Source organism: Halomonas sp. SL1, assembly GCF_003030865.2.
Lineage (GTDB): Bacteria > Pseudomonadota > Gammaproteobacteria > Pseudomonadales > Halomonadaceae > Halomonas > Halomonas halophila.
In genome coordinates, this window is the sequence record NZ_PYUQ02000014.1 from 112944 (window position 1) to 225558 (window position 112615).

A 112615-nucleotide genomic window follows, 5' to 3' on the forward strand; every position below is an offset into this window, starting at 1 on the left:
AGATCGCCCGGGACTACTGGCGCAGCTTCTACTACGACCTCGACCCCGAGGCGCTGGCCATCGTCGCCCGCTACTGGACCACGCCGGACGCCCTGAACGACACCGCCGCCCGGCTGCGCACCCACGCCGCCGCCCTGCCCGTGGCCCCGCCGCCGTTTGATGCGCTCGCGAACTACCGCGAGCAGCGCGCCGCGGCGCTGGCCGAGCTCAAGGCGCCCTGGCCGGCCTGGCTCGACGAGCTGGAAGAACTGCTCGAGGCCGCCGCCAAGCGCAAGGCGTTCAACGGCCAGAAGCTCAACGCCAGGAGCCGCGCCAACTGGCTCGCCGCCCTGCGCGACTGGGCCAATGACGCCGAGCTGGCGAGCCCCGACCTCCCCCCCGCCGCCTGGAAGCGCCTGACGCCCGAGGGCATCGCCGAGATCTGGAAGGAAGATCCCGTGCCGAATCTGCCGGCGCTGGAGGCCCTGGCCGAGCTGCCGGAGAAGCTCGCCGAGCTGCCCGATCCGTTCGCCGACCTGCTCGCCCACGCCGTGCACTGGATGGCCGCGCGCCGCGAGACCGTGCAGCGCCGCCGCGCCGAGCTCGGCCCCGACGACCTGCTGCACCGGCTGGACGCCGCCTTCGCGGGCGAGGCCGGCGAGACGCTTTCCGCGCGCATCCGAGCGCAGTTCCCGGTGGCGCTGGTCGACGAGTTCCAGGACACCGACCCGGTGCAGTACCGACTGTTCGACCGCGTCTATGCGCTGGAAGAAAATAGAGATGACAGCGCCGTGCTGCTGATCGGCGACCCCAAGCAGGCGATCTACGCCTTCCGCGGCGCCGATATCCACACCTACCTCCAGGCCCGGCGCGACACCGCCGGCCGCCACGTCACGCTGGGCACCAACTTCCGCTCCGCCACACCGATGGTCGAGGCCGTGAACCGGGTGTTCGCCCACGCCGAGCAGAGCGAATCCGGCGCCTTCCTGTTCCGCCGCGGCGACGACAACCCGGTCCCCTTCGCCCCCGTCGACGCCAACGGCAGAAAGGATGCCCTCGTGCGCCGCGGCGCCGCCCAGCCGGCGCTGACGCTCTGGCATCTGGCCGCCGAGGAGACGCTGCCCAAGGGCGCCTACCTCAAGGAGCTGGCCGCGCGCTGCGCCACCGAGATGGCGAGCCTGCTGCGCGAGGGCCAGGCCGGGCAGACCGGTTTCCAGAAAGAGGGAGACTTCCGGCCGCTGGCGCCGTCGGACCTCGCCGTGTTGGTCAACAACGCCAGCGAGGCCCGCGCCATCCGCACCGCCCTGCTGTCCCGCGGCATCCGCAGCGTCTACCTCTCCGATAAGGAGGGCGTGTTCGAGACCGAGGCTGCCGCCGAGCTGGAGGTGTGGCTGGCCGCCTGCGCCGCGCCGGACGACGAGCGCTGCCTGCGCGCCGCGCTGGCTACGCCGAGCCTGGGCCTGAGCCTCGCCGAGCTCGACGCCCTCAACGGCGGCCCCCAGCAGGACGAGCTGGCCTGGGAGGCGCGGGTGATGCAGTTCCGCGACTACCACCGCCAGTGGCAGCGCCGTGGCGTGCTGCCCATGCTGCACCGGCTGCTGGCCGACTTCGCCGTGCCCGGCCGGCTGCTGGCCGTGCCCGAGGGCGAGCGACGGCTCACCGACCTGCTGCACCTCGGCGAGCTGCTGCAGGAGGCCAGCGCCGAGATCGACGGCGAGCACGCCCTGCTGCGCTTCCTGGCCGAGTCCCGCGCGCATCCCCAGGCGCAGTCCGACACCCACCGCCTGCGCCTGGAGAGCGACGCCGACCTGGTGCAGGTGGTCACCATCCACAAGTCCAAGGGCCTGGAATACCCGCTGGTGTTCCTGCCCTTCATCGCCGCCTTCCGCCCGGTGAAGCAGGGCGACCTGCCGCTGCGCTGGCACGACGACGACGGCCATCTGCGCCTGACGCTCTCCGCCGACGAGGCCATCCTGGCCCGCGCCGACCACGAGCGCCTGGGCGAGGACCTGCGCAAGCTCTACGTCGCCCTGACCCGCGCCCGCCACGCCACCTGGCTCGGCCTGGCGCCGCTGGAGGCCATGGAGCGCAGCGCCGTCGGCCACCTGCTCAAGGGGGGCGAGGCGCTCTCGCCCGACAACCTGCGCCCGGCGCTAGAGGCGCTGGCCGACGAGAACAGCAGCGATCGCAACGCGCAGGTCGCGGTGCAGGACGCCCCCGAGGCCGATGCCACGCCGGTCGAGCTCGCCGGCGACGACGCGCCGCTGGGCGAGGCCCGCGCGCCCACCCGGGCGATCCGCGAGCACTGGTGGATCGCCAGCTACTCGGCGCTGCGCACCGGCGCCACGCCGGACGAAGAAACTGAATCGACTGCCGAGGCCGAGCCGTCCCCCGAGCCCACCACCGCCGACGAGGCCACCGCCATGGAGGTGATCCACGAGCCCTTCGATGCCGCCGCGGCCACGGTGAGCGAGGGCTCGCTTCACCGCTTCCCCCGCGGGCCCTCGGCGGGCACCTTCCTGCACGGCCTGCTGGAATGGGCCGGCGAGGAAGGCTTCGCCCGGGTGGCCGAAGACGCCGAGCTGCGCGCCGACACCCTGGCCCGGCGCGCCAACCGCCGCGGCTGGGAGGGCCAGATCGCCGCCCTCGAACAGTGGCTGCCGGAGCTGCTGACCACGCCGCTGCCGGTGCCGAAGCCGGGCGACGGCGAGGCCGCGCCGCTGCGCCTCGATGCACTGGACGGCGCGCGCGACTACCGGATCGAGCTGGAATTCTGGTTCGCCGCGCACAAGGTCAACACCCGCAAGATGGACGCCCTCGTAAGCGCTCACACACTCGGCGGGCGGCCTCGGCCGGCGCTCGAGCCCGACATCCTCAACGGTATGCTCAAGGGCTTCATCGACCTGGTGGTGGAGCACGAGGGTCGCTTCTACGTGCTCGACTGGAAGTCCAACCACCTGGGCGCGGACGATGCCGCCTACACCGAGGCGGCGATGGCCGAGGCCGTGCTCGAGAAGCGCTACGACGTGCAGTACTGCCTCTACCTGCTGGCCCTGCACCGACTGCTCGAGGCCCGGCTGCCGGACTACGACATCGAGCGCCACCTGGGCGGGGCGCTCTACGTTTTCCTGCGCGGCACCCGCGCGCCCTCCCGCGGCGTGCACGCCGAACGCCCGCCGAGCGAGCTGATCCTCGCGCTCGATGCCCTGTTCCGCGCCGCCGAGGAGGCCGTCGCATGACCCCGGATACCCCGAATCACGCTACCGATCAGGCGCCGGAATCCGCCGCCTCTGAGCGCGCGCTAATTCAAGCGCCCGAACATGCGCTGAGCGATCACGCGGCGCTGTTCGCCCTGCTCGACCGCTGGGTGGCACGCGGCTGGCTGCGCTCGCTGGACCGCGCCTTCGCCGCCTTCCTGCATCGCGAGGCGACGGCGGCCAACGGGGTAAGTGAGGCCTCACCTCTGCTGTTGCTGGCGGCCGCACTCGCCAGCCACCAGCTCGGCCGCGGCCACGTGTGCCTGGACCTGGCCCAGACGCTGGCCACACCTGACCTGGCGCTCTCGCTGCCGCCGGAGGGCGACAGCCTGGAGGACCCGCCGCCGCTGCCCAGCCGGGTGATGGCCGCGCTGGACCTCGACGCCTGGCGCGACGCCCTCGACCAGCCCGAGCTGGTGGCCGATGGCCCCGGCAGCACCCCGCTGGTACTCGCCGGCACTACCGCGCGCCCGCGGCTCTACCTGCGCCGCTACTGGCAGCACGAGCAGGATATCCACAGCCGGATTTTCGCGCGGCTGGACGCGCCCTCCCCCGACGGTGACGGCGCAGAGGCCTTCGAGGCGCCGGACGCGGCTCGCCTGCGCCCGATTCTCGACGCGCTTTTTCCAGACCCGAAGGCGACCGCCGCTCAGGATGGCGCCACCCAGACCGCGACGATCGACTGGCAGAAGGCCGCCTGCGCCCTGGCCGGCCGCTCGCGCTTCGCGGTGATCACCGGCGGCCCCGGCACCGGAAAGACCACCACTGTGGTGCGCCTGCTCGCCCTGCTCCAGGCGCTGGCCATGGGCAATCACGACGACCAGAAAAGCGAAGAGGACGGTGCGCCGCCCCTGCGCATCCGCCTGGCCGCGCCCACCGGCAAGGCCGCGGCGCGACTCAACGAGTCCATCGCCGGCCAGGTGGCCCGGCTAGACCTCGACGGCCTGGCCGACGATCCCGAGCGGCTGCGCGATGTCATTCCGAAAGACGTGAGTACGCTGCATAGACTGCTCGGCTCGCGCCCGGACACCCGCCGCTTCCGCCACGACCGCCACAACCCGCTGCCGCTGGACGTGCTGGTGGTGGACGAGGCCTCGATGGTGGACGTGGGCATGATGGCCGCGATGCTCGAGGCGCTGCCGCCCCGGGCGCGGCTGGTGCTGCTCGGCGACAAGGACCAGCTTGCCTCGGTGGAGGCCGGCTCCGTGCTCGGCGACCTGTGCGCCCGGGCCGAGGGCGGCCACTACACCCCAGCCACGGCCGAGTGGCTGAGGGATGCCACCGGCCAGACGCTGCCCCCGGACACGCTGGACGCCGACGGCCAGCCCCTCGACCAGGCCATCGCCATGCTGCGCGTCAGCCACCGCTTCACCGCCGACAGCGGAATCGGCCAGCTGGCCGCGGCGATCAACCTGGAGGCCGAGCCCGCCGCCAAGCGCAAAGCGATTGGCGACGCACTGAGCGCCGGCTTCGCGGACCTCTCGCACCACAAGCTCTCCGCCGACGACGAGCGCGGCCTTGCCCGCCTGGCCGTGACCGGCTGCCCCGAGCGCTTTGCTCGCCATCAGCCCGGCGCCCGCGCTGCCACCGCGCCGCCGGTGGGCTATCGCCACTTCCTGAGCGTGATGGCAGAGCGGCGCCCGGCCGATGACGCGGATCAGGACGCCTTCGATGATTGGGCAAGAGAGGTGCTAGCCGCCCACGGCGACTTCCAGCTGCTGTGCGCGTTGCGCCGCGGCCCCTGGGGCGTGGAAGGCCTGAACGAGCGGGTGCGCCAGGCACTGGAGCGGGAGAAGCTGATCGACAGCCAGGACGGCCGCCAGCGCTGGTACCCCGGCCGCCCGGTGCTCGTCACCAAGAACGACTACGGCCTGGGGCTGATGAACGGCGATATCGGCATCACCCTGGATATGCCGCGCCCGGATTCAAAATCAGCCGACGGCAGCCGGCGCCTGCTGCGGGTGGCCTTCCCCGCCGGTGACGGCACCAACCGCATCAAGTGGGTGCTGCCCTCGCGCCTGCAATCGGTGGAGACGGTGTTCGCGATGACGGTGCACAAATCCCAGGGTTCGGAGTTCACCCACGCCGCCCTGGTGCTGCCCGACGCGCCGAACCCCATCCTCACCCGGGAGCTGGTCTACACCGGCATCACCCGCGCCCGCCACTGGCTGACGCTGGTGGAAACCGGCCGCGGCCAGCTGATGGACGCGGCGCAGCGACGAGTGATGCGGGTGAGTGGGCTATCAGAGTAAAAAATGCCATACCAAAGCCACATTCACTATAAAGTTCTTCGCTTCTCGAGAAATCAAAAAGTTTCTTAGAAATTTTTTATGCATTCTTGAAATCAGACCTCTGCACTCAACCTTGACTCCAAGACCACCATATGCTTGAAAAATTTATCCGCCCTTATATTGACTTTATCCTCGGAGCTTCTTACAACCTCCATCAAATATTGGAAGGGCTTGGAATAACTTCATCCAGCTTTTTAGTTCAAACCCCAGAGGGAAAAATCACCAACTCTTATTGGTCGCCCCTCGAAGCCACAGCTCCCATATTCGGCGGCTTACTACTTTTTACAGCCTTTCTTTTTTTTATAACCCTGCTAGCTGCCTATGCGCTTGGAAAAAGAAAAGGTGTAGCAATCACCATCATTGTAATTTCCACTCCGGGCATTCTAAGCTTGCTAGGGATATTTCCCAACATAGACTATTTACCTGAACGCTTTTTCATCAACGAACCTGGAGAATTGGGCAGCGAAAAAGGCTTGATACCACTACTGGTCTTAGGCATGTTGCTAGGCTGGTCAACATTGACGATTATCTATGACCACCTAAAACTTAATGAAAATTTTAGACAGTGCTACGAAATACTATTGTTACCTACCGCTTTGGTGGGAGCCGTCTTCTTTGTAGCAGACAATGATGCTTCAAATAGCATATCCCTTCTAGAAAAAGAGGTGACCAACACCCAACAAGCTAGTCACTATCTTCTAAATCAAGTTAGAAGATATAGAAGACACTGCATCCAGGAAGAGACTGAAGAAAAATTATCTTGTCAATGGGGCTCATATATTCAGAAGCGTCTCCTCGATCTTTCATTCTACGAAGAAAATCTAATATCAGCCTTTTTACCCGAGTCCACCTATGAGTTTTATGCACCCCAATCTGAAGAAATCAGCATGAGCGAAATAACAAGAATAAGAGAAGAGATTTCTGCTTACAACCAGGAAGTCTGTCCAGTCGAAAACTTAGAAAATGGTACGCATAGATTATCACCAACTTCAGCCAATTGCGAAACACCTCCTTCAAGATTTTGCACATCTTTTCCAGACCCACCCAATGGGTTAGTGGAAAGATTTATCGCAGCCAACACACTTGCACTAGCCAGCGAGTGCATTCTACCCACGTTATCCAATCAAAAAGAAAAAATATTAAACTTAATCTCTTCAGTTGAAAAAGACAAGAAAAGCAAAAACCAACGATGGCTATACTTTGTGTTGACATCAATTCTCATCGGTGGACATCTAGCCAACGCAAGCGCGAGAGTCTCTCGAATAGATAACAGGAACATTCACAACCAAAAACGCACAGCCAAAATGTTAACAAAAACGTTCAACAAACCTGCCACACTATTAAAAAATTCCGGCGAAGGAGTAAGAAAAGCCACAAGAGAAATAAAAAACAGACTATAGAAAAGCAATGGAAAAATATAACGCCTGCAATCGGTGGAGACGGTGTTCGCGATGACGGTGCACAAGTCCCAGGGCTCGGAGTTCACCCACGCCGCCCTGGTGCTGCCCGACGCGTCGAACCCCATCCTCACACGGGAGCTGGTCTACACCGGCATCACCAGCGCCCGCCACTGGCTGACGCTGGTGGAAACCGGCCGCGGCCAGCTGATGGATGCGGCGCAGAGGCGAGTGATGCGGGTGAGTGGGTTGGGGAGTTGATGGATATCGGTTCCCTTATTCAAACCATAGTCTGAGATTATTTTAGCTCGAAGCACATGGCCTCTTGTGGTTCATTAACGTCCGACAAGAGGGTGCAGTTTCGCTGCGCCCTCCTGACTGGCTTCATTATGCTTTATTCGCAAAATGCAAAGGTTACAATTTCTTTGAGCGTTGCTTCACACCTTTCAGTTAAACCTTGTCTTCCATCAATATAATCGCGCACTCTTTTCCACGAATTGAAAGGTTTATCTGTAGATTTAACAGATTCGTTTTCATCTTGGTCCCAAAGCACATGTTCAAACGTATCATTAACCAAGAAAACCCTTTCCGCAGTTGCTATATTTACTATCTTTTCATTAGCCTTGTAGGGGTGAATTGCAGCTTTTTCTTTCAGCTCATCTTCTGTAAGGCCTTTCCTGTCAGCGTCATGAATAACACGATAATCAATATCGAGAGAATTTAGCACTTTGGCTAGCGCAGGGATTGTCCACTTTCCTCCAGCCGATACAACAGTAGCATCTTTATCAAGACTTCTTTCAACCCCCAATCTCTCGGCTAACTCTCCGATCATACTAAATACCGCCACCTCTGTATCGCCTTCAACTATAATAACTCGTTTGGCAAAAAGGCTTTCGCAAACTGTTGGGTGAAAATCCAGAGCAGCTCTCAAGATAGTACGTTCGTCGTACTCCCCGTCAACTTCAAAAATATCGCTTCTAACTTGATGAACTTGCCGCATATTCACACCATCTCTTTTTATTAATTTTAGAGACTCTGGCTTCTCCGCAAGATTTATAAGGAAAGGGGAGTGAGTAGAACAAATTACTTGCCACTTAGGTGAATCTGACCTTTTTTGCAGGGTTGATTTTAATCTCCGCATTAGATGGGGATGAATATAAAGCTCCGGCTCTTCATATAAAACGATAACTGTTCTTTGCTCACCAGAAACTTCTGACTCTATCGATGCATTACTCTCTAGCATTGCGAAAGCCAAGGCCCTTTGAACACCACTACCTTGGTATTGCAAACTCGTTTCAATTTCCTCATCAACAAGAAAAGTTGCAGCTTTCATAAATAAAGGCTCAATGTCAATATCCCCAACAGCAAGCCTTACTTTTGAGTCAAAATCTAAAATCTGATTCAGTGTGCTTGACACTTGCTCGAGTGCATCACCTAACCCTTCTATTTCACCTCCATCGCCTGACTGCCCTTTTAATTTATTTTGAAGCAGCTCAGCCTTAGAAATATAGTCTTTATAAGACTCATCGCTCTTAACTTGTGGAAATAACTTGTTCGTAAAAAGGAATGAAAAAGGACTGTTATTTGTAGCCTTAAGCTCATCTTCTATTTTGAAGCTTGCGGGAACATACATTACGTGTGGGACTGCTTGCTGCAATGAGTTCGCGAACTTTTTAATGTGCCAACCTTCAGACTGAATAACATGTTCTGAATGGTTTTCTACAGTGTGATCTTCCAGCTCAGCAGTCCTTTCTTTAAAAGCAGCAGCTGATGCAATACCTAGCTCATCAAAGATAGCCTTACAAGTTGCATCTTTCTTGGCATTAGTGAAGCTTTCATCAGTCCAGGGGAACTTATTTTCTGTATTATAAACAGAGTACTCGTAACTATAATCTGTCTGCTCTGCATTCCATTCAGCTGTGACGCGGATCTTCAGCCTGTCTCCAAAAAGTAACTTAGATACTGCCGACTTGTTTTTTTCCCATTCTTCTAGATCACCAAACTCACACACTATCTCCATTTTTTTATCTGAAGCTTGTTGACCTGGCCAATCTTCTAGCTTTGGTTTTTTATTATCAAGAACCAAGTGAATCGCATTCAATATTGTTGACTTGCCAATATTATTTGGACCAACAAGAGTTGTGAAGTTATTAATGTCTATTTCAGCAAATCCTATCCCACGAAAATTACAAACAATGAGCTTTTCTAACTTCAAGATTCTCTCCTTAACTCAAATCTTACATGAAAGCATAGCATTGAGGTAACGGGCCGCTTTGGAGCTGATACAAAGGAGCAGCGGTAAGCAGTCCATTCACCATATTGTTATGTGATTACAGCCCCATTTTACGTTTTACGCACTCAGCTGTGGCCACTTTTAGCATTTTGCCCCAAGACTCAAAATCTGGAACCTGAGCAATGTATTTATCCCAGCCAGCATCTGAAATAGCTTTAAGAGCCTCTTCACCATTAACTTCAAGACCACTTTCGTCAAAAAGCTGCTGAGCATCCCGAAATTTGGTGTACTCGGACACAAAACCTTCAGTTAGCAATTCAAGAATAGAAAATTTCTGCTCATCATCAAGCTCTTTTGCTCCTTCCGCCATCCCTTTGAGCTTTTCCTGGAGTTCGTCAAATCCCTTGATGTTGTCCATCCCTCCACCCTCATAGCGCCAAGATAACGTACTGAAGACCTTGGCATATGCTTTCCAAAAAAAATACCAGCGTCTTTGGTCGCCATCGATCGTCTTTTTATGTTTTGCTACACAACTATAGTTATATTTGAACCGCCAATGCGGACAAACTGTTCTAGCTGACTCCCTAGATAACCAGAAGCATGCACTTTAACATGCGCCCCTTTATCAATCGCAATTCTAATTATCTGCTCCACTTGGCTGCACAAATAGCCCGAGCCTGGTGTGATTTCAATATTTGCACCGATCCGTGCAATTTATTCAACTTGACTAGCCAAAATTGTCATATAATCACTCCGTATTTCAAAAGAAACATGACACCGATAAACGTGCCGGCTTTATTTCATGGGCATCGGGCTTAAGCCAGAAGCCACCATCCCCTCGTGCAGCAAGCCGCGTTCCTACGAAAACCGTCGTGGAGCAGTCTTGGCATGTCATTCCAAAATCTCCGTCACCTTCCTGGCATCGAAAGCCAGTCGCCCAGCAATCGCCTGCATCTCGTCGATCGGCTGCTCATAGCTCCAAGCCACATCGGTGATATCGGGCAGCGAGTAATAAGTGCTATCGCCCTTGAACGGGCAGTGGGTGACGGTGGAGGAAATCGAAAGCTTCGCCATATCCACATCCTCTTTCGGGATGTAGTGGCGGTGTGGATAGCCTTTCTCGCGCAGCTCGATGGCGTTGCGGGTATCGGCGATCGGGGTGTCACCAGCAAGGACGCGCACCCGCCGGGAATGTGGGTGCAACGTGATGCGGGGTTCGGTGTGATCGGCCATCGACAGTTCCCTTGCGAGTCGGCTGATCCATCAGCCTAGAACGAGGGATCCATAATGTCACCGCTTGGTGACAATTTCACTTAGGCCTTTGATCTAGATCGGTCTTGCGGGAGCGACCCGCTCGCCTCCCTCACGCCCTCGCCCGCTTGGCGCCAACGGCCCTGCCCGCCATGATGGTGGCATTCATAAATTGCGGAGACTTGGGGATGAAACAGACACCACGCGCGCCGGCGCCGCTGACCACACTCGGCGGCCGCTCCGTGCTGTTCGTGATGGCGGCGGATGCAGAGTACGGGCCGCATCTGCGGGAGCGTTTCGTGGCCTTCATGACCGGCGTGGGACCGGTGGAGGCGGCGGTGGAGCTCACCGCGGCGCTGGCGGAGCTGGAGGCGTGCGGGCAACGGCCGGACCTGGTGGTGTCGCTGGGCTCGGCGGGCAGCCGGGATCTCGAGCAGACCGAGGTCTATCAGGCGACCTCGGTGGCCTACCGCGACATGGACGCCTCACCGCTCGGCTTCCAGAAGGGCGTCACACCCTTCCTCGACCTGCCGGACATCCTGCCCCTGCCGCTGCGCATTCCCGGGATTCGCGAGGCATCGCTCTCCACCGGCGCCAACATCGTCTCGGGCGCGGCCTATGCCGCCATCGCCGCCGACATGGTGGACATGGAGAGCTACGCCTGCCTGCGCGCCTGCACCCGCTTCGACGTGCCGCTGGTGGTGCTGCGCGGCATCTCGGACGGCAAGGCAGAGCTCAACCACGTCGACGACTGGACGGAGTATCTCCACGTCATCGACGAGAAGCTGGCCGCCGCGGTGGATAGGCTGGGCGAGGCGCTCGGCGAGGGCTTATTGACGGACTGAGGCGCCAGCGTGGAGGCCATGGGTGCGGCACTGACCGGCAGCCTGCTGCGCGGCGGCTTCCGGCCGCTTGCGTCAACAGCTCCATCAGCCCCACCCAACCTTTCATCCTCCCCGAAGGTCGATGGGTCGACGCAGAAGTTCTTCTCTTGCCCGAAAGCCCTCAATCAGACAGGAAATCACCCACATAAACGAGGTGTTCGAATGGCACGTCACGCCCTTGTAGCGCAGCGACAGCGGTGTCGAGCGTCGCTCGCACGACGGTGTGCTGCTCGCTTCGACCAGCGTGGCAGACGACCGCGAGGGGGGTGGAGCCAGGCAGAACACGCTTCAAGCGCTCAGTCAGTTGCTGGAACCGTGATCGCATCGCAAAAAAGACCAGCGTGGAGCCGGTCTCCGCGAGGCGCTGCAGAGTATCGGTGCCGGCATAGTCGTCGCGGGTATCATAAGCGGCTGCGAGGATGACCGACCGGCTCGTGCTGCCGGTCATGACGTCGCGAGCCAAAGCCGCATTTGCGGCATTGAAGCTCGACACTCCGGGAATGATCACCGGATTGAGGTCGCTGAACTCCTGGATGAAGCCCGCCTGCGGCCCGAAAATCATGGAGTCGCCATAGTCGATGACGGCGATTCGCTTGCCTTGCTCCGCGGCGCGCCGGACGATTTGTCTGACTTCGGCCTCCCTCGCGTCGGCTTTCTCGGCCGGTGTGTCCTTGCGGATCAGATCCATGAACAGGCCATGTCCGGCATCATGGAGCTCCTTGCCGCTGAGAAGATCCGCAAAGGTCTCCAGCAAACGTGAAGTTCCGAACACGACGTCGGCGCGTCGCAGAACCTCCTGAGCGTTCACGGTGATGTTTCCTGCATCGCCGATGCCCATGCTGACCAGGTGGAATCGACCGCTGAGATAGACAGGCAGAGGTTCGCCGACGGCTTGAGCAGCAAGAGGATGTGAGCTTGCATCAGTCATGATTCACTCCTCGATGAGTTGATGACATCGAAATGGGTGTCGGGCGCTTCTTCCCCACGAAGAAGGCCACCATGGCAAGCCCGAACGACGCCGCTGCCAGGAGAAACGTGTGGGAGAAGGCTTCGCCGATGGCGAACGTGGAACTCGAGGCCACCCCCTGATCACCCAGGAGCGAGGCGAACAGCAGCGGCATCAGCGAGGCGCCGGTCATGAATCCCAGATTGCGCGACAGACCCATCAGCCCGGAGACCATGCCCCGTTGCGCGTCTGGAGCTGCTGCCATCGTGGCGGTGTTGTTGGCGGCCAAGAACAGCTGGAAGCCCGGCGTTGTCAGTAGCAGCGCCATCACATAGCCGGGAATCCCGACTCGAACAGGCAGCAGTGCGAAGCCGATCAATCCGCCCGTCGCAAGCACCAGACCAGCAAGCAGGGTTCGGTCGGTGCCGAACCGGTCCGTGAGTTGGCCTGCGGGGACACCGGACAGCGCGGCAGCCGCGGGGCCGACCGCCATCACAATGCCCGTCATCAGTTCGCTCAGGCCCAGGCCGAATGCCAGGTAGAAGGGCCCAACCACCAGCGTCGACATCATGATGGCGCTGACAATGAGATTCATGACCAGTGATGAGGCAAGGACTCGACTACCCAACAGGGCCAAGGGCACCAACGGGTGGGCGGCCCGCCTCTCGGAGCCGACAAAGGCCGCCAGCGCGATGGCGGCCGCGGCAAGCAGCGTCCAGAGAGGAATGGCCATTCCGACCTTGCCACCCGTGGCGGACATCGCGAAGAACAGCAGCGCCAGGCTCAGCCAGAGGCTACCCGCCCAATCCATGTGAGCCGTCGTGGCGGCCGCTCCTTTCTCCTTGGGGATGCCCATCGCCGCAATGGCCATCATGCCAAGAGCGCACAGGAGCAACAGGACGAAGATCGAGCGCCAACCCAGAAGGTCGATCAAGCCGCCACCGAGAGAAGGACCCAGCGCCGTACCGATTGCCGACATGGTGCCCAGCAACCCCATCACTGCCCCCATGCGCTCCTTGGCGATCAAGCCCTTGGCGAGCGACATCGGCAATGCCATCAGGACCGCGGCAGCCAGGCCTTGCCCCACCCGGCCCGCGACCAGCCAGCCTAGGTTTGGTGCTACCGCACAGACAATCGAGGCCAAGGTGAAGAGCACCAGGCCGGAAAGCAGCACACGTCGACTCCCGTACAGATCGCCCAGGCGCCCTGCGGACACGATGGCCAACGTCAGCGAAACCAGATAGGCGAGCACGACCCATTGCACCTGCTGTACCGAGGCCGAGAAAGCGGCAGCCAACGTTGGAAGCGCCACCGTCGTGACGCTGATGCCGAGTGAGGCCAGCAGGATGGAGCCCGCCAATGCGGCCAAGGCGAGCTTGTTGCCGGGGGGAAGAGCAGGTTCGTTCATGTGCTTGACCCTTGATCGAGGCTTGGTTGCAAACTACTATGCAACTTCAAGTCAACTTGAAGTCAAGCATGAATCTCATCGATATCGGCACACTCTCGAAAGCCAGTGGTGTCGCCACTTCGACACTGCGCTATTACGAGGAAATCGGCCTGATCCGGTCCGCCGCCAGAAACGGATTGCGCCGGCAGTACACCGAGGACACGCTCGTGCAGCTCGCCTTGATTTCATTGGGCAAGAGTGCGGGGTTCTCGCTGGAAGAGATCGGTAGCATGTTCGACAAGGATCGAAAGCCAGACCTGCCTCGATCCACGTTGAGCGAGCGCGCCGATGAACTCGATCGCCAGGCTCGAAGACTGAAGGCCTTGAGCAACATGCTTCGGCACGTCGCAGAATGCCCCGCGCCGTCCCACCTGGAGTGCCCCAAGTTTCTGAAGCTGCTTCGCGCCGCTTGCCCCACAGAGGCGGCCAGGAACGTGTTGCGGCACGCTGTCAGAGAGAGTGACGCCTAGGTGTTTATGTTTAGTCCCGGCCCCGAGGAAAGGGCTTGGACATTATTGCGGAAGTGGCGAGGGGTTGCCGAAGCCGCACTCGGGGACCGCGCCGCCCGCCGACGGCCGCTCATGGCGCAATCTCGCTTCGGTGCCAGGCCGAGACAGGCCTGTTGCCGTGCGGGGCGCTCGTCGTGTCACCAACGCCTCGACGCTATAGGCTGCGTAGGGAAGGGACCTTCCGGCATCGTTCAAGGAGGCGCCATGCCCGCCACCCGCACACGCCTCAAAGTGCCGCTGGTGGTGCTGCGTGGCATCTCGGACGGCAAGGCGGAGCTCAACCACGTCGACGACTGGACGGAGTACCTCCACGTCATCGACGAGAGGCTGGCCGCCGCGGTGGATAGGCTGGGCGAGGCGCTCGGCGAGGGCTTGTTACCGGGCTGAGGCGTCACCGTCGAGGCCAGGGGCGCGGCGCGTCACGGCGTGGGCACCAGCGCCATGTGCAGCAGCGGATAGGGCTTGCCCAAGCCGTCGAGCGGTGAGCGGTCGGTGACGGCAAACCCCTTGTGGCGGTAGAAGCCCAGCGCCTGCGGGTTCTGTTCGTTGACGTCCACCCGGGAGGCGTCCTGGGCGGTCACCGCGTCATCCAGCAGCAAGGCGCCGATGCCGGCGCCGCGCGCCTGCGGCGCGACGAACAGCATCTCAATCTTGCCGCCTTGCACGCCGCAGAAGCCCAGGATGTCACCGCCCTCGCCTTTGACGCAGGTCAGGTCGAGGGCGCCGAAATACTGCTCGTAGATGAGCGGCTTCAGCTCCAGCAGGTCGTCTTCCCGCAGGAAGTCGTGCGTTGCCCTGACCGAGGCCTCCCAGACCTCCAGCAGCTCGCGGTAGTCTTCCTTTTCCACACTCTCGACGTACATCCCACACTCCCCTGTTTCTTATTCCCTATCCGCCATGGCGTCGTGCGCCGCCTCATGGCGGCCGGGTCGAGACAAGGGCCCGGCGCTCGGGCGACGTCGCAGCGGCTGGCGCGCCGATAAAAGACGCCATGCCGCCCACTGCTGTCAACCAACGCCACCGTATCCCGCACTCGTGGAGGCCGTTCCCATGACATCGTCGAATCCCCTGACCGACCGGCTGGGCATCCAGCCCCTCATCCAGGCGCCCATGGCCGGCGTGGCCACGCCGGCGCTGGCGGCGGCCGTGTCGAATGCCGGCGGCCTGGGCTCGCTGGGCATCGGCGCCAGCGGCGTCGACAAGGCTCGGGCGATGATCGAGCGCACCCGGGCGCTCACGCCCCGCCCGTTCAACGTCAACGTCTTCTGCCATGCCCCCGCGGTGCGCGACCCGGAACGGGAGGCTACCTGGCTGTCGCACCTGGCGCCGCTGTTCCGGGAATATGACCGCGAGCCGCCGGCCGGGCTCGACGAGATCTACCGCAGCTTCGTGGAGGACGAGGCGGCCTTCGAGATGCTGCTCGAGACGCGCCCCGCCGTGGTCAGCTTTCACTTCGGCTTGCCGGCCGAGGCGCGGATACGCGCGCTGCGTGAGGCCGGCATCTACACGCTGGCGACGGCGACCAGCCTGCGGGAGGCGCGCGAGATCCAGGCGCGGGGCGTCGATGCGATCGTGGCCCAGGGCGATGAGGCGGGCGGGCACCGCGGCTGCTTCGATCCGCAGGCGGACGATGAGCGGCTGAGCACCTCCGTGCTCGTTCGCCGGCTGGTCAGGGAGATGGACCTGCCGATCGTTGCGGCCGGCGGCATCATGGATGGCCAGGGCATCCGCTCGGCCCTGGCGCTGGGCGCCTGCGCCGCCCAGCTGGGGACGGCCTTCCTGCTGTGCCCGGAATCGGCGGCCAACGAGGGCTATCGCGCGGCCCTCAGGAGCGAGCGCGCCGAGACGACCCGCATGACCACGGCGCTGTCCGGGCGCCCGGCGCGCGGCATCCTCAATCGCCTGATGCGCCATGCCGAGGCCACGCCCGGGGTCAGGCCGCCCGCCTATCCGCTGGCATACGACGCGGCCAAGCGGCTCCACGCGGCGGCGGCCGAGCGTGGCGATCATGACTTCGCGGCGCACTGGGCCGGACAGGGCGCGCCGCTGGCGCGCGAACTCCCCGCCGGCGAGCTGGTGAGCCGGCTGCTTCAGGAGTGGCGAGACGGCGCCTGACGGCAAGGCGGCGGCGCCCTCGTCGTTGGACACGCCCGGGGTGTCGAGGATGGATCGAGGCTTTAGGATGAGAGGCGACCCTTCGGCATCGAGCTCAAGGAGGCGCCATGCCTGCCACGCGCACGACCTCGCCCGCCCTGGAACGGGCCCACCTGGTGTGGGACCTGTTCATCATCACGCTGGTGATCGCCAACCTGGGGCTGCTGCTGTTCGACAGCCTGTTCCTGCTGCCGCCGCTGAACGCCGCCTTCGAGGCCGTGGCGCCCGGGCTGTACGGCGCCTACGAGCAGCATATCCACGCCAACTTCCTGACCATCGACCTGGCGTTCGTCAGCGTCTTCCTGCTCGACGTGCTGCTCGGCTGGGCGGTGGCCATCGCCGAGCGCCACTACCACCGCTGGTTCTTCTACCCCTTCGTGCACTGGTACGACGTGCTCGGCTGCATCCCGCTGGGCGGCTTCCGGCTGCTGCGCATCCTGCGCGTGATCTCGCTGCTGCACCGCCTGCAGCGCATGGGCCTGATCGACGTGCGCCGCTGGTACGTCTACAGCGTGTTCGCCAAGTACTACGACATCCTGCTGGAGGAGCTCACCGACCGCATCGCCATCCGCATGCTCGACAACGTGCAGCAGGAGATCCGCGCCGGCGACGGGCTCTCGGCCCCGGTGATCGAGCGCGTGGTGCAGCCGCGCAAGCAGGCGCTGATTCGCGAGATCAGCCAGCGGCTGGAGGCCATGGCCGGCGACGCTTACGACCGCAACCGCGACGACACCCTGCGCTACGTGCGCGGGCTGGTCGGCCGCACCCTGGCGGAGAGCCCGGAGCTCAAGCGGCTGTCACGCCTGCCGATGGGCGGCCCGCTGACCCGCGGGCTCGAGGCCTCGCTCTCCGACCTGGCCTGCCATCTGGTCGACGAGGCGCTGGCGGGGCTGAAGTCGTCGGAGTTCTCCAGCCTGGTGGAACACCTGGCCGAGAGCGGCTTCGATGCCTGGCTGCGCACCGACCCCGAGACCGAACAGATCACCGAGCAGGTGCTGGTGGACATGCTGGATCTGCTCAAGGAACAGATCGCGGTAAAGGGCTGGCAGCACAAGTATCGGTGAGAGGCTGCCCGGCTCTAGGGAGAATCGAGGTCCGTCCCCGACGGACCATGCTGGCTCTTGATGCCGTTCAGCTGCTCCAGCAGCTGGGGGATGTTGTCCTGGATGATGCTCCACACGGTATCGTCGTCGATCCCCAGATAGGCATGGATCAGGCGATTGCGAGTGGCAATGATCATCCGCCAGGGGATTTCCGAATACCGATGACGGACAGCATCCGGAATACGGGTCGCCGCTTCGCCGATCAGTTCGAGGTTACGCAGGGTAGCGTCGTAGGTGAGATCATGAGCGAGAAAGCTGTCCTGATCGAGATCTTCCGTGTAGGACAGGACCTTCTCGGCGAAACCGATCATGTCATCGATGTAGAAGCGCCATTCACGCTGGGAGCGAGGCTCAGACACGGAGCGCCTCACGCTCGACATAGGGCCTGAGCTCGGCGCGAAGCGCCTTGTCGGTCACCAGATCCACGGGATGCCCCAGCAGGTCCTCAAGGTAGAACTGCACCCCGAAATAGCGGGCCGAAGTGGCAGGGCCATCGAAACTCACCAGAATATCGACGTCACTGTCGTCTCGCGCTTCATCCCGCGACATGGAGCCGAAGAGCGACAATGACCTGACCCCGTACTCGCTGGTCAGGGTCGACATGTGGTCCCGAAGCAATTGCAGGGCCCTGGTTCTGTTCATCTTCCGCCACCTCTCACCGGCATCAAACCTTCAGAGCATTGATCTGCCTAGTTTTGCATCGATCAGCCTAGCATGGGGTAGAGCCAATCCCCAGCCAGACCTGGCCTGCATGACGCGTCATCTCGCAGCGGCTGCAGTCGGTCAGGAGTGCGTACCGTCTCTAGGAGCATCGGCCGGTTTCTCCTCCTCCGATGCCTCCGCCACGGGCTCTTCCAATTCCTCCGGATCCTCCAGCGGCTCGCCTTCCTCGTTCTGGAGCTGGTGGTCGTAGGCCGCCTGCAGGCCGGTGTCTTCCTCGGCGGCCTGTTCTTCCTCGTCCTCGCCGTGCTCGATATGGCCGGGATAGAACGGCGAGAGGATGGACACCAGGATGCCGAGCGCGGCGAACATGGAGAACGCCGTCGCGTAGCCGAAGGCGTCGACCAGCCCGCCGACCACCGGCGAGCCGGTGGCCTGCCCCACCGAGACCGCCATGAAGGGCAGCACCGGCCCCACCGACAGCCGACCCGGCAGCAGGCGGATGCCGGTCATCAGGTAGAGCCCCGTCAGGCTCATGTAGGCCAGGCCGAAGACCAGCGCGGAGAACGCCGCCAGCGGCGTCTGGGCGGGGCTGGCCGCGAGCAGCGCCAGGCTGGCGGCCAGCATCATCAGCATCAGCGCGTGGGTGATCGGCGGGTTGTTGCGGTCGGCCAGGTCGGCCACCACGGCGCCGCCGAGGCCGGCGATGCCCACCGCCAGCCACAGCCAGCCGGTGGAGGCCGGCGACAGGCCGCCGAGGGTGACGACCAGATCGGGCGCGAAGATCCAGTAGGCGGACGAGACGAAGCCCATCACGAAGGCGAACAGCGAGAGCCGCACGAGGCGCGACCAGGGCAGTTCGGGCAGCGGCGGCGGCGGCGCGGCGTTCGAGGGCACGATCCGCGACACCGAGGGCAGGAACCACCAGGCGGCGATCACGCCGACGGCGGTGCAGATCGCGAACGAGAGATAGGCCAGCCGCCAGGCGCCGACCATGAACAGCACCGTGGGTACGGCGACGATCACGCCGATGCTGGTGCCGGCGTTCATCACCGAGCTGACGCGCCCGTGCAGCGAGCGCCTCACCATCGCCTGCATGGCGGCCGTGAGCGCCGGCATCATCAGGCCGGTGCAGATGCCGCAGGCGAACACGCCCGAGCCCAGCATCAGCGCGTCGGAGGCCTGGCTGATCAGCCCCAGGCCGCCGACGCCGAACAAGCCGGACAGCACCGCGGTGTTGCGGGCGCCGAGATGGTCGGTGATGAAGGGCGCGACCACCGTGGACAGCAGGAAGCTGATCAGCGGCAGCGCGCCGATGATGCCGATGGCGTAGGGCGTGAGCTCCAGCGCGTCGCGGATCTGCGGCACGAACAGGCCGAAGGCGAAACGCGCCAGCCCGTAGCTGATCGCGACCAGCGCCGCCCCGAGAATCGCGAATCCCGTACTCGAAAGAGACTTCATGACACCTCCGCCAGGCTCGCCGGGCTGATAATCCGTGGATGGTCATCGATACCGACTGGTATATGCCGATATGCGCGACCTTGCCAGCTACCCCGGGCGATATGCCACCCTATAACGACCACACCGTGTTGCCCCGCGACGGGCACGACCAAGGTGTCATTCACTCGCCGACGGAAAGGAGTCTTCCCATGAGCGACCGGAATGCCTACGAACAGAAGCTGCGCGCCAAGCTGGACGAGATGCAGGCCGAGGTGGACAAGCTGAAGGCCCGCGCCAAGGGCGCCGAGGCCGACCAGCGCATCGAGCACGAGAAGGAAGTCGACGAGCTCGAGGCCAAGCGTGACGAGATGCGCCAGAAGCTCGACGAACTGCGCGACGCCAGCGACGACGCCTGGGACGACATCAAGGCCGGCGCGGAACGTGCCTGGGGCTCGCTGAGCGATTCCCTCGAGAAGGCCCGCTCACGCTTCAAGTGATCGCCCACGCCTCCCCGCGCTAGCCCCTCGCCCCGGCCCTTCCTGGCCGGGGCGTTTTCGTATCGCCCTCCCGCCGGCCTTCCGCCGCCGCGCCGGCCGTGGTGGAATGCCCTTCTTTCCACCACCTCGATGACGAAGCCGGGAACCGCGGGCCGCCGATGAAACGCTACGAGACATTCGCCGACCAGATCGCCGAGCTGATCCGCGAGGGCGTGCTGGCCCCGGGCGAGCGGGTGCCCTCGGTACGCCAGGCCAGCCGCCAGTACGGTATCAGCCACTCCACCGTCTTCCAGGCCTACTACCTGCTGGAGGATCGCGGACTGATCGTGGCCAGGTCGCGCTCCGGCTATTACGTGCGCGAGCAGGCCCGGCGCGTGCTGCACGAGCCGCGCATGACGCCGAGCCGGCAGGAAAGCGCCGACGTGGCCGTCAGCGAGCTGGTGTTCTCGGTGCTCGACTCGCTCCAGGACCCCGACACCGTGCCGTTCGGCTCGGCCTTCCCCAGCCCCGAGCTGTTCCCGCTCGCCCGGCTGGCCCGCAGCATGGCCAGGGGCCTGCGCGAGATGAACGGCAATGAGGTGCTCAGGGACATGACGGCGGGCGACGCCGACCTGCGCCGCCAGATCGTGCTGCGCTACACGCTGAAGGGGATGCCGCTGCCGCCCGAGGAGCTGGTGATCACCAGCGGCGCCATGGAGGCGCTGAACCTGGGGCTACAGTGCGTGACCGAGCCCGGGGACCTGGTCGCCATCGAGTCGCCGGCCTTCTATGCCAGCCTGCAGATCCTCGAGCGCCTGAAGCTCAGGGCGGTGGAGATTCCCGTGCACCCGCGCGAGGGCGTCGACCTGGACGTGCTGGCGGACAGCCTCGCGCGGCTGCCGATCAAGGCCTGCTGGTTCATGAGCCATCTGCAGAACCCGCTCGGTGCGAGCCTCGACGACGACAGGAAGCGCGCCCTCTACGCGCTGATCAAGCGCCACCGGGTGCCGCTGATCGAGGACGACGCCTACGCGGAGCTGCACTTCGGCACCACGCCGCCGAAGCCGGTGAAGCAGTTCGACGACGAGGGCCTGGTCATCCACTGCGGCTCGTTCTCGAAGAGCCTGGCGCCGGGGTATCGGGTCGGCTGGGTGGCGGCCGGGCGCTTCGCGGAGGCGATCTCACGGCTCAAGCTGATGACCACCATCTCGCCCTCGGTGCCGGCCCAGGCGGCCATCGCCGACTATCTCCAGTACGGCGGCTATGACCGCCACCTGCGCCGGCTACGCCATGCACTGGAGACCCAGCAGGGCCGGATGCTGACCGCAGCGGCGCAACACTTTCCGGCCGAGACCCGGGCCACGCGCCCGGCCGGCGGCTACTTCCTGTGGTTCGAACTGCCCGAGCGAGTGGACTCGCTGCGCCTGTTCCATCTGGCCCGGGAGCATGGCATCAGCCTGGCGCCGGGGCCGATCTTCTCCGCCACCCAGGGCTTTCGCCACTGCCTGCGCCTGAGCTACGGCCATCCCTGGACGCCGCGCAGCGAGGCGGCCATGGCGACGCTGGGCGAGCTGATCGACACTTTCTGAAGCGATGTTCACTCCGCTCCGTTCAGGCGCCGTTCCAGCCGGCCTATCTGCTGGAGGTCGTGCAGGTAGAGGTCGAGCCTGGACGCGGCGAAGGCCAGCAGCGCCGAGGCATAGACCAGCCCGGTCAGCACGGCCAGGTCGTTGATCCAGGCCAGGGCCGGCACGGCCACCGGGTAAGCCGTCGCGAAGATGCTCATACCGCCCCAGAACAGCGCCATCAGGCTGCAGGCCATGACCAATACCAGCATCGGCCCACGCCGATAGTGCCGCGGCGGGCGGCTCTTCCAGCCCGGCAGGTGAGCGACGGTCAGCTCGCCGCGGGTATCGATGCGCCCGCGGCGGCGCAGCAGCGGCTCGGCGAAGGCCTTCTGCCGGCCCGGCGCCACCGCCGCCAGCACCAGGCGCGGGTCGACGTCGCCGCCGAAGATGCGGGCGACCGCCTGCTTGAACCCTTTCGAGGGCTCACCGTCGCGGCAGCCCTCGGCCTCGTCGGCCAGCGTCGTCAGCGCCCGGTTGACCCGCTCCGGGCGCTCCTCCTCGTCCTCGAAGTTGATCGCATAGTGCACGCTGTACACCTGATGCAGCGCGAACGTCACACCGACGAAGATCAGGAAGAACGCGACGTAGATCATCATGACACCCCTCAAACCCTGGAAACCGGCCCGCGTCCCGCGGCCCCTGTCGTGGGCGGTCAAGATGACAGAACGGCCGGGACCATAACAGGGGCAGAAGGTCGCGAAAAAAGGGGATCAGTTCAGGCTGGGTCGCCATCATGGCATCGTGGGCCGAGGCCCAGCTCGAGCAGCGCGACGTGGTCGTGCCGCCCTGCGGCGATCCATCGCCGGCCGAAGCAGCGTCAGACGCTGAGCCTGGTGTAATAGGTGATCACCTCGGAGCGCACCCCGGTCGCGTCGGCCTTGATCAGGCCGGCCCCCTTGATCTGGGTGCCCGGGAAGGACCACCAGCACGACGCCGTGAGAACGCCGCCCTCCTCGTGGCTCAGCACCTCGGACAGCTCCATCAGGGGGTCCGGGAGTTGCCCACCGCATTGCGCGGCGATGCTCTCCTTCAAGCCCTTGAGGTAATCCGGAAACGCCTTCCTCGTCACGACCCCGAAGTCGGGATCGTCGAAGGTGTAGTCCTCCGCCGTGGCCTTGAGGATCCTGTCGGCATCGCCGTGGGTCCAGCCGTCCGCGTAGGCCCTCAGGTGTTCCGCCGCGTTCATCGTCATGCCCTCCGTTCTCGTCAGGGGCTAGCCGTCATGGGACGTTACGATGCACGGGCGATGCGAAATCCCGGCGACTCGCCGGCTGATTCCCCTCTCCCTGACCATCGGGCAAAGGGGCCATGCCGACGCCGCTGCGATCAACCGTCCCTACTGAGCCAGTATAGGCCGGTGGTGTCCCTGCAAGGCGCTTCCCATGCGGCGATCAGCGTCGGCACGACGCCCTGGAAAAAGACGAACTTCGGCACGATGCCGTGCAGCAGGTACACCAGCGGTGTCAGCCGGAAGCGGCGATGGTTGCCGAGCTGCACGATGCCCCCGACGGCTGGAAACGGCAGCGCTTACTTCATCTCGAAGCCGCGCTTGACCAGGAAGTCGCGCATATGAGGACGCAGCTTGGTGTCGAACAGCGGGCCGAGGCTCTTCGACCAGTTGGTGTCCTTGGTACCGCCGGTGCGCTCGCCGTAGTAGCGCTGCATCTCGTCGTCGTAGGCGTCGACCTGCTCGCGATCGTCGGTGTAGCGGTCTTCCTTGAGGATCGCCTCCACCGGCAGGCGCGGCTTCACGTCCGGATCGTGGGCCGGGTGGCCGATGCACATGCCGAACACCGGGTAGACGTGGTCCGGCAGCTCGAGCAGCTCGCTGACGGCCTGCGGGTTGTTGCGGATGCCGCCGATGTAGCAGATGCCGAGGCCCTCGGACTCGGCGGCCACGGCCACGTTCTGCGCCATCAGCGCGGTGTCGACGCTGGCCACCAGCAGCTGCTCGGTCATGCCGCGCACGACGTTGGCACCGGTGCGCTCGGAAGCCTCGGTGGGCCGCTTCATGTCGGCGCAGAACACCAGGAAGTCGGAGGCGCTGGCGATATAGCCCTGGCCACCGGCCAGCTCGGCGATCTGTTCGCGCTTGGCCGGGGTGGTCACGTGGATGACGCTGTAGGCCTGCACATGGTTGGAGGACGCGGCGGCCTGGCCGGCGCTGACCAGCTCCCGCAGCAGCTCGTGCGGGATCTTCTGGTCGGTGAACTTGCGTACCGAGCGGTGGGACTTCAGCAGTTCGATGGTCGGATTCATGGGACCTCGCGGGATTCACGTTCGAACAGGCAGGGTCGGACGAATCGCCGTCCCTGCCAAGACCCCAACAAGATACTTAACATGCTTACGGCATGCCATCATGGGCGCCATATCGTCGAGCTATCGGGGGCGACAGAGGGCGGGCATCGGCACGAGCGGCTTCGGGCACTATATTAGGGGACCATCGCCGCCATCGACATTCGGACACCACCAAGGGAGGAAGCCACGCCATGTCGTTGACCTTCAAGCCCCGACCTCGTGGCGGCCGCTGGCCGGTCGCCCTGGCCTGGCTGGCCACGCTGCTGCTCGTCCTCGCGGCGGCGCTGATGGGCGGCGCAGGGCCGGCCTACCGGATGGAATGGCTGACGCTCGGGCAGTCGTTCTCGCTGCTGCATCGCGGCGCCCTGCTGGCCGTGGGCGCGGCGGGCGTCGCCGCCCTGGCCTTCCTGATCGCCGGCCTGTGTCGGCGCGGCAAGCCGGCCCTGGCGAGCCTGCTGGTGATCGGTGCGGTGGTGGCGATGGTGGCCCAGCCGCTTCAGCTGCGCGAGCTGGCCCGCCGCGTGCCGCCGATTCATGACATCATCACCGATCTCGCCGATCCGCCGGCCTTCGAGGCGCTGGCCGAGGCGCGCCGGGAAGCGCCCAACGCGCTCGACTACCCCCGCGCCTTCGCCGAGGCCCAGCGTTCCGGCTACCCGGCCCTGGGGCCGCTGGAGATCGCCCGCCCCCTGCCGGAGGTGCGCGATGCCGCCGAGGCTCTGGCCCGGGCACGCGGCTGGACGATCGCGGCCGTCTCCGAACGCCGGCTCGAGGCGGTGGCGACCACCCGCTGGTTCGGCTTCGAGGACGATATCGTGATCCGCCTGACGCCGACGCCAGCGGGCACCACGGTGGACATGCGCTCGGCCTCGCGCCTCGGCCGGAGCGATCTGGGCACCAATGCCGCGCGCATCCAGACCTTCCTCGAGGACCTGACGGCACGCCTGTCCGCCTGAGGCCGGCGACGGGGCAGGAACAGGGAAGGAGGCCGATTCGTCACCGAATCGTGAACACGCTACCATCATGCCCCCGCGAGACGCCGGTCTCGCGGGCCGCTGCAGCGGTCCACCATCATTCACAGGGAGCATCCTTCATGGCGGCCACGTACCGCGCCCCGGGTCAGATCATCACCTCGCTGCTGGATACCGACTGGTACAAGCTCACCATGATGCAAGGGGTTCACCACAACTACCCCAATGCCAGCGTGACCTGGGAATTCCGCTGCCGCGACGCCGAGGACCTGCGCCCCTATCTCGACGAGATCCGCGCCCAGATCGACGGCCTGGCCTCGCTGTCGCTGAGCGAGGCGGAATCGGACTACCTGAGCGGCTTCGCCTACATGTCGCCGGACTTCGTTCGCTTCCTGGAGCTGTACCGCTTCCGTCCGCAGTATGTGGACCTGCACATGGAGGGCAGCGAGCTGTGCATCGTCATCGACGGGCCCTGGACGCACAGCATCCTGTTCGAGATCGTGATCCTCGCCATCATCAGCGAGGTGCGCAATCACACCCTGAACCCCGGGGCCAGCGTCGATCAGGCCGTGTCACAGCTGCGCGCGAAGATGGACCGGCTGCGCCGTGACTATACGCCGGCCCAGCTGGCCGACTTCCGGCTGGCCGACTTCGGCACCCGGCGGCGGCTCTCCCAGCCGGTGCAGGAGGCCATCGTCGAGGTGCTGACCGAGGAGTTTCCCGGCCAGTTCGTCGGCACCAGCAACGTCGATATCGCCCGGCGCCACGGCCTGGCGCCGATGGGCACCATGGCCCACGAGTGGGTGATGGCCCATCAGCAGCTCGGCAGCCGGCTGGTGGACAGCCAGCGCGCCGCGCTGGAGGCCTGGGTACAGGAATATCGCGGCCATCTGGGCGTGGCGCTGACCGACACCATCAACCTCGACGCCTTCCTGGCCGACTTCGATCTGTACTTCGCCAAGCTGTTCGACGGCCTGCGGCATGACAGCGGCGATCCCATGGTGTTCGCCGAGAAGTGCATCCGCCACTATGAGACGCTCGGCATCGACCCGCGCGGCAAGACGCTGATCTTCAGCGACGCCCTGACCTTCGACTCGGCGATGGGCATCAAGACCGCGCTGGACGGGCGCATCCGCACCAGTTTCGGCATCGGCACCAGCCTGACCTGCGACCTGCCGGACGTGAGGCCGATGAAAATGGTGATCAAGCTGGTGGCCTGCAACGGCCAGCCGGTGGCCAAGATCTCCGATGCCCCGGGCAAGATGCTGTCCCGGGACGAGGCCTATGTGCGCTACCTGAAGAGCGTCTTCGGCGTTTCGCACTGATCCGAAAGTGTCTGCGCTCGGCTATACGGCGTTAAAAATCAGCTCAAAATGCTCATTTACAGCTCGTAAACTCCGCTTTCTCGCTGATTTTTGCCTTGTCTAGCCTTCGCTCGACGACTTTCAAACTATTGCTGCCCCCCTGGACGCGAAACCTGGACCGAATGCGAATCGCACGCGAAGACAATCTCAAACCATTGATATATCAGGAAAAATTGACCAACCTCGCGCTCCGAACTAGGATGCGCACCTGATACGTCACCTCGACAAGGAAGAACGCTCATGCAAGGCAACCAAGAGATCATCGACGCCCTGAACGGCCTGCTCGCCGCCGAGCTCGCCGCCATGGACCAGTACTTCGTGCACGCCGAGATGTATGCCGACATGGGGCTGACCAAGCTCCATGAGCGCATCGACCACGAGTTCTACGACGAGAAGGGCCACGCCCAGAAGCTGATCGAGCGCATCCTGATGCTCGAGGGCAAGCCGGACATCCACACCCGCACCGAGGTGCGCATCGGCAAGGACGTGGAAGAGATGCTCGGCTACGATCTGCAGCTCGAGTACGAGGTGGGCGACGCCCTGAAGGCCGCCATCGCCCTTTGCGAACGCGAGCGCGACTTCAACACCCGCGCCATCCTGCTGCCGCTGCTTTCCGACACCGAGGAAGATCACGCCCACTGGCTGGAACAGCAGCTGCGCCTGATCAAGCTGGTCGGCCGCGAGAACTATCTGGTCGCCCAGATGTAAACCGCTCGGGCCGGCCCGGCTCGGCGCTCAGCCTCTTCAGCTCAGTCAACTGGGCTCAGGGGCTCAGACCATAGCGCCGCGCGGCGCGGCGCAGGCGCCAGATGGTGATCACATTGGTCAGGAGGATCAGCGTCTCGGCGAGGGTGCCGCCGATGGAACCGGCCAGCAGGTTGCTGATCACCCAGCAGAAGGCCGCCACGGCCAGCACCGCGCGCATGGCGATGCCGCGCAGCATGAACATGCCCCAGGTGCCCAGCAGGCCGGCCAGCAGTGCCGGCACGTCGCGCGGGCCGCTCCAGGTCAGCAGGGCGACCGCCAGGGTGGCGACGAGGACCCCGGCCATCACCGCGGCGTTGCCCGGGTAGCGGCGCACCAGGACGATGCGCAGCACGATCAGCGCCGAGATGCCCGCCGCCACCCAGCTCTGGAACAGCGCGAACTGGGCGGCGAAGGCCACGTTGGCGAACAGCAGCAGCACGAACAGCCGATCGTCGCGCCGGCTGGCGAAGCCGGCCACGCACAGCGCCAATGCCACCAGGCTGACGCCCTGCCCCAGCCACTCCCTCGTCACCAGCCCGCTCAGGCCGATCTCTTCCATGCGTGCCTCCCTTCATCGCGCTGTCTTCAGGCATCGCGTCAGGCTAGCATGCCGCGCCATGGGTCAGCGCTCACTTCCGTTGCTGTGCCGACATGCGGTCACCCCGGCGCCAGACGCTTCCCCCTCTCTAGCCAAGCCGGCTCCGACGCGGTAGAATAATTAGGTAGCGAACTATGATCTGGCCAGCACCGGCGCATGGTTGGCTGTTTCCTTCGATTTCGGGCCGGCCTCCATCAGGAGGCCGGCTCTCTTTTCGCGCGTCATGCCGGGTCACCGCCCGCCATGCACCGTCGACACCGCCCTCTCCCCCGACCGCATGAAGGAGTCTTCCCGTGCCGGATGTCACCTCTCATTGCTCGACCCAGCGCCGTCCGCCCCTGCATCGCCCGATCCCGCTCTCCCCGTCCACCTCCGACGCGAGGCGACTGCCATGACCCAGAGGGACCGACTCCACTTGCGCTACGGCCCCCGCTATCGGCTGTGGGTCACGCTCACCGTGATGCTGGGCCTGGTGGCGCTGGGCATGTCGATCACCATCGTCAACGTGGCGATTCCCTTCATCAGCGACGATCTCGGCCTGAGCGACGCCGAGGCCCAGTGGCTCTCCACGGGCTTCCTGGCCTCCACCACGGTGTCGCTGCTGGTGGCCCCCTGGCTGGTGCACGCCGTCGGCCAGCGCGCCACCTATGCGGGCCTGCTGCTGACCTTCATCGCCGCCTCGATCCTCGGCGGACTGGGCAATGGCATGGCGATGCTGGTCGCCGCCCGGGTGATCCAGGGCGCCATGACCGGCCTGATCCGGCCGCTGGCGATGCAGGTGCTGTTCGACGTCTATCCCGCCGAGGGGCGCGGCATGGCAGTGGCCATGTACGGCATGTGCCTGGGACTGCCGCTGACTCTGGCGACGGTGATCGGCGGCTGGCTGGTGGAGCACCTGTCGTGGCACTACGTGTTCTTCGTGCCGCTGCCGATCTGCGCGGCGGCGGTGGTGATGGGCGGGTTTTTCCTCCCGCCCAGGGAAGGCCGCGGGCCGCTGCCGCCGTTCGACTGGGCCGGCGCCGGGCTGCTGCTGGCCGCCGTGTTCGCCCTGCTGACGGCGCTCTCCAGCGGCCAGCGCTGGGGCTGGAGCGACCCGCGCATCGTCGGGCTGGCACTGTTCTCGCTGCTCGCCGGCGCGGCCTTCGTGGCCTGGCAGCGGCGCTGCGCGCAGCCGCTGATGGATCTGTCGATCTTCCGCTACCGGCTGTTCGTGGTCGGCACCCTGGCGATGCTGCTGTTCGGTGGCACCTTCTACAGCGTGATGTACCTGCTGCCGCAGTTCGTGCAGTCGGTGCTGCACTTCAGTCCGGTCACCACCGGCATGATCTACCTGCCCTCCACGGCGGTGCTCGGCGTGCTGGTGCCGCTGGTCGGCTGGCTCAGCGACCGCCACCCGCCGCTGTGGCTGACCCTGCCGGGCCTGGCCAGCACGGCGTACGCGGTGTGGCGAATGGCGCAGATGGACGCCGGCACCAGCTTCGCCGCCCTGGCCGGCATCATGGGCATCATGGCGATCGGCATGGCGGCCTTCCCGCCGCCGACGCTGGCCAACGCCATCGCCGCGCTGCCGGCGCGGCTGACCGGCTACGGCTCGGGCATGCTCAACTTCGTGATGCAGCTGGGCGGTGCCCTGGGCACCGCCGGGCTGGTGATCCTGCTCGAGCACCAGACCGGCGTGCACGGCCGGCAGATCGCCTCGAGCGGCGCGCCGAGCGATGCGGTGTCGCCCGACGGCTGGGCCTCGATCCTCGCCTATCAGGACGGCTTCTGGTGGCTGGTGATCAGCCTTATGATCATCATCGTGCCGACGCTGCTGGTCAGCCACTGGCGCCACGACTGACGCTCCACGGCACTCTCCACAGCGCCCTCCATACGCGCTTCCGCTCGCCCGAGCCCCGACGCCCGCCTCTCCGGCGGGCGTCGTCGTTGTCAGGCCTGGTCGTTGTGGTTGTGGTCGTCGACGGCTCGCCGGAACTCCTCCCGCCAGGCCTCGGCCTGGAGCGCCGGATCCTCCGGCAAGCGTCCCAGCTCGACGGCCAGCGCGAAGAAGCCCTCGCGCGGCAGGCCCTCGCCCTGTCGGCTGACCACCAGCGCAGCGATGAAGGGACGGCCGGCGGCGGCGTCTTCCCGCATCAGCTGTTCCAGGGCCAGCGCCACGCGGCGAATGGTACGCGGCGGCGTGAGCGCCAGGGCCTCGGCGAGCCGCTGGTAGGTCAACGGCAGCCTGTCATCGGGGGCCGCCTCCAGCAGCCGGCGCACGCGGGCCGACAGTGGGGCTTCAGCATCGCTCATGGGGGTCGTTCCTCATGTATCAGGGGCGCGTGGATGATGCCGCTCGAGGCGTGGCGCGTCGAGGACGGGATTAAACTTGTACAATAGCGATACATGATTAAAAACAAGTAAAATAAAATGCACGCCATCGCCTCTCCCTTGACTGCTCCGCAGTCGCGAGCGCATCGAAAAAGGAACCACCATGGGACACTGCGCCAGGGTCGCCAATCACTGCAACCGCTGCGAGATCGAGCTGCCCTTCGACTTCGCCATGGCCTTCCAGCCGATCATCGACGTCGGCCGCCGCGAGATCCACGCCTACGAGGCGCTGGTGCGAGGCCCTGACGGAGAGTCCGCCCATTCGGTACTGCGCCAGGTCGACGACCGGCTGATGTATCGCTTCGACCAGGCCTGCCGGGTCAAGGCCATCGAGCAGGCCAGCCGGCTCGGCATGAGCGTGCCGCTCTCGATCAACTTCCTGCCCAACGCGGTCTACGAGCCCGCGGCCTGCCTGAGCGCCACGCTGGAAGTCTCGCGTCGCGTGGGCTGGCCGCTGGAGCGGCTGATCTTCGAGATCGTCGAGACCGAGCGCGTGGTGGACCGCGACCACCTGGCGGCGATCATCAAGGCCTACCGCCAGGCGGGCTTCCGGGTGGCGCTGGACGACTTCGGCACCGGCCACGCCAACCTGGACGTGCTGACCGAGCTGTATCCGGACAAGCTCAAGATCGATCGCCAGCTGATTCAGGGCTGCCACCGGGACCCGCGCCGTCAGGCGATGGTCAAGGCGCTGGCTGCCATGGCCGGCCCGCTCGGCGTGACGCTGATCGCCGAGGGCGTGGAGACCGCCGAGGAAGCGCGCTGGCTGTTCGAGGCCGGCATTCCGCTGCAGCAGGGCTACTACTTCGCCCGGCCGGCCCTCGACGCCCTGGCCGAGTCACCGGCCAGGCGCATCGACGCGCTGTTTCCCCGCCCGCTGGACCGAGGATGAGCCCATGCCGCTGACCCTGACCCTGACCCGCTCCGACGGCGTGCCGCGACTGGTGCGTGACGCGCCCATCGGCATCTGCATCACCAGCGAGGACGGCACCTACGAGATGGTCAATCCGGCCTACTGTGCGTTCTACGGCTATGCGGAGGAGGAACTGCTGGGCCGGCCCTTCACCCTGATCATGCCGGAAGCCAGCCAGGCGGCGATGCTCGCGCGGCATCGCGACTTCATGCAGGGCGAGGCCGAACACGACGATCGACAGGAGTGGGAGGTGGTTCGCCGCGACGGCGAGCGACGCAGCATTATCGTCGAATCGTTGCGCCAGGAAGGCGACGACCGCCGCCCCAGGCGCATCATCTTCATCACCGACATCACCGAGCGCAAGGCCATGGAGCAGCGCCTCGAGTTCCTGGCCCGTCACGACGAGCTCACGGGGCTGCTCAACCGTCGCGCTGGCCTGGCCCGACTGGAGGAGGAGATCTCGCGTGCCCGGCGCCATGGCACATCGCTGTGCGTGGCGATCTGCGATCTCGATCACTTCAAGCTGGTCAACGACCGCCACGGCCATGCGGTGGGCGACAGGGTGCTGCAACGCGCCACCGAGCACATGGAGGAGGCGCTGCGCGGCTACGACGTGCTGGCACGCCTGGGCGGCGAGGAATTCCTGGTGATCCTGCCCGGAGCCAGCCAGACCGAAGCCCGCTGCGCCATCGACCGGCTGCGCGAGCGGCTCGCGGCGACGCCGCTGGGCGAGGAGCGGATCCCCTTGACGATCTCGGCCGGCCTGGCCTCGCTCGAGGCGAACGAGGCCAGCCATCTGCTGCTGGAGCGGGCCGATCGCGCCCTCTATCGGGCCAAACGGGACGGCCGCAACCGGACCCTGGTGGGCTGAGGGGCCTCAGGCCAGCACCGCGTCGATCTCACGCTCGCCGTCCAGCAGCGGATACTCGCGGTCGTTCTCCGCCTTGCCCTGCACCAGATGCAGCAGCGCATGGGCCACGTTGGCCCGGGAGACATCGTTGTGGCCGCCGTTTTCCTCCAGCGAGGCGGCGACGCGACGGGTGGCCGGCTCGTCGGTGAGGCGGCCCGGCTTGAGGATCGCCCAGGGCACCTCGGCGGCCTTGAGATAGGCATCGGCGGCACGCTTGGCGGCGAGATAGGGGCGCAGCTTCTCCGGTCCGGCCAGCGGGTCGTCGACGCGCAGGGCGCTGACCATCACGAAGCGCTCGAGACCCAGCTCGGCGGCCAGATCCACCGCGCGCATGGCACCGTTGAGGTCGATCAGCAGCGTCTTGTCGGGGCCGGTGTGCGGCCCGGAGCCGGCGGTGAACACCACCTGGTCGCAGCCCTCGAAGGCGTGACGCAGCTCGCCCTCCAGGTCGCCGATCACGGTCTCGATGCCCCGCGCCTCGAACCAGGCGCGCTGATCGTCATTGCGCACCATCGCCCGAACGGGATCGCCGGCCTGCTGGGCCAGCTCGCAGAACAGGCGGCCGATCTGGCCGTTGGCGCCGATCACCAGGGTGGTCATGGGAAGGTCCCTCATGTGCCATGGATGTCAGACAGGCATGCGGGCCGGCCCGCCGGGATTCAAGGGCGGAGCGGGAAATCCACCGCCCACTGGCCGCCTGGCTCCCGGTGGCGTACCCTGCGGCCTCGTTTTCATTCACCCTAGAGGAGCGGCGCCTTGCAACCCGAGGATCTGCAACGCCTGGTCACCCAGCGCATGCCCTTCGGCAAGTACGAAGGCACCCTGATCGCCGATCTTCCCGGCCCCTATCTCGCCTGGTTCGCCCGCGAGGGCTTCCCGGCGGGCCAGATCGGCCAGCTGCTGCAGCTGATGCACGAGATCGACCACAACGGCCTCAGCGAGCTGCTCGAACCGCTGCGCCAGCGCGGCTAACGGCCGCTCCGCCCACCGATCCCCCTATTCATCCCTCTCTTTATTCACCCTGCTCATTCACCCTCTTCATTTCACCCACCGCGAGGACAGCATGCTGCGTATCTCCAATACCGTGGAAGTGCCCGACCACGAGATCGAGATTCACCAGATCCGCGCCCAAGGCGCGGGCGGGCAGAACGTCAATAAGGTCGCCTCGGCGGTGCATCTACGCTTCGACATCCCCGCCTCAAGCCTGCCGGAGTTCTACAAGGAACGCCTGCTGGCGCTCTCCGACCAGCGCATCAGCAAGGACGGGGTGATCGTGATCAAGGCCCAGGAGCACCGCACCCTGGAGCTCAACAAGGAAGACGCGCTGAACCGGCTGCGCGAGCTGATCCGTCAGGCGATCCAGCAGCGCAAGGCGCGCAAGCCGACCAAGGGCTCCCAGCGCCGCCGGGTCGACAAGAAGGTCAAGAAGGGCCAGACCAAGGCGCTGCGCGGCAAGGTGAAGCTCTAGGCACGGCGAGCTCAGCGGAAGGTGTCGCAGACGGCACTCTGCGTCGAGGGATCGTGACGCTCGGTATGCGTCACCGGCCCGTCGCCGGGCTCGATGGTCACGCTCCACTGGTGATCGTGCTGCATGGGGTCGCAGTTGCCGGCGGTGCCGCCGCCGAAGTTGGCATCGATCCAGTAGTGCACGGCGTACCGGCCGTCCGCTTCCAGCGCGCCGGGAAAGGTGAAGGCGAAACTCGGGGCATCCTCGGCAGAGACCTTGCCGGTCTCCACCGCGATGGTCTCGTCGAGGGCCGTGTCGACCAGCGCCGCCTGAATCGCCTGGCCGCCGTGGGGCCCCTGGAAGCTGGTGTCGCCCTGGAAGACCAGGTCCTGCCCCTCACTGGCGAGCGCCGTGCCGGCGATCAGCGTCAGCAGCAGGCCAAGCCGGGCGGCGAAAGATGTCGTGGACATGGCGTGAACCTCCCTATGCAGTATTCGGAGCAAGCACAATGGCTCCCTCAGCATAGTGCCCCACCCCGACGCCTGCCGGCGGCGAGCTTTTCCATGCGCCATGGCTTATATTCTCTGCGCCGCTTCGCGCCGCGAAACCCAAACGCTCCGCCGTTCCGCCACGCTCGCTGACGTGATGGCGACGGCCCTCGCCACGGCCGATTCAAACGTTCGTTTCCATTTGCGCGGTGATCGGCTAGACTCGTTTTCGAACAGTGTTTCATAACACTGATACGCCTCCATGGAAAGGAGACCCTCATCGTGTCACCCACCGTGTTCCGCCATCGCCGCGAGGTCACGCCATGACCACCGATGCGCTGCTGATCCAGGTTCTGCTCTACGTCTTCCTGCCGCTATGGGGCATCGCCGGCTTCGTCGACTGGTGCTGCCATCGGGCCACCCGCATCGAGGCCACCTCGGGGCTCAAGGAGTCGCTGGTCCATTCGCTGATGGGCCTCCAGGTCGGCATTCCGATCCTTCTTTGCCTGCTCTTTGAGGTCAACGTGCTGGTGCTGCTGATCTGCCTGGCGGCCTGGGTCCTGCACGAGCTGGTCGCCCACTGGGACGTCCACTACGCCGCCCCGCGCCGCCACATCAGCATCTGGGAGATGCACGCCCACAACTACCTGGCCAGCCTGCCGCTCTACATGCTGGCGCTGATCGCGGTGCTCAACGGCCCGACGATGACGGATCTGCTGACCCTGGACTGGGCCGGCCAGCTGTCGCTGGTGCCGCTGGACACGCCCCACGGCGGCGCTGGCTACCTGCCCGGCTATCTGGCCTTCATGGCGGTGCTGGCGATCTTCCCCTACGCGGAGGAAAACCTGCGCTGCCTGGTGTTCGCCCTGAAACGCCGGAGGTCGGCATGAGCGTCTACATCACCAGCACCGGCCATCACCTGCCCGGCGAGCCGGTCGACAACGACCGCATCGAGGAGGTGCTGGGCCAAGTCCACGGCAGGCCCAGCCGGCTCAAGCGGCGCATCCTCGAGGCCAATGGCATCCGCACGCGCCACTACGCCATCGATGCCGAGCATCGCACCACCGTCAGCAACGGCGAGATGGCCGCCCTGGCCGGCCGCGACTGCCTGGATCAGGGCTACCTGCCCGATGCCCGCCTCGACATGCTCAGCGTGGCCACCAGCCAGGGCGACCTGGTGCTGCCGGGCTTCGGCAGCATGGTGCAGGCCGAGCTGGGCCTGCCGAGCCTGGAGCTGCACACCAGCCATGGCATCTGCTCGAGCAGCATGATGGCGCTGAAGGCGGCCTGGACGGCGATCCGCGCCGGCGAGCACGGCAATGCGCTGGTGGTTGCCAGCGAGCTGGCCTCGCGGCTGTTCAAGGCCAGCCGCTTCGAAGCCGCCGGGGCGACGCCGGACTTCAACGCCGAGTTCCTGCGCTGGATGCTCTCCGACGGCGCCGGCGCCCTGCTGCTGGAGGATCGCCCGCGCGGCCTCAGCTTTCGCATCGACTGGATTCGCGGCGTGTCCCACGCCGACGCCTTCCCGGTGTGCATGAGCGTGGGCCGACCGAACGGCCAGGGGCGCCACCCGAGCTGGCAGGACTACCCCACCTACGCCGAGGCGGAGGCCGACGGTGCGCTGCTGATCCGCCAGGACGTGCGCCTGCTCGATCATCTGGTGAAGCTCGGCGTCGACGGCCTGCTGCGGCTGATCGACGAGGGCCGGGTGAAGGTCGACGAGGTCGACCACCTGCTGTGCCACTACTCGTCGCATCACTTCCGCGGCCAGATCCACGACATGCTGACCCAGGCCGGCGCCGCCATCCCCGAGGAGAAGTGGTACACCAACCTTTATACCCGCGGTAACACCGGCTGCGCCTCGCTGTTCATCATGCTCGACGAGTTCCGACGCACCCGCGAGCTCGCCGAGGGCGAGACCCTGCTGTGCTTCGTGCCCGAGAGCGGGCGCTTCAACAACGTCTACATGCACCTCACCGTGGTCAGGGAGGCCACCTCATGAGCGACAAGGTCACCACCTCCGAGGGCCAGGCCTGCCTGCAGGGCCTGATGCGCGTCTGGTTCGACTTCGAGCGCCAGCTGAGCCGGGTGCCGATCCTCCAGCGCCTGGAACGCGACCGCTTCACCGACGAGGACTACCGCCGGCTGCTGTGCCACCTGCGCCAGCAGGTGATCGAGGGCGCACGCTGGATCACCCGCGGTGCCTCGAGCTTCGAGCGCGACTTCGCCGACGTGCGCTCGATGGTCATCGAGCACGCCCGGGAGGAGCACCGCGACTACGAGATGCTGGAGGCCGACTACGTGGCGGCCGGCGGCGAGCGCGAGACGATCTTTCACGCCGAGCGCAACGCCGGCAGCGAGGCGCTGCACGCCTTCATGATGCACCGCGCCAGCCAGCCCAACCCGGTCGACCTGATAGGCGCCATGTGGATCATCGAGGGGCTCGGCCACAAGATGGCCGACGACTGGGCCCGGCGCATCGACGCGGCCCTCGGCGGCGACGGCGGCGCCACGCGCTTCATGCGCTATCACGGTGCCAACGACGACGCCCACCTGGACAAGCTCTACGCGATGCTCGACCGGGTCTGCCGCGGCGAGGCCGAGCGCCGCGCCATCCTGCGCACCGCCCGGGTGGTGGCGCGGCTCTATGCCCTGCAGCTGGAGGAGATCGACCATGAGCCGGCGTAGCCCCTTCCTGCGTGCCCTGGAGGCCGACGACACCCTGCCCATCGAGCGCGAGGCACTCAAGCTGTGGCTCGACGACATGGAGCGGCCCACCCGCTGGTCGCTGCGCCCGCTGCTGCAGCTGGTGCTGGGCGCGCTGCTGCATCTGACCTGGTTTCTCAAGCGGCTGCCGCTGCCCCAGTTCCGCGCCCATGGCCTGCTGCAGCGGCTGATCTGCTGGTTCTGCCGCCACGTGGTCAGCCCCGAGGCCAACCTGCTGATCCTGCGCCACTACGCCACCGAGTCGAACGTCATCAACTTCCTGATCGACAACGGCGCCGCCGGCCGGGTCGAGCCGCTGGCGCTGTATCCGCGGCGCATCGAGGACATGCTCACGGCGAGCTTCGTCGACCACGACCAGGAGCTGTTCCGCGCCTTCGCCGAGCTCGGCGAAGGCGGCCAGGACACCGCCCCGCGGCCGCCCGAGGCGCTGCGCTGGGAGCACTGGCGGCCGCTGGACATGACCGAATTCACGGTCGAGCGCCGCCGCACTCAGGTGCTCGACTTCGAAAGCGCCCACGTGCTGTTCATGTGCCTGTTCTGCCTGCTGCTGACCCGCGAGGAGTACCGCGACGCCATCAACGGCTTCAACCTCGACCAGTCGATCGCGCTGCGCATCGGCCGCATGATCGACGATCCGAACCTGGCCGAGCTGGCCTACAACAAGTACCCCCATTACCTGGTCGGGCCCTGGAATCTCAGCCAGCGCTTCCTGATGCACGGCTTCTTCACCGAACACCTCTACGCGCGGCTGGAGGCGCTCCGCCAGGGGGATGAGGGCCTGGGCCAGAAGGAGGAGACGTCGTGACTTTCACGGGGGGCTAAGTAGTATTGAGAGGTGCGCCACGCACCAAGACTCAAAACATCGCAAGGGAACAGACTCATGTCGTCGATTCATCGCAAGGCTGCGCTCGTGGCTCTTCCGCTGCTGTGCTTCAGCGCCGCTGCCCAGGCCCTGGACTGGCAGGCCACACCCACCTACGGGACCGTCAATCTCAACTCGGGCTTCCAGCCCGACCCCCACGTGACCTCGCTCACCGCCGGCGGCAGCCGCTCCGCGAGCGAGGCGGGGCCCAACTGTAGCGGCTACGTCAGCGGCGATCCCGACCTGGACCTCAACTACCAGGCCGGCCAGTACCAGCTGAGCATCTACGCCGAATCCCAGGCGGACACCACCCTGGTGGTCTTCGATGCCGCGGGCAACTGGCACTGCAACGACGACTTTTCCACCGCGGCCGGCACCAACCCGGGCATCGTGTGGAACAACCCGCCCTCGGGCAACTACAACATCTGGGTCGGCACCTACCAGTCGGGCAACCTGCCCGAGGCCGAGCTCTACATTTCCGAAGCGTCTCCCGCCTGGGGCGGCGGCAACGTCTCCACCGGTTCCGGCGGGTCGTCCCACGGCATCGAGTGGGGCGACAACACCAGCCAGTGGGCCAACGACGGCGAATGCGACGATCCCCGCTTCGGCGGCCCGGGCGTGCACTCGATCAACCTGGACGAGGATCGCTACCACGACGCCAACGACTGCCGCTCGCTCTACGAGCAGGGCCAGATCTATCTGAAGTGATGCCCGCCGGGCGCCAGCAGCCGCCGGCGCCCGACCGTCCCGCTGGCGTCCTCAGTGGTTCTTGACCCGCCATATCCGCCACCCCAGCACCACCAGCAGCAGGATCGCCAGCGGCCCGAACACCGCCACCGCCCGCCATGGGGCGATCGGCATGCCCAGTGCCTCGAGGCTGCCCAGCGCCAGCTTGATCAGGCTGAACAGGTAGTAGCTGATGACGATGATCGACAGGCCCTCGACGGCCTTCTGGATCTTCAGCTGACTGCTGGAGCGCGCGTCGAGGCTCTTGAGGATCTCGACGTTCTGCTCCTCGATCTCCACCTGGGCACGGGTCCGCAGCAGGTCGTTGAGGCGTGCCACGTTCTCGGCCAGCCGCTCCTGGCGACGATCCACCGCGGCACAGTAGCGTACCGTGGGCTGGAAGCGGCGCATCAGGAAGACGCCCAGCCGCTGACAGTCGCCCACACGGCTCTCGCGCAGCCGCTCGACCCGGTCGAAGACGATGCCGGCATAGGCCTCGGTGGCGGCGAAGCGATGACGACTGCGCGCGCCGCTGCGTTCGAGCCGGGCCGACAGCGAGGCGATCGCCGCCAGCAGCGGACGCGGCCCCTCGGGCAACCCCTCGGCGTTGCGGTCGGAGAGCTCACCGAGCTCTGCCTCGAAGCCCGCCAGTTCACCGCCGAGGGACTTGGCCAGAGGCAGCGCCAGCGACGCCATCATGCGATAGGTCTCGATCTCGAGCAGCCGACGGCCGATGCGGCCGAGGCGGAAATCGTTGAGGGCGCGATTGACGAGCAGCATGCGATTGACGCCGACCTCGTCGAGGCGGAAGTCGCTCCACACCGTGGCATCGCCCCCGGCAACCCGCGAGCCGGAGGGATCGACGAAGCCATAGTGAGCGGTGTCACCGGCCCAGTCAGCCTCGTTCTCCACGCGAATCAGGGTGGCGCTGATCAGCGCCTCGTGATGGGCCTCGGCGATCTCGGCCAGCCGCGGCGGCGGGGCCGGCCACAGCGGTGCGTCGTCGCCGATCGGCACCATCAGGGTGAGAGTGAAGAACTCGGTATGGCGCTCCCACTTGAGCACTCGGTCGCCGTCGAGGGTCAGGATGCCCTGGACGGCATCGGCGGCGGGCTGGGTGTCGCTCAGCTCGCACAGGCGCCGGACGATACCGTCGCAGACGCCGTCGGTGTCGAGAAAGGCATAGTGGTGAAGGTGTGCCGGCCCGGCGAAGTAGATCGAGGGCCGGGCATGCAGCTCGTTATGAAGTTGTTCGCGCTGGGAATGCATGGTCGGAACCGCGTCAGAAAGGGGGAACCCTCGAGACTACGGGCCCGGGCGGCCGCGGGGAAGCCGCTCGCGCTGCGGCACTATGCCCCACCGGCTGCGCTCATAGCCATTTGACGCGCCGGAACCACCACAGCAGCCCGACGCCGATCGTCAGCATCGCGCCCATCACGATGAAGTAGCCGTAACGGTAGTCAAGCTCCGGCATGTGGCTGAAGTTCATGCCGTAGATGCCGGCGATGAAGGTCAGCGGCACGAAGATCGCGGTGATCACCGTCAGCACCCGCATGGTCTCGTTGAGCCGGTGCGAGGACAGCGACAGGTGGCCGTCGATCAGGTCACCGCAGATGTCGTAGTACATCTGGGTCAGGCTGTGCAGCCGCTCGAAGCGCTCGTGCACGTCGTTGATGGCATGCAGGGTCTCCTCGTTGCCGCGCGGCAGGTGGGCGTAATCGTAGGCGGTGATCTCCTGGGTGATGCCCAGGTGGTAGTTGTAGAGGCGGCGCATCTTCACCAGCCGCGAGCGATAGCCGATCAGCCGTCGCATCAGCTCGTCGTTGCCGTTCTCGACCAGGGCGTCCTCGAGGTCGCTCAGCTCGGTCTCGAAGGCCAGCAGGCCGTCCAGATAGTAACCGGCGGAGGCATACATGACGCGCAGCGCCACGAACGCCGGCGACCGCGCCAGCAGGGCGCCGGCATCCTGACTCATCAGCCGGTCGATGCTCAGCGCCAACCCGGGATGCAAACTGATCAGCAGGCGTTCGCCGAGCAGGAAGGCGATCCGCTGGGGCTCGTAGCGAAGCTCGGCGTCGAAGGAGGAAATGCCGCGATAGAGGATCAGGGTATTGTCCTCGAACTCCTCGATCTTCGGCGGATGGCGCTCGCGGTGCACGTCGTCGATGGCCAGCGGATGAAAACCGAAGCCTTCCAGGAAGGCCCGCTCGTCCGCCAGGGACTCGCCCTGCAGGTCGATCCACAGATGGCTGTCGGGACGTTCTCGCCAGCGTGCGATCAGCTCCTCGCCGCCGCGGAGTTCGGCCTCGCCCGGCACCACCAGCAGTGTGCGTATCATCGCTCGGTCATCCTTTGACGGGACAATGTCGGCATCTTGCGGCATGGGCCGGCGTTTGCCCACCCCGCACGCGGCCATCCATCAGCTCGCCTTGCCACATCCTGTCCGGAGCCATCATGTCCCCACCCTCTCGCGTCGCCGACGTCTTCCGCACCTTCCTGCTGCTGGGCCTGACCGCCTTCGGCGGCCCCGTCGCCCACCTCGGCTATTTCCGCCAGGAGTTCGTGGTGCGCCGCCGCTGGCTCGACGAGCACGCCTACGCCGACCTGGTGGCGCTGTGCCAGTTCCTGCCGGGCCCGGCCAGCAGCCAGGTCGGCTTCGCCCTGGGCCTGCTGCGCGGCGGCCCGCTAGGCGCCCTGGCCGCCTGGGCAGCTTTCACCCTGCCCTCGGCGCTGCTGCTGATGGCCTTCGCGCTGGGCGCGGGAAGCCTGTCCGGCCCGCTCGGCAACGGCCTGCTGCACGGCCTGAAGGTGGTGGCGGTAGCCATCGTCGCCCATGCCGTCTGGGGCATGGCGGGCCGCCTGTGCCCCGACCGGCGCCGTGCCACCATCGCCGTGGCCGCGACGCTGCTGGTGCTGGCGGTGAATGGCCCGATGGGCCAGCTGCTGGCCATCGTGCTCGGCGCCCTGGCCGGCGGGCTGATCTGCCGCGAGGCCGGCCAGGTACGACCGGCGGTGCTGAACATCGGCCTTGGCAAGCGCACGGGCGCCGCCTGCCTGCTGGCCTTCGCCGGCCTGTTGATCGGGCTGCCGCTGCTGGCCCAGGCCGGCATCGGTCAGGGCATCGCCCTGGTGGACGCCTTCTACCGTTCGGGCGCGCTGGTGTTCGGCGGCGGCCATGTGGTGCTGCCGCTGCTTGAGGCCGAGGTGGTGCAGCCGGGCTGGGTATCGCCGGACGCCTTCCTCAGCGGCTACGGCGCGGCCCAGGCGGTGCCGGGGCCGCTGTTCACCTTCTCGGCCTATCTGGGCATGGCCACGAACGGGGTGCCCGGCGCGCTGCTGGCGCTGGGGGCGATCTTCCTGCCGGGGATGCTGCTGCTCGCAGGGACGATACCGTTCTGGAACGCCCTGCGCACCCGTCCGGGACTGCAGGCGGTGATGCGCGGCGCCAACGCCGTGGTGGTCGGCCTGCTGGCGGCGACGCTGTACCAGCCGGTGTGGACCAGCGCGATCCTGGGGCCGGCGGAGTTCGCGCTGGCCCTGGTGGGCTTTCTGCTGCTGACGGTGTGGCAGCGCCCGGCCTGGTGGGTGGTGCTGCTATGCGGCCTGGGCGGCATGCTTCTGGGGCTGCCTTCGTCGCCCTGACCGCCCGAGGCCAGACGTGTGGCCCAGACATGTGGACCCAGACGCAAAGGACCGCCCCGGAGGGCGGTCCTGTCGAGCACGGTGGGGCGAACCCGGTGAGGTGAGGGGCTCAGGCCTCGGCGTCGTGGGCCGCCTTGAGGCGATAGAACTCCTCGACCACGGCGTCCATGGTGCAGGCGTCGTAGTCACAAAGCCCGCTGACCACCAGCTTCTTGGAGCCGGTGCCGACTTCCTCGCCGTCGGCCATGATGCGGAACTCGAGCAGCGCATCACCGCGCTTGCCGACCACGTCCAGCGACGCATCCGCCAGTTCCAGCCCCGGCTCGATGCCGTCCAGGCGCTCCAGCGAGAAGCCCATGCTGTCGTAGATCACCAGCGGACGCTTGGGATTGAACATCACGCCGCGGTCTTCCATCAGCGGTTTCAGGTAGTGCGGGAAGTTCTTGCCGGAGAAAGCCACGTAGCAGCGCGTGAAGGCCTCGACCACGGCTTCGTCGCGGGTGATGTCACCGCTTCGCTCCACCTCGAGATAGCACTTGCCGCTGCCGTCGCGTACCCGGATCCGGCCGTCGTCGTCCTCGTCGAAGGTCAGCGGCACCTCGGCGCCGACCATGCTCAGGAAGCGGAAGGTCATGTGCTGGGAGAGGCCGTAACGAGCCAGGACCAGGGCGAAGAGCAGGTCGCCGGGCACGCAGAAGCGCCGCGCATCCGGGTTATGAATGGGGTTGAAGTCACCGGCGACGCGCTTGGCGAAACGGCTCGCCTGCTCGGCGGTGATGCAGAGCCGCGAGTCCGTGCGCGAGTGGTAATCATCGAGAAACATGCGTCGAGAGCCTGCCCTGAAGTCGTTGGCGATGCGATTCCGGTCATCACCGGAGGGAGCAGATGATGCCACAATTTTTCCCGCTTCGGGCGCCGAATCCCGACATCCGACTGCGACCTTAGCGTTGATCCGCTCCGCTATCCCCTACCAAAGGGGCAATCCCGTCGGCGCCACGTCTCAGTAGGCTGTTGGGTGAACCCCCTTTTTCCGGATGCTCCACACACTTCACCACGGGATGATCGTCGCCATGCAGACACTCCATCGTTCACCGCCTCGCTCTTGCTTGCCCGCCGCCCGCTGGCTGGCCCTTGCCATGCTGTCGCTGCTCGCCTCGCCCGCCGCCGCCGCGACCGGCTCGCTGGACCTGACGCAGTCGTTCGTCGGCGGCCTGGCGGTGATGATCTTCGTGCTGGCCTATGCGCTGGTCATGGCCGAGGAAAAGCTCCACATGCGCAAGTCCAAGCCGGTGCTGGTGGCGGCGGGCCTGATCTGGGGGCTGATCGGTTGGGTCTATGTGCAGTCCGGGATGTCGAGCGAGTCGGAACATGCCTTCCGCATCACCCTGCTCGAGTTCACCGAGCTAATGCTGTTCCTGCTGGTGGCGATGACCTACATCAACGCCATGGACGAGCGCGGCGTCTTCGATGCCCTGCGCGCCTGGATGGTGCGCAAGGGCTTCAGCTACCGGACCCTGTTCTGGATGACCGGCGTGCTGTCGTTCGTGATCTCGCCGGTGGCGGACAACCTGACCACGGCGCTGCTGATGTGCGCGGTGGTCACCAAGGTCGCCGAGGGCGACAAGCCCTTCATCAACCTGGCCTGCATCAACATCGTGGTGGCGGCCAATGCCGGCGGCGCCTTCAGTCCCTTCGGCGACATCACCACCCTGATGGTCTGGCAGGCCGGCATCGTGCACTTCCAGGAGTTCTTCGCCCTGCTGGTGCCGTCGCTGGTGAACTTCCTGATTCCCGCCGCGGTGATGAGCTTCTTCATCAAGAACCGCGTGCCGGCCAGCCTCGAGGAGGATGTCGTCCTCAAGCGCGGGGCGCGGCGCATCATCGTGCTGTTCCTGCTCACCGTGAGCACCGCCGTGGCCTGTCATACGCTGCTGCATCTGCCCCCGGTGCTGGGCATGATGACCGGGCTCGGCTACCTGCAGTTCTTCGGCTACTACCTGCGCCAGACGCTGCCTCGCTCGCTGGAGCGCAAGCGCACCCTCTACACCCAGCGCGGCGACTGGAAGATGCTCGAGCAGCTGGGCAGCGTGGTGCCCTTCGATGTCTACAAGCGGGTGGCCCGGGCCGAGTGGGATACCCTGCTGTTCTTCTACGGCGTGGTGATGTGCGTGGGCGGGCTGGGCTTCATGGGCTACCTGGCGCTGCTCTCCGACGCTCTCTACACCGGCTGGAACGCCACCGGCGCCAACATCGTCCTCGGCGTCATCTCGGCGGTGGTCGACAACATCCCGGTGATGTTCGCGGTGCTGACCATGGAGCCGGAGATGTCCCACGGCCACTGGCTGCTGATCACGCTCACCGCCGGGGTCGGCGGCAGCCTGCTGTCGGTGGGCTCGGCGGCCGGCGTCGCGCTGATGGGCCAGGCGCGGGGCAACTATACCTTCATGGGCCACCTGCGCTGGTCACCGGTGATCGCCCTGGGATATACCGCCAGCGTCGTCACTCATCTGTGGATCAATGCCGGCAGCTTCGGCGTCTACGGCTGAGAGCGGGCTCGGCGGCAGTGCCGCCGAGCCTCATGACCACAAGCAGAAGGGGCCAATTTGCATTATCTTTTCGTCATGCACTGATAAAGGTAAGCTGTGCCGAAACGCTCAGCGGGCCCCGCACCGTCCACCTCGGCAGAGGCGCTCCGAGAGATGCATAACGATAACCCCCGACGAGTCGACAGGGAGATAGCGCCATCGTCCCCATCCTGTTCGCCTTCATTGCCGGCTCCCGGATGGAGCCCTATCCGCGCCACCCGAAGCCTCCAACTGCCATGCCGCCCGCCCAGTGGCGTTACCCCCAAGCTCGTGTCATGGCCGGGAGGGCCCGAATGCTCCGGCGTGTGGTAATGGCCATTGGCCTCGCGCTGCTGAGCGTCGCGCCATGGGTCGCGGCGGACCAGGGAGACGATGACGAGGCACAGGCGGTGCTGCTGGTCGCCCATCCGGACGTCACCACGCAATCGCTGACCCGCGATATCACCCGAGCGCTCTTCGCCATGCGACAGCGTACCTGGCCGAACGGACAGGCCGCCCGCATCTTCGTGCTGCCCAACCGCCACCCCGTGCATGCCCGCTTCGTCAAGCAGCGGCTATCGGTCTATCCCCACCAGCTACAGCTGGCCTGGGATCGTGCGGTGTTTTCCGGCACGGGGCAGGCCCCCGAGCGAGTGGGCACCCAGGCGGAGATGCTCGAACGAATTGCCGACACCCCAGGCGCCCTGGGCTATCTGGAAAGGGAGAAGCTGGATGACCGCGTCCAAGTCATCACCATGGAATAGGACACGCCTTTTCGGGGCTGTCGGCGCGATGCTGCTGGCCGTTGCCGTCCCGGCGCAGGCCGAACCAGGCAAGGTGCTGGACACCCTGCAGCTGCACGGCTTCCTGAGCCAGGCCCTGGTCATCACCGACGACAACGACTTCTTCGGCCCCAGCAGCGATCATGGCGGCAGCCTGGAATTCACCGAGATCGGCGCCAACGTGTCGCTGCGCCCCCACGAGGATGTCCTGCTCGCCGCCCAGGTGCTCAGCCGTCGAGCCGGCGGCGAGCGCGGCGATGCCCAGCCGAAGCTGGACTACGGCCTGATCGACTATCAGCTTCAGTCGAATCAGCAGCGCAATATCGGCGTGCAGCTGGGGCGCTTCAAGAACCCCTTCGGTTTCTACAATCAGACCAGAGACGTGGCCTTCACCCGCCCCGGCATCCTGCTGCCGCAGTCGATCTACTTCGATCGCACCCGCTCGCTGGCACTTTCCGCGGACGGCGTGCTGAGCTACTACGAGGAACGTTTGCCTCAGGGCACCTTGAGCTTTCAAGCTGGCGTCGGCCGCGTCCAGGCCGGCGACGACCTGCTCGAGACCCTTCGACTGGACCGCATTCCTGGCGATCTTGACCCGGACACCTCCGCTATCGCCCAGCTGCGCTACGAGCATGACGGCGGTCGCATCATCACCGCCCTGAGCCATGCCGATGTCGGGGCTCGCTTCGACTCGCACCAGAGCGGCCTCAGCGATGGCGACTTCTACTTCCGGCCCTGGGTGCTGTCACTGCAGTACAACGCCGAGCTCTGGAGCCTCACCGCCGAGTACGCACTGCGCAACTCCGGTCTGGAAGGCTTCAACGACCCGCGCTTCAACTTCGATACCACCGGCGAGAGCTGGTACCTGCAATACCAGCGGCGCTTCCTCGACGACTGGCAGTGGCTGGTACGCTACGACCGTCTCGTGGCCAACCGGGATGATCCCTCCGGCGACGATTACGCCGCCAGCGGCGCCGGCCCAGACCACTCGCAGTTCGCCCGGGACTGGACCTTCGGCCTGCAATGGACGCCCACGCCGCGGATCATGCTGGCCGGCGAATATCACTACATCGATGGCACCGGCTGGCTGCCTGCCCAGGACAACCCCGACCCGTCGGACACGGACCGCTACTGGGACATGCTGCTGTTCCAGATCGCGTTTCGCTTCTAGCCCTGTGCGGACCGCTCCTTCATGACAGCCAAGGAACCGGCGACATGACCCTGCCCCCGCTGTTTCGCCAGCGCCGCCCCCTGAGCCTGACCTGGCGCGTGATCGCACTCAGCAGCCTGCTGCTGCTGGTGCTGGTCTCATTGTTCAGCTGGCTGAGCCATACCACCCTGACGCGCCAGTTCCAGGAAAGCCGCCTGCAGCAGCATGCGCTCCATCACCGCGAGGTGCGCCTGATCCTGCAGCGCTCGGAAGAAGGGCTGCGCCAGCTGGCCGGCCTGGCCGCGGCCTCCTCGGGATTGGGCGAGGCCCTGGAAGCCGACGATCACGCCGCCGTGCGTGCCTCGCTGGCGGCCCAATGGCCGAGCCTGCAGCTGGACGCGGGCATCGACGAGATCCGGATCTTCGACACCCGGGGCGAGGCGATGGCGCACTGGGGCAGCGCGCCGGAGCACAGCGGACCGATCCAGGACTGGATCTCACAGGTGATCCGTACGGAGACACCGCTGACGACCCTGCGCTGCGACGTCGGCTGCCGCCAGTATGCCGCCGTGCCGGTACTGATCGACGGGCGCAGCGTGGGCCTGGTCATCCTGTCGCGCACGCTCGCCGACGTGATTCTCCAGGTCAAGTCGGTCTCGGACAGCGAGGTCGCGCTGCTGGCCGCCTCTTCCCGCTCAAGCAACGACGCCGTGCCGGCTCGTCGGCTGTCCGCGTGGCAAGGCCAGCTGCTGGCCCTGACCGAGGAGCAGCCGGGCCTGTCACTGCTGCGACGGGCCGCCGAGCGGGTCTCGCTGGACACGCTTGCCGACGGCCCGTTACAGCTGCCCCACGCGCAGCGCCTGAAGGAACTGTCGGCCATTCCCGTGACCCGGATTCGATCCACTGACGGTGCCGGCTACCTCCTGCTGATCTCGGATATCACCGACCAGGTGCTCGCCATCAACCACGACACCCGGGTCCTGCTGGGCGCTGGCGTGGCCGGCTGGCTCGCCGCCGAGCTGCTGCTGCTGGCCATCCTGCTCGGCCCGATGGCCCGGCTGCGGCGCGTCGCCGGTGTACTGCCGGCCCTGGCCCGTGGTGGCTTCGGCGAGGCCCGCCAGGCCATCCCCGCCACCTCGAAACGCTGGCCCGACGAGATCGACGTGCTCGAGGGCACCACGGTCGAGCTCTCCCAGCAGCTCGAACGGCTCGAAGGCGAGGTGCAGGCCCGGGGCGAGCAGCTCGCCGAGCGCGTCGACGAACTGGCCCGGGAGCGCGACTTCGTCAGCGGCCTGCTCGACACCGCCCGGGTGTTCATCATCGCCCAGGACAGCGCGGGGCGTATCAGCCTGGTCAACGCCTATGCGCTGTCGATCCTCGAGGTCGACGAGACGACGCTGATCGGTCGCCGCTTCGATGACATCTTCCCGCTGCCCGGTCATTCACCGATCGCCGATGCCGCCGGCGCCGAGGAAGAAGAGCGCCCCCTGCTCACCGTGGATGGCCGGGTCCACACCATCGTCTGGTATCACGCGCCGCTGACCGGCGGCGGCGACGCCGGCATGGCACGCCTCTCGGTGGGGCTCGACATCACCGAGCGCAAGGCCGCCGAGGGCCGCCTGACCTGGCTGGCCGAACGCGACCCGCTGACCGAGCTTCACAACAGGCGTCACTTCCAGGAGCTCGTGCAGGCGGCGCTGGCTCGCGGCGGCCAAGGGGCCCTGCTGCTGCTCGACCTGGACCAGTTCAAGGAGGTCAACGAGCTGAGCGGCCATCACGCCGGCGACCGGCTGCTGCGGGAAGTCGCCGACGTGCTGCAGTTCCATGTGGGACGACGCGGCAGCCTGGCTCGGCTGGGCGGCGACGAATTCGCCCTGCTGCTCGAAGGCGCCGATGCCGACCGGGCGATCGGCACGGCGCAGCAGTGCAACCAGCTGCTCGAGGCCATCCAGTTCCGGGCCAGTGGACGGCTCCACCGCGCCATCGCCAGCATCGGCATCGTCCAGTACCCCGCTCACGGCGACACGCCCGCCGACCTGCTGGCCAGCGCCGACGTCGCCATGTACAAGGCCAAGGAGCACGGTCACCAGCGCTGGCATCTGCTCTCCACCCTGGAGAATGCCAAGAGCGAGCTGAAGGAGCGGGTCTACTGGGTCGAGCGGCTGCGCAAGGCCCTGCAGGAAGACGATTTCGTGCTGATGGTGCAGCCCATCATGCGCCTCGAGGATCGCGACGTGAAGCACTACGAGGTGCTGGTCCGGATGCGCGAGGAGGATGGCAGCCTGGTCTCGCCAGGCCACTTCATCCCGGTTGCCGAACGCAACGGCATGATCGTGCAGCTGGACCGCTGGGTACTACGCCACAGCCTCCAGGCATTGAGGCGGCTCCAGGCGCGAGGCATCAGCCTGGCGGTGAATCTCTCCGGTCAGTCGCTGCACGACAGGGGGCTCGAGCAGTTTCTCGCCGAGGAGCTGGCCGACAGCGGCGCCGATCCGCACCAGCTGATCCTCGAAGTGACGGAAACCGCGGCGGTCACTGACTTCTCCACGGCTCGGGGCGTGCTGCAGGCGATGCGCGACCTGGGCTGCCGCACCGCTCTCGACGATTTCGGGGTGGGATTCAGCAGCTTCCACTACCTGGGGCAGCTGCCGGTGGACTACATCAAGATCGACGGCTCCTTCATCCGCCACCTGACCGACAGTTCCGACAGTCGCGTGATCGTCCGGGCCATCGCCGACCTGGCCGCCGGCTTCGGCAAGCAGGCCATCGCCGAGTTCGTCGACAACGAACAGGTGCTGCCGCTGCTCAAGGCCTACGGCATCACCTACGGCCAGGGCTTCCACCTTGGACGGCCACGACCGCTGGCCCCCCTTCTCGACGACGATGCCTGATCCAGGCCCACCCCCACATGACGACACAGGGATGCACAGCCATGTCCTCGACCACCGCGAAGGAGACACCACGCCGCTCACGGGTCCCCGCTCACCTCTTCGACCGCTTCCGCGAGGCCTTCACCTTCCGACTGGCCGATGACGAGGAGACGCGGCGTCGCATCTTCCGGCTGCGGCACGATGTCTACTGCGAGGAGCTGGGCTACGAGGCGCCGGCGGACCCGCTGCATCATCTAGAGTTCGATGCCCACGACGAGCACGCCATCCTGTGCCTGATCGAGCATCGGGACACCGGCCTCTCGGCCGGCTGCATGCGTCTGGTGCTGCCGGAGGACAGTCGGAATGACGGGGTCCAGCGTCTACCCCTGGAGGACTACGCCGGCGAAAGCCTCGAGCATCCCAGGCTGCATCCGCAACGCTTCGCCCAAGAGACGGTGTGCGAGGTCTCGCGACTGGCGATCTCGCCACTGTTCCGTCGACGCTCGACCACGGAGGAAATAGAGGGCCTGCTGCATGCGCGACATGCCTTCACGCCCGAACAGCGCGAGACCTTCCCCCTGATCGTGATCGGACTCTTCCTGGCCACCTATGTTCTGCTAGGACTCTCAGGTCGCCCTCATGCCTTTGCCATGATGGAGCCACGACTGCCGCGACTGCTCTCCATGTCGGGTTTCCTGTTCACTCCAGTCGGTCGCATCATCGATTTCCACGGAAAGCGCGGCGCCTTCTACATCGACCAGCGGCAGGTCGAGTACGAGATGAATCGCGACCTGCTGCCGCTCTATCGCGACATCAAGCGCACGCTGGCCTCGCAGCTGGAAGGCGCCCGGCCCCGGCAGACGGTCGACGCGCCTTCCTGAACCGATGCCGACAGGCACGGCCCTGGATATAGCCGCTCGGGCCAGTCCAGTAGCATGATCGCCAGCACGTTGCGATGCTCGCCCCGGTCGCGGTCGGTGCCACCCGACTCCGAGGGCACCATCCCGGCCACCGGATCGTATGCCGCCACCAGCGCCTCGCGCAGGCGCACCACGGCCGGCGCTTCCCCGCGCTCGGCCAGCAGGAAGCTGATGCCCACCTCGGTGTAGATGTCCTCCTTGGTGTCGGTCAGTATCCGTGCCAGCCCGGCGGAGAACGCATCGAGCACCCAGGCGAAATCGTCCGCCGATACCGGCTTCTGGTAATAGTCGCTGGCGGCGATCACGAAGTGGGTCATGCCGTAGATCTTGTTGCGATACAGCGCCTGGCTCAGCGTCGCGTCCCGCGAGGGAGGGAAACGTGCGCGGAAGGCGGCGATCGCCTCGCCGCGCAGGTCCGCCACGCCCAGATCGTCCAGGTAGTGGACCAGATTGGCGACCTGGGCGGCGTAGACGTCGAGCACGGCCGGGGCAGTCACGAAGGCCCGGAAATCCACGCCCGCCAGATAGTCCAGCGCGCGCCGATGGCCGGGCAGGTCTCGGTCGTTGAGCAGCCCGTGGTAGAGCGCCTGGGTCAGGTCGAAGGCCAGCCCCTTGGCGTAATGGATCTCGCCCCAGTCGGCGAGCATGCGCTTGCGACGGCGCTGCTTGGCGGTGCGCTCGGGGTAACCCTCGACGCCCTCGCGGCCGCGCCGGGCCGCGTAGCCGGGCTCGTCCAGCCGGGCGATCTCCTCCCGCAGCGACGCCACCAGCCGCTCTCCGTAGTCGCGATTGAGGGGCAGCCAGCGCGCCTCGCCGGTGATGCGATACATCCGCTGGGCATAGTGACGCTGACTGCCGACCGATAGCGCCGGCAGGGCCCGTTCGTAGGTAGCGCGAATCTCGGCGGCCACCGCCTCGTCGCTCGGCCGCGGGGCGGGCTCGAGGGCACAGCCGGCCAGCAGGAGCGCCAGCGCCCCGCCGACCAGCCAGCGCCATGGGGCGTGCCGCTTCATGAGGACCTCCTGCGCCGGCGCGAGCGCTTCGGGGGAATCAGCTTGACCCGCGCCTTGGGCCGGCGCGGCGGTGCTGGCGGCGATGTCTCGCCATCCGCCTCGCTCGGCGCCGGGGGCGGAGCCACCGTCACCCAGGCGAAGACCGGCAGAGCCAGGCGCCAGTGGATGGCCGACAGCCGCAATCCCAGGGTGGTGGCCAGCGACGCCGCCACGTTGAACACGAAGGGCGTTCCCAGCGCGTCCAGGCCCACCAGCACCACCCCACCGGCAATGGCAGCGGTGGCGTAGATCTCCTGGCGCAGCACCATGGGCACGCGGCGCGCTAGCACGTCGCGCATCATCCCGCCGGCCACGCCGGTCAGCAGCCCCATCAGCACCGCCACCACGCCGGGCGCGTCCAGGGTGAGGGCCTTGTGAGTGCCGATCACGGTGAACAGCGCCAGGCCGAAGGCATCGGCCACCGGCAGGAAGACCCGCGACAGGCGATGGATATAGTGGAAGCCGAGAATCGAGAGTCCCACCGTGGCCAGGATCACCCACAGGTAGGCGGGGTCGCCGACCCAGAACACAGGCCGCACGCCGAGCACCAGATCACGCAGGGTGCCACCGCCGATACCCGTCATCGCGGCCAGCACCAGCATGCCGAAGGGGTCCATGCGCGAGCGGCAGGCAAGGATCACCCCGGAAAGCGCGAAGACGATCACCCCCGCCATGTCCAGCCAGTAGACCCATCCCGTCACGTCACGCCTCCCTGTTCGTGCTCGTCACCAGCATAGCAGCCGGCACGGCGTGGCCGTGGGCAATGGGCCAGGCGGTGCCCCTCCTGGCCAGGAGCGTCAACCATGGCCGAAGCGCGCCAGCTGCATCTCGCTCAGCCGGCTCAGAGTCCGGCGAAAGGGAAAGGCCAGGTGCCCCTGCCGATAGAGCGCCTCCAGGGGGACCTCTGCCTCGATATAGAGCGGCACGCCACGGTCATAGCACTCGTCGACCAGAGCGATGAAACGCCGCACGCCATCGTCCTGATGGGTCAACGCCGGCAGCTCGCGATCGCCGGCCTCCACACGCTGGCTGGCATCCTCGGTGCCCCGGGCGATGCCGCTCATCGCCGGCCCCCCATCGAGGCGCGGCACCTCGCCGATCAGCACATGATGGAAGCGATCACACAGATCGATGAAATCCAGCGCCGACAGCGGCGACTCGCACAGGGCCTCGAAGCGGCACCACAGTACCGTCTCGCTTTTCGCCTCCACCGGGATAGCCCGGTGGCCCAGCTCGACGGGGCTGGCGTCATGGCTCTGCCCCGCATTCAGGGTGTCAAATACCGTCGCCAGGGGTGCTGGCCGCTCTCGCTCGCGCACCCAGTAGCGGCGCTGCTCCGCCCCGGGATGGAGACGATGATCCTGGTCACCGTCCAGGTGCACCACCTCCAGGTGTCGGGTGATCGCCGCGATCGCCGGCAGGAAGCGCTCGCGATTGAAGCCGTCGGCATAGAGCGACTCCGGCGCCTGGTTGGAGGTCACCACCAGCACCAGCCCCCGTTCGAACAGGGCGTCGAACAGGCGCCCCAGCAGCATGGCATCGGCGATGTCGTTGACGAACAACTCGTCGAGGCACAGCACCCGCACCTCGTCGGCCAGCTCCGCGGCCAGGCGGCGCAGCGGATCGGGCGTACCGGAGAGCTGGAACTGGCGTCGATGCACCCAGCGCATGAAGTGGTGAAAATGCCATCGCCGGGACGCCACCCCGAGCCCGGCATGGAAGCGGTCCATCAGCCAGGTCTTGCCGCGCCCCACGGCGCCCCATAGATAGACGCCCTCCACCACCTGATCGCCGCGCGCCAGGGCCCGGTGAGTCTTCTCCAGCGCCTCGACGGCCCGCCGCTGGGCGACATCATCGACGAAGCCATGCCGTTCCTGGGCCTCGCGATAGGCCGCCTCTGGGCCACTCGGGCCGGACCGGTTCGTCGCGGCCATCTCAGCCTCTCCGCAGCTTCTGGAACAGCGTCACCGCGCCCAATACCGCGGCGCCGACGGCGAGCCCGATACCGAGATTGAGCAGCATCGGTCCCAGGCCGTGGATCACGGCCTCGAGCCCCGGCACGGCCAGTTCGACCTCGGCCACGTCCCGGGCCAGGTGATGCAGCACGGGCACGCCGTGGGCGAGGATGCCGCCACCGACCAGGAACATGGCCACGGTGCCGACCACCGATAGCAGCTTCATCAGCTTCGGTGCGGCGGCGACCAGGCCACGCCCCAACCCCGCCAGGGCACCCTCGCGACGGCTGAGGTAGAGCCCCAGGTCGTCCAGCTTGACGATGCCGGCCACCAGGCCGTAGACGCCCACGGTCATCAAAAGCCCGATGCCGATCAGCACCAGCACCTGCTGGCCGAGGGCGACGCCGGTTACCGTGCCCAGGGTGATGACGATGATCTCGGCGGAGAGGATGAAGTCGGTGCGGATCGCGCCCTTGATGCGCTTGCGCTCGAACTCGCGCATGTCGACGCCCTCGTCGGCCAGGGCCTTCACGCGCTCGGCGTGCTCGGTCTCGTCGTCCTTCCCGTGCAGGAACTTGTGCGCCAGCTTCTCGGCGCCCTCGAAGCACAGGTAGGTGCCGCCCAGCATCAGCAGCACCGTGACCAGCACCGGCACGAAGGCGCTGATCGCCAGCGCCGCGGGAATCAGGATCGCCTTGTTGCGCAGCGAGCCCTTGGCCACCGCCCACACCACCGGCAGCTCCCGGTCGGCGCGCACGCCGGTGACCTGCTGGGCGTTCAGGGCCAGGTCGTCGCTGAGCATCCCGGCGGTCTTCTTGGCCGCCACCTTGGTCATCAGCGAAACGTCATCGAGCAGAGTGGCGATATCATCGATCAGGGTCAGCAGGCTGCTTGCGGCCACGACGGCCCTCCTGGCACAGGGAATGGAGACGTTGCATTAGCATACGCCGTGTGAACGTGGGACGACCGGCGACCTAGCGGATTTTTTCGACTTGCCTTTTTATAGACGACCGGTCTAAATTGTGTGCATGAACACCACGACGACCAAACGCCGCGGCCGTCCGCCCAGGACCCCGCGCGACAACCCCGACACCCGAGACGCCCTGATCCGTTGCGGCGTGGAGATCCTGACCGAACAGGGCTTCGTCTCCACCGGCATCCAGGGCGTGCTGGAACGAGTCGGCGTGCCCAAGGGCTCCTTCTATCACTACTTCGACAGCAAGGACGCCTTCGGCGAGGCGGTGATGGATCGCTACGCCGCCTACTTCGCCGCCAAGCTCGACCGCTGGCTGCTCGATCCCGAGGTGCCGCCGCTCGATCGGATCGGCCACTTCATGGACGACGCCAGGCAAGGCATGGCGCGTCACGGCTTTCGGCGCGGCTGCCTGGTGGGCAACCTGTGCCAGGAAGTCACCATTCTTCCCGTCCGTTACCGCCAGCGCCTGACGGCGATCCTGGAAGACTGGGAGCGACGCCTGGCACGCTGCCTGAGGCTCGCCGTCGAGCGCGGCGACCTCGCGCCGGAAGCCGACTGCGAGCGCCTGGCTGGGCTGTTCTGGATCGGCTGGGAAGGCGCCGTCCAGCGCGCGCGCATCGTCCAGGACGACACCCCGCTGACGCTCTTCGGCGAGGAGTACCTGGCCCGACTGCCGAGATAAGGTTCCATCCCCGCCGGCACGGCGGGCCTGAGCCGTCGCACAGGCGACGCTTGGTTCGCATCTGGCTTTATCAGGCCCATTAATAGACAACCGGTCTAAAAAGGAGAATCCCATGTTCCAAGCCATCCTGGTGAACCAGACCGAAGATCAGCGGAGCACCGCGGCCCTCACCCGGCTCGAGCCAAGCGACCTCCCCGAGGGCGATGTCCGGGTGCGGGTCGAGTGGAGCACGCTCAACTACAAGGATGCCCTCGGCATCACCGGCCAGGGGCCGGTGATCCGACGCTTTCCGCTGGTACCGGGCATCGACCTGGCCGGCATGGTGGAAGAAAGCGACCATGGCGACTGGCAACCGGGCGACCGGGTGCTGGTCAACGGCTGGGGGATCGGCGAGGGCCATTGGGGCGGCCTGGCACAGCAGGCCCGGGTGCGGTCCGAGTGGCTGACGCGCCTGCCCGACGACCTGAGCCCCCGCCAGGCGATGTCGATCGGCACCGCAGGCTACACGGCCATGCTGAGCCTGATCGCCCTCGAGCGTCAGGGCCTCACGCCGGCCCACGGCGACGTGCTCGTCACCGGTGCCAGCGGCGGCGTGGGCAGCGTCGCCGTGATGCTACTGGCCAAGCGCGGCTATCGCGTGATCGCCGCCACCGGCCGCACCGAGGAGGCAGACTATCTGAAGGCCCTCGGCGCCGCGGAGATCCTGCACCGCGACGAGCTGTCGGGCCCCGGCAAGCCGCTCGGCAAGGCGCGCTGGGCCGCGGTCATCGACTCCGTGGGCAGCCACACTCTGGCCAATGCCTGCGCCCAGACCCAAGAAGACGGCTGGGTGGCGGCCTGCGGCTTGGCCCAGGGCATGGACTTCCCGGCCACCGTGGCGCCCTTCATCCTGCGCGGCGTGACCCTGCTCGGCATCAACAGCGTCACCCGCCCCCAGGCGGAGCGCGACGAGGCCTGGCGTCGACTGGCCGAGGAGATCGACCGCAACATGCTCGAGGGGATGACGCGGGAGATCGCTCTCTTGGAAGCGATCGACGCGGCGAGCGAGCTGCTGGCCGGCAAGGTGCACGGCCGGCTGGTGGTCGACGTCAACCGCTAACGCGGGAACGCGCACGACGCCCCCGGCTCGGCCGAACGGCGGAGCCGGGGGCGACTCGTTGACGGGAACGCGTCAGCGTCGAGGGAATCAGCGCTGGAAGGGATAGACGCTGCCCAGCCTGAGAAGGCCGGTGAGCTCGTCCAGGGCGGCGAGGGTCTCGCTGGCGAGCGCCGGGTCGGCCAGATCGGCCGGGGCCAGGCGATCGCGGTAGTGACGCTCGACCCAGGCGACGAGCTCGCCGTGCAGGGCGTCGTCGAGCAGCACCCGGCCGGAGAGCGCGGCGCGCTCGGCCTCGGAGAGCGCCACCCGCAGCCGCAGGCAGGCGGGGCCGCCGCCGTTGCGCATCGACTGCTTGACGTCCTTCACCACCACCTCGGAGATCGGGTTGTGGCCCGCCAGCAGGTGATCCTGCAGGCAGCGCCACACCGCCTCGCGTTCCTGGCACTCGCCGGGCACCACCAGGGTCATGGTGCCGTCCGGGTTGCTGAGCAGCTGGGAGTTGAACAGGTACGAGGCCACGGCGTCGTCCAGGCTCACCGCCTCCACCGGCACCCGCACCGGGATCAGCGGCGAGGCCATGCGCTCACGCAGCGCGTCCAGGGTGCCCTGCTCGTCGCGGAAGGCAACCTCGTGATAGAGCAGCACCGGACCGTTGCCCACGGCGATGACGTCGTTGTGGAAGACGCCGGCGTCGATGGCCTCGGGATGCTGCTGGGCGAACACCGTCTGCGCATCGCTCAGGCCGTGCTGACGGGCCACCGCCTGGCTGGCCTCGAGGGTCTGGCGGGCCGGATAGCGCCGCGGCGCGATGCCGTCGCCACCGAACGCCTGGCGGCCGTAGACGTACAGATGCACGCCCGGCTCACCGTGGTCGCCGGCCAGCCGGGTATGGTTGGCCGCGCCCTCGTCGGAGAAGGCCGGGGTGGCCGGCAGCACCGGATGGTGGGCGAAGCGAGCCTCGTCGGCGAAGATCGACGCCAGCACCCGGCCGGTGGTGGCCGGCTCCAGGTAGCGGTGGAAGCTCGATTGCAGGTTGGCCGGCGTGAAATGCGCCCGGCCGTCCGGCGCATCGACGCTCGGCGTCACCGTGGCGGCATTGGCGGTCCACATGCTGGAGGCCGAGCACACCGCGCGCAGCACCTGGGGCGCCTCGTCGGCGGCCCGGGCCAGCACCTGGGCATCGCTGCCGGCGAAGCCGAGATCCCGCAGCGCCCCCAGGTCCGGGCGCTGCTGGGGCGGCAGCACGCCCTGGGCGTAGCCGGCGTCCATCAGCGACTTCATCTTCTCGAGGCCCTGCAGCGCGGCCTCGCGGGGATTGGCCACCAGCCCCTCGTGGCTCATCGAGGCCACGTTGCCGTGGGCCAGGCCCGAGTAGTTGTGGGTCGGGCCCACCAGGCCGTCGAAGTTGACCTCGCGCACGCTCATGTCGGGTTCCCGGCTCACAGCGTCACCCCCGGCGGCAGTTTGTCGGGCAGGCTCAGCGCCTCGCTTTCCATGGAAGCCACGGGGTAGGCGCAGTAGTCGGCCGCGTAGTAGGCACTGGGGCGATGATTGCCGCTGTCGCCCACGCCGCCGAAGGGCGCGTCGCCGGAGGCGCCGGTGGTCTGGCGGTTCCAGTTGACGATGCCGGCGCGGATGCGCAGCAGGAAGTCGTCCCAGTCCTCGCGCTCGCCGCCGATCAGCCCGGCGGAGAGGCCGTAGCGGGTGTCGTTGGCCAATGCCTTCGCCTCGTCCCAGTCGCGGTAGCGATGGACCTTGAGCAGCGGTCCGAAGTGCTCCTCGTCGGGCACCTCCAGGCCGGTGACGTCGATCAGCGCCGGCGTGAGCAGGCTGGTGTTCTCCTCCAGGCGCTGCATGCGCGCGAGCACGCTGCCGCCGCGGGCCTCGAGGTCGTCCTGGGCCGCCAGCAGGCCGTCGGCGGCGGCCACGCTGACCAGGCCGCCATAGAACGGCGCCGGCTCGCTGAACTGGCCGGCCACGTGGAGCCGCGAGATGGCGTCACTCAGGGCGTCCAGCAGGTGATCACCCACCTGCCCTTCCGGCACGATCAGCCGGCGCGCACAGGTACAGCGCTGGCCGCCGGACAGGAACGCCGACTGCAGGATGGTCAGCACGGCGGCGTCCTGGTCGGGCACGTCCTTGATCACCAGCGGGTTGTTGCCGCCGAGCTCGAGGGCCAGGATCTTGTCCATCTGGCCGGCGAACTGCTGGTGCAGCAGGCCGCCGACCTTGGCGCTGCCGGTGAACAGCAGGCCGTCGATGCCGGTGTGGGAGGACAGCGCCTGACCCACCGGGGCCGCCCCCTGCACCAGGTTGATCACGCCCTCGGGCAGGCCGGCCTCGCGCCAGCACTGCAGCGTCAGGTCGGCGGTCAGCGGGGTCTGCTCGCTGGGCTTGAAGACCACGGTATTGCCGGCCAGCAGCGCCGGCACCATGTGGCCGTTGGGCAGGTGGCCGGGGAAGTTGTAGGGGCCGAACACCGCCATCACGCCGTGGGGCCGATGGCGCAGCACCGCCCGGGCCTCGCCCAGGTCGCGCTCGCGCTCGCCGGTGCGCTCCTGGTAGGCGCGGATCGAGATCGCCACCTTGCCGATCATCGCGCCGACCTCGGTGCGGGCCTCCCACAGCGGCTTGCCGGTCTCGCCGGCGATCGCCGTGGCCAGGTCCTCGCGGTGGCTCTCGAGCACCTCGCGGAAGCGCTCGACCAGCGCCTGGCGCGCCTCGAACGTCTGCCGCGCCCAGGCCGGGAAGGCGGCGCGGGCGGCCTCGACGGCGGCGCCCACCTGAGCCTCGGAGGCGGCGTGGCCCTGCCACAGCGTCTCGCCCGAGATCGGGTCCTGCTTGGCGAAGCCCTCGGCCTCGCCCTCATGCCACTCGCCGCCGATCAGCAGCCGTTGCATCGCCTTCATCACGCCTCCTCGTCGCTATCCAGAATACGCAGGGTGTCGCCGGCGGCGACCTCGAGGCGTGCCGCCTCGGCCTCGCTCAGCGTCACCACGCCATCGTCGTCGGGTCCGCGGCCCAGCCAGGCCGCGCGGAAGCCGGCCATGGAGGTGGTCGCGGCCAGCCAGCGCGGCCGTTCGGCCTGCTCGAGTTCGTCGGCCTTGATCTCCACGCGGCAGGTCCGCGACAGGCGCACGCCGCGCACGTCGTCGATGTAGGCCTCCACGGTGGGGCCACCATCGAAGATGTCGATGAACCCTTCCCAGCGCAGGCCCTCCTTCTTGAGCATCGCCAGCGCCGGGCGGGTGTGCTCGTGGACCTCGCCGATGCAGGCCCGGGCCTCCTCGGAGAGGAAGGGGGTGTAGATCGGGAACTTGGGCATCAGCTCGCCGATAAAGCTCTTCTGCCCCAGCCCCGTCAGCCGGTCGGCCTCGTTGAAGTCCATGGGGAAGAAGTTGCTGCCCAGGCACTCCCAGAACGGGCTCCTGCCCTCGGCGTCGAACCTGCCGCGCATCTCGGCCAGCACCTTGTCGGGGAAGCTGTCGCGGAACTGGGCCATGAACAGCCAGCGCACCATCGACAGCAGCGCGCCGTTGCGCTCGTGCCGGCGGTCGCCGCCGCGATACTCGGGGCGCAGGAACAGCGAGGCCACTTCGGCGTCGCCGGTGTGGTCCGAGCTCAGGAACAGGGTGTCGATGGTGCGGTGCAGGTCGAGCTGCACCGAGGAGTGCGCCAGGGTGCCCAGCCGGTAGTGATAGAAAGGCACCTCGCGGCCCACCTGGCCCTCGATGGCGCAGCAGCCGGCCAGCTTGCCACTGGCCTCGTCCTCGAGCACGAAGAAGTAGAGGCGCTGGTCCACCGGCGTCTGCTGGGCAAAGGCGCTGACCGCGGTGTCGATCTTGGCGGCCAGGAAGTCGCGGTTGTCGGGCAGCGAGGTGAAGCCCACCCCGGTCTCCCGGGCCACCGCCTGCAGCTCGTCCAGGTCGGACGGGGCGATCGGTCGAATGCGCATCACAGCTCTCCCTCGTCGTAGCCCGGGTCGTCGGCGTCGCCCGGCAGGCCGAGCGGCGCGGCCAGCACGGCGCGGCCCTCCTCCACGCCGAGCCGTTCGGCGTGCTCCGGCGACAGCATCAGCTGGCCGGTGGGCGACAGCGCATAGCGCGCCACCACGCAGCGGAAGTCGCCGAGGCGCTGGTTGGCGACCATCGCCGGCTCGGCGTCCGGCAGCGAGTGGGCCGGGCGGATGCGGACCGGGTGCCAGGCGGCGCGGCGGAAGCTCTCGAGCCGCTCGCGCTCGGCCTTGATCACCGGGCCGGCATCGAAGATGTCGACGTGGCGCGAGCGCAGGAAGCCCTCGGACAGCATTTCTTCCAGCGCCGCCTCGTGGTCCGGATGCTCGCGGCCGATGGCGGCTCGCGCCTGGGGCGTCAGCAGTGCCAGGTAGAGCGGGAACTGGGGCATCACCTCGGCGATGAAGCTCTTCGAGCGCACCCCGGCCACGTAGTTGATCTCCTGGTAGTCGCGCTGGAAGAAGTGGCGCCCCACGCTGTTCCAGAACGGCGACTGCTGGTCATCGTCCAGGAAGCCGGGGAAGGCCATCGCCAGGATCTCGGCGAAACGCTCCGGGTACTGGGCGATGAACATCAGCCGCGCCCGGCGCAGCAGGCTCTCGGCACTGGTGCCGCGGTAGCGCGGGTCCAGCGAGTAGGCGCACAGCAGGCTCGCCTCGGAGACCTCGTGGGACAGCGACAGGGTCTGCACCTCGCGGCGCACGTCGAGCTGCTGCGAGGCGTGAATCAGGGTTTCCTGGCGATAGGTGTAGTAGGCCTCCCGGGCGCCGGCCTGGGCACGCACGGTGGCGGTGCCCACCACCTCGCCGCGCTCCAGGTCCTCGAGCACGAAGGTGTAGTGCTCGTCGCCGGGAAACTCCACCTCGGCCTCGAAGGCCCGCTGGGAGCGCATGATGCGCTCCTCGAGGCGGTCTCGATGGGCCGGCAGGTTGGTCAGGCGCGGCGAGGCGTTGCCCGCCAGCCGCTCCAGGGCCGGCAGGTCCGCCGGCCGGGTGGGACGTACGACCAGCATGGCTTGGCCTCCCGCGGATGATTCCGATGCGTCCATGGCGTGGCCGCGGCTCACTCGGATGCCACCAGCCGGGCGATGGCCCGCTCCAGGCGCGCCATGCCCTCGGCGATGTCGGCCTCGGGGATCACCAGCGACGGCGCCATGCGCAGCACGTTGGGGCCGGCGACCAGCGCCATCAGGCCCTCGTCGATGGCCAGCGGCAGGATGTCCTTGGCGCGGCCCTCGTAGGCATCGGTCATCTCGGCGCCGATCAGCAGGCCCATGCCGCGAATGTCCTTGAACACGCCGTGCTTGCGGTTGATGGTCTCGAGATGCTCGCGGAACAGGTCGTGGCGACGCTTGACGCCCTCCAGCACCTCGGGGGTGTCGATGTGCTCCACGGCAGCCAGGGCCACGGCGGAGGCCAGGGCATTGCCGCCGTAGGTGGAGCCGTGAGTACCGATGGCCATGGCCGGCGCGATACGGTCGGTGGTCAGCATGGCGCCCACCGGGAAGCCACCGCCCAGCGACTTGGCACTGCTCAGGATGTCCGGGGTCACGCCGTACTGCATGTAGGCGAACAGCGTGCCGGAACGGCCCACGCCGGTCTGCACCTCGTCGAAGATCAGCAGGGCGTCGTGCTCGTCGCACAGCGCACGCAGGCCCTGCAGGAACTCGGGGGCGGCGGGCAGGATGCCGCCCTCGCCCTGCATCGGCTCGACCATCACCGCGCAGGTGTCGTCGCCCATCAGCTCGCGCACCGCCTCGAGGTCATTGAACTCGGCATGAATGATGCCGCCCGGCACCGGCCCGAACCCCTGGGCGTACTTGGGCTGGCCGCCGACGCTGACAGTGAAGAAGGTGCGGCCGTGGAACGACTGGCGGAAGGAGATGATCTTGTCTTTGTGCTCGCCATGGGTGTTGTAGGCCCAGCGGCGCGCCAGCTTCAGCGCGGCCTCGTTGGCCTCGCCCCCGGAGGAGCACAGGAAGACCTTGTCGGCGAAGGTGCGCTCGACCAGGGTACGCGCCAGCTCAAGTGCCGGCTCGTTGGTATAGACGTTGGAGAGGTGCCACAGCTTGTCGGCCTGCGCCTTGAGCGCGTTCACCAGCACCGGATGGCAGTGGCCCAGGGCGTTCACCGCGATGCCGCCGGCGAAGTCGATGTACTCACGGCCTTCCTGATCCCACAGGCGGCTGCCCTCGCCGCGCACCGGGATGGTCTTCTGCGGTGAGTAGTTGGGCACCATGTACTGGTCGAAATCGCTGCGGGTCGGGGTGTGGGTCATGACGTTCTCCGTTGTCTCGAGCCGAACTCGTTCAGGATGAATCGGGGATCATTCGAGTATAGGGAGCCCCCTGCCGAGGGTCTTTCAGCAATGGGACGACGACTTGTGAAAAAAGCAGGCGCCCGTCGAGGCGCCTCACGGTGCGATCGGCTAAGGTGACGCCAGACCGAGGAGGCTTCTGGATGTTCAATACCACCGCCTGGAACCGGCTGCGCTACGACGCCTATGCCCCGATCTACGATGCCGTGGCCGAGCGCGCCTTTCGCCGCGCCCGGCAGGCCGCGCTCGGACAGGTGCACTGGCGCCCCGGCATGCGCGTGCTGCTGGTGGGTGCCGGCACCGGGCTCGACCTGCCCTGGCTGCCACGGGACATCGAGCTGCACGCCACCGATCTCAGCCCGGCCATGATTCGGCGCCTCGAACGGCGCGCCGGGGCGCTGCATCGCGACGTCCAGGCCGACGTGATGGACGCCGAGGCCCTCGACTATCCCGACGGCCACTTCGACGTGGTGGTGATGCACCTGATCCTGGCGGTGATGCCCGACCCGGCCCGCGGCCTGGCCGAGGCGCACCGGGTGCTGGCCGACAACGGCCAGCTGTGCGTGATGGACAAGTTCCAGGCCGACGCGCGTCCGGCCGGGCTCGGCCGACGCGCGCTGAACCTCGTCACCTCGGCCATCGCCACCGACATCACCCGCCAGGCGCGGCCGCTGCTGGACGACGCCGGCTTCGCCGTCGAGGCCGACCGGCCGGTGATGATGGGCACGCTGTTCCGCGCCCTGCTGGCGCAAAAGCACGCCTGACGACACCGAAACCCTCAGCCCAGACGCTCTTCCCGGGGCGTGATGCCGAAGTGGTTGCGATAGGCGGTGGAGAAGTGCGCCGCAGAGGAAAAGCCGGTCTGCAGGGCGATCTCGCCGGCCGGGCGGTCGCTCTCGCGCAGCTGCTTGCGGGCCTGCTGGAGGCGCAGGTTGAGGTAGTAGCGGCTGGGCACCGCCTGCAGGTGCTTCTTGAACAGCCGCTCGAGCTGGCGCCGCGAGATGCCCAGGTGCTCGGCCAGCTCATGGGTGGTCAGCGGCTCCTCGATGTTGGACTCCATCAGCGCCACCGCGTCGATCAGACTCTGCGGGGCGTTGCCCAGCCGAGTGCGCAGCGGCACCTGCTGCGGCTCGTCACCCATGCGGATGCGCTCGAGCACGAAGTGCTCGGAGATGCGTTCGGCCAGCTCGGCACCGTGCTGACTGCCGATCAGCGTCATCATCATGTCCATGGCCGCGGTGCCGCCGCCGCAGGTCAGGCGGTCGCGGTCGATCTCGAACAGCTGCTGGGAGAGGCGCACCCGCGGGTAGTCGCGGGCGAAGGCCTCGAAGCGCGTCCAGGGCAGGGTCGCCCGGTAGCCCTCGAGCACCCCGGCCCGGGCCAGCACCTCGGTGCCGCCGCCGATGCCGCCCAGCACCACCCGGGCGGCGGCCAGCCGGCGCAGCCACCCGAGCAGCGCCTCGGGCACGCTGCCTGAGAGCGGTCCGGGGGCACAGACCAGCAGCATGTCGAGGGCCTGATCCGGCTCACCGGCCGAGGCCTCGGGCACCAGCGCCTGGCCGGCGGCGCTGGGCACCGGACGCGCGTCGATCGCATAGGTGGAGAGCCGGTAGAGGCTGCGCTCCGCCAGGCGATTGGCCACCACCAGCGGCTCGGTGGCGCAGGCCTGGGCGAGCAGCGAGAAGCCCGGCAGCACCACCACGCCCACGTGCCGGGACAGCGGCACGGCGGATGCAAGGGGTGAAGCGTCGGGCATGGGGGCTCTCTCGCGGGCGGAACAGAGCCCCATTCTAGGCCGAAGGCGCCGAGCGTAACAGCCGCGCGAATACGACGACGCCGGGCGCGTGCCCGGCGTCGTCGCATGACGCAACTCAGTCGGTCAGGCCGATCACCAGCAGGCCGACGATGACCACGGCCACGACCACGATCAGTGCGGGCAGCAGCCAGGCCATACCGCTGTCAGGCTCGCGGGCCTCGGGCTGCTCCACGTCCGGTTCCGGATGGTCGTAGTCCTCGGGCTGGCTGACCTCGTGCAGGTGTTCCAGCTCCTCGTCCGGCGTCTTGCTGTCCCGTGTGTCCATGGGCACCTCCTGGCGCATGAGTCGGGAAACGGGACGCCGGCGCGCCGGGCCCCGTTACAGGTTCACGACATCGAAGTCCCGCTCGGTCGCCACGTCGGCGTCGTAGTCGACGTCGTCGCGCTCGAAGCCGAACAGCTTCAGGAACTCGTGCTTGTAGCCAGCATAGTCGGTGATGTCGAACAGGTTGTCGGTGGTCACCTGCGGCCACAGGTCCTTGCAGGCCTGCTGGACGTCGTCGCGCAGCTCCCAGTCGTCGAGGCGCAGGCGGCCAGCCTCGTCGGTCTCGGCGCTGCCGCCCTGCCCTTGCGATGAATAGAGGCGCTCGCCGAACAGGCGGTTGAGCTGGTCGATGGTGCCCTCGTGCAGGCCCTGCTCCTTCATCACCTTGTAGACCATGGCGATGTAGAGCGGCATCACCGGGATGGCCGCGCTGGCCTGGGTGACCACGGACTTCAGCACCGCCACGTTGGCGCTGCCGCCCCGCTCGGCCAGGCGCTTGTCGATCTCGCCGGCGGCGCGATCGAGGTCTTCCTTGGCCTTGCCCAGGGCGCCGTGCCAGTAGATCGGCCAGGTGATCTCGGTGCCGATGTAGCTGAAGGCCACCGACTTGGCGCCTTCGGCCAGCACGCCGGCCTTGTCCAGGGCGTCGATCCACAGTTCCCAGTCCTCGCCGCCCATCACCGCGGTGGTGTCGTCGATCTCCTGCTGGGTCGCCGGCTCCACCTCGGCCTCGATGATGGCGTCCTTGTTGGTGTCGATGGCAGTGGCGCGATAGGTCTCGCCGATCGGCTTGAGGCTGGAGCGCTTCATCTCACCGCTGTCCGGCAGCTTGCGCACCGGCGAGGCCAGCGAGTAGACCACCAGGTCGACCTGGCCCATGTCCTGCTTGATCAGCTCGATGGCCTGCTCGCGGGCCTCGTGGGAGAAGGCGTCGCCGTTGATGGACTTGCTGTACAGCCCTTCCTGCTTGGCGAACTTGTCGAAGGCCGCGGCGTTGTACCAGCCGGCGGTGCCCGGCTTCTTCTCGGTGCCCGGCTTCTCGAAGAACACGCCCAGGGTATCGGCGCCGTAGCCGAAGGCCGCGGTGATGCGCGCGGAGAGGCCGTAGCCGCTGGAGGCGCCGATCACCAGCACCTTCTTCGGCCCGGCACTCTTGTCCAGGTTGCGGGCGCGGGTCGCCTCGATCTGCTCGAGCACGTTCTGCTCGCAGCCGACGGGGTGAGTGGTGGTGCAGATGAAACCGCGGACCTTGGGCTTGATGATCACGTTAGACCTCTTGGCGTTCGCAGCGGGGCGCCGGACAAGCGCCGCCCCGGTGAAAGGAAATTCGTACGTGGCGACATTCTAGCGGCCTCGCCCGGCGCTGTCCGCCCTTGAGCGCGGCCGCCGGCTGGGGCAGGATGCTCGCCATCCCCCCCACCCTCAGGAGATCCCATGGACGCACAGACCCTCGTCGACACGCGCGGCGACCTCTGGTTGGCGCTGGCGCCACTGTGGCTGGAGCGGGAACCGCGGGAGACCGACTACACGCGCATGATCGAGGAGATCGAGCGCCACGGCCTGAGCGAGCGCGAGCTGGAATGGGTGTTCCGCCTGGAGCTGGCCCCGGTGCTGACCCGCCAGCAGATGTCGGTGGCCGGCGAATGGCGCGAGTTCGACGACTACCGGCTGATGAAGCGCCTGGTGGCCCACAACCTGCGGCTGACCGGCTGGCGACGCCGGACCTGGGCGCTGTTCTCGGGGCTGACCACCATGATGGCTCGCCATCGCTTCAACGAGCTGATGGAGCGGCTGATGATCGCCCGTGGCCGGGACGTGCCCTCCTGACGACTCAGGATTCGTCGAGCGCCTGCTCCAGCGCCTCGATCAATGTCGCCTCGCCGTCGCGCGGCGAGAAACGCCGGATCACTCGGCCGTCGCGCCCCACCAGGAACTTGGTGAAGTTCCACTTGATCATTCCCGTGCCCAGCACCCCCGGCGCCGCTCGCTTGAGCTCGACAAACAGCGGATGGGTGCCACCACCGTTGACCTTGACCTTCTCCATCAGCGGGAAGGTCACGCCGTATTCCCGTTCGCCGAAGGCGCAGAAGGCCTGGGCCGATTCCGGCGACTGGTGGGCGAACTGGTTGCAGGGAAAAGCCAGCACGGTGAAGCCGCGATCGCGGTAGCGGCGATAGAGCCGCTCGAGATCGCGCAGCTGGGGGGTGAAGCCGCATTTGCTCGCCACGTTGACGATCAGCAGTACCTGGCCGCGCAGGGCGCGCAGGTTGAAGGGCTCGCCATGGGAAGTGTGGCAATCGTGATCATGGATGCTCATGGCGCGTGCTCGCAGTCTGATCCCCCACGATGCCACGCCGCATGGCGGGACGCCAGTCCCGGCGCGACCGTGCCAGCACGACGTCAGAGCGATGCCGGATAGCGTGCGAGCGGCCGATTCACGCGCGCCCCTCCAGCCGCCCGCGCTGCCACAGGGTCTCCACCGCCTGGCGGGTATCCGGTGTCACGCCATCCAGCGCCATCGCCTCTTCGGGCGAACACCAGAAGGCATCGGCGACCTCCTCGGCCTGCAGCGTGAGCGGCCCGTCGTAGTCGACCAGATAGGCGCTGCCGAAGATGTGGTGGCCATCGGCGTCATACACGAACTCCAGCACGTGACGCAGCGGCTCGCCGATGATGCCCAGCTCCTCGGCCAGCTCGCGCCGCGCGGCCTGGTGTACCGATTCCCCGGCCCCGACCACGCCGCCGGCGGCCAGGTCGAGACCGCCCGGGAACACCTCCTTGGTCAGGGTGCGACGCTGCACGCACAGCTCGCCGGCGGCGTTGCGCACCACGATGTAGGTGGCGCGATGCCAGTAGCGATAGCGGCGCATGGTGGCCCGGGAAGCACTGCCGCAGGGCCGGTTGTGGGCGTCCACCAGCTGGATGCTCTCATCGGCGATACGGGGGGCAGGCAGCGGCGCGGGCGCCAGGGCGTCGTCGGTCATCGTGGCTCTCCGATGAAATGCCTTCAGCCTACTCAGTCAGGCCCCGAGCGTCACGCGTCATCGCCTCGCCGGCTTTGACCGGCCCGCCGGCAGCCGCCATGCTCAGGAGAGACCGCTGGCCGGAGGTCCGCCATGCACGATCACGCGCCCCGCGACCGGCTGGCCACCCACACGGTGGCCAACCAGCCGCCCCCGCCCGAGGACCGCGACGCCCTCGTCGACGACATTCCGCTCCAGGAGGCGCTTGCGCGGGAGGCACCGGACTGGGTCGCCCGCCGACTGGCCTCGCTGGGCCGCGAGGTCGGCAGCCGGAGAGTGCAGGCACTGGCCGAGGCAGCGAATCACCACCCGCCCGAACTCAGGCTGTTCGACCGGCACGGCCGGCGCCTGGACGAGGTCGTCTATCATCCCGCCTATCACGAACTGATGCACCTGGCGCTGGACCACGGCTGGCACGCCGTGGCCTGGCAGGAGGAGGGCCGCGGCGGGCACCAGGCCCACGTCGCCGCCCTCTATCTGCTGACCCAGGCCGAGCCGGGCTTCTGCTGCCCGGTGACCATGACCCACGCCGCCCTGCCGGCGCTGCGCGCCTCGTCCGAAGCCATGACAGAGTGGTCGCCGAAGCTGCTGGCCTGGGACTACGATCCCCGCCCGCTGCCCGCCGAGCAGAAAAGCGCACTGACCTTCGGCATGGCGATGACCGAGAAACAGGGCGGCAGCGACGTGCGCGCCAATACCACCCGGGCACAATCCACCGGCGACGGCTGGCGGCTGACCGGCCACAAGTGGTTCTGCAGCGCGCCCATGTCCGACGCCTTCCTGACCCTGGCCCAGACCGGCGACGGCCTGGGCTGCTTCCTGGTGCCACGTTTCGCCCCCGACGGTACGCGCAATCCCATCGAGCTGCAGCGCCTCAAGGACAAGTGCGGCAACCGTGCCAACGCCTCGGCGGAGATCGAGTACCGCGACGCCTGGGCCCGGCCGCTGGGCGAGCCCGACCGCGGCGTGGCGACCATCCTGTCGATGGTGCAGCAGACCCGGCTGGATGCCGCCACCGCGCCGGTGGCGATGATGCGCCAGGGGCTCGTCGAGGCCTGGCGCTTCGTGCGCCATCGCCAGGCCTTCGGGCGGCGGCTGGCGGAACAGCCCCTGATGCGAACGCTGATCGCCGACATGAGCCTGGAGGTGGAAGCCGGCGTGGCGCTGACGCTGCGCACCGCCCGAGCCTTCGACGGCGCCGCGCGAGGCGACGACCACGAGCGCGCCCTGGCCCGGCTACTGCCGGCGCTGGCCAAGTACTGGCACAACAAGCGCGCGCCGGGCTTTCTGGCCGAGGCCATGGAGTGCCTCGGCGGCATCGGCTACGTGGAGGAAACGCCGCTGGCGCGGCTCTACCGCGAGGCGCCGGTCAACTCGATCTGGGAGGGCTCCGGCAACGTGATCTGCCTGGACGTGCTGCGCGTGCTCGGCCGTCATCCCGAGGCGCTGGCCGCGCTGCGCGATGAGTGGGATGCGGTGAAGGGCGAGTCCGCCGAGCTCGACCGCGCCCAGGCCGGACTGGAGGGTCTAATGAACGAGCCGTCCGAGACGCTCGAGCCACGCGCCCGCTGGCTGACCCAGCGCCTCGCCCAGTGCCTTCAGGCCGCACTGCTGCTGCGCCATGCCCCGCCGGCAGTGAGCCACGGCTTCTGCCGTAGCCGGCTGGGCGAGCATGCAGGCGGCGCCTACGGGGTGCTGCCCCCCGATGCGCCGCTGGACGAGATTCTCGCCCGCCTGCCGAACTGAGGCCGGCTAGCGAAATCGAGCGGGCTAGAGGATCGGCCCGGACACCACCCGCAGCGCCAGGGCCAGCAGCAGCAGCCCGGTGATGCGATTGATCCAGTGCGCCCGGGCCTGCAGCCAGGGCAGCACCCGCGAATGGGAGAGACCGACGGCCACCAGCACGTACCAGCCGCCGTCGATGATCACCGCCGTGAGCACGATGATCGCCCGGGCCGCCAGGCTCATGTCCGGGGTCACGAACTGGCTGAGCAGGGCCACGAAGAAGAGGATAAGCTTGGGATTGGCCAGCGCCACCAGCATGCCGTCGCGGGCGGCCTGGCCTCGGGTGGTGGCGACCGCCTGGGCGTTGACCGCCCCACCGCGGCCGGCGCGCAGCGCCTTGATGCCCAGCCAGGCGAGGTAGGCCGCCCCGCCCCAGGTGACCGCCTGGAACAGCGTCGGGAAGCGCACGATCAGCTCGCCAAGCCCCCACACGGTGAGCAGCGCGTAGAGCCCCACCCCCAGCGCGTGCGAGATCGCCGCCGCGATGCCCGGCACGCGCCCACCGCCCAGGGTATGACGCAGCACCATGGCCAGGCTCGGCCCCGGCGACATCGCGCCCATGGCACAGATCGCGGCCAGCGACATCCATAACGAAAACGGCATGACGGTCTCCTTGAGTCGATGATGGGGCGGCGACGCCTCCGCCCAGCAGGGCCTCCCTGGCCTCGCCCTGCTCCTCCGGCGAGGCGGGTAAGGACGGGCCGGACATCATACGATATCGTGTCGTGGGTTGCCCGGCCGGGCGGCCCCTCCTCGACCCGGACGCCAAGGACCGCATGAGCGACGACGCCCAGCAAGCTCCGCCCCAGAACAGGCCCAACAGCCTGACCACGCTGATCACCCAGGTACAGCAGGCCGGGCGGCAACGAGACGACGTGAGCCTGGAGGCGATCCTCGACACAGCGGGCCGGCGCAGCTTCGCGCCCTTCCTGCTGATCGCGGGGCTCATCACCCTGGCCCCGCTGATCGGCGACATCCCCGGGGTGCCCACCCTGATGGCCAGCCTGGTGGTGCTGGTGGCGGCCCAGCTGCTGATGGGCCGCAAGCACTTCTGGCTGCCACGCTTCCTGCTCGAGCGGCGGGTCTCCCGGGCACGCTTCGTGCGCGTCACCGACGGACTGTTACGCCCCGCCCGCTGGGTCGATCGCATCCTGCAGGCGCGGCTGGTCTGGCTCACCCGCGCTCCGGCCCATCTGCCGGTAGCCCTGACCTGCCTGCTGATCGGGCTGGCCATGCCGCCGATGGAGCTGGTGCCCTTCTCCGCCAACGGCGGCGGCCTGGCGTTGACGCTCTTCGGACTGGCGCTGCTCGCCGAAGACGGCCTGATGGTACTGGCGGCCTATCTGCTGACCGGCACGACCCTGGCCCTGGTGATCATCGGCCTCGCCTGACACCGCGACCCTGGAGCCCGCGATGCCAAGACCCGATTCACGACTGACGCGGGCCGTCGCCCTGGCCGCCGGTGCCGGCTACACCGCCAAGGGCATCGTCTATCTGCTGGTGGGCGGCCTTGCCTTCCTGGCGGCGATCGACCTGGGTGGCGACAATGTCGGCACCAAGGAGGCCCTGTTCGGCCTGGCCCGCCAACCGTTCGGCGACCTGATGATCACCGGGCTCGGAGGCGGACTCGCCGCCTATGCCGCCTGGCGTCTGTTCCAGGCCCTGCTGGACACCGAGGACGTCGGGCACGGCCTCAAGGGGCTGGTCACCCGACTGGGCTTTCTGATCAGCGGGCTCATCCACGCCAGCCTCAGCGTCTACTGCCTCGACCTGCTGCGCGACGCCGCCGAGGCTACGAACAACGGCACGGCCAGCGACCACACCGCCCAGGTGATGAGCCATCAGGGCGGGCTCTACGTGATCTTCGCCGTCGGCCTGGTATTCATCGCCATCGGCCTGCGGCAGCTGTGGCGAGCCATGCGGCAGACCTATCTCAAGAACTGGTACCGCCAGGACCTGGGGCCGCTGCAGCGGCGGCTGGCCGACATCGTCACCCGCTGGGGGCTCTGCGCCCGCGGCCTGGTGTTCCAGATGATCGGCCTGTTCCTGTGCCTCGCGGCCTGGCGCACCGACCCGAGCGAGGCTCAAGGCCTCGGCGGCGCACTCAACGTGCTGGCCGCCCAGCCCTTCGGCCCCTGGCTGCTCGGTGCGGTCGCCCTGGGACTGGCGAGCTACGGCCTCTACTGCCTGATCAACGCCGCCATTCGCGATACCAGCCTCGACTGATGCTCCAACCGGCGCGGCAATCACCCACCGCCACGAGCCGTTGTCGACCGATAAAAAAACAGCGGCCCAACAAGAGGCCGCTGCCAAAACAGGGAATGTGTCATGCAGCAAGCAAGACACGCCTCGATTATCCCTCGCCGACCTCCGCACATTGCTTCAGTAAGCCCTGATAAAACAGGCCTTATCAGCGCTTAAAAAAGCTCTCGTATACGAGAGCAATCTTTCGGAAAAACAATAACGTAGACAAGGACCACCCGCATCGTTTCAACGACAAGAAAACAACTGATTCAGGTCAATGAAGTGTCTTTTCCGATGAATCGATTCAATGACAATCGCGACGTTTTCGCTCGATTAAACACCTGCTAAACGGGAAGAAATGCAGGACCAAAAAAAGCCGCCCTGAGGAGGCGGCGAGAGACCGTGACTAGCAATGAGGAGAAGCCGACAACCGCTGACCCTAGCGGCCGTCAGCCGTGGCGGTTCATCAACGCCACGTCCTCAACGTAAGCGTTCCTCGCTCGCCCGTCAATGCAAATGCGAATATTTTTTATCTTTAGGCGTAACGCCATCCTCCCGAGCCAGGCCTCCGGGCATAAAAAACGCGGCCGGATAAGGCCGCGAAGGATACGGGGATGTGTCGGGCTGAGGGATGCCGACACCCTTCCAATATGCATACGCCACGGGAGGCGTAGTGAATCAATGAAAACTAATAAATGAACGCTGCTTGAGCTTTCGACGGACACAAGAGCCAGGACGCGGGGCAGTAAGGGCGCACAGGACAACGGGCACGACGAGACGATGACCGGCGTGGACACCTTGTTGACACTTGAAGAGGATCTAATTCAGAACAAGCACAAGGAGGGAGGTAAGTGCTTGATTTCATGGTACCGGTGGTCGGACTCGAACCGACAAGGGCTTGCACCCGGCGGATTTTGAATCCGTTTTTGACTAATTCACGGCCGCGCTTGCTACGGGACTTCCATGAAAAATCAGGAGCTTATAACCTTCCACTTCTTACACCTGCCATCGTGGTCGCACCTGATCTGCGACCAAACTGCGACCACCTGAGATCGGCTGTTGCAGCGGACGAGCTTCCGCTGCGTAGGAGATGGTTCTCTAACGTGGGGATTCCCAACACAAGGACTATGCTTCCCGGCCTGCTCTCGACCGACGGTGTCTCAGCCAGCCGCCGGACCATGAGGGCTGGGCACCGTTGCGGGCGCTCGGCGCGGAACCGGCCTGGTACCCGTCGAGACGCTGGAGCAGGTGGTGCGCTAGATCTTTGATCTCGCGGTGGCCGGTACCCTGCGCGACCTATCGCTAGAACTGGTCGGCTACTACGACACCGCCGCCTACAGCCACTTAGGGCGAGAGGAGATCTCGCTACCTTGGGAGGAGACACCACTGATCGACCGAGGCCGACCTCACTAGATCACTATGCGCTTGACCGTCTCGATCAGAGGGGATAGCTTACCAACTTGGTGTCGGGATACGCCTGCTAGACCCGCCTTGGCAAAGTGAATTCATTCCTGAAGCACTCTCCATCACTCCTCGGTATGCACCTCCGGGAGGCTAAGCGGGTCATGCAGCCCTATTCGATACCAACAGGAGATGATGGCCATGAATCGTGCCGATCCCTTCTTGAATACCCCCTCGTATGTCCACCTGAATCCAAAGGCTTTTCTGGAAGACCTATCCCGTCTCGCCAAGGCTGAGCGTACTCACGCCAAGCAGAATCGCCCGATTGGTGAGCGCATGGGGCATTCCCAGTGCCTCGAGCGGATTGCCAAGTACAGTGGCTACTCACACTGGGGAAAGCTTCGCGAGGTCATCCTCGCAAGTGGCCCTCCCAGCGGTACTTCGTTCTTGATGGACCAATCGATATATCAGCGTGTCTGCCAGGGGCTCGAAAAGGCCGTGCCCTTTGCGGTGTATGGCTATGCCGTAAGAGATGCTCGTCGACAGCTCGCCGAGCTTGAAATTGAACGAGCTGCGGATTGCCGTATCCCGCCGGAGGAACGTATGCCTCCTCCCTACCCTGGTTCACAGGCTTACGCTAACCATGACGAAGTCGCCATAGCTCCGAAGATCGAGGAGTGGTACCAGGCCGTGTTCTCGTCCGCAGTGATCCATCACGTTGTGCATACCCTAGAGCAGGAAGGACCTTGGGTGGACAATCAAGGCGACCTGATCTTCGAATTCGAACTGCCTGGCGAAATGTAGAGCTCTGTGTTGACAGACTGAGCCTGGTCAGGAATCAGCAGCCCCAAACCGTTGGGCGGCTGGCTCCCTAAACCGGCAGACATGGCCTGAGCCCTGTATTGCACGGGACTCAGGCCTCTAGGCATATTTAACTACTCACCTAACGATTTCAAAAGCGCATCTCGGGCATCCAAGTAGAATTGGATGTCCACCTTCGTGGCCATCTCATCAGAGAGATCGAAAAGCATCTTGCGGCATGTTACCGGCATCAGAATAGCGGTGGCGCCTTTCTCCACGGCGATCTCTACTAGGGTAACCGGGTTGTGTACTGGCTCGATGGACCCACCGAGGTTGATCTCGCCGACCACGATCAGGCCGCCGCGCAGGCTTCGCTTGAGCAATGACGAGCTCATGGCGATCAGGGACGCCACCCCCAGCTTGGTGCCGGCCTTGGCAGCATCGAAAGCACGCAGCTGCACCGTGAACTCATGTTGGCGTGGTTCCTTGTCACCCACCAGCTGACCGGCGCGAGTGTAGAGGTTCTGCTCGGCATAGCCGATACTCTCACGAAACGCAGGGGGCACAGGCTTGTTGAGAATCTTCACGCCGGTGCCGGGGCCTTCGTTCACCTCGATTCGGAACAGGCCAGGATGTTCTTCCTGACCACTGGCCCCCTGACCACCAGGACTGATGCTCCAAACCTGACCAGGCTCAAGCGGATCGTTGCCAATGCTGTTGTCGCTCTGTAGCTCTGGTGTGGCCACAAACTTCTCTACACCGTCTTCTCCCATGGTGTAGCTGAAGTGGGTGTTTCGGAACTCGGCCGCGCCGATGCGCTTTTGCTGTTCCTTGACCCGCCGGCGGGCCTCCATGGCGATATGGATGGCCCACTCGAGGTCATTGTCGCTGGGCGCGAGGTCATCGCCTGGGTAGAGCAGCTTCAACAGGCCGCTGGCGGTCTTGTTAACCGCATTGGTGTCACGCCCCGACAACGCGCCTCCGAAGAACACCCGACCCTGCCACTGCGAGACTCGGCTCTGGTTGCGCAACTGGCTCCAGCACTCGGAGAGGAAGTCACTGACCAGACCGAAGTGATCGGTCAGTAGCTCCTTGCTGACCTTGGGTACATCCCAGCCCGGCAGGAAGGCATGGATGCGATCCATGAAAGCGGTGTCCTGCCGCATCTCCTCCGGCAGAGGGCCGAACAGATGCCCGATGCGCTGCTGGTGTTCCACGTCTACGTCGAAGTTGCCTACCAGCACGATGGAGCCATCGGCCCGAATGCTCTCCTTTCCTCGAGAGAACTCACCGCTCTCCATGTAGCCCTTCATGATGTTGACGCCATCCTTGCTATCGAAGGAGATGCCGGACACCTCGTCGAAGCAGACGACGTCGTACTGGCACACCAGGCCCCGCTGGCCATTAGCGTTATTGACGAACATCTTGGCCACCGTGGCCTTGCCACCGGAGATCAAGTGGGCGTAAGGCGAGACCTGCTGGAACAGATGGCTCTTGCCGGTGCCACGGGGCCCCAGCTCCACAACGTTATAGTTACGCTCCACGAAGGGCACCATGCGCAGCAACATGGCGTCCTTCTCGCGTTCGCTCAAGCCACCGGATTCGATCCCTGTGGAGCGCAAGAGGAAAACCTTCCACTCCTCGGTGGTAAATTCGCGGCGGGCACGGGACAGTTCGTCAAGCACATCACGCTTTGAAAGCTGAATCTCACGCAGGGCACGGATACCGAAGGGACGTCCCCCCTGCTCCTGGGCGATGCTGGCGTCGTACTCCAGTGTAAGCTCGGCATAGAAGCCTCCGGTGAGCATGCGCTCGTGCTCGCTAACCAACTCATCCGGAATACGCACATCGTTCAGGCGCAGACTGGGCAGACTGGCCATGTAGGTATCGTTCTTGGTGTCGAGCCGCGCCTGGATCAGGTCGATGATCTTGATCTCGCCCTTCTCACGGGCACGCGCCTTGAACAGTTCCTCCTCTCCGGCCTTGATCGTGCGTGACTTGAGCTGCCGCTGCACGACTTCCAGGCCTTCCTCGATCTCCTCCGGATCGGTACTGGCACAGTAGCGGCCCAGCAGAAACTCCACCACGTAAGTCGGCACCGGGAACTGGCGGGCAAAGGTGCGTACCAAGTCCTTGCGAACCAGAAAGCCATCCAACTGCTCGGCGGCCTTGCGATCCAGATCATCGAGTTCCATGACGTCTCCCTTGTCAGTCATCACCGCCGATGGTGGTGGAGCGCTGGGCGATGATCTGCCCGGCGCTATCCAGAATGACGACCTGGGCTGCCGCGCCCTCGAGGTCGTCATCGTCGACCACCACCGATGACTTACCTCCTGCCTTGAAGGGCTTGGGGGACAACACCAAGCTGCTAGCTGGATCCGCGGCATGTCGGCGTAAATCCAGGGTCAGTCCGTCACTGTCACCCTCTACAGCCAGTGTACAGCGGAAGCCTTTCCAGACCAGGTCGTCGATCACCACGGTAGGCTTGGGGCCAGCCGTACCAGTAACCACCAGCTCCGGCGTCACGCACTCCTGCAGGCTCAAGCCGCCATGGGTATAGGTTTCCCCCGCCTTGAAGCAATCAATGCTCTCCGCCAAAGCGAAATGCACCTGTTCATTCCAGTACCAGGGGAAACGGGCCGCTTCGGTATGAGCCCCCTGTTTGAGCGCCGCACAGCGACCCCATTTGGTGTCTGCCAGGCTGGCCGGCAGTTCGGTCTTGGACAGCTCCCCTGGCAGCAGTAGCCAGCCATGATCTGTCACCACCCGCACCTGGTGCCATCCCTGAGCCAACAGGGCTTGGATGCGCTCTGCCACTTCCGCCAGCATGTCATCTACGTGCTGCGCGAGCTTCCAGCCGCGTTCGTGTCCTGCATGGTCGATATCACCAAACTCGCACCAGGCAGGCTTAGAGGTATCCAGCGTCTCCTTGTGCAGCTGCTCTACCTGACGGCGCTCCAACACCTGCCAGCCATGATCGCGTAACAGCTTCTTGAACAGGTGATGGGTAATCGGGGTGAACTGATAGCCCTCCGGCTCTTCATGGATGGCGTCGCTACCAAGGATCGGCGCGACCGCATACTTACCGGTACCCGTCACACTAGGCAGCGCGGCCCAGGTAGTGTGCTCCTGGATCTCCAATCCTCGCCTGGAAAGCCGCTGAGCCAGCCGTTTGCCGCAATCCAGACGCAGACCATCCACGAACAGCACGCACTCCCCCTGTCGCGCATGGGACGAGCCTTCACCACGCTTGAGACCATCCACGCCCGGCCTCCAGACTTGCTGCAGGTGGCGGGCGGCTTCATCGGCCCAGCGATGATAGACGCTACGAATCGCCGTGAAGATGGCTTCCTGCTCGCGCTGGCCGGTCACTTCGGCCAAGGCACGGAGCACTGCATCATCGGCCTTCCACCCCTCGCAAGCGTAAAACTTGCGCATATCCTCGGCCTGCCCCCCCGCTAGGCTGCGCTGAGTGACTTTTGCCAGAACGGCAAGCGGCGCCAGAGCCATGGCCAGTGGGCTTTCCCCCAGGTCGGCCCATACCCAGTCGCGACGCATGCAGTGCTCACTCTCCAGCACCTCGAGCCGCTCGCGCGCCTGGTGGGCCGGCTTGTTGTTCAGCTCACACAACGCATGATAAAGCCTCTCCTCCTCTTGCTGATTGAGCTGAGGCCAGACCGCCATCTCTTCCGGGTCGGGGAAAAGCCCCAGATCAGGCGGCGTGAGCCGGCGAAGTTGCTCGATCAGCTGAGGATAACGATGAGGCGCCTCGGTGAAGCGCAGCCACACCGTCTTCCAGTTACCCTGGCGCTGGGTCAGCTTTTCCAAAGCTTCCAACACGCTGTGCCGCTCAGGATGGATGCCAAAACGGGAGTGGCACACCTGGCAGAAGGCTCGCCATTCGTGACTGGACACACCGTCCTTCATGGCCTCGGGCTGATTGAGCCAGTCCAGTAGGTCGCGCACCGGATCGCCACCGGTCAGCAGAGTGTTGAAAGCATCAGCATCCAGGTGGCGGCTCTGCAGCTCGGTTATCGCCTCTTTGAGCAAACGAGGCAGCGCGGCGAGAAGTGCCTGGCGAGTGGCGCTATCCCTGGCGATATCGAGATCCAGGCCACCCTGTTGGGAGGAAAGAAACGCCAGCGGCGTCCAGTCCTTGGCATTCACCTGGGACCAGATCACGCCCCGATACTGCAGTTCGGCCAATGGCTTGAGCGCTTCCGGGCACTCGCTGACGGCACGCAGATCCTGGCGGCCTACTCCAGGCAGATAGAGAATCGGTGACGTCTCAGGGTCGTATGTCATGCCCTCGAGGGTGCCGGCAATGGCGCAGCGCAGCCAGATGGCCGGGCCACTGCGCTTCTCAGGAGCGTAGTCTCCTAATACAAGGAGCTCAGGTAGATCTGCCTGGATCTGAGTGATCACCGGCTCCCACAGCCGCTCACGGTCAGGCCACAGGATGCAGGCTGGAGCGGCCTGCACGTCCGGGTTGTAAGCGGCAGCGCTACGAATGGTTTGCTTAAGCTGATCCAGCGGGGTCATGTCAGCAGTCCTTGTCGCATGGCTTCCTGGAACACAAAGGGAGAGCGTTTGCGCAAAAACTCGGCAGTGTAATCGCCTTCTACAAAACCCTGAAAGTGTCTGGCTCGCATTTCGCAGTTACCCGGATCGTCCAACCTTAACTGGGCAATGGTGTCATCGACCCGTTGGCGACGGGCTCCATCCAGTTCAGGTGAGGGATAGATGTCGCCGCTGACCAGCTCCAGCCGGAACCAGCCGTCTTCTACCTGCAAGGGATCAAGCACCTTGTTAACCTCGCCCTTGCGGCTGTTCATCACCGAACAGGCTAGGCGATAGTTATCCCATTCGTAGGCCAGGTCCGGCCGCGGCGACTTAGCCACGAAGTGGTCCACCGTTGCGCCGCCGGTAACCCGCTCGATATACACACAGAGATAGGCGCAGATGCCACCATAGCGCTCATGCAGGTCAGTCAGGCACTCTCGCCAATAGGTCGGGAGCTCCCGGCTCTTGCCGGCAGGCAATGGCTGAGGCCGGAGCCAACCGCGCTCCTGTAGCCAGGCACGGCCACGCTGCCTCACGCGCCCATCGAATTCTGCAGGTTCCGGCTGAGGCACGACATGAATCATTCCAGCCACCCCTTCTGCTCCGCCACAAACCGCCAGCGCATCCAGAAGGGGTCGGTGTCGCCGAGCACCTCGCGTAGCCGCTTATCCAGCTCCACGGCTTCGTTCTTACTCAAGTCCTCGCGTTTGAGAGCCTCGGAGGCGTCGTTCAGCGTCTGCTCGGCCTCTTCAGAGCGTGCACTGGCCAGATCGAAGGCCTCGCTGGTCAGCCAGCGGCTGGCATCCCCGCGTCGGATAAACTCACGCCGCGTCAGCTTCACCTGTGGCACCTGGTTTTCTTTGTCCTGACAGATATCCAAGTCAAACCAGGCATCTTGTTGATGATCGAACCAGGGCTCGACAGAGGCCATGATCAGCGGAGAGTGAGTCGCGGTGATCAGCTGAGTCTCAGCCTCCTGCGCCAGGCTATCCATCAGATTCAGCAGAGCCGGCACGATCTTGCGTTGCCAGCTCGGGTGCAGATGAGACTCCACCTCATCAATCAGGAAGATGACCTGATGGGCCTCAGGTTGCTGGAGCAGCTTTGCGGCTTGACGATGCTCCTGCCATGCCCAGACCAGGAAATAGGCCAAGGCCATGATGCGACGCATTCCTGACGAGGCATAAATGACCGGCACATCTTGCTGATAAGGCATGCGCACCGTCGGGATGTCCCTAACGTCATCCAGGCTCACGCGTGTCAGCTCGCCAGGGGTCAGAAGTTCTTCGGGAGAAGGCGAGAGCACTTCCAGCACCTTTTTCAACTGCTGGAAGGCCTGACCATTCTCCTTCTGCCAACTTGCCCAGTCACGGATCAGGCCGTTACTTAGCCATTTTTCATCATCAGTACGCAGGCCGTCCCAGACCTCCGCCGGGCTGAAGACATAGGCGGGCTGTCGTTCCTGGGTATCCAGATTCTTGTGCGCTATCCAGTAGTTGCGCGCCGGATCCCAGACGGCAAAGCTCCCATCGGACATGGCATAGAGCACCAGACCAGGGTTGGAGGGGCGACCTGGCCGCCCCGTCCAATCCTGGACCTTGGGCTTGAAGGTGCTGGTGTAGTGCTCGGCCTTGGCCTTGCCGGTGAACTCAAAAGTGATCTTCCCTTCACCTTTTGTGGGCCGTGCCATATTGCCCGACGTCAGTTTGGGGTTGATCTGCGCCGGCCACTTACGCGTCAGCGCCCACCAGGCGATATCCAGCAGGAAGCTCTTGCCAAGTCCGTTATCGCCGGTCAGCAGATTGAGCCGCGAGCCGAAGTCCAACGTCATCTTGGGCGCAGGCCCTACGCCTTGGATTTTCAGTGATTTGAGCATCTAAGGTTCCCTAAAAATCTTATGCCGTGACACGTAGGGCGGTTAACTGTAGTTAAAAACCATACTTTAGTCGTCGTTGGTCAAAAGCGTTTCTTCCGCCTTCGAGGATATCTGCCGACAGCCTCTGTATCTCCGGAAGGTCAATGGCTCCTTGGTGCTGCTCAGGAATCGTTGCCTGATCATCATCTGCCGCAAAGACGCCAATCCACTCTGCGTCACCGAAAACCGGGATATTGGCATTGTGCGTGGCAAAGAGGAATTGGCGATCGAGCTTTGCCTTGCGTAGTTCCGCGACGATACGTTCGGCAATAAAAGCGTTATCGAGGTTGTCTTCAGGCTGGTCAAGAATGAGCGGGTCCTGGTTATCGAGCAACAACAAGTGCAGGATCGCTGTACATTGCTGGCCAGTAGAGAGACGCTCTAGCGGCTTATATTGCTCTTGAGCATCGTCATGGGCCACATTTAGCTCGATAGTAACGTGATCCGGAAGAGAAAGCTCTTCTAGCTCCAGAAGCTTACTTTCTGGAAGCCGGGCTAAGGCATCGGCGGCCGTAGGCACTACCCCCCAATCCTGCTCAAGCAAAGAGTCTCGCCCATTTCGAATGATATTGGCTAAGCGAACAGGAGAGGCATCGCACTCCAGCACCCATGCCAAGCGCTTCTCACCGATGCCTTCAAGATTGCAATTCTTCAAGAAGTCCAAAAGAGGCTTCCGGTCTCCTTCAACCTTCATGTCAAGGCGTAGCTTCCCCTTGAGCTTTCTTTGCAGCCGTTTCAGAGCTTGTTTGAGGGTGGAAGCGCGTTCGCTAAGCGTATCACCGAGTGCAGCCAACAGGCCCTGTCGCTCGCTCCACAGTGCATCCAGATGTGCCTGGCGCTGTTGCAGCTTGGCTTGCTTTGGTTGAATTCGCTCAATCGCCTGCAGAATACTTTTGTAGTCGTTGCCAATCTCCCGGCCAGACTTACCTTGGCTTTCAGGAATTTGCTTGAAGTGCTTTTCCAAATCAACCTCTTGCTGCTGGACTTTTTCCAGCAGCGCAGCCTCAAGTGCTTGGTGTTCACCTTGAGCGAGACGGGCTGAATTGATGGCTTCTTCGAGCAGCCGCTCGACGCTTTCGCGTAGCTTATCCAAGGTTGCGCGTTGCTGACGCAGGATGCCGGCATCTGGTAGATTAGCTAGTGCGTTATCGCTAAGGAAAGTGCTATCGGGCAACCCTTCTCGTGCGTATTCGATAGCATCGTAAATTCGGCTGACATCCTCTTTTGCCTTTGTGCTAAGCTGCTGCTCTTTTTCCAGAAAAGGAACTATTTTTAGCTTTTCTTCAAGGCCGAGTGACTTATAATGTTCCGCTTTTGCCTCCAGCTTGGGAAGCTGCTCGACATCAGCCTCGATTTCTGCCTTTTGCTGATTCGCTTTAACAATGGACTGACGGATTTCTGCCAGCTCTTTCCGGATTCCGGTGAGCCTCGCTTCATGATCACTATCCGATGACTGAAGGAATCTGGCAAGAAGACGCCGTTGATCATTTACTTCTTGTGTAATCTCATAAATCTCGTTCTGTCCAAAACACTCAAAACGGGGAAGAAGTTCGCTGGGTGTAAACGGCACAATTGTACCGCTTTCATCCTTGACGACTGAACTGTCACCGTGACGGCGTGATACGGTAAATCGCCTGCCATGCATGGTCGATGAGCGTACTGTTAAAAACACCTGAGCTTTTTCCTTGCCCAGGTTTTCCTCAATTGTGGCTTTGTGCTGCTTTAGAGCACTCCTGCCTAAAGGCTGAACAGAAAGTGCAAAGCGAATGCACTCGATTAAGGTTGACTTCCCCGAGCCTCTTCCACCGATAACGGCATTGAGATGGTCAGCCAACACTATGTCCAGGCCGTTTAAATAGCCGCCCACGACCTTGATCCTTTCTATTGACGAAGCGTGATGCTGTGGTGCATCTGAGTTGAGTCGGATGCGGGAGTCCGGATCGAGAAACGCTTGCTTGAACGATGCAAAGCAAGGTTTTGTCATCTTGACTAGACAAGATGCGCTCGGGTGCCTTAGCGTTTCCGGTGTTTCGATGTCACGTGAATTGATCACGGCTAAAGGCTTTTCTCTTTTGTAGTTTTCTTCCTTATTCCTAACGACCTTATAAAAGAATCCGCTTTCGGTCTTCTTGAGGCCTTCAACTGGGCCTGGAATCTGTGCTGCAGTGAGGTCAGATAATCGCCAAACATTATGCAAGCGCTGCTTGAGAACACCATCATCATTGGTAGCGTGTGCAGCAAAAGCAAAGCCGCCTAAGCTTCTAACTTTTTGCAAGATCTCCTGAGCAGCCTTGTGGACAGGGGCCTCCGGATTTTGAGTATTGATACCAAGCCCCACAGTCATCTGACCATGGAGATCGCGGAGGTCCATGTTTTCCGGGAACAGACATACAAAATGAGCCTGCTCGCTGGAGGCGATCTCGAAGCCAGGAAATACCACTATGCCGTGGGGTTCAGCCGCACGGCGAATGGCTTCGACATCCTCAACGCTTCCGTGGTCCGCAATACCAAGAATTTTGATCCCTTCTTCCAGGCATGTATCGATCAGTTGCTGGTTGTACGCCTCTTCAGACAAGCCATGGGATTGACTGCGGTATGTTTCCGCATAGCGATAGGGGTTGACCTGTAGCGCGCACTTCCAGAACTTGGCACCGGTGTAAGTCGCTGTCATGGTCATTTTCCCTCTGCTTGCTTGCTCGCAGCTTTCTTCGACGCCAACGTGAGGTGGTAGTCGTTGATCCGGTCGCCCTTGGCGCCGCCCAGCTGAGGGCCAAGGTTATACCAGGGGGCGGACTCCACATCCTTGCCGCGGTCCTTCTTCCAGTGGATGTTGGGCTTGTGGACGAGCACACCCGCGCCTTTCTTCTTGACGTCGGGCACGGACATGAAGGGGCGAATATTGAGGCGCACGCCGTCGTTGAGGTCGGGGTGCCAGCCTATGGGCTGCTCTTCCAGGGGTTTCCAACGCACGAAGATGTCGTAAGGCTCCTCGCCTTCGAGGATCAGCTCCAAGCTTTTCTGCAGTGCCTCCGCGGCGGCCAGGCGAGCCTCGGCGCCGTCGATGCCTTCACCGATCTGCTTCTTCTGCTGGGTGATCCAGTCGCCCAGATAGGTGTAGGTGAGGGTTTCCAGGGCCTTGTAGTCGAGCTTGTGATAGTTCACCAGCGCCGAGAAGCCGTCCTTGAGGCCGTCCCAGATGTGCCAGATGAATGGTCGGTTCTGGAACAACTTGCAGTGCTGCGCGAAGAACTTGTCGCGCAGCCAGCTCTCCAGGTCCTTGCCGGCATGGTCGACGCTCTCCAGTAGCTTGCTGCGGGTGGTGGCGGACCACTGATCGCCGTAGGCGTCAGCCAGCAGCGTCTCTAGGCGATCCACGGCACGGCGCTCTCCGCGCACGGCGGGCAGGCAAACGATGCCGTCGCGATCGGCATGGCTGAGCAGTGCCTCGCACCGGTTGACCCACTCGCGCTGCTCCTCGGCCAACTCCATCTCCGGGTCCAGCTCTGCCGGCCAGCGGTAGCCCAGGAGCCGGGCTACGGCCACCTGCAGCACGGTATCGTCGGTGCGCAGCGGGCCTTGGGCGGTCCATTTGGCCTTCTCGTCCCAGATTACCGAGCCGCAGGGGTGACCGTGGAAGATCCACTGGGTGGGGTCGTCTGTATAGGGCTCAGGGAGACCGTGAGGGTATTTTTGTTCAGCTACCTTGGTCCAATGGTCAAGATCAAAGGAAACTTTAAGAAGTGTTTTGGGCGCCAATTTTAATGAATTATCAAGAAGACGGACTTGCTTGCTGAAATCTCCAGATTCACAAAAAACCCAAAGTGCAGGCAGATTGGATTTATTTTTTGGAATAACAGCGCTGCTGTTTACATCGTAGCGTTGACCTGAGTAAATGGCGCATGCTGCTTTTCCCATAAGCCCAACGACGATCCCATGCTTCCCCCAGAATGGTTTGCCGGCCCTCCAGTTTTGAGCAGCATGGTTAAGATGCTTTACACTCTCAGCAAGAGCTGCAAGTGAGCCATTCTCATTTTCCCAACGGATAATTTGTTCTTTGCCAGAAAAGTTAGCCGTTTCATTAACAGCCGTTTGAACGGGCTCCCAGATCCAGCTCAGGTTTTCAACTTCCCAAAACATCTTGAAAAACTGATAAAGGTCGCCAGCATGTAGGCCGCTTCTCGCATCAGCAAATTTAACTAGTAAATCACGCTCCGAACTCTCTGGGTTTATAAAGCGCATGTCAGGGTTTTTTCTAATCTGCGCTATATCGACTTGGCTGATTGAGCCAGAAACCGTTGATCTAACATTATCTTGTATTTTTTTATTTGCTGAGTAGTCTGAAAGTGAGAACGAGCTTTCCTTTTCATTTCCAGCTTGGGAGATTATCAGAGCAGGGTTTGCCCGTATCGGTGTTGAAAAGGCATTCCATCCTAAGCGCAACACAAGAAGAGGCTTGTGCTTTTCTAGATAGTTTTCTCGATATTGCATGTAGGGCCCTAAGTAGAGCCACTCGCCGAGCGAAACTACTGCATAACTACCATTTGGCTTTATCCACTCCCTGATCCTTTCGATAAAAGCCATTGCCAAGTCATATTTACCTGTCGAATAGTGTTTTTCAATAAACTCGATGAGTCTAGGGTGGTGCTTTGAAACCCCTAAATAAGGAACGTTTGTTAGGGCTAGGTCGTATTTTTGGGAGAGGAGAACAGCAGATTTCGCCACCCCCTTTGCAACAACACCTACCTCAGAGCGCTCTTCATCTCTCTCATCCGCCAATACCTTAGAAATTATTGGCCCAACTTCTTCCCACTTTTGCTTAAACAGTGTTTCGTTGCCCAAGCTTGCCTCAGGATTGATCAAGCTTCCCAGAATTGGTGCGTCTTTGAACTGTTTATAAAGCTTTTCAAGAGCGATTCCTAAATTAGTGTCGTTCCCGGCCAAGTCCAGCCACTCACTTTTTTTTGCATTGATCGCAAGGCCGGAGCAGGCAAGATGCAGCTCGGGCAGTTTGCGGTAGCCGCCGGTACCGGGGTAGCGCCAGGCGGTAAGGGCCAGGGCAAAGGCAGCAAGCTCCACGCAGCGCTGGTCGATCTCCAGGCCGTGCAGGTTGTCGCGCAGTACCGCGTCCACGGCCTCGCGGGCGCTCAAGCCCTCCAGCTCCATGCGCATGGGAACCAGCATTAGCAGGGCGGCGACCAGGAAGTGGCCGCTGCCGCAACAGGGGTCCAGGGTCTTGAGCTCGGCGAGGCTCTGGGGCCAGGCCTCGAAGGTGCCGGCGGCAGGTGTCCAGTTTCCGGTCTCCTCGTCCTTAACGAAGCGCAGGTACTCCAGTGGCACGCCGGGCAGGCTGGCCTTGTCGCGCAGCGCCTGCTCGCTTTCGGCACTGGCCAGGTCGGTTTCCGAGAGGCGCCGGGCGGCCCACCAGGCGCCCAGGCTGTTATCCAACAGGAAGTTGACCATATAGGGCTCGGTGAAGAGCTGCGTCACCGCGGGCAGCTCGTCAGCGCCGATCTTCACCTCGGAGCGGTTGATGCGCTCCTTGTTATCGGTCTGCCAGAACTGATAGACCCACCCCAGGCTGTCGCTGGCTTGGAATACCTCCAAGGGCAAATCAATCAGTAAGCCCTCCAGGTCGCGCTGGTACTCGGCGGCCAGTGTCAGCTCGAATACCGGGCTGTCGACGCGGAACACCTGGGGCAGCATGGTGCTGGCCAGCCCGGCGGCCAGGGCCCAGCCGCTGGGTTGGCCCTCCTCTTCCGCCAACTCTTCGCACTCCTCCAGGGTGACGGCCACGCCGTCATACATCAGCAAGTCGTTCTCGGCCAAAAAGCGAGCGAACAGCATGCGGTGCCAGTGTTCGTAGGCGATCTCACCGATCAGCCGGGTGACCGCCTGGGCGCCATCCTTGAGCGGGTCACCAAGGCTACGGGCATGGGCCCGCAGCCGGCGGCGCAGGCCACGCTGATCTTCACCGAGGTAACTGGGCGGGCTCTCCTCTCCGACACCAAGCTGCTCAAGGGCAGCTTCGGCAGCCTGTTCGGCGACCGGACGAGCCTTGCGGATGGTACGGTCGAGCTGGTTGCGGAGCGTCTTATCGAGTGGCTGCATGCCGATTCCTTGCGTAGGCGTTTCCGTTGCACGCGAGCATGAAATAACGGACAAAAAATGGATGCTCACGTGCATGCGATGATTCTTGCATCAGTGGCTGACGACAGGAATCAGCCGGGTGACTGCGTGATGACGGGGCCCTTTTCCAGCGCCTCATGGAGCTGCTGTCGAGCTTCTTCCAGCCAGGCGTCGATGTCGGCGTCGCTCTTGAGGGTCCGACGCGGCAGGTCGACGAACTGGATTGCAGGCTCCATGGCCTCGGCAGCCGCCACCAGCACCTCGTCGAAGCGGCTAGACAGCGCGGCGATACGATCGGCCAGCGCATCGGGCCGAACATGACTCAACGTCTCAAGCACTTCCTCGGTCGAGCCAAGCGCGATATCGGGGGCATGGGCGGCCGTCAGGCGCTTGCTTGCCAGCAGGTCATGTCGCTCGTCGGGTGAGAGCTGCTGCCAGTTGTCATCCGCGTCCAGACGCTGCATACCGCTAGCATGCTCTGCTTCGTAGCGCTGCTGCAGTTCGTTGAAGGTCTCACGGAACTGTTGGGTCAGGTTGGACAGCAGCGGCTGGACGGGGTCAGGGTCATCCAGCAGCGAGCGATGCTCACGAATCTGTTCGACCTGAGCGAGCAGCGGTGCTGCGTCCTGAAGGCTCTTGGCATGGTCGGCTAGACGGGTAAGCGTTGCCCAGGCAGGGCGGCGCTGGGTAATCTTGTCGGCGATGGCCTGCCAGTCATCGATGGCAGCCAGCAGCGCTTCCTGGTTGGTGACGATCGCCTTGAGTTGGTCGTTGCCACTACTCAACCGCACAGCTTCCAGGGCCTCGGACTGTGGCGGCGCAGGCAATGGGGCCCCGCCTCCGGCACGTTCCGCCAGGGTGCGGAGCGCTTCCACGAACTCGGGCGCCTTGGCGGACTCCTCGCCGGACTTGGCATGGACACCGAGCTTCTGCATCACCTTACGGATCTTGATGCGCTCACCGGCGGAGATGGTGGTGGCCTCCATCCGGAAGTCGGTCTTACCGATGGCACGACGGTCGAGCTCCTGCGGCGCCACGCCGTCGGCGGTACGAATCTGCCCGGCCACTAACAGTGCCTGAAGGGCGCCATCCACGGCGTCCTGAGGCCAACCATACTCACCATGCTCGAAGTGATCGCGGATCTCGCTGCCTTTCTTCCCGTTACCCAGATAGCTGAGGATGGCCTTACAGACCGGGTGATTCTGGGGCTCGCCATCAAAGCCAATGGCTTTAAGAGCGTCGGGAGCCCCCTGCTTGGCCTTGGTGTATACCTTGTCCCAGCTGGCATGGTCGGCCTGCTGAAACTTCGGATGCAAACGAGCCAAGGCGTTCTCGGCACCTTCCAGGATGGCGTCACGCAGGGTGGCACCAACGATCTCGTTGCCACCGCCCTGGAAGACCTGGGCGCCGTTGAAGGCTTCATCCAGCAGCTCGCGGATACGCCGTTGGGCGGCATCACGGGTGGTCTGCATAGCTGCCTGGGCTTCCTGACCTTCAGGAGTGCCTGGCGTGCCGCGGGTTTCCAGTGTTGCCGCAGCCGCCCTGAATTCGATCAGCTGGTTGCGCAATTCATCGGCAGAGCGCTTGGGAATGAAAACGAACAGCGTCGGCGACTCAGACCCGGCCTGGCGGGCATCGGCGCGTACTTGACTGATATCGTCGGACCAGCCGTTACGCACCCAGACATACAGCTTTTCATTCGCGTCATTGGGTAGCGTCGTGTCGAACACAGGGGACAACGGCCGCGGCACCTTGGCCTCACCATGGGGCAACGACAGGTTGCCCACCTGCTTGGCAAAGTGCTTATGAATCAGGTCGTCGCGCTCGGTCTCGATCTGGTGGGTCGCATTGCCGAGCGTGCTTTTGTGGCTCAGGAAGGCGTCATTCCAGGCGGCGCTCTCTTCGGTCTGGATGCGGTACTCGTCGCCCACCTTGATGATGAACTCACACGCATCGAGTAACCCAGGCAAGCGACTGCGCAGCGAGCTACTGCCGGCCTTGAGGTCATCGACCAGCAGGTCGGCAATATTGCTCAGCGTGGGTTTCAGGCCGAGTTCGGTGTTGGTACTGGCGACCTTGTTGATCAAGAACACGACCGCACAGGCACGAGCCATCAAACGCTCATCATCACTGCCGTTCCGCCATTGCTGGGTGGCGTCGTGCAGCTTTCGCGGCAGCATGCGGAACTGTAGCAGTTTGTCGGTGGCATCGAAGAACAGGTAATCACCCGGGATGATGTTACCCAGCGGCTCATCCAGGTTGGTCTGAATCGCCTTGTGGATCATGCTCAGCTGGTTACGCAGCTGACTATCGGTGCCTGTCTGGTCGAGTACGCGCAGGGCGGCGTCCCAGAAGCGGCGGCGCACCGGCAGGATCGGGTAATCCTGGGCGAAGTGGTGGGTGTCCTCCTGGCGGTGAGCGATGGAGGTCTCGGAGAGATGGCGAGAGATCTCCCCCACGTTGTCTTCCATCACCTCTTTGACCGGCCCCTTGGCCTCTGGCTTCTTGGCCAGGACGACCTGCCGGATCACCGCATCCACGTCCGCGTCCGAGAGTTCGATGCGGGTGGTAAAGCGACCCTGCAGACGCGCGAGGTTGCTGGTCCCGGTAATGGCCGTTTGGCCTGTGCCGATGAACATCAGTCGACTACCGATCTCCTTGCAGCAGGCCTCTACCGCCTCCTGTACGTCGATAGATCGCTGGCCGTCGGTGCCGATGTACTGTTGTACCTCGTCCAGCACCACCAGGGTCAGCGGCATCTTGCCATCCTGGCTGAGCGCCTGACGGATGGCTTTGAGCATTTCGTCGCTGCTGACGTCGTTGACGTGGGGATAGAGGTGGCTGAGGGTCTCGGTGAAGGACTCAACGCTACCGAAGACCCTTGGCTTGGCCTTAGCCAGCGCTTCATGAAGCGACTCGGCGACGTAGAAGTTGTCGAGCTCTTCCTGCCAGTCGTCACCGCGACTGATGACATCGTCGCGTACTTGGTCGAAGATGCCCTCGTCGCGCAGCCACATGACGAAGCGAGCCACGGGGTACTGCTGCGGTAAGCCAGCGGCGCGGAAGATCACCGAGAGCAGCGCCAGGCGAACGCTCTTGTCGCGAGAGCTGGCCCCAAGGGTGCCGGAAGCGGCGAACAGGCCGCCGTGACGTTTGCCCTGGGTAGAGAGCTCCTTGAACAGGTCCTGAATCTCCTGGGGCAGGTGGACCAGGCCCCGGGCGGTCGCACCGTCATCGAAAGCCACGTCTTCCCACAGGTTGCGCAGCATCTTGGCCATGTGCGACTTGCCCGAGCCAAAGAAGCCGCTGATCCATACCCCCGGCTGCTGGGAAGTACCACTACTCAGGTTGCGGAGGTAAGTGTCGAGGATATCCTGCATGCCCCTGGCGTACTGGCCATCGCAGACGAAGGTCTCCAGTTCATAGCGAAGCACGGCCTGGGCGCGGCTGCTGGTGTCGTCGTTGACATACGCCACCCCCTCGTTCACCAAATGCTGATGTGACGGATCCTTGGCATAAATATCGCGATTGCGCATGCGTCCTTTCCCCTGCGATAGCGTACTGCGTTCAAAAAATGTTCGTGCGGCTTACCGGGCACCGTCGGCGGTGATCGGGGTGGCGAGATAGTTCCACCCGTCGTAGCCGTCCAGCAACCGGTAGTTGTTGTTCTCGAAGCTGCCCGGGAAGAGCACCACCAACCTGCCTGGCACATGGGGAGCCAAGCGGTCGACGACTTCCTTGACCTTCAGCAACCCAAAGAGGCTGCCGACACCATAGAGCGCGACGACGTGGTGATCGCCCACCCCCTCGCTGCTTAGCTCTGCGGTGAACCTCGTCTCTAACCAATCCAAGTAACGATGGATGACAGTAGCGAGCTTTGCTGGGGACCTAAAGTAGCCTTTGGCGTATTTCTGTTCGGCCATCCACTGGGCAAAGGTGTCGGTCAGGTCGAAGGGCATCCAGTCATGGCCTTGCTGCCGGGTGACAAGCTCGAGCTCACCCAGATTGGCGCGAAGGCGTAGCTCCTCAGTCTCTGGGTAGACGCAGAAGACGACCCGCTGAGCAGCAGCAGCGTCATCCCGCCACGGTAGGGCAATGAAACGACCGTAGGATTCGATCAGGCGTTTAACCTTGCTCATGAGGGAGCTCCTTGTTGAAGGCGGCATCCTTGCCGGCTTGCATGGCGCTCGCGGCAACTGGGGCTAGCGCCGGGAAGTCGACATCCACCACGTTATCGACGCGCCGCATGACCATCCATCCCCTCGCCGAGGCCTGGGCGGCCAACTCCAGCAGCCGATCACTGCCAACATCTAAGACCCGACAGTAGGGGCTTTGCAGCAGCAGCTCTCCCCTGCCGCCCTGTAACCAGGCAAGATAGAGTGCGTAGGCGGCAGCGCCTATCGCAGGCTGCAATTGGGTGCGTACCTTGTTTACGCGGCCCTTGAGGTGACCAGACTTGGTAAGGCTGCTGTTGATGTTTTGCGCCACGGACTTCCGTGTCGCCGGGCTGAACCGCTCAGGCCAGAGAGCTTCAATCTTCTCCTCAAGCCATTCTCGGGACACAGGCTCGCCAGGAGACTTGGCCAGAACCGCCGGCATGGTGTCACGGAGTAGGCTGTCACGCGCGACAGCCGCGAGCAGGGCCAGCTGTGGGCGAGCCGCTACGTCGCGTGACCAGAAGAAGCGCAGACCAGCATGAACCGGGTTGGCGGGATCGAGCCCGTAGAGCTCAGCCAGATGCCGAGCCGTTAGCTGACGAGTGCGGCCGGAGCGCTTGGCCAGGCAGTTATGGTCACGCACCGCCGCTTGGTAGGCTGCTGGTGGCGCATCGGCTTCCACTTGGCCGAAAAGTGTAGTCAGCTCATCAAGCATGATGGTGCGGGACACGTGTACGCCGCCCTGGCGGATCATGAACCCCATACTCTCGAGAGTGGTTTGGTCATGCATTCGGCTTACCACCCTCATAGGCCCCGCCATTGCGGACCCAGCCATCTACCTCATCGCGTTTGAACTTCCAGAGCCTGCCGATGCGGTGCGCCGGCATATCACGCTCCGAGATCCACCGATAGATGGTGTCGCGCTTGACGCCCAGGTACTCGCCGATCTCATCGACGGAAAGCCACCGGTCTTCCATGCTTTGTCCTTGATGAACCTTGTTAAGCGGAATCTAGCAGATTCTGAGCTTGTTTTGTTGGTTTGGGTGGTTAGCCGATTCGCTTTTGGCACATGGCACTGACCTCCCGGCTGGGCTGGCGGTGCTGCAATGCTGCACATCAGGCTCCAGCCGGGAGAGAGCTCTCTTCTTCATTCCTATTTCTGCGTTTACCGGGCTCCTCAGCTCACTCTATCCTGCTGAAATGTAAAAAAATAAAACTCATCACGATCCAGCTACCCGCCTCAGACCGCCGAGTCGGGCGGACATGAGGCAGGTAGCGAGACAAGTAGGTCAATTGGCCCTGAGACGCACTATCGACCTTGACGGTCTGCCGCGCGCTGCTTTTATAGCCATCCCCGCTCAGCAAACGAGATACAGCCATCGTGAGCCACCACGACGTGATCGATGACCCGCACATCGATCAGGCCCAGCGCCTCTTGCAGGCGCTGGGTGATACGCCGATCGGCGTCGCTGGGTTCAGGGTCGCCAGAAGGGTGATTGTGAACCAGAATGACTGCAGCAGCGTTGGAGGCCAGGGCCTGCTTAACCACCTCTCTCGGATATACGCTGGCCGAGTCGATGGTGCCGCGAAACAGCTCCTCGAAGCGGATCACGCGGTGTTGGCTGTCGAGGAAGACAGCACTGAACACCTCGTGCTCGTAGTCCTGCAGCAGCACCTGCAAGTACTCGAACGCCAGCGCCGGCTGGGTGATTTTGCGCCCCCTGGCCAGCCGACGACGAGCGAATGCCTTGGCGATGCTCAAGAGCTCCGATTCAGTCACCGTGTCGGTGATGCGATAGGTGCCGGCGGTCTCGCCGGCACTCAGCTTGCGGTGGTTCATGATGTTGCTCCTCAGGCCGCCATGACCATGGCCATGCGGCGCTCCAGCTCCTCGTAGAAGGCCTCGACGCGCTCGGCGATGGTGCGGATCATCACCTCGTCCCGGTAGGCGCGCTTCACGAACAGCGGCATGCCTGGCCAGTAGCTGACGAAGTCGATCCACTCACGCTCGCTGACCCACAGCCCGCCTTGGCACTGCGCTACATGCTCCTGGGGCAGCTCATCGGCCAGCAGTAGCTCGATCTGGTACTTGGGCAGCTTGGTCTTGATCTCGACCAGGCCGTTGCTGTCCACCAGGCAGTCGGGCGAGTAGCCCACGCCGTGGTTGAGGATGATGCCGACCTGCTCCAGGCGGGACAGGCCGGTGGCCTCTTGGTAGAGCTCGCGGGCTACCGGCTCCAGTTCATGGCCGCGCTGGGTGTGAGCGTTGCCCTGGAAGGCGTCGGACGGCTCGCCGGTGATGCGCTCGCCGATCAGCTGATGCATGTAGCTCATCGCACCGGTACCGAAGCCTCCCGGCCCCTTGCCTTTGACCAGCAACGTTTTCAGCTCGGACATGGTGATGATGCCGAGCCGGGCGGCATGCCACTCGGGCGTGCCCTGGTCCAGTGTCAGGATCTGCATGACGTTCTCCTTCTCGATGACACGGCATAGACCAGCGAGGGGAGGCCCTCGCCGACCGGTCAGTGATGTTGATGGTTGGATTGCGCCCGCTTCTGCAGGGAGGCCCGCAATCTGTCGAAGTCGCCGCGCGGCACCTGCTCGGCGTCGCCGTACTTGCCGACGAACCACTCCTGGGTCGCCGGAGGGCAGGCGGCGATCAGCTGCCGGATCTGCCCGGCCTGGAAGGGGGTGACGAGCTTGACCGGGGCGGCGGCGTGACCGTTGTCGTCCTGGCCGCGGGTGGTGATGTTGAGCAGGGCACACAGCACGTAGCGCTTGCCGTAGCTGGTCGAGGAGCCAAAGGCTTGAACAGCATTCTTGCTGCCGCTGGTGTCGGCCGGCAGCAGCATGCTGGTCTCTTCCCGATGGCCGTCCTGGTGCATCAGCACGCCGGTGACCTGGATGCCGCGTTCCTGGGTCTGAATGCGGAAGCTCACCGCGAAGCCGTGTTTCTTCATGATCGGGCGCACGGTATCGACGATGTCCTCCAGAGTGGCGTAGTGACCGTTGTTGGTCTTGCCGCGCTCGGCGATGCTCGGCAGTTCGGTCTGCATGGCCGCCATCGCGGCGCTGTAGGCCATCAGCGCCTGGCGGTCGAGCACACGCTCCTGCATCTGAAGCAGACGCTCCATCTTGTCGATATCGACCTCGGGGTTGAGAGCGGCCCGCTCGATGACCTGGATGATCGCGGTGCTGTCCTGGGTGGCCTGTGCGACCGGTGCCTGGTTGGCGGTCTTGGGATGAATGGGGGTTGCCATGATGGCCTCCGTTATCGATAGCGTTGGATGACGTCTGTGAGCTCCTCGGCCGGGACCGGCTCCAGAGACACGGCCACGCGATAGACCTGGCCCTTGGCCAGCACGTGGGTCTCGGTCGCTCGCTCGCCAGCCTCCAGCAACTGACGCGTCAGCTGGGTCATCAACTGACATAGAGAAAGAGTTGGTCGATGTGATCTCATGGCGGGTTTCCATAAAAGAAAAGCCCGACCATGAAGGCCGGGCTTTTCAGGGAAAGATGATGAAAGATAAGGAATTTTTTTGTTATCCCTCCACACGACACTCACGTGCCGCGCTGATGACGAACCGCGTCATGTCCTCGACGGCTTCTTGACGGGGATTGACCGTCATCATCTGTAGCTCTTCATCACTGTAATGGCTTTCGAGTTTGTCATAGGTACATGTACAGATGGCTTTGCTGGTGCCTCCCTGAAGGCATCCAGAAAGAAACTCGCCTTTAAGCTCTGAGCTTTCATTCGAGCATCCAACTACGGAAAATACACTAAGCAGGGATAAGCCCAGCAAAGTGGGGGCTGAAAATCTCATTGCCATCACCCTCTAGCCCAGCACCAGAGCACAGCCCAATGCCACCCCAATGCCGAGTCCAATAAGCTGTGGTCCCACCAGCCAGAAGAGCTTGATGCCGAGTAGGCTGAAGAAGCCGCCGCTAGTGAATACCATATCAGGGTGGACGAATCGACGAAGCATATCCCCGAGCAGGGCGCCCACCACGCCAAACAAGGCTCCCAGCACACCCGCCAGAAGCTTCGCAAAAAAGCTGGCTCCCAATACCATCGGAGATGTATTGAATGTCAGCACTATGAACGAGACGATGATGGCGGCAATTCCCCAGCCCACCATAGCAGGGCTAAGCGAAGATACTGGTGAATTACTAGCCGTCTTATGATTTCCTTGTGACTCCATGTAATGACCTCATTGAAGATGAAACATTTCTGGAAGCTGGAAGCTACCAGGCAGATACGCAGCTGTTTTGGGGGCTGTCCAGCGGTGCTATGACGCTTTCGATATTTTTCGTAGGCAACCGAGAGCGGATGCCGCCAGCACTGATGTAGAGGTTGTTGGCTTGGCGAAGGGCTTGCCAAAACTCGGGAAAGAGATCTCCACACACACGGCAGTCGGTATAGAAGGGATTATTGTAAACCTCGCCATCAATGATGACGTCAAAGCCTTCCCCTCCCGACAGGGTGTCTGAGTGATAGCTCTTTCCCTCAATCGTAGCGGTAGCACTGATATAGCCGCCCGTTGAGCTTCCATCCTGGTAGTCAGGGCATGAAACAAGGAGGCTGTTGCGGTTGCCATCGTCAACCGCATACTCCGTCGTCCCCATTGCCCAGCCACTCGTCCATTCATACGTGCCAGCCAAGACCGGACCACTCAAGATCCCAAAGGCAAGCAATGTCCAAAGAAACCGCTTTTCCATATATGAATTCTCCTTTTCTGAATCCTTCCTCTTAGGGGTTGAGCCATTCTTGGATTTCACTAGCCCACTCAACAGGTTAGGGCTCAACCTTCTAAGATATCGGCTGCCCACGCGCGAACTTTAATTAGAAAAAATGCTGGTGATCAAAGTGCCAGCCATCTCTTAAGACATGCGCCTTGCATTGGCTGAGCCAAACCAGTCTGAGCAGATGATGCGCCAACTGAGTCAGGGCGTGGCAGATCTCGAGCGTCATTCGCGATGACATGAGCACCTCCAGAAACAGCAGCGCCCGGCCTTTGTGGGGCCGGGCGCTATGCCGTGGTAGGGGAAAGGCGAGGTAGAGAGAGCATAGAACCCCGTTCAGGCCACCAGCGCAAGGGCGGACTCCAGCGCCTTGTCCTTGAGGCCTGCGCCCTGGCCAAACCAGGCGGAGTCCATGCGGTAGTCGTTGCTGCGGGCGCGCTTCTCGTGATCCACGTACTCGGTGACCGCGTTGAGCAGCCCCCAGGCGGTGCCTTGCGCCGTGCACAGCTGGGAGCCGCGCCCCTCGCCCTGATAGAGCTTCTGGACGCGATTGAGGGCGCGAACGTTGGGTAGCTTGGACGGATCGTCCAGCGGCGCCTCGGCGTTGCAGATCACCGACTGGAAGTAGGTCCTCGCTTCCTCCTGGCTGACCTTTCGCTCGGCCAGGGTCTTGAGGCGATACATGAAGTCGTCCCACTGCGACACGGAGATCCCCAACTGCTGCTTGACCAGCTGCGGACGGAACTCGGTGCTGTGAGGCACCTTCACGCCCTGCGAAGTGCCGTCCACGGCGATGGTCAGGGTGTTGTTGCAGACCACCCGCACGGACGTCGGGGTGGCGACGGTGGCCAGGGAGCCGTCGCAGGAGGTGGCCAGCAGCAGGTAGTCGTTGACCTGATCCTGGCCCTTCAGAGCACTGCCCAGGCCACTCTTGGCCAACGCCCAGAACTTGCGCCCGCCTTTGAGCACACCGGCGGTCTCAAGCTCATAACCCGCGTATTCCGTGAGGTCCCGGTAGAACTCCAGGACCTCCTCCGGTTGCACCACCTTGTAACGCTGAGAGACCACCGACAGCGGGGCCCGGGTATCGGAGCGATAGAGGACCTTCTGCTCGGGGAATGAGTGAATGCTGCCCAGATGGCCGGCACCATCGGTGATGAAGCGCACCGGGGATTCCTCGATGTGCCAGTCCATGCCGGCCTGCTGCCGCCAGACCTCCAACGGCTGATGGCGGGAGAGCTGCTGGCCCAGGCCATGCCAGGGGGTATCGCCGACGTAGGCCATTTGTTCGATCAGATGTGCCATGGGGAAAGCTCCTTGGATGTCGAGCACGGCATAACGGCCCGCTCCCCTAGGAGCAGGCCGACTGTGAGCAAGTAGAGAAAGAATCGTGTGGGTATCGCCGATCAGCGATGGACTCGAGAGACGGACCGTGAGGGGTCAATCGACATGGGGGCGGAAGGTGTGGCCACAGGCACGGCACTCGAGATTGTCGAGCACCTGGCTATCAAGCTCGCTGCCGAGGCGAGCCCCGGCGACGCCGCCCGCCGTGCCACCGACCAATCCACCAAAGACGGCGCCAGCGATGCTTCCGACGGCGACCCCTACCGGACCGCCTACTGCGCCAACCAACGCGCCGGCCTCGGCACCACTCCAGGCGCCGGCCGCCCCACTGGCGGTGCCGGCCACCGCACCCGTGGTGCCACCTACCTTTCGACCATGATGGCGCGACACCAACCGCGACGCGCCACAGCTGGGACATGACATCGGCATTTGCACTACCTCCTCCATCGGGAAAGACATGAGAACGAAGCCATCCGTCTGGGGCTTCAAGGAGGTAGTACAGGTTTGAGATTCGGTTAAATCGACAACGGGAAAGATCTTTCCTATCAGACCGAAAACATCGTCGAGGTGTACGTCAGCTACGGGAAAAAGCCGGGTTTTCCGGGCTCCGCCGGATTCCTGAGCACGTTTCAGAACATCCATCCGATGTGTCCCAGGATGACGAGTAAAGACGATGTAATGTTTTACAGCGCTGTGAGATGGGATGCAGCGAAACCGTGACATCAGAACGTCACGGTGTCTTGTACGAATCGATAACGGAATTTCCCGGAAAAGTGAGTGACACCGCATTCGTCAGAAAACTGGGGCGATTGGCATGGCCAGGGATAGGGTTTCCCTAGGGTTCCGACATGCGTCACTGACGGGTAAGTATTATAGGGAGATTCACTAGACTCCTAACAGGGTCTACAGGGATAGATACAAGACCATGATGGGCTCACTTGTGAAAGCCCATCCAGGATCGATATAGATCATCCAAGGAGTGGTCTCGCACAGACCACTCCCTATGGAATCACTATCAAACATGACCTTCTAGGATTGACCTCACAGGCGTCTGGAGAACGCCTGATGATGAATCTCAATGATCGTCAGCATCACGCTAAGGTCAACGCCTACCGTTCCCTATCATCCCTCTATCGACCGACAAGACCATCGCTGCGGAATCTTTCACCATTCCCACAGCGAGGTATCTCCTCATGTCTCAACATCATCCCCTTCGTCACCCGCTCAACGACAAGCTGCGTCTTCACTACGAAGATACCTATCGTGGCTTCGACGTCCAGAATTGGAAGGATGACCCACTGGTCGCGAACTATCTGGAGCGAGTCTTGAAGACACTCAATGCCGTAACATGGATCAACCACTCCACCTTCGTCTTTCGTGCGGATCTCCACTTCCCGAGTGAGATGCCGCGCCTGCCCATGCACGAGACCAACGCCGTGCTGGCACGGTTCTTTGACAATTTCCGCAACGAGCTCAAGCAGAGGCAAACCAAGTACCCCACCCAGCTTCACAACCTCTGGGCCCGCGAGCAGGTCAACAGCGACAAGCCCCACTACCATCTTATGATCATGCTCAACAAAAACGCCTACGACAGCCTGGGGACGTTCCGTCCAGATGGGTTCGACGTTTACTCATTCAACAATCTCTACCACCGCATGATGCGCTCCTGGTTGAAAGCGATGGGGTTCGCCCAAGACGATCCACGCTTCCACCAACTGATCCATGTCTGCAAAGATCCGGTCACCAAAGAGCCCTGGTCCTGCGTCCTGCATCGGGATGACTGGGTGGCCATGAATGAAGCGGTGTACATGGCCAGCTACCTGTGCAAGGCCTACAGCAAGCCATTCGGCCAGAGGGCTCACGTCTTCGACGGCAGCCGCTTTCCAAAGCAGTCGTCTTTGATCACTGAGTGACATGGTATGGGTCCGTCTTCGGCGGACCCGTCCTGCCGCTCTCAACAAGGTGCCTGACGATGTTTCCGACTTCGATGTTTCCTTCCCTCTCGATTACACACAACACGCGTGACAGCCAAGAAGCATCTTCATCCCAAGATCCCTGGGGCGATCGTCGTCTCGCCCGGATGGAACGCAAGGAACCCACTCGCCGATTGCTACGTGACGTCATGGCCCTGCGTCGGATTCGTGGCATGAGCCAGACGGCGCTGGCGGCTGAGCTAGGGGTCAGCGTGCGGACCCTGCAGGAGTGGGAGCAGGGTCGAAGGCTGCCCTCGGGGGTCGGCCAGGCCCTCCTGGAGCGCTGGGCACGCGAGCAGCCGGAATGGCAAGGGAATGCCCCTTATAACGGGCCATAGCGCCCATGAGACGGGGATACACAATACAACTTTCAGCTATTTTGTTACTAACTTTACCATTCAGCGATCCCATTTTGGTAGACTCGAGGGCCGACAACGTCCTGAGCTCTGCCCGATGACCGATACTCCGCACAGCCCCTCCGGTGGGATGACCGATCAAGACGCCCCTTTGAAAGTTGGCAATGTCTTCAATCGTGCCGACGCTGTCCATACACCACCTACCTGGCATGACAATAAAAGCGAGGTTGAGGATCTTCCAGCAATCGAGGCGATGATTCGTTCATTGACCGACTTGCCTACCTACGAACGCTGCCTGGAAGATGACTTTCACTGCAGCGAGGTTGCTCATGGAAAACTCAAGGGCCATCAAACCTGCATCATTTTACCCGACAGCCGTCTTCATCAATGTCGCAGGGCGGTGGGAACACTTTCCAATTTGGAACAGCAGACACGTTCATTGCATCAACCACCTAGCCTCAGCCTTCATGCGCAGTCCTTCCTTACGCATCTTGTCTGGTGCTACAGTGGCGATTATCACTGGCCTAAATTACGATTGTCGAAAGCTGAGGCTACGGCGATGAGCCAACGCTTTCAGCGTTCTATCGAGACCTTCAAAAGAGAGGTCACATCTTCCAGCTTCAAGCAAAAGATCAGGAACACAGACACCCTCTCCAAGAGACATCAAAAAAATCTTCGTCACTGGTTCAACCAGGCCTTCTGCCAGGCACCAGATCTGCTATGGGTACATCTCCAGCTAGGCTACCGTGACGAGCCGTATGTCAACATCGAACAAACCCTGGAAGATCGTCGTGCATTTCTTTACAAGCGACATCACAATCCACTGTTTCGTCATTCGCTGGGATATGTCAGCAAGCTGCACTACCGACTTCACAAGGGCCTCAGTCACGACATGATATTGCTGTATGATGCCCAAAAGGTCCGAGAGATCGCTTCACTGTGTGATGCTCTCGCCAGACGATGGAAAGAGGTCACGGATCATCGAGGCATGCCATGGTTCGAAGGTCAACCCATTAGCAACGACATCCCTAGTATCAATGGGATCTGGTCGAATCGCACCCCAGAAGACAAACGACGTCTCAAGGCACTGATCCACTACCTAAGCCGTTATGATACCTATCTGCGATACGAGCTCCCGAGTAACACGCGAACCTTGGTCAAATCACTGCCACCAGGAAAGAAACGTGCCAAGGGAAAGAAGGATGCGTAGCCAGGCAGCAGAATGGCTTGGCTAGCAACGTTAGGCGGAATACATTAGGATGCTCCGGAACACCCTATAGCCAAAGGTTGCAATATGACAGACCCCCTCACTCGGCACGAGCAGCTCGTGAGCGATAAGGAGAGTATCGCCAAGGAGCTTAAGGAACTGGAGCAAGATCCAGCCTATCAGAAGGCTTTGGCCTTCAAGAAGGACATCGAGGATGTCCTCGAGATGCATAGTAAGACGAAAGAAGACCTCCTGCAGCTGTTTGGATCGCCCACAGCCCAAGAGCCCCGCAAGGGATCTTATCGCAAGCCCAGGAAGCCGCTACCGATGAAGCGGTATAAAAACCCGCACACCAAAGAATCGCTCAATGTCAAGACCCTCAAAGATCCGATTATAAAACCATGGATAGAGAAATATGGTCTCGATGAGGTGAAAGGCTGGAAAGAAGATAGCAATGATAAGGTCAACCCAGCCCAGAAGAACTGATATGCTTTTCGATCCGCTCATCACACTGTCATCGCTACAGGACTAGGCAGAATGCTCATCAATGCCCGCGAACATTCGCATGCGCGGATCGCGCCGCGCGACAACGGACTGATGCTGGGACAACATCCTTCGCTGCCCTTGACGATTCAGGACGTTGAAACTGTCGGGTCCCGTGTGATTGGCCATCCGCTTGGTAAATAACTCAGGACGCTTGGTATGCCATTCTTTCATCACCACAATCGGTGATCGATGGTGCATCGCCTTCTGCGGAATGTGATGATTGGATAGCCACGTATGGCGTTTCAGCGTCTGCTCCAGATCTTCTCCCGAGTTATAGCGCCGCGTCGCTAGCCGCAAGCTTCAGGCCGCTTCGCCCACAGCGGCGGTAGGGCATGTGTTCGTAGCAGCCTTATGCGGGGCGGTAGGACATTGAGCGCTCCTGCCTCTTGGGTTGGCGGTGCGCGTCAGGCATCGGGCCCGGCGAGGTGCGTCTGATCGCGACCGGCGTGCTTGGCGGCGTAGAGCGCGGTATCCACGCGCCGAAAAAGCTCGCCGAAGGCCTCACCCGGCCGCTGCTCACCTAGGCCGGCGCTGACGGTCACGGTGATGGCCTGGCCGTCGTCCACCGGCACGCGTCCCTTGCCGATATTGGCGCGAACGCGCTCGACTACTTCCCGGGCCTGCTGCGCCTGAGCCCCCGGCATCACGATCACGAATTCCTCGCCGCCGGTGCGAGCGACGAAATCGCCGTCGCGCAGGCACTGCGCCAGGCGCTCGCCCAGCCAGACCAGCACGCGGTCGCCGATGTCGTGGCCGTAAGTGTCATTGATGGCCTTGAAGTGGTCGATATCGAGCACCGCCAGTGAGAAGGGTGGTGCGCCGCTCTCTCGCGCTTGCATCAGTCGCTCGATGTGCTGCTCCAGGCCGGCACGATTGGGCAGGCCGGTCAGGTGGTCGGTCATCGCCCGGTCGGCCATGCGGTCGCGCTCGTTGCGCATGCGTACGATCTCGGTCTCGTGGACGATGACCCGCTCCACCGCGTTGGCGATCAGACGCAGCAATTCTTCCTCGATCTCGCTGAACGCCTTTGGCCGAGGCCGGGGGCTGGAGAAGTTGAGGGTGCCCCAGACCTGGTCCTCCACGCGCAGAGGGATGCCGATATAGCTCTCCAGGCCGAACTGCCGGTAGCAGGGATGGCCGTTGACGCGCGAGTCCTCGCTCGCCCGGGTGGTATGGAAGACATCCGCCTCGTCGAGCATCAGCCGGCAGTAGGTGTCGCCCAGCGCGAAGGTGGCGCCCGGTGCGATCTCGGCTTCCCGGGAGGCGGCCCACCAGACGGTGTAGCGTTCGCCTTCGATGCGGCTGACCAGACCGATGTCCAGCGAGAGGTAGCTCAGGGCATCCTCCAGCAGCTGGCCGATGATCTCCTGGGAGCCAACATCGGAGCGGTTGACGCCGGTATGGACGTCGCGCAGCAGCTGGATCATGGCTCCATATTCGGAGATATCCTGGATGATGGCAAAGAAGCCCACGACCTCACCATCGAGGAAATCGGGCACGTAGTTGACCTTGAAGTAATAGGTACGGCCGTCGGCCAGGGTCAGGCGATCCTCGTAGGTCACCTCCTCGCCGGCCAGGGCACGGCGAAAGCGCGGCGCCACCTTAGCGTAGGAGGCCTCGTCGAGCACCGAGGCCACCGGCCGGCCGTAAAGGGCGTCGCGGTCGAGGCCGATGAAGTCCTGATAGGCCCGGTTGTTGAGCCGGAAGCAGCCGTCGGGATCGACGTAGGCGACCATGATAGGGAGGCGATTCACCAGCCGACGGAGGACACCTCGATGCCCCCGGGCGTCGGCACTCAGTCGAATGGCAACGTTGCCGTCGGTCAGTGGGTAGACCCGGCAGGTGTCGGTCTCGAAGGTGCGGGGCTGCTGCGGCCGAGGCTCCCCGAGGGCCAGCCGCTCGGCCAGCGAGGCGCCCAGGCGGAGGCCGGGATCGTCGAACGCCATCAGGGGTCGGCCGATCAGGCTCTCTCGGGGCAGCCCGAGGCGCGCCCGGGTTTCGCCAGTGGCATCCAGGATCCAGCCATCGGGGGAAACGTGCAGATAGGCGGATGGCGAGAGCGCCAGGACCTCCTCACGCCATGACTGTGAACTCATACGGTGCATTACTTCTCGTTAATGTGGTGTTACCGGTGCACGCTGCCCCAGGCTGGGGAAAATGTCCATCCCGTCACGCAAGCAACGAGAATGATAAGTGCTCAGGGCACTGGTCATAGCGCACTGCGCCAGACGCTCGCCCATTTGCAGGTGGTACGGAGCCGATGATCACTAAGGGCCTGGGCCTGCTCGGGATCATAGCCATCGGCAGTGGAATTGCGGCGCAGCTCAAGGCTGATCGTGCTGCTATGGAGACCCTGCTCCCTACCGACCTGGCGCAGAGCTCAAGCTCTACAGCGGACCTGGACAGCATGGGAAAATTTTAATACGTTTATGTATTGATCTGAACATTTTCTCCTATCAAGGCAGTCCAGCCATGCAAGAGCCACCCACCATAGCCGGAAGGCTGAAAAAAATCATGGAAGAACAAGGTGTTGGAGAGAATGAGCTTGCTCGCCGAGCGGGGGTCACCCAACCAACGATCCACCGCATCTTGAAAGGCGAAAGCAAGTCTCCACGGATTACGAATTTAGAAAAAATTTCAAACGCTTTGGGCATAACCACCACCTACCTGACCCAAGGCGAATTACCATCGGGCACAGGCGTCGCCCCAGATCGGGACACTTCAGACGTAAGCCCACGCAAGCCGACATCAGGCGTAGCTGTCGCTCATGGACCGCCGATTTTAAGCGCACTCGGCCCATTCGGTACGCTTCGAGCTGTGCTCAGTGGCGTGACGGGGGGCTTCTCAAAGCCTGCCAGGGAGTCCAAGCCCAAGCTCAAGCTCAACCACTATCCGGTGATTTCTGGCTCCCAGGCTTCCAGCACTGTTGGCCTTCAGGAAGCCCTAACCCAAGCAATCGAAAAAAAATATTACGAAACAACGGGATACACATCCAAGGATGTGTCATTTTGGCTTGCGTTAGAAGGCGACTCGATGGCTGCACCCGTAGGCGTATCCCCGAGTTTGCCTGAGGGCACGATGGTGCTGCTCGACTCGGGAAAGACACCGACACCGGGCAAGCTGGTCCTCGCCGCGCTTCATGATGGTACCCAGCTCACCTTCCGCAAATTGATCAAAGACAGCGGACAGCTCTATCTCAAACCACTAAACCCCTCTTACCCATTGATTTCACTCGATAATCAAACAAATGTTCTTGCGGTTGCCGTGGAGGCAAAGATCAACCTCTAATCCCCCCTACTCCCTTCCAAGGCCCCACCAGCTTCCAATACGTTTATGTATTGACATGCCAATACGTTTTCGTATTATTGCTCCTAGAGCGGCAAGCACGATCGCCAGCAGCTAAGAACAGGGAGGCAGGCATGACAGATGGATTACTCCAACCATTTCAGGTCGCCAGGCGCCTGGGAATGAGCCGAAGCTGGGTCTACGGCCATAAACATGAAATCGGATACATCCAGATCGGAAATGCTGTGCGCTTTGAGCAAAGTGCAGTGGAGAGGTACGCTGAGAGCTGCAAGCGCGGCCCTCAGCCAGGGGGACGCAACACATGGGAATCACTGTTCGATACAGGGAAAAGCGCGACCGGTGGGTGGTCACGGAAACGCACCACGGTCGGAGACATCAACAAACGTTTGCAGGGACTCGAGAAGGGGAGCGCCAAGCCCGCGAGTACGCAGCGAAGCGCGCCGCAGAACTGAACGAGGCCGAATTCCACGGTGAGGTGATGGGGCGCCAGCCACGGCGCACCTTCATCGAAGGCCTTGAGCGCTGGATCGATGAGTACGACGTGGCCAGCCAGGTGAAGGCGATCCGCCCGGTCGCAGCCTACATGGGCGACCGGGTGCTGCTCGGCCAGGAGTCGCTCGACAAGGCCAGAGAGATGGCCCGGGACCTGCGCAAGAAGGGCCGGGCACAGAGCACGATCAACAATCACCTTCAGGTGGTGAAGCGCGTGCTGAACCTGGCCTACCGTGAATGGGGTTGGCTTGAGCAGCCGCTGGGGGACAAGCTCAGGAAGAAGTCGCCGAAGAACGAGCGGCATGTCTACCTGACGACCGAGGACCTCAGCCAGCTACTGAAGGCCATCCCCAACCGCCAAATCGTCGAGAAGAAGGTCATCGCCCTGGCGGCGCTTACGGGCCTACGTCAGGGGGAGCTGCTCAGCTTAGACGCTTCGAACGTCCACGGTGGTCGCATCCTGCTGCGACCAGACCAGACGAAGAGCGGCAAGGCACGAGTGGTCCCGGTACCAGAAGACGCTCGGCCGTGGCTGGAGGAGCTGCCGTTCGCCACGACCTACTCGCGCCTGCGACACGCCTGGGAGACCGCCCGGGCAGCCGTCGGCCGCAAGGACCTGCGCTTCCATGACCTGCGCCACAGCTATGCGAGCATGCTGGCCCAGGCTGGCGAGAGCATGACCACGGTGCGGGATCTGCTGGGGCACTCGAGCCTGATTGTGACCAGTCGATACAGCCACATGTTCGACGCTGGGCTCGACGATATTGGCGCGCGGCTGCCATCGCTGAATGCGGCCATCTGCGACCAAACTGCGACCAAGCACTGAGGAGGGGTGCTGCGAAGAGACGAAAAATGCTGATAAGCTTTTGATTTTGAAGTGGTACCGGTGGTCGGACTCGAACCGACAAGGGCTTGCACCCGGCGGATTTTGAATCCGCTGCGTCTACCAATTCCGCCACACCGGCAACGGCGCTGCATTATACGTGGGCCGGACGGGAGGTCAATCGCGACCCCTGACTTCGCGGCGGCGACAGGGTATCCTAGGCGGCTTGCCAATGGCTCGGCCGAGCCGCCCTTCTCATCCCACCATCCGGACGTTTCACCCCATGCAGCGCGCCGATTTCCACTATGAGCTCCCCGAGGCGCTGATCGCCCGCTATCCCTCCGAGCAACGCAGCGACTGCCGACTGCTGTGCGTCGACGGCGAGAGCGGCTCGCTCGCGCACCGCCGCTTCCCCGACCTGCTCGAGACCCTCGACCCGGGCGACCTGCTGGTGTTCAACGACACCCGGGTGATCCCGGCCCGACTGCACGGCCACAAGGCCAGCGGCGGGCGCGTCGAGATGCTGCTGGAGCGCCCGCTGGACGCCCATCGCGGCCTGGCCCACCTGCGCTCGAGCAAGTCGCCCAAGCCCGGCACCGAGATCGCGTTCGAGGGCGGCATCCGCGCCGTGGTCGAGGGCCGCCGCGATGCGCTGTTCGAGCTGCGATTCCTCGGCGAGACGCCGCTGGTGGAGCTGCTGGAGCAGCACGGCCACATGCCGCTGCCGCCCTACATCACCCGCGAGGACGAGCTCTCCGACCGCGAGCGCTACCAGACCGTCTACGCCCGCCGCGAGGGCGCGGTGGCCGCCCCCACCGCGGGGCTGCACTTCGACGAGCCGCTGCTCGAGGCCCTGGCCGAGAAGGGCGTGGAAAGCGCCTTCGTCACCCTGCACGTGGGCGCCGGCACCTTCCAGCCGGTGCGCGCCGACGACATCCGCGACCACGAGATGCACAGCGAGTGGATCGAGGTCTCCGAGGCGGTCTGCGAGCAGGTGCGCGCCGCCCGCGCCCGGGGCAACCGCGTCATCGCGGTGGGCACCACCAGCGTGCGCTGCCTGGAATCGGCCTGCCTGAAGAGCGACGACGGCGAGATCGCGCCCTACAGCGGCGAGACCGACATCTTCATCTATCCCGGCTACGACTGGCGGGTGGTCGACGCCCTGATCACCAACTTCCACCTGCCGGAGTCGACCCTGCTGATGCTGGTGTCCTCCTTCGCCGGCTATGAGACGGTGATGGCCGCCTACCGCGAGGCGGTGCGCGAAGAGTACGCCTTCTTCAGCTACGGCGATGCGATGCTGCTGACGCGCGCCCGCTGATCCGAGCCGCTCGGCCATGCGCCGGCCGACCGCTTCGACGAATTTCGAGAGACCCCATGCGAGACGAATGCTTCATGAACTTCGAGCACCTGGCCAGTGATGGCCGGGCGCGCCGCGGCCGCCTCAGCTTCCCGCGAGGCACCGTGGAAACGCCGGCCTTCATGCCGGTGGGCACCTACGGCACCGTCAAGGGCATGACGCCCGAGTCGGTCAAGGAGATCGGCGCCGAGATCATCCTCGGCAACACCTTCCACCTGTGGCTGCGCCCGGGCACCGAGGTCATCGAGGAGCACGGCGACCTGCACGACTTCGCCCAGTGGGACAAGCCGATCCTCACCGACTCCGGCGGCTTCCAGGTGTTCTCGCTCGGCGAGATGCGCAAGATCACCGAGCAGGGGGTGCACTTCCGCTCGCCGGTGGACGGTTCCAAGGTGTTCATGGGCCCCGAGGAATCGATGGCCGTGCAGCGCTCACTGGGCTCGGACATCGTGATGATCTTCGACGAGTGCACGCCCTACCCGGCCACCGAGGACGAGGCCAGGAAGTCGATGGAGATGTCGCTGCGCTGGGCCCAGCGCTCCCGCGACGCCCACGGCGACTCGCCCTCGGCGCTGTTCGGCATCATCCAGGGCGGCATGTATCCCGAGCTGCGCGAGGCCTCGCTCGAGGGCCTCGAGAAGATCGGCTTCGACGGCTACGCCATCGGCGGCCTGTCGGTCGGCGAGCCCAAGGAAGAGATGATCAAGGTGCTCGACTACCTGCCCGAATGGATGCCGGCCGACAAGCCGCGCTACCTGATGGGCGTGGGCAAGCCGGAGGACCTGGTGGAAGGCGTGCGCCGCGGCGTCGACATGTTCGACTGCGTGATGCCGACCCGCAACGCGCGCAACGGCCACCTGTTCACCGGGGAAGGCACGGTCAAGATCCGCAATGCCAAGCACCGCCACGACACCCGTCCGCTGGACGAGGAATGCGACTGCTACACCTGCCGCAACTTCTCCCGCGCCTACCTGCATCACCTCGACCGCTGCGGCGAGATGCTCGGCTCGATGCTCAATACCATCCACAATCTGCGCCATTACCAGCGCCTGATGGCTGGTTTGCGCGGTGCTATCGAAGCGGGTACATTGGCGAACTTCGTGGAAGGGTTCTACGCGCAGCGCGGTCTGCCGGTTCCCCCCGCTCCGAATTGATCGACGGCCGGCCCCCGTGGCCGGCCGTCGAGCGCCGCTGGAAGGCGTCTTGTTTCCCCGCGACTCAGGAGATCGTCGTACATGCTGGACTTCCTCATTTCCCCGGCCATGGCCCAGGACGCTGGCGCCGCTCCGGGCGGTGGCATCGCCCAGATCGTGATGCTGGTCGGCTTCGTGCTGATCTTCTACTTCCTGCTGTGGCGTCCGCAGGCCAAGCGGGCCAAGCAGCACAAGCAGCTGATCGCCGGCCTGTCCAAGGGTGACGAGATCGTCATCGGCGGCGGCATGATGGGCCGCATCACCAAGGTCAGCGAAGACAGCGAGTTCCTGTCCATGGAAATCGCCGAAGGCACCGAGGTCAGCGTCCAGAAGAACGCCGTGGCTTCCGTTCTGCCCAAGGGCACGCTCAAGTCCATCTGATCGGATGCCCCCGCGCCCGCACGCCTACCCGGCCGTGCGGGCTGCCCTGCGACCACCGAGGCGGGGCCCGGCCGACCGGCTCCGCCCGGTGCTCGTGATGGCGCAGCGTCCGTCCCATCATCAGCAACCTGAGGGCAGGGCCCCCATGCTCAATCGTTATCCCCTGTGGAAGTATCTGCTGATACTCCTCGTGCTCTCCGTCGGCCTGATCTACTCTCTCCCCAACCTCTTCCCCGAGGACCCGGCGGTACAGATCAGCAGCGACGGGGGCGACTTCAACCTCGACCAACGCCGCCTCGAGCAGCTCGAGAGCTCCCTCACCAACGCCGGCCTCGGCATCCAGTCCGTCGAACGCGACGCCGGCAGCGTGCTGATCCGTCTCGACAACGCCGACGACCAGATCCAGGCCCGCGACATGCTCAGCGAGCGCCTGGGCGACGACTACGTGGTGGCGCTGAACCTGGCCGAATCCACTCCGGGCTGGCTGGAATCGCTGGCTGCCTCCCCCATGACCCTGGGCCTGGACCTGCGCGGCGGCGTGCACTTCCTGCTCGAGGTCGACATGAAGGCGGCCCTGACCCAGCGCCTAGAGGTCAACGCCAGCGCCATGCGCGAGACCCTGCGCGACGAGCGGATCCGCTATCGCAATACCGAGGTCGAGGAACGCTCGATCCACATGGACTTCATGAACGAGGAGGATCGCGACGAGGCCCGCCGCCTGATCAGCCGCGACTTCCCCGAGTTCGAGTACAGTGACCTCGAGCGCGACCGCGGCGCCGGCCTGGCGATGACGCTGACCGACACAGCCGTGCAGGAGATCCAGGACTACGCGGTCAACCAGAACCTGACCACGCTGCGCAACCGCGTCAACGAGCTCGGCGTGGCCGAACCGCTGGTCCAGCGCCAGGGGCCGGCGCGCATCGTCGTCGAGCTGCCCGGCGTGCAGGACACCGCCGCGGCCAAGCGCATCGTCGGCGCCACCGCCAACCTGGAGTTCCGCCTCGAGGCGCGGCCGGACACCCCGGAGGCCGAGACCGAGACCTATGCCTTCCGCAACGCGGAACGCACCGCCACCCTGATGCGCGACGTCATCATCACCGGCGACAGCGTCTCGAACGCCAACCGCAGCTTCGACGAGAACGGTCGGCCCCAGGTCAACATCAACCTGGACGGCACCGGCGGCACCCTGATGAACCGCGCCACCCGCACCAACATCGGACGCAACATGGCGGTGCTGTTCATCGAGCACAAGACCCGCGAGCGCACGGTGATGGAGGACGGCGAGGAAACCGTCGTTCGTTCGCCCTACACCGAGCGCAGCATCATCAGCCTGGCCACCATCCAGAGCGCGCTGGGCAACAGCTTCCGCATCACCGGGCTGGACTCGCCCACCGAGGCGGCCGACCTGGCGCTGCTGCTGCGTTCCGGCTCGCTGGCCGCGCCGATCTACTTCGCCCAGGAGCGCACCATCGGGCCGAGCCTCGGCCAGAAGAACATCGAACGCGGCATCCTCTCGGTGCAGATCGGCCTGCTGCTGGTCGTGGCCTTCATGCTGATCCGCTACAAGGTGTTCGGGGTGATCGCCAACGTCGCGCTGGCCTTCAACCTGGTGATGCTGGTGGCGGCCATGTCGCTGCTCGGGGCCACGCTCACGCTGCCCGGCATCGCCGGTATCGTGCTGACGCTGGGCATGGCGGTGGATGCCAACGTGCTGATCTTCGAGCGCATACGCGAGGAGATGCGCGGCGGGCTCTCGGCCCAGCAGGCCATCCACGCCGGCTACGAGCGCGCCTTCACCTCGATCGTCGATGCCAACATCACCACCCTGCTGGTGGCGTTGATCCTGTTCTCGATCGGCACCGGCCCGGTCAAGGGCTTCGCCGTGACGCTGTCGCTGGGCATCCTGACCTCGCTGTTCACCTCGCTGATGGTGACCCGCGCCATGGTCAACCTGTGCTACGGCCGCAAGCCCGTGAAGAAGCTCTGGATTTAGGAGAAGGCCATGCAATCGTTCATCAATCGACAGCTCGACTTCATGGGCAAACGCCGGCTGGCCTTCATCGCCTCCGGGATGATGCTGCTGGTGTCGATCGTCGCCCTGCTGGTCAACGGGCTCAACCTGGGCCTGGACTTCACCGGCGGCACCCTGGTCGAGGTCCGCTACGCCACCGCGCCGGCGCTGGCCAGCGTGCGTGAGGCCCTGGAAGCCGCCGGCTTCCAGGACGTGGCGGTGCAGACCTTCGGCGCCTCCACCGAGGTGCTGATCCGCCTGCAGCAGGCCTTCGATGCCGGCGTCGGCGACCAGGTGGTCGACCTGCTGAACCAGGGCGGCGCCAGCGTCGACCTGGTGCGCGCCGAATTCGTCGGCGCCCAGGTCGGCGACCAGCTCCGCGACCAGAGCGGCATGGGCATGCTGGTGGCGCTCGGCATCGTGATGCTCTACGTCGCCTTCCGCTTCCAGTACAAGTTCGCCCTCGGCGCCCTGCTGGCCCTCGTCCACGACGTGGTGATCGTGATCGGCGCCTTCGCCCTGTTCGGCTTCGAGTTCGACCTCACGGTGCTGGCCGCGGTGCTGGCGGTGATCGGCTACTCGCTCAACGACACCATCGTGGTCTACGACCGCATCCGCGAGAACATCCGCAAGTCGCGCATCGACGACATGCCGGCGATCTTCAACGAGGCGATCAACCAGACCCTGTCGCGAACCCTGGCCACCTCCGGCACCACCCTGCTGGTGCTGCTGGCGCTGCTGATCCTGGGCGGCGACATGATTCACTACTTCGCCGTCGCGCTGATCATCGGCATCGCCGTGGGTACCTTCTCGTCGATCTACGTGGCCGCGGCCCTGCTGCTGCCGCTGAAGCTCAGTCGCGAGGATCTGATCCCGGCCAGGAAGGAAGATCCGGAGGCCGAGGAGCTGCCCTGACGGCATTGCCTCACCATCCGTTCACGACACCCCGCTTCGGCGGGGTGTCGTCGTTCAGGGCGGCAACACTTCCCTCGTCCGCCTGGCGACGTCGACTTTAGGCGTCCCCGAGGCGGAGGACTTTCCCGCAAAGGCGTGCCGAATCATCTTCTTAACGCTTCCGATAACTGTTTGAATATCAAATAGCCGGAATCCATATATTAGACGCTATCCCAGGACGCTCCCTAGGCTTTGCCTGCTAAATAATAACGAGCGAGGAGCGCGCGATGACACAACGCAGACTCGGCATCGTCGAGAAAATCGGCTTCGGCATGGGCGATGCCGGCAACAACATGACCTTCGCCGCCGTGGTCATGTATCTCTCGTACTTCTATACCGACGTCTACGGCATCTCCCCCGCCGTGGTCGGCACGATCTTCCTCTCGATGCGCTTCGTGGATGCCATCACCGATCCCCTGATGGGCGCGCTCGCCGACCGCACCCGCAGCCGCTGGGGGCGTTTCCGGCCCTACCTGCTGTTCGTGCCGGTGCCGCTGGCCGTGGCCTGCGTGCTGATGTTCACCACTCCCGAGTGGTCCGGCACGGCCAAGATCGCCTACGCCTTCGCCACCTACTTCATCATGTCGCTGCTCTATACCGCGGTGAACATCCCCTACTGCGCGCTGGGGGGCGTGATCACCGACGATCACCGCGAGCGCGTGTCGTTCCAGTCCTGGCGCTTCATCCTGGTCGGCGTGGCCTACCTGATCCTCAACAGCGGCCTGATGCCGCTGGTCGAATGGATCGGCGGCGATGACGAGGCCAAGGGCTTCCAGTACAGCATGACCATCATGTCGGCGATCGGGCTCGGGATGTTCCTGTTCTGCTTCCTGACCGTGAGGGAACGCGTGCACCCGACGCCAACGCAACACGACCGGCTGGCCGCCAAGCTCAAGGCCCTGGCCATGAACCTGAAGTGGCGGATCGTGCTCGGCGTGACCTTCCTGCAGGCGCTGCAGTTCTTCCTGCGGCAGGGGGCGGCGATCTACTTCGCCACCTACGTGCTGGGCTTCGGCACCCTGGGCATTTCGGCGTTCATCACCAGCGGCGCGCTCGCCAGCATCGCCGGGACCGCGCTATCGCCTCGGCTGAGCCGGCGCATCAGCAAGCGCAAGGTGTTCCAGGCCAGCACCCTGGCCCTGATCGCGGCCTCCTGCCTGCTGTTCCTGGTGCCCGGCCAGTGGGCCATCGTGGCGAGCCTGCTCTTCGTGCTGGTCAGCTTCATGCACGGCGTCGGCGCCCCCATCTCCTGGGCGCTGATGGCCGACGCCGAGGACTACGGCGAGTGGAAGACCGGACAGCGCAACACCGGGGTCTCCTTCGCCGGCAACCTGTTCTTCCTCAAGATGGGGCTGGCGGTCTCGGGCGGGATGATCGGGTTCCTGCTGTCGTGGGGCGGCTATCAGGCCAATGTCGACCAGCAGAGCGACTCGGCGCTGCTGGTCATCAGCCTGCTGCTGACCCTGATCCCCGCCATCGTCTGCCTGCTGATGTTCTGGGCCACCTACCTGTTCGGCCTGAACGACGATGACATGGACGAGGTACGCGCCGCCCTCCAGCAGCGCCGACCCGATGACGGCACGCCGTCCCCGGCCGCCGATCCCGCCTCCGGCGAGGCCTCGGCCTACACCTGATGCCGACGCACTTCCGTGCCACACGGCTCCCTGAAACGCGAGACGCCACCCCGAGGGGTGGCGTCGTCGTGGCTGGACGGGCCTCTCGCGAGGCGTCGG

The 112615-nt window shown here is 64.3% G+C and carries 103 protein-coding genes, 2 tRNA genes and 3 pseudogenes (1 of these 108 running past the window's edge); 51 read left to right on the forward strand and 57 right to left on the reverse strand.

Annotated elements, in window-relative coordinates; genetic code table 11:
• From recB to C9J49_RS09125, 4 genes and pseudogenes are all read left to right on the forward strand, one after another.
• Nucleotides 1-3218: the 3' portion of an exodeoxyribonuclease V subunit beta gene (gene recB, locus C9J49_RS09115; RefSeq protein WP_107181301.1), read on the forward strand. 604 nt of this gene lie to the left of the window's left edge; 3218 of the gene's 3822 nt are visible here — the last part of the coding sequence; its start codon lies beyond the left edge, outside the window; its stop codon occupies nucleotides 3216-3218.
• Nucleotides 3215-5488 (forward strand): exodeoxyribonuclease V subunit alpha, encoded by a 2274-nt coding sequence (recD, locus tag C9J49_RS09120; RefSeq protein ID WP_107181302.1) that lies wholly within the window; start codon nucleotides 3215-3217, stop codon nucleotides 5486-5488. The genes recB and recD overlap by 4 nt, the downstream gene beginning before the upstream one ends.
• 131 nt (nucleotides 5489-5619) lie before the next feature.
• A complete protein-coding gene (locus C9J49_RS16950) occupies nucleotides 5620-6927 on the forward strand; it encodes a hypothetical protein (RefSeq protein WP_146612978.1) in 1308 nt (435 codons plus the stop codon).
• A gap of 21 nt (nucleotides 6928-6948) precedes the next feature.
• Nucleotides 6949-7185: pseudogene (locus C9J49_RS09125) on the forward strand (ATP-binding domain-containing protein); the annotation flags it as partial.
• Nucleotides 7186-7318: 133 nt separating this feature from the next.
• On the opposite strand, the gene C9J49_RS09130 reads toward C9J49_RS09125, so the two are convergent.
• From C9J49_RS09130 to C9J49_RS09140, 3 genes are all read right to left on the reverse strand, one after another.
• Nucleotides 7319-9139: an ATP-dependent endonuclease gene (locus tag C9J49_RS09130; RefSeq protein WP_107181425.1), complete on the reverse strand. Its 1821-nt coding sequence runs from the start codon at nucleotides 9137-9139 to the stop codon at nucleotides 7319-7321.
• Nucleotides 9140-9254: 115 nt separating this feature from the next.
• Nucleotides 9255-9575: a hypothetical protein gene (locus C9J49_RS09135; RefSeq protein ID WP_107181303.1), complete on the reverse strand. Its 321-nt coding sequence runs from the start codon at nucleotides 9573-9575 to the stop codon at nucleotides 9255-9257.
• 473 nt (nucleotides 9576-10048) lie between these two features.
• On the reverse strand, nucleotides 10049-10390 hold the full coding sequence (locus tag C9J49_RS09140) for a DUF427 domain-containing protein (RefSeq protein ID WP_107181304.1): 342 nt from the start codon (nucleotides 10388-10390) through the stop codon (nucleotides 10049-10051).
• A 206-nt stretch (nucleotides 10391-10596) separates the two neighbouring features.
• Between C9J49_RS09140 and C9J49_RS09145 the strand changes: the two genes are divergently transcribed.
• A complete protein-coding gene (locus C9J49_RS09145; protein ID WP_107181305.1) occupies nucleotides 10597-11253 on the forward strand; it encodes a 5'-methylthioadenosine/S-adenosylhomocysteine nucleosidase in 657 nt (218 codons plus the stop codon).
• A gap of 160 nt (nucleotides 11254-11413) precedes the next feature.
• Here the strand turns inward: C9J49_RS09145 and C9J49_RS09150 are convergent, their stop codons facing one another.
• On the reverse strand, nucleotides 11414-12220 hold the full coding sequence (locus C9J49_RS09150; protein WP_107181306.1) for an SAM-dependent methyltransferase: 807 nt from the start codon (nucleotides 12218-12220) through the stop codon (nucleotides 11414-11416).
• Entirely contained in the window at nucleotides 12213-13646 is a 1434-nt protein-coding gene (locus C9J49_RS09155) for an MFS transporter (RefSeq protein WP_107181307.1), read from the reverse strand. The genes C9J49_RS09150 and C9J49_RS09155 overlap by 8 nt, the downstream gene beginning before the upstream one ends.
• Before the next feature lie 68 nt (nucleotides 13647-13714).
• Between C9J49_RS09155 and C9J49_RS09160 the strand changes: the two genes are divergently transcribed.
• Both C9J49_RS09160 and C9J49_RS09165 read left to right on the forward strand, forming a co-directional pair.
• The gene (locus C9J49_RS09160; protein ID WP_107181308.1) at nucleotides 13715-14155 is read left to right on the forward strand and encodes a helix-turn-helix domain-containing protein; all 441 of its coding nucleotides are present in this window, start codon (nucleotides 13715-13717) and stop codon (nucleotides 14153-14155) included.
• A 243-nt stretch (nucleotides 14156-14398) separates the two neighbouring features.
• Complete coding sequence (locus tag C9J49_RS09165; protein WP_258393859.1) at nucleotides 14399-14581, forward strand: hypothetical protein; 183 nt, start codon at nucleotides 14399-14401, stop codon at nucleotides 14579-14581.
• 32 nt (nucleotides 14582-14613) lie between these two features.
• On the opposite strand, the gene C9J49_RS09170 is transcribed toward C9J49_RS09165, so the two are convergent.
• Entirely contained in the window at nucleotides 14614-15057 is a 444-nt protein-coding gene (locus C9J49_RS09170; RefSeq protein WP_107181309.1) for a GNAT family N-acetyltransferase, read from the reverse strand.
• Nucleotides 15058-15244: 187 nt separating this feature from the next.
• On the opposite strand from C9J49_RS09170, the gene C9J49_RS09175 reads away from it, so the two are divergent.
• The gene (locus C9J49_RS09175; RefSeq protein WP_107181310.1) at nucleotides 15245-16309 is read left to right on the forward strand and encodes a nitronate monooxygenase family protein; all 1065 of its coding nucleotides are present in this window, start codon (nucleotides 15245-15247) and stop codon (nucleotides 16307-16309) included.
• 107 nt (nucleotides 16310-16416) lie between these two features.
• The gene (locus C9J49_RS09180) at nucleotides 16417-17412 is read left to right on the forward strand and encodes an ion transporter (protein ID WP_107181311.1); all 996 of its coding nucleotides are present in this window, start codon (nucleotides 16417-16419) and stop codon (nucleotides 17410-17412) included.
• A gap of 14 nt (nucleotides 17413-17426) precedes the next feature.
• Here the strand turns inward: C9J49_RS09180 and C9J49_RS09185 are convergent, their stop codons facing one another.
• The 3 genes from C9J49_RS09185 to C9J49_RS09195 form a co-directional block, all read right to left on the reverse strand.
• The gene (locus tag C9J49_RS09185; RefSeq protein WP_258393860.1) at nucleotides 17427-17810 is read right to left on the reverse strand and encodes a DUF86 domain-containing protein; all 384 of its coding nucleotides are present in this window, start codon (nucleotides 17808-17810) and stop codon (nucleotides 17427-17429) included.
• A complete protein-coding gene (locus C9J49_RS09190) occupies nucleotides 17803-18054 on the reverse strand; it encodes a nucleotidyltransferase family protein (RefSeq protein ID WP_237022344.1) in 252 nt (83 codons plus the stop codon). The genes C9J49_RS09185 and C9J49_RS09190 overlap by 8 nt, the downstream gene beginning before the upstream one ends.
• A 180-nt stretch (nucleotides 18055-18234) precedes the next feature.
• Complete coding sequence (locus tag C9J49_RS09195) at nucleotides 18235-19572, reverse strand: nitrate/nitrite transporter (protein ID WP_258393861.1); 1338 nt, start codon at nucleotides 19570-19572, stop codon at nucleotides 18235-18237.
• 188 nt (nucleotides 19573-19760) lie between these two features.
• On the opposite strand from C9J49_RS09195, the gene C9J49_RS09200 reads away from it, so the two are divergent.
• Together C9J49_RS09200 and mapR are read left to right on the forward strand one after the other, a co-directional pair.
• Entirely contained in the window at nucleotides 19761-20048 is a 288-nt protein-coding gene (locus tag C9J49_RS09200; RefSeq protein WP_107181313.1) for a coiled coil domain-containing protein, read from the forward strand.
• Nucleotides 20049-20206: 158 nt separating this feature from the next.
• Nucleotides 20207-21616: a GntR family transcriptional regulator MpaR gene (gene mapR, locus C9J49_RS09205; protein ID WP_046080423.1), complete on the forward strand. Its 1410-nt coding sequence runs from the start codon at nucleotides 20207-20209 to the stop codon at nucleotides 21614-21616.
• Nucleotides 21617-21624: 8 nt separating this feature from the next.
• Here the strand turns inward: mapR and C9J49_RS09210 are convergent, their stop codons facing one another.
• The 4 genes from C9J49_RS09210 to nfsA all read right to left on the reverse strand — a co-directional run bounded on the left by C9J49_RS09210 (nucleotide 21625) and on the right by nfsA (nucleotide 23914).
• A complete protein-coding gene (locus tag C9J49_RS09210; protein WP_107181314.1) occupies nucleotides 21625-22251 on the reverse strand; it encodes a hypothetical protein in 627 nt (208 codons plus the stop codon).
• A 221-nt stretch (nucleotides 22252-22472) separates the two neighbouring features.
• Nucleotides 22473-22847, reverse strand: a complete 375-nt coding sequence (locus C9J49_RS09215; RefSeq protein ID WP_046079474.1) for a nuclear transport factor 2 family protein — start codon at nucleotides 22845-22847, stop codon at nucleotides 22473-22475.
• Between the two features lie 134 nt (nucleotides 22848-22981).
• The gene (locus C9J49_RS17160) at nucleotides 22982-23152 is read right to left on the reverse strand and encodes a hypothetical protein (RefSeq protein ID WP_161796810.1); all 171 of its coding nucleotides are present in this window, start codon (nucleotides 23150-23152) and stop codon (nucleotides 22982-22984) included.
• Nucleotides 23153-23182: 30 nt separating this feature from the next.
• Nucleotides 23183-23914 (reverse strand): oxygen-insensitive NADPH nitroreductase, encoded by a 732-nt coding sequence (gene nfsA, locus C9J49_RS09220; RefSeq protein WP_107181315.1) that lies wholly within the window; start codon nucleotides 23912-23914, stop codon nucleotides 23183-23185.
• A gap of 230 nt (nucleotides 23915-24144) precedes the next feature.
• Here nfsA and C9J49_RS09225 point away from each other — a divergent pair, with 230 nt between their 5' ends.
• From C9J49_RS09225 to bfr, 3 genes are all read left to right on the forward strand, one after another.
• A complete protein-coding gene (locus tag C9J49_RS09225; protein ID WP_107181316.1) occupies nucleotides 24145-24909 on the forward strand; it encodes a DUF1499 domain-containing protein in 765 nt (254 codons plus the stop codon).
• A gap of 137 nt (nucleotides 24910-25046) precedes the next feature.
• Nucleotides 25047-26249 carry a nicotinate phosphoribosyltransferase gene (pncB, locus tag C9J49_RS09230; protein WP_107181317.1) on the forward strand — a complete coding sequence of 401 codons (1203 nt, stop codon included), beginning with the start codon at nucleotides 25047-25049 and terminating at the stop codon, nucleotides 26247-26249.
• A 279-nt stretch (nucleotides 26250-26528) separates the two neighbouring features.
• Nucleotides 26529-26996, forward strand: a complete 468-nt coding sequence (gene bfr, locus C9J49_RS09235) for a bacterioferritin (protein WP_035593797.1) — start codon at nucleotides 26529-26531, stop codon at nucleotides 26994-26996.
• Nucleotides 26997-27051: 55 nt separating this feature from the next.
• On the opposite strand, the gene C9J49_RS09240 is transcribed toward bfr, so the two are convergent.
• The gene (locus C9J49_RS09240) at nucleotides 27052-27594 is read right to left on the reverse strand and encodes a YgjV family protein (RefSeq protein ID WP_046079479.1); all 543 of its coding nucleotides are present in this window, start codon (nucleotides 27592-27594) and stop codon (nucleotides 27052-27054) included.
• 430 nt (nucleotides 27595-28024) lie between these two features.
• Here C9J49_RS09240 and C9J49_RS09245 point away from each other — a divergent pair, with 430 nt between their 5' ends.
• Nucleotides 28025-29473 carry a DHA2 family efflux MFS transporter permease subunit gene (locus tag C9J49_RS09245; RefSeq protein ID WP_046079480.1) on the forward strand — a complete coding sequence of 483 codons (1449 nt, stop codon included), beginning with the start codon at nucleotides 28025-28027 and terminating at the stop codon, nucleotides 29471-29473.
• Nucleotides 29474-29562: 89 nt separating this feature from the next.
• Here C9J49_RS09245 and C9J49_RS09250 read toward each other — a convergent pair whose 3' ends face one another.
• Nucleotides 29563-29925: a hypothetical protein gene (locus tag C9J49_RS09250; RefSeq protein ID WP_046079481.1), complete on the reverse strand. Its 363-nt coding sequence runs from the start codon at nucleotides 29923-29925 to the stop codon at nucleotides 29563-29565.
• Nucleotides 29926-30106: 181 nt separating this feature from the next.
• Here C9J49_RS09250 and C9J49_RS09255 point away from each other — a divergent pair, with 181 nt between their 5' ends.
• The gene (locus C9J49_RS09255; protein WP_107181318.1) at nucleotides 30107-30895 is read left to right on the forward strand and encodes an EAL domain-containing protein; all 789 of its coding nucleotides are present in this window, start codon (nucleotides 30107-30109) and stop codon (nucleotides 30893-30895) included.
• Nucleotides 30896-30899: 4 nt separating this feature from the next.
• Nucleotides 30900-31787: a sensor domain-containing diguanylate cyclase gene (locus tag C9J49_RS09260; protein WP_107181319.1), complete on the forward strand. Its 888-nt coding sequence runs from the start codon at nucleotides 30900-30902 to the stop codon at nucleotides 31785-31787.
• A 6-nt stretch (nucleotides 31788-31793) separates the two neighbouring features.
• Here the strand turns inward: C9J49_RS09260 and C9J49_RS09265 are convergent, their stop codons facing one another.
• Complete coding sequence (locus C9J49_RS09265) at nucleotides 31794-32426, reverse strand: SDR family oxidoreductase (protein ID WP_107181320.1); 633 nt, start codon at nucleotides 32424-32426, stop codon at nucleotides 31794-31796.
• A gap of 156 nt (nucleotides 32427-32582) precedes the next feature.
• Between C9J49_RS09265 and C9J49_RS09270 the strand changes: the two genes are divergently transcribed.
• Nucleotides 32583-32798: a DUF3820 family protein gene (locus tag C9J49_RS09270; RefSeq protein ID WP_046079485.1), complete on the forward strand. Its 216-nt coding sequence runs from the start codon at nucleotides 32583-32585 to the stop codon at nucleotides 32796-32798.
• Between the two features lie 91 nt (nucleotides 32799-32889).
• On the forward strand, nucleotides 32890-33294 hold the full coding sequence (gene arfB, locus C9J49_RS09275; protein ID WP_107181321.1) for an alternative ribosome rescue aminoacyl-tRNA hydrolase ArfB: 405 nt from the start codon (nucleotides 32890-32892) through the stop codon (nucleotides 33292-33294).
• A gap of 11 nt (nucleotides 33295-33305) precedes the next feature.
• Here the strand turns inward: arfB and C9J49_RS09280 are convergent, their stop codons facing one another.
• Nucleotides 33306-33743 carry a hypothetical protein gene (locus C9J49_RS09280; RefSeq protein WP_107181322.1) on the reverse strand — a complete coding sequence of 146 codons (438 nt, stop codon included), beginning with the start codon at nucleotides 33741-33743 and terminating at the stop codon, nucleotides 33306-33308.
• Nucleotides 33744-34084: 341 nt separating this feature from the next.
• On the opposite strand from C9J49_RS09280, the gene C9J49_RS09285 reads away from it, so the two are divergent.
• The 5 genes from C9J49_RS09285 to C9J49_RS09305 all read left to right on the forward strand — a co-directional run bounded on the left by C9J49_RS09285 (nucleotide 34085) and on the right by C9J49_RS09305 (nucleotide 38058).
• Nucleotides 34085-34651, forward strand: coding sequence for a diguanylate cyclase (locus tag C9J49_RS09285; RefSeq protein ID WP_107181323.1), 567 nt, complete (start codon nucleotides 34085-34087; stop codon nucleotides 34649-34651).
• Entirely contained in the window at nucleotides 34648-35763 is a 1116-nt protein-coding gene (locus C9J49_RS09290; protein ID WP_107181324.1) for a beta-ketoacyl-ACP synthase III, read from the forward strand. The genes C9J49_RS09285 and C9J49_RS09290 overlap by 4 nt, the downstream gene beginning before the upstream one ends.
• Nucleotides 35760-36449: a hypothetical protein gene (locus tag C9J49_RS09295; RefSeq protein WP_107181325.1), complete on the forward strand. Its 690-nt coding sequence runs from the start codon at nucleotides 35760-35762 to the stop codon at nucleotides 36447-36449. The genes C9J49_RS09290 and C9J49_RS09295 overlap by 4 nt, the downstream gene beginning before the upstream one ends.
• A complete protein-coding gene (locus C9J49_RS09300; RefSeq protein WP_107181326.1) occupies nucleotides 36436-37293 on the forward strand; it encodes a DUF6999 family protein in 858 nt (285 codons plus the stop codon). Before C9J49_RS09295 ends, C9J49_RS09300 begins: the two co-directional genes overlap by 14 nt.
• 75 nt (nucleotides 37294-37368) lie before the next feature.
• Complete coding sequence (locus C9J49_RS09305; protein ID WP_181454272.1) at nucleotides 37369-38058, forward strand: hypothetical protein; 690 nt, start codon at nucleotides 37369-37371, stop codon at nucleotides 38056-38058.
• A gap of 51 nt (nucleotides 38059-38109) precedes the next feature.
• Here the strand turns inward: C9J49_RS09305 and C9J49_RS09310 are convergent, their stop codons facing one another.
• Together C9J49_RS09310 and C9J49_RS09315 are read right to left on the reverse strand one after the other, a co-directional pair.
• The gene (locus tag C9J49_RS09310; RefSeq protein WP_107181327.1) at nucleotides 38110-39345 is read right to left on the reverse strand and encodes a DUF3422 domain-containing protein; all 1236 of its coding nucleotides are present in this window, start codon (nucleotides 39343-39345) and stop codon (nucleotides 38110-38112) included.
• 100 nt (nucleotides 39346-39445) lie between these two features.
• Entirely contained in the window at nucleotides 39446-40414 is a 969-nt protein-coding gene (locus tag C9J49_RS09315) for a magnesium transporter CorA family protein (RefSeq protein WP_107181328.1), read from the reverse strand.
• Nucleotides 40415-40530: 116 nt separating this feature from the next.
• Between C9J49_RS09315 and chrA the strand changes: the two genes are divergently transcribed.
• Nucleotides 40531-41718 (forward strand): chromate efflux transporter, encoded by a 1188-nt coding sequence (gene chrA, locus C9J49_RS09320; RefSeq protein WP_107181329.1) that lies wholly within the window; start codon nucleotides 40531-40533, stop codon nucleotides 41716-41718.
• A 109-nt stretch (nucleotides 41719-41827) separates the two neighbouring features.
• On the opposite strand, the gene C9J49_RS09325 is transcribed toward chrA, so the two are convergent.
• A complete protein-coding gene (locus C9J49_RS09325; protein ID WP_107181330.1) occupies nucleotides 41828-42541 on the reverse strand; it encodes a DUF3581 domain-containing protein in 714 nt (237 codons plus the stop codon).
• A 247-nt stretch (nucleotides 42542-42788) separates the two neighbouring features.
• Between C9J49_RS09325 and nhaD the strand changes: the two genes are divergently transcribed.
• From nhaD to C9J49_RS09350, 5 genes are all read left to right on the forward strand, one after another.
• The gene (nhaD, locus tag C9J49_RS09330; RefSeq protein ID WP_107181426.1) at nucleotides 42789-44264 is read left to right on the forward strand and encodes a sodium:proton antiporter NhaD; all 1476 of its coding nucleotides are present in this window, start codon (nucleotides 42789-42791) and stop codon (nucleotides 44262-44264) included.
• A gap of 350 nt (nucleotides 44265-44614) precedes the next feature.
• Nucleotides 44615-45046, forward strand: a complete 432-nt coding sequence (locus tag C9J49_RS09335; RefSeq protein ID WP_107181331.1) for a hypothetical protein — start codon at nucleotides 44615-44617, stop codon at nucleotides 45044-45046.
• A 28-nt stretch (nucleotides 45047-45074) separates the two neighbouring features.
• Nucleotides 45075-46235: a hypothetical protein gene (locus tag C9J49_RS09340; protein WP_107181332.1), complete on the forward strand. Its 1161-nt coding sequence runs from the start codon at nucleotides 45075-45077 to the stop codon at nucleotides 46233-46235.
• Between the two features lie 44 nt (nucleotides 46236-46279).
• Complete coding sequence (locus tag C9J49_RS09345; RefSeq protein ID WP_107181333.1) at nucleotides 46280-49105, forward strand: EAL domain-containing protein; 2826 nt, start codon at nucleotides 46280-46282, stop codon at nucleotides 49103-49105.
• Nucleotides 49106-49146: 41 nt separating this feature from the next.
• A complete protein-coding gene (locus C9J49_RS09350) occupies nucleotides 49147-49965 on the forward strand; it encodes a PEP-CTERM/exosortase system-associated acyltransferase (RefSeq protein WP_107181334.1) in 819 nt (272 codons plus the stop codon).
• Here the strand turns inward: C9J49_RS09350 and C9J49_RS09355 are convergent.
• The 4 genes from C9J49_RS09355 to C9J49_RS09370 form a co-directional block, all read right to left on the reverse strand.
• Nucleotides 49887-51017, reverse strand: coding sequence for a DUF3541 domain-containing protein (locus C9J49_RS09355; RefSeq protein ID WP_107181335.1), 1131 nt, complete (start codon nucleotides 51015-51017; stop codon nucleotides 49887-49889). The two genes, C9J49_RS09350 and C9J49_RS09355, sit on opposite strands and share 79 nt — an antisense overlap.
• Nucleotides 51014-51757: a trimeric intracellular cation channel family protein gene (locus C9J49_RS09360; protein WP_081945779.1), complete on the reverse strand. Its 744-nt coding sequence runs from the start codon at nucleotides 51755-51757 to the stop codon at nucleotides 51014-51016. Before C9J49_RS09360 ends, C9J49_RS09355 begins: the two co-directional genes overlap by 4 nt.
• A gap of 96 nt (nucleotides 51758-51853) precedes the next feature.
• The gene (gene zapE, locus C9J49_RS09365; RefSeq protein WP_107181336.1) at nucleotides 51854-52990 is read right to left on the reverse strand and encodes a cell division protein ZapE; all 1137 of its coding nucleotides are present in this window, start codon (nucleotides 52988-52990) and stop codon (nucleotides 51854-51856) included.
• A gap of 1 nt (nucleotide 52991) precedes the next feature.
• The gene (locus C9J49_RS09370) at nucleotides 52992-53912 is read right to left on the reverse strand and encodes a DUF808 domain-containing protein (protein ID WP_107181337.1); all 921 of its coding nucleotides are present in this window, start codon (nucleotides 53910-53912) and stop codon (nucleotides 52992-52994) included.
• Between the two features lie 127 nt (nucleotides 53913-54039).
• Here C9J49_RS09370 and C9J49_RS09375 point away from each other — a divergent pair, with 127 nt between their 5' ends.
• Entirely contained in the window at nucleotides 54040-54669 is a 630-nt protein-coding gene (locus tag C9J49_RS09375) for a TetR/AcrR family transcriptional regulator (RefSeq protein WP_046079503.1), read from the forward strand.
• Nucleotides 54670-54781: 112 nt separating this feature from the next.
• The gene (locus C9J49_RS09380; protein ID WP_107181338.1) at nucleotides 54782-55768 is read left to right on the forward strand and encodes an MDR family oxidoreductase; all 987 of its coding nucleotides are present in this window, start codon (nucleotides 54782-54784) and stop codon (nucleotides 55766-55768) included.
• A gap of 87 nt (nucleotides 55769-55855) precedes the next feature.
• On the opposite strand, the gene astB is transcribed toward C9J49_RS09380, so the two are convergent.
• The 5 genes from astB to C9J49_RS09405 are packed head-to-tail and all read right to left on the reverse strand — an operon-like array spanning nucleotide 55856 to nucleotide 62058.
• A complete protein-coding gene (astB, locus tag C9J49_RS09385; RefSeq protein ID WP_107181339.1) occupies nucleotides 55856-57193 on the reverse strand; it encodes an N-succinylarginine dihydrolase in 1338 nt (445 codons plus the stop codon).
• A gap of 14 nt (nucleotides 57194-57207) precedes the next feature.
• Nucleotides 57208-58677 carry a succinylglutamate-semialdehyde dehydrogenase gene (astD, locus tag C9J49_RS09390; RefSeq protein ID WP_111382305.1) on the reverse strand — a complete coding sequence of 490 codons (1470 nt, stop codon included), beginning with the start codon at nucleotides 58675-58677 and terminating at the stop codon, nucleotides 57208-57210.
• Nucleotides 58677-59723, reverse strand: coding sequence for an arginine N-succinyltransferase (gene astA / locus C9J49_RS09395; RefSeq protein ID WP_035593841.1), 1047 nt, complete (start codon nucleotides 59721-59723; stop codon nucleotides 58677-58679). Before astA ends, astD begins: the two co-directional genes overlap by 1 nt.
• On the reverse strand, nucleotides 59723-60793 hold the full coding sequence (locus tag C9J49_RS09400; protein ID WP_107181340.1) for an arginine N-succinyltransferase: 1071 nt from the start codon (nucleotides 60791-60793) through the stop codon (nucleotides 59723-59725). The genes astA and C9J49_RS09400 overlap by 1 nt, the downstream gene beginning before the upstream one ends.
• A gap of 50 nt (nucleotides 60794-60843) precedes the next feature.
• Nucleotides 60844-62058, reverse strand: a complete 1215-nt coding sequence (locus C9J49_RS09405; protein ID WP_107181341.1) for an aspartate aminotransferase family protein — start codon at nucleotides 62056-62058, stop codon at nucleotides 60844-60846.
• 182 nt (nucleotides 62059-62240) lie between these two features.
• Here C9J49_RS09405 and C9J49_RS09410 point away from each other — a divergent pair, with 182 nt between their 5' ends.
• Nucleotides 62241-62861 (forward strand): class I SAM-dependent methyltransferase, encoded by a 621-nt coding sequence (locus C9J49_RS09410; RefSeq protein WP_107181342.1) that lies wholly within the window; start codon nucleotides 62241-62243, stop codon nucleotides 62859-62861.
• 14 nt (nucleotides 62862-62875) lie between these two features.
• Here the strand turns inward: C9J49_RS09410 and C9J49_RS09415 are convergent, their stop codons facing one another.
• From C9J49_RS09415 to fabV, 3 genes are all read right to left on the reverse strand, one after another.
• Entirely contained in the window at nucleotides 62876-63853 is a 978-nt protein-coding gene (locus C9J49_RS09415; RefSeq protein ID WP_181454273.1) for a GlxA family transcriptional regulator, read from the reverse strand.
• Between the two features lie 115 nt (nucleotides 63854-63968).
• On the reverse strand, nucleotides 63969-64178 hold the full coding sequence (locus C9J49_RS09420; protein WP_107181343.1) for a hypothetical protein: 210 nt from the start codon (nucleotides 64176-64178) through the stop codon (nucleotides 63969-63971).
• Between the two features lie 54 nt (nucleotides 64179-64232).
• Nucleotides 64233-65444, reverse strand: a complete 1212-nt coding sequence (fabV, locus tag C9J49_RS09425) for an enoyl-ACP reductase FabV (RefSeq protein WP_107181344.1) — start codon at nucleotides 65442-65444, stop codon at nucleotides 64233-64235.
• A 168-nt stretch (nucleotides 65445-65612) separates the two neighbouring features.
• Here fabV and C9J49_RS09430 point away from each other — a divergent pair, with 168 nt between their 5' ends.
• Entirely contained in the window at nucleotides 65613-66005 is a 393-nt protein-coding gene (locus C9J49_RS09430) for a hypothetical protein (protein WP_107181345.1), read from the forward strand.
• A gap of 4 nt (nucleotides 66006-66009) precedes the next feature.
• Here the strand turns inward: C9J49_RS09430 and C9J49_RS09435 are convergent, their stop codons facing one another.
• Together C9J49_RS09435 and C9J49_RS09440 are read right to left on the reverse strand one after the other, a co-directional pair.
• Nucleotides 66010-66495, reverse strand: coding sequence for a glutathione peroxidase (locus C9J49_RS09435; protein WP_035593856.1), 486 nt, complete (start codon nucleotides 66493-66495; stop codon nucleotides 66010-66012).
• 118 nt (nucleotides 66496-66613) lie between these two features.
• Nucleotides 66614-67162 (reverse strand): NUDIX hydrolase, encoded by a 549-nt coding sequence (locus C9J49_RS09440; RefSeq protein WP_046079513.1) that lies wholly within the window; start codon nucleotides 67160-67162, stop codon nucleotides 66614-66616.
• Nucleotides 67163-67294: 132 nt separating this feature from the next.
• On the opposite strand from C9J49_RS09440, the gene C9J49_RS09445 reads away from it, so the two are divergent.
• On the forward strand, nucleotides 67295-68947 hold the full coding sequence (locus tag C9J49_RS09445) for an acyl-CoA dehydrogenase family protein (protein WP_107181346.1): 1653 nt from the start codon (nucleotides 67295-67297) through the stop codon (nucleotides 68945-68947).
• 24 nt (nucleotides 68948-68971) lie between these two features.
• On the opposite strand, the gene C9J49_RS09450 is transcribed toward C9J49_RS09445, so the two are convergent.
• Nucleotides 68972-69589 carry a LysE family translocator gene (locus tag C9J49_RS09450; RefSeq protein ID WP_035593860.1) on the reverse strand — a complete coding sequence of 206 codons (618 nt, stop codon included), beginning with the start codon at nucleotides 69587-69589 and terminating at the stop codon, nucleotides 68972-68974.
• Nucleotides 69590-69762: 173 nt separating this feature from the next.
• On the opposite strand from C9J49_RS09450, the gene C9J49_RS09455 reads away from it, so the two are divergent.
• Both C9J49_RS09455 and C9J49_RS09460 read left to right on the forward strand, forming a co-directional pair.
• A complete protein-coding gene (locus C9J49_RS09455) occupies nucleotides 69763-70377 on the forward strand; it encodes an exopolysaccharide biosynthesis protein (RefSeq protein ID WP_046079515.1) in 615 nt (204 codons plus the stop codon).
• A 22-nt stretch (nucleotides 70378-70399) separates the two neighbouring features.
• The gene (locus C9J49_RS09460; RefSeq protein WP_046079516.1) at nucleotides 70400-71212 is read left to right on the forward strand and encodes a DUF1206 domain-containing protein; all 813 of its coding nucleotides are present in this window, start codon (nucleotides 70400-70402) and stop codon (nucleotides 71210-71212) included.
• A gap of 882 nt (nucleotides 71213-72094) precedes the next feature.
• Here C9J49_RS09460 and C9J49_RS17165 read toward each other — a convergent pair.
• Nucleotides 72095-72172: transfer RNA gene (locus tag C9J49_RS17165), tRNA-OTHER, on the reverse strand.
• Nucleotides 72173-72832: 660 nt separating this feature from the next.
• Here C9J49_RS17165 and C9J49_RS09465 point away from each other — a divergent pair.
• A complete protein-coding gene (locus C9J49_RS09465) occupies nucleotides 72833-73435 on the forward strand; it encodes a hypothetical protein (protein WP_146612979.1) in 603 nt (200 codons plus the stop codon).
• 131 nt (nucleotides 73436-73566) lie between these two features.
• Here C9J49_RS09465 and brxL read toward each other — a convergent pair whose 3' ends face one another.
• The 18 genes from brxL to C9J49_RS17335 form a co-directional block, all read right to left on the reverse strand.
• Complete coding sequence (gene brxL, locus C9J49_RS09470) at nucleotides 73567-75627, reverse strand: BREX system Lon protease-like protein BrxL (protein WP_107181348.1); 2061 nt, start codon at nucleotides 75625-75627, stop codon at nucleotides 73567-73569.
• A gap of 13 nt (nucleotides 75628-75640) precedes the next feature.
• Complete coding sequence (gene pglZ / locus C9J49_RS09475; protein ID WP_107181349.1) at nucleotides 75641-77974, reverse strand: BREX-1 system phosphatase PglZ type B; 2334 nt, start codon at nucleotides 77972-77974, stop codon at nucleotides 75641-75643.
• Nucleotides 77971-78579 carry a hypothetical protein gene (locus C9J49_RS09480; protein ID WP_107181350.1) on the reverse strand — a complete coding sequence of 203 codons (609 nt, stop codon included), beginning with the start codon at nucleotides 78577-78579 and terminating at the stop codon, nucleotides 77971-77973. Before C9J49_RS09480 ends, pglZ begins: the two co-directional genes overlap by 4 nt.
• The gene (locus tag C9J49_RS09485) at nucleotides 78576-79871 is read right to left on the reverse strand and encodes an AAA family ATPase (RefSeq protein WP_107181351.1); all 1296 of its coding nucleotides are present in this window, start codon (nucleotides 79869-79871) and stop codon (nucleotides 78576-78578) included. The genes C9J49_RS09480 and C9J49_RS09485 overlap by 4 nt, the downstream gene beginning before the upstream one ends.
• A 52-nt stretch (nucleotides 79872-79923) precedes the next feature.
• The gene (locus C9J49_RS09490) at nucleotides 79924-82581 is read right to left on the reverse strand and encodes a TrlF family AAA-like ATPase (protein WP_181454274.1); all 2658 of its coding nucleotides are present in this window, start codon (nucleotides 82579-82581) and stop codon (nucleotides 79924-79926) included.
• A gap of 2 nt (nucleotides 82582-82583) precedes the next feature.
• Nucleotides 82584-86018, reverse strand: coding sequence for an Eco57I restriction-modification methylase domain-containing protein (locus C9J49_RS09495; RefSeq protein WP_107181353.1), 3435 nt, complete (start codon nucleotides 86016-86018; stop codon nucleotides 82584-82586).
• A 110-nt stretch (nucleotides 86019-86128) separates the two neighbouring features.
• Nucleotides 86129-89572 carry a BREX system P-loop protein BrxC gene (brxC, locus tag C9J49_RS09500; protein ID WP_107181354.1) on the reverse strand — a complete coding sequence of 1148 codons (3444 nt, stop codon included), beginning with the start codon at nucleotides 89570-89572 and terminating at the stop codon, nucleotides 86129-86131.
• 51 nt (nucleotides 89573-89623) lie between these two features.
• On the reverse strand, nucleotides 89624-90175 hold the full coding sequence (locus C9J49_RS09505) for a BREX protein BrxB domain-containing protein (protein WP_107181355.1): 552 nt from the start codon (nucleotides 90173-90175) through the stop codon (nucleotides 89624-89626).
• Nucleotides 90162-90983, reverse strand: a complete 822-nt coding sequence (locus C9J49_RS09510) for a hypothetical protein (protein ID WP_181454275.1) — start codon at nucleotides 90981-90983, stop codon at nucleotides 90162-90164. Before C9J49_RS09510 ends, C9J49_RS09505 begins: the two co-directional genes overlap by 14 nt.
• Nucleotides 90976-91170 carry a helix-turn-helix domain-containing protein gene (locus C9J49_RS09515; protein ID WP_107181356.1) on the reverse strand — a complete coding sequence of 65 codons (195 nt, stop codon included), beginning with the start codon at nucleotides 91168-91170 and terminating at the stop codon, nucleotides 90976-90978. Before C9J49_RS09515 ends, C9J49_RS09510 begins: the two co-directional genes overlap by 8 nt.
• 365 nt (nucleotides 91171-91535) lie before the next feature.
• Nucleotides 91536-92033, reverse strand: a complete 498-nt coding sequence (radC, locus tag C9J49_RS09520) for a DNA repair protein RadC (protein ID WP_107181357.1) — start codon at nucleotides 92031-92033, stop codon at nucleotides 91536-91538.
• Between the two features lie 11 nt (nucleotides 92034-92044).
• Nucleotides 92045-92656: a lambda exonuclease family protein gene (locus C9J49_RS09525; protein WP_107181358.1), complete on the reverse strand. Its 612-nt coding sequence runs from the start codon at nucleotides 92654-92656 to the stop codon at nucleotides 92045-92047.
• A gap of 59 nt (nucleotides 92657-92715) precedes the next feature.
• On the reverse strand, nucleotides 92716-93453 hold the full coding sequence (locus tag C9J49_RS09530; RefSeq protein WP_107181359.1) for an ERF family protein: 738 nt from the start codon (nucleotides 93451-93453) through the stop codon (nucleotides 92716-92718).
• An 11-nt stretch (nucleotides 93454-93464) separates the two neighbouring features.
• Nucleotides 93465-93614 carry a hypothetical protein gene (locus tag C9J49_RS17170; protein ID WP_181454276.1) on the reverse strand — a complete coding sequence of 50 codons (150 nt, stop codon included), beginning with the start codon at nucleotides 93612-93614 and terminating at the stop codon, nucleotides 93465-93467.
• Between the two features lie 415 nt (nucleotides 93615-94029).
• The gene (locus tag C9J49_RS09535) at nucleotides 94030-94395 is read right to left on the reverse strand and encodes a hypothetical protein (RefSeq protein ID WP_220084857.1); all 366 of its coding nucleotides are present in this window, start codon (nucleotides 94393-94395) and stop codon (nucleotides 94030-94032) included.
• Nucleotides 94396-94438: 43 nt separating this feature from the next.
• Nucleotides 94439-94912 (reverse strand): hypothetical protein, encoded by a 474-nt coding sequence (locus C9J49_RS09540; RefSeq protein ID WP_107181361.1) that lies wholly within the window; start codon nucleotides 94910-94912, stop codon nucleotides 94439-94441.
• Nucleotides 94913-95272: 360 nt separating this feature from the next.
• Complete coding sequence (locus C9J49_RS09545) at nucleotides 95273-96241, reverse strand: DUF932 domain-containing protein (RefSeq protein WP_107181362.1); 969 nt, start codon at nucleotides 96239-96241, stop codon at nucleotides 95273-95275.
• A 135-nt stretch (nucleotides 96242-96376) separates the two neighbouring features.
• On the reverse strand, nucleotides 96377-96922 hold the full coding sequence (locus C9J49_RS17335; RefSeq protein ID WP_258393862.1) for a hypothetical protein: 546 nt from the start codon (nucleotides 96920-96922) through the stop codon (nucleotides 96377-96379).
• A gap of 551 nt (nucleotides 96923-97473) precedes the next feature.
• On the opposite strand from C9J49_RS17335, the gene C9J49_RS09555 reads away from it, so the two are divergent.
• From C9J49_RS09555 to C9J49_RS16960, 4 genes are all read left to right on the forward strand, one after another.
• Nucleotides 97474-98193, forward strand: a complete 720-nt coding sequence (locus tag C9J49_RS09555; RefSeq protein WP_107181363.1) for an inovirus-type Gp2 protein — start codon at nucleotides 97474-97476, stop codon at nucleotides 98191-98193.
• A 209-nt stretch (nucleotides 98194-98402) separates the two neighbouring features.
• Nucleotides 98403-98591 carry a DNA-binding transcriptional regulator gene (locus C9J49_RS09560; RefSeq protein WP_258393920.1) on the forward strand — a complete coding sequence of 63 codons (189 nt, stop codon included), beginning with the start codon at nucleotides 98403-98405 and terminating at the stop codon, nucleotides 98589-98591.
• Between the two features lie 115 nt (nucleotides 98592-98706).
• The gene (locus C9J49_RS16955) at nucleotides 98707-99819 is read left to right on the forward strand and encodes a hypothetical protein (protein WP_146612980.1); all 1113 of its coding nucleotides are present in this window, start codon (nucleotides 98707-98709) and stop codon (nucleotides 99817-99819) included.
• A 117-nt stretch (nucleotides 99820-99936) separates the two neighbouring features.
• Entirely contained in the window at nucleotides 99937-100302 is a 366-nt protein-coding gene (locus C9J49_RS16960) for a hypothetical protein (protein ID WP_146612981.1), read from the forward strand.
• A gap of 42 nt (nucleotides 100303-100344) precedes the next feature.
• On the opposite strand, the pseudogene C9J49_RS17340 reads toward C9J49_RS16960, so the two are convergent.
• Nucleotides 100345-100653, reverse strand: a pseudogene (locus C9J49_RS17340) (hypothetical protein); the annotation flags it as partial.
• A gap of 113 nt (nucleotides 100654-100766) precedes the next feature.
• Nucleotides 100767-102458 carry a diguanylate cyclase gene (locus C9J49_RS09580; protein WP_107181429.1) on the reverse strand — a complete coding sequence of 564 codons (1692 nt, stop codon included), beginning with the start codon at nucleotides 102456-102458 and terminating at the stop codon, nucleotides 100767-100769.
• A 376-nt stretch (nucleotides 102459-102834) separates the two neighbouring features.
• On the opposite strand from C9J49_RS09580, the gene C9J49_RS09590 reads away from it, so the two are divergent.
• From C9J49_RS09590 to C9J49_RS09595, 3 genes and pseudogenes are all read left to right on the forward strand, one after another.
• A complete protein-coding gene (locus C9J49_RS09590; protein ID WP_107181367.1) occupies nucleotides 102835-103650 on the forward strand; it encodes a LexA family transcriptional regulator in 816 nt (271 codons plus the stop codon).
• Between the two features lie 131 nt (nucleotides 103651-103781).
• Nucleotides 103782-103925, forward strand: a pseudogene (locus C9J49_RS17445) (helix-turn-helix domain-containing protein); the annotation flags it as partial.
• Nucleotides 103926-103969: 44 nt separating this feature from the next.
• A complete protein-coding gene (locus tag C9J49_RS09595; RefSeq protein WP_107181368.1) occupies nucleotides 103970-104986 on the forward strand; it encodes a tyrosine-type recombinase/integrase in 1017 nt (338 codons plus the stop codon).
• 52 nt (nucleotides 104987-105038) lie between these two features.
• Here the strand turns inward: C9J49_RS09595 and C9J49_RS09600 are convergent.
• Nucleotides 105039-105125, reverse strand: a tRNA-Leu gene (locus C9J49_RS09600).
• Nucleotides 105126-105266: 141 nt separating this feature from the next.
• Here C9J49_RS09600 and queA point away from each other — a divergent pair.
• The 6 genes from queA (at nucleotide 105267) to C9J49_RS09630 (ending at nucleotide 112516) form a co-directional block, all read left to right on the forward strand.
• On the forward strand, nucleotides 105267-106304 hold the full coding sequence (queA, locus tag C9J49_RS09605; RefSeq protein ID WP_046079517.1) for a tRNA preQ1(34) S-adenosylmethionine ribosyltransferase-isomerase QueA: 1038 nt from the start codon (nucleotides 105267-105269) through the stop codon (nucleotides 106302-106304).
• Between the two features lie 56 nt (nucleotides 106305-106360).
• The gene (gene tgt, locus C9J49_RS09610; RefSeq protein WP_107181369.1) at nucleotides 106361-107497 is read left to right on the forward strand and encodes a tRNA guanosine(34) transglycosylase Tgt; all 1137 of its coding nucleotides are present in this window, start codon (nucleotides 106361-106363) and stop codon (nucleotides 107495-107497) included.
• Nucleotides 107498-107578: 81 nt separating this feature from the next.
• Nucleotides 107579-107917, forward strand: coding sequence for a preprotein translocase subunit YajC (gene yajC, locus C9J49_RS09615; protein WP_035593895.1), 339 nt, complete (start codon nucleotides 107579-107581; stop codon nucleotides 107915-107917).
• Nucleotides 107918-108062: 145 nt separating this feature from the next.
• Complete coding sequence (gene secD / locus C9J49_RS09620) at nucleotides 108063-109910, forward strand: protein translocase subunit SecD (RefSeq protein WP_107181370.1); 1848 nt, start codon at nucleotides 108063-108065, stop codon at nucleotides 109908-109910.
• Between the two features lie 9 nt (nucleotides 109911-109919).
• Nucleotides 109920-110843 (forward strand): protein translocase subunit SecF, encoded by a 924-nt coding sequence (gene secF / locus C9J49_RS09625; protein ID WP_046079520.1) that lies wholly within the window; start codon nucleotides 109920-109922, stop codon nucleotides 110841-110843.
• 266 nt (nucleotides 110844-111109) lie between these two features.
• Complete coding sequence (locus C9J49_RS09630) at nucleotides 111110-112516, forward strand: MFS transporter (RefSeq protein ID WP_046079521.1); 1407 nt, start codon at nucleotides 111110-111112, stop codon at nucleotides 112514-112516.
• Nucleotides 112517-112615: the final 99 nt, after the last annotated feature.

Bases quoted from the DNA above. Each gene is read 5' to 3' on its own strand.
- recD (WP_107181302.1), top strand. From the start codon at position 3,215: ATGACCCCGGATACCCCGAATCACGCTACCGATCAGGCGCCGGAATCC.
- C9J49_RS16950 (WP_146612978.1), top strand. From the start codon at position 5,620: ATGCTTGAAAAATTTATCCGCCCTTATATTGACTTTATCCTCGGAGCT.
- C9J49_RS09135 (WP_107181303.1), bottom strand. From the start codon at position 9,575: ATGGACAACATCAAGGGATTTGACGAACTCCAGGAAAAGCTCAAAGGG.
- C9J49_RS09140 (WP_107181304.1), bottom strand. From the start codon at position 10,390: ATGGCCGATCACACCGAACCCCGCATCACGTTGCACCCACATTCCCGG.
- C9J49_RS09145 (WP_107181305.1), top strand. From the start codon at position 10,597: ATGAAACAGACACCACGCGCGCCGGCGCCGCTGACCACACTCGGCGGC.
- C9J49_RS09150 (WP_107181306.1), bottom strand. From the start codon at position 12,220: ATGACTGATGCAAGCTCACATCCTCTTGCTGCTCAAGCCGTCGGCGAA.
- C9J49_RS09155 (WP_107181307.1), bottom strand. From the start codon at position 13,646: ATGAACGAACCTGCTCTTCCCCCCGGCAACAAGCTCGCCTTGGCCGCA.
- C9J49_RS09160 (WP_107181308.1), top strand. From the start codon at position 13,715: ATGAATCTCATCGATATCGGCACACTCTCGAAAGCCAGTGGTGTCGCC.
- C9J49_RS09165 (WP_258393859.1), top strand. From the start codon at position 14,399: ATGCCCGCCACCCGCACACGCCTCAAAGTGCCGCTGGTGGTGCTGCGT.
- C9J49_RS09170 (WP_107181309.1), bottom strand. From the start codon at position 15,057: ATGTACGTCGAGAGTGTGGAAAAGGAAGACTACCGCGAGCTGCTGGAG.
- C9J49_RS09175 (WP_107181310.1), top strand. From the start codon at position 15,245: ATGACATCGTCGAATCCCCTGACCGACCGGCTGGGCATCCAGCCCCTC.
- C9J49_RS09180 (WP_107181311.1), top strand. From the start codon at position 16,417: ATGCCTGCCACGCGCACGACCTCGCCCGCCCTGGAACGGGCCCACCTG.
- C9J49_RS09190 (WP_237022344.1), bottom strand. From the start codon at position 18,054: ATGTCGACCCTGACCAGCGAGTACGGGGTCAGGTCATTGTCGCTCTTC.
- C9J49_RS09195 (WP_258393861.1), bottom strand. From the start codon at position 19,572: ATGAAGTCTCTTTCGAGTACGGGATTCGCGATTCTCGGGGCGGCGCTG.
- C9J49_RS09200 (WP_107181313.1), top strand. From the start codon at position 19,761: ATGAGCGACCGGAATGCCTACGAACAGAAGCTGCGCGCCAAGCTGGAC.
- mapR (WP_046080423.1), top strand. From the start codon at position 20,207: ATGAAACGCTACGAGACATTCGCCGACCAGATCGCCGAGCTGATCCGC.
- C9J49_RS09210 (WP_107181314.1), bottom strand. From the start codon at position 22,251: ATGATGATCTACGTCGCGTTCTTCCTGATCTTCGTCGGTGTGACGTTC.
- C9J49_RS09215 (WP_046079474.1), bottom strand. From the start codon at position 22,847: ATGACGATGAACGCGGCGGAACACCTGAGGGCCTACGCGGACGGCTGG.
- nfsA (WP_107181315.1), bottom strand. From the start codon at position 23,914: ATGAATCCGACCATCGAACTGCTGAAGTCCCACCGCTCGGTACGCAAG.
- C9J49_RS09225 (WP_107181316.1), top strand. From the start codon at position 24,145: ATGTCGTTGACCTTCAAGCCCCGACCTCGTGGCGGCCGCTGGCCGGTC.
- pncB (WP_107181317.1), top strand. From the start codon at position 25,047: ATGGCGGCCACGTACCGCGCCCCGGGTCAGATCATCACCTCGCTGCTG.
- bfr (WP_035593797.1), top strand. From the start codon at position 26,529: ATGCAAGGCAACCAAGAGATCATCGACGCCCTGAACGGCCTGCTCGCC.
- C9J49_RS09240 (WP_046079479.1), bottom strand. From the start codon at position 27,594: ATGGAAGAGATCGGCCTGAGCGGGCTGGTGACGAGGGAGTGGCTGGGG.
- C9J49_RS09245 (WP_046079480.1), top strand. From the start codon at position 28,025: ATGACCCAGAGGGACCGACTCCACTTGCGCTACGGCCCCCGCTATCGG.
- C9J49_RS09250 (WP_046079481.1), bottom strand. From the start codon at position 29,925: ATGAGCGATGCTGAAGCCCCACTGTCGGCCCGCGTGCGCCGGCTGCTG.
- C9J49_RS09255 (WP_107181318.1), top strand. From the start codon at position 30,107: ATGGGACACTGCGCCAGGGTCGCCAATCACTGCAACCGCTGCGAGATC.
- C9J49_RS09260 (WP_107181319.1), top strand. From the start codon at position 30,900: ATGCCGCTGACCCTGACCCTGACCCGCTCCGACGGCGTGCCGCGACTG.
- C9J49_RS09265 (WP_107181320.1), bottom strand. From the start codon at position 32,426: ATGACCACCCTGGTGATCGGCGCCAACGGCCAGATCGGCCGCCTGTTC.
- arfB (WP_107181321.1), top strand. From the start codon at position 32,890: ATGCTGCGTATCTCCAATACCGTGGAAGTGCCCGACCACGAGATCGAG.
- C9J49_RS09280 (WP_107181322.1), bottom strand. From the start codon at position 33,743: ATGTCCACGACATCTTTCGCCGCCCGGCTTGGCCTGCTGCTGACGCTG.
- C9J49_RS09285 (WP_107181323.1), top strand. From the start codon at position 34,085: ATGACCACCGATGCGCTGCTGATCCAGGTTCTGCTCTACGTCTTCCTG.
- C9J49_RS09290 (WP_107181324.1), top strand. From the start codon at position 34,648: ATGAGCGTCTACATCACCAGCACCGGCCATCACCTGCCCGGCGAGCCG.
- C9J49_RS09295 (WP_107181325.1), top strand. From the start codon at position 35,760: ATGAGCGACAAGGTCACCACCTCCGAGGGCCAGGCCTGCCTGCAGGGC.
- C9J49_RS09300 (WP_107181326.1), top strand. From the start codon at position 36,436: ATGAGCCGGCGTAGCCCCTTCCTGCGTGCCCTGGAGGCCGACGACACC.
- C9J49_RS09305 (WP_181454272.1), top strand. From the start codon at position 37,369: ATGTCGTCGATTCATCGCAAGGCTGCGCTCGTGGCTCTTCCGCTGCTG.
- C9J49_RS09310 (WP_107181327.1), bottom strand. From the start codon at position 39,345: ATGCATTCCCAGCGCGAACAACTTCATAACGAGCTGCATGCCCGGCCC.
- C9J49_RS09315 (WP_107181328.1), bottom strand. From the start codon at position 40,414: ATGATACGCACACTGCTGGTGGTGCCGGGCGAGGCCGAACTCCGCGGC.
- chrA (WP_107181329.1), top strand. From the start codon at position 40,531: ATGTCCCCACCCTCTCGCGTCGCCGACGTCTTCCGCACCTTCCTGCTG.
- C9J49_RS09325 (WP_107181330.1), bottom strand. From the start codon at position 42,541: ATGTTTCTCGATGATTACCACTCGCGCACGGACTCGCGGCTCTGCATC.
- nhaD (WP_107181426.1), top strand. From the start codon at position 42,789: ATGCAGACACTCCATCGTTCACCGCCTCGCTCTTGCTTGCCCGCCGCC.
- C9J49_RS09335 (WP_107181331.1), top strand. From the start codon at position 44,615: ATGGCCATTGGCCTCGCGCTGCTGAGCGTCGCGCCATGGGTCGCGGCG.
- C9J49_RS09340 (WP_107181332.1), top strand. From the start codon at position 45,075: ATGCTGCTGGCCGTTGCCGTCCCGGCGCAGGCCGAACCAGGCAAGGTG.
- C9J49_RS09345 (WP_107181333.1), top strand. From the start codon at position 46,280: ATGACCCTGCCCCCGCTGTTTCGCCAGCGCCGCCCCCTGAGCCTGACC.
- C9J49_RS09350 (WP_107181334.1), top strand. From the start codon at position 49,147: ATGTCCTCGACCACCGCGAAGGAGACACCACGCCGCTCACGGGTCCCC.
- C9J49_RS09355 (WP_107181335.1), bottom strand. From the start codon at position 51,017: ATGAAGCGGCACGCCCCATGGCGCTGGCTGGTCGGCGGGGCGCTGGCG.
- zapE (WP_107181336.1), bottom strand. From the start codon at position 52,990: ATGGCCGCGACGAACCGGTCCGGCCCGAGTGGCCCAGAGGCGGCCTAT.
- C9J49_RS09375 (WP_046079503.1), top strand. From the start codon at position 54,040: ATGAACACCACGACGACCAAACGCCGCGGCCGTCCGCCCAGGACCCCG.
- C9J49_RS09380 (WP_107181338.1), top strand. From the start codon at position 54,782: ATGTTCCAAGCCATCCTGGTGAACCAGACCGAAGATCAGCGGAGCACC.
- astB (WP_107181339.1), bottom strand. From the start codon at position 57,193: ATGAGCGTGCGCGAGGTCAACTTCGACGGCCTGGTGGGCCCGACCCAC.
- astD (WP_111382305.1), bottom strand. From the start codon at position 58,677: ATGAAGGCGATGCAACGGCTGCTGATCGGCGGCGAGTGGCATGAGGGC.
- astA (WP_035593841.1), bottom strand. From the start codon at position 59,723: ATGCGCATTCGACCGATCGCCCCGTCCGACCTGGACGAGCTGCAGGCG.
- C9J49_RS09400 (WP_107181340.1), bottom strand. From the start codon at position 60,793: ATGCTGGTCGTACGTCCCACCCGGCCGGCGGACCTGCCGGCCCTGGAG.
- C9J49_RS09405 (WP_107181341.1), bottom strand. From the start codon at position 62,058: ATGACCCACACCCCGACCCGCAGCGATTTCGACCAGTACATGGTGCCC.
- C9J49_RS09410 (WP_107181342.1), top strand. From the start codon at position 62,241: ATGTTCAATACCACCGCCTGGAACCGGCTGCGCTACGACGCCTATGCC.
- C9J49_RS09415 (WP_181454273.1), bottom strand. From the start codon at position 63,853: ATGCCCGACGCTTCACCCCTTGCATCCGCCGTGCCGCTGTCCCGGCAC.
- C9J49_RS09420 (WP_107181343.1), bottom strand. From the start codon at position 64,178: ATGGACACACGGGACAGCAAGACGCCGGACGAGGAGCTGGAACACCTG.
- C9J49_RS09430 (WP_107181345.1), top strand. From the start codon at position 65,613: ATGGACGCACAGACCCTCGTCGACACGCGCGGCGACCTCTGGTTGGCG.
- C9J49_RS09435 (WP_035593856.1), bottom strand. From the start codon at position 66,495: ATGAGCATCCATGATCACGATTGCCACACTTCCCATGGCGAGCCCTTC.
- C9J49_RS09440 (WP_046079513.1), bottom strand. From the start codon at position 67,162: ATGACCGACGACGCCCTGGCGCCCGCGCCGCTGCCTGCCCCCCGTATC.
- C9J49_RS09445 (WP_107181346.1), top strand. From the start codon at position 67,295: ATGCACGATCACGCGCCCCGCGACCGGCTGGCCACCCACACGGTGGCC.
- C9J49_RS09450 (WP_035593860.1), bottom strand. From the start codon at position 69,589: ATGCCGTTTTCGTTATGGATGTCGCTGGCCGCGATCTGTGCCATGGGC.
- C9J49_RS09455 (WP_046079515.1), top strand. From the start codon at position 69,763: ATGAGCGACGACGCCCAGCAAGCTCCGCCCCAGAACAGGCCCAACAGC.
- C9J49_RS09460 (WP_046079516.1), top strand. From the start codon at position 70,400: ATGCCAAGACCCGATTCACGACTGACGCGGGCCGTCGCCCTGGCCGCC.
- C9J49_RS09465 (WP_146612979.1), top strand. From the start codon at position 72,833: ATGAATCGTGCCGATCCCTTCTTGAATACCCCCTCGTATGTCCACCTG.
- brxL (WP_107181348.1), bottom strand. From the start codon at position 75,627: ATGGAACTCGATGATCTGGATCGCAAGGCCGCCGAGCAGTTGGATGGC.
- pglZ (WP_107181349.1), bottom strand. From the start codon at position 77,974: ATGACCCCGCTGGATCAGCTTAAGCAAACCATTCGTAGCGCTGCCGCT.
- C9J49_RS09480 (WP_107181350.1), bottom strand. From the start codon at position 78,579: ATGATTCATGTCGTGCCTCAGCCGGAACCTGCAGAATTCGATGGGCGC.
- C9J49_RS09485 (WP_107181351.1), bottom strand. From the start codon at position 79,871: ATGCTCAAATCACTGAAAATCCAAGGCGTAGGGCCTGCGCCCAAGATG.
- C9J49_RS09490 (WP_181454274.1), bottom strand. From the start codon at position 82,581: ATGACAGCGACTTACACCGGTGCCAAGTTCTGGAAGTGCGCGCTACAG.
- C9J49_RS09495 (WP_107181353.1), bottom strand. From the start codon at position 86,018: ATGCAGCCACTCGATAAGACGCTCCGCAACCAGCTCGACCGTACCATC.
- brxC (WP_107181354.1), bottom strand. From the start codon at position 89,572: ATGCGCAATCGCGATATTTATGCCAAGGATCCGTCACATCAGCATTTG.
- C9J49_RS09505 (WP_107181355.1), bottom strand. From the start codon at position 90,175: ATGAGCAAGGTTAAACGCCTGATCGAATCCTACGGTCGTTTCATTGCC.
- C9J49_RS09510 (WP_181454275.1), bottom strand. From the start codon at position 90,983: ATGCATGACCAAACCACTCTCGAGAGTATGGGGTTCATGATCCGCCAG.
- C9J49_RS09515 (WP_107181356.1), bottom strand. From the start codon at position 91,170: ATGGAAGACCGGTGGCTTTCCGTCGATGAGATCGGCGAGTACCTGGGC.
- radC (WP_107181357.1), bottom strand. From the start codon at position 92,033: ATGAACCACCGCAAGCTGAGTGCCGGCGAGACCGCCGGCACCTATCGC.
- C9J49_RS09525 (WP_107181358.1), bottom strand. From the start codon at position 92,656: ATGCAGATCCTGACACTGGACCAGGGCACGCCCGAGTGGCATGCCGCC.
- C9J49_RS09530 (WP_107181359.1), bottom strand. From the start codon at position 93,453: ATGGCAACCCCCATTCATCCCAAGACCGCCAACCAGGCACCGGTCGCA.
- C9J49_RS17170 (WP_181454276.1), bottom strand. From the start codon at position 93,614: ATGACCCAGCTGACGCGTCAGTTGCTGGAGGCTGGCGAGCGAGCGACC.
- C9J49_RS09535 (WP_220084857.1), bottom strand. From the start codon at position 94,395: ATGGAGTCACAAGGAAATCATAAGACGGCTAGTAATTCACCAGTATCT.
- C9J49_RS09540 (WP_107181361.1), bottom strand. From the start codon at position 94,912: ATGGAAAAGCGGTTTCTTTGGACATTGCTTGCCTTTGGGATCTTGAGT.
- C9J49_RS09545 (WP_107181362.1), bottom strand. From the start codon at position 96,241: ATGGCACATCTGATCGAACAAATGGCCTACGTCGGCGATACCCCCTGG.
- C9J49_RS17335 (WP_258393862.1), bottom strand. From the start codon at position 96,922: ATGGATGTTCTGAAACGTGCTCAGGAATCCGGCGGAGCCCGGAAAACC.
- C9J49_RS09555 (WP_107181363.1), top strand. From the start codon at position 97,474: ATGTCTCAACATCATCCCCTTCGTCACCCGCTCAACGACAAGCTGCGT.
- C9J49_RS09560 (WP_258393920.1), top strand. From the start codon at position 98,403: ATGGCCCTGCGTCGGATTCGTGGCATGAGCCAGACGGCGCTGGCGGCT.
- C9J49_RS16955 (WP_146612980.1), top strand. From the start codon at position 98,707: ATGACCGATACTCCGCACAGCCCCTCCGGTGGGATGACCGATCAAGAC.
- C9J49_RS09580 (WP_107181429.1), bottom strand. From the start codon at position 102,458: ATGAGTTCACAGTCATGGCGTGAGGAGGTCCTGGCGCTCTCGCCATCC.
- C9J49_RS09590 (WP_107181367.1), top strand. From the start codon at position 102,835: ATGCAAGAGCCACCCACCATAGCCGGAAGGCTGAAAAAAATCATGGAA.
- C9J49_RS09595 (WP_107181368.1), top strand. From the start codon at position 103,970: ATGGGAATCACTGTTCGATACAGGGAAAAGCGCGACCGGTGGGTGGTC.
- queA (WP_046079517.1), top strand. From the start codon at position 105,267: ATGCAGCGCGCCGATTTCCACTATGAGCTCCCCGAGGCGCTGATCGCC.
- tgt (WP_107181369.1), top strand. From the start codon at position 106,361: ATGCGAGACGAATGCTTCATGAACTTCGAGCACCTGGCCAGTGATGGC.
- yajC (WP_035593895.1), top strand. From the start codon at position 107,579: ATGCTGGACTTCCTCATTTCCCCGGCCATGGCCCAGGACGCTGGCGCC.
- secD (WP_107181370.1), top strand. From the start codon at position 108,063: ATGCTCAATCGTTATCCCCTGTGGAAGTATCTGCTGATACTCCTCGTG.
- secF (WP_046079520.1), top strand. From the start codon at position 109,920: ATGCAATCGTTCATCAATCGACAGCTCGACTTCATGGGCAAACGCCGG.
- C9J49_RS09630 (WP_046079521.1), top strand. From the start codon at position 111,110: ATGACACAACGCAGACTCGGCATCGTCGAGAAAATCGGCTTCGGCATG.